We start from the raw sequence: 115,343 nt of genomic DNA on the forward strand, positions 1-115,343 counted from the left end.
ACAATTCGACTTACCACCTGTTGAATCGACTTACCTATCTCCTGAAACAAAAGACTTACCTATCTCCTGACTGGTCACCGCGCACTTTATGCTCCCAGCCCCCCTCCCCTGCTTCCCGGCGGCATCCCCCACCACATTTCAGACAGGCTGGGCTTCTTCCGGTCAGAACTTCAAATTCTCCTTAAGGGGAATTTCGGCGGGAGCAGCGTATGGGACTGGCTGGGCTTGATGAGAGGTGCTCCGTTAGTTTTGAATATTGCATATTTTTCTTCTGAGCACACTTAACCGCATAGCCATTATAAATACGCCGCCCCCGCCAGCGCCTCCCCCGGAATATGGAATGTTTCTTCCGACTGGTTGAAGCCCAGCTGTGCGGAATCGTGACAGGACTCTTTTGGATGCGTCTTTTGTGGTGTTACAGCCGCTTCATCAAAATGAAAGCCAACATATGAATTAAAAGCAGGGCCGCCAGCCCTGCTTTTAAGCCGACTTATACGGGAATGCATCCTGCATTCCCGTGTTTGTCGGCGGTATTCATCATGTTGGCTTTCATTTTGATTAGCGGCTGTTACACCACAATTCCGCATCCAAAAGAGTCCTGTCACGATTCCGCACAGCGCCCCTTAGCCATCCCCCTAAACATTTCAATTTCCAACAGCTCTTTCATATTCAGGATTACTGCATCTGCGCCTGCATCCATGAATCTGATGGTTACTGCCTCTGCTTTTTCCTTTTTTTCTGCCTCCGGCAGTGCGTTGTATTCGGATTCTGTCAGGCCCATTTCTGAGCTGCCTTCTACTACTCCTATGGTATAGACGCCTGCATTTTTACCTTCTTTGATGTCTGATATGGTGTCTCCTACCTTGATGACATGATCAATGGATGTTACTTTGAGGGCTTCCATGTTTTTGAAGATCATATACGGGTAGGGGCGTCCTGCATTTCCGACGGAATTAGGGCTGAACCATGCGTCCGGCTCGTATCCTGCCTCTTTGGCTTTTGGCACGACAATCTTCATCATTTCGTCTGTATAGCCTGTGGTGGATCCTATTTTGATTCCCAGTTCACGCAGCCTGGCTGTAACTTCCAGTACGTATGGCTTGGGATCGGCAAATTCATCCAGTATTCCCAGTAATTTATCTTCAAAGGACGCATATAATTGGTCGATATCCGGCTCTGATGGGGATTTTCCATACTTCTTCTCCCATAATCCACGGATTCTTGGCATTTCCAGCATTGTTTTAATATGGTCTCTTTTCAGCATTCCCATCGGCTCTCTTACCTCATCCATTGTGGGCTCAATTCCTGCCTGTCTGAACACCTCCGCAAATGCTTTTACCGGTGCAAAACAGCCGTAATCTACCGTTGTTCCCGCCCAGTCAAATATAACCGCCTCTATATTTTTATTCATGGCTGCTCTCCCCCAGAAATTCCGTTATAATCTCCATCAGTTTCAAAATGTCGTCTCTGTATATCTCTCCGATATTACCGATACGGAATGTGTCTGCCTCCGTTACTTTTCCGGGATAAATTGCATATCCGCGTTCTTTGATGTATGTATACATTTCTGTAAAAGAAAACGTGTGGTTCTCAGGATAGTAGAAAGTTGTGATGATTGGCCCCTGATATTCCGCGTCTATATACGGATGGATTCCAAGCTCTGCCATCTTTTGAATCAGGAGTTTGTTATTCTCGGTATAACGTCTGCTTCTTGCCGGTATGCCCCCTTCTTCTTCCATTTCCTTCAGTGCCTGTGAAAACGCCAGAACCACATGTGTTGGGGAGGTAAAGCGCCACTTTCCGTCTTTGTTCATGGTCTCCCACTGGTCGTATAGATCCAGGGAAAGGCTTCTCGCTTTCCCTTTGCTTGCAATCAGTTTTTCTCTGTCTGCAATGACAAATGAGAATCCCGGCACTCCCTGAATGCATTTATTAGCACTGCTGATAATAAAGTCGATTCCCCACTCGCCTACAGGAATATCCACTCCGCCAAAACTGCTCATTGCATCCACAATCATCGTACGGTTCCTTGCTTTCACAGCCTTAGCGACTGCCTCAATATCATTGAGAATCCCGGAAGTTGTCTCGCTGTGGACCATGGATACGTGGGTAATGGATGGATCGTTGTCGAGAATTTCTGCAACCTTATGCGCATCCGGTACTTTATAGTAAACTTCGTTGTACACAACGTGGCAAATGCCGGCATGCTCTGCGATATCTACCATTCGTTCGCCGTAAGCGCCATTGGCAACAATTAACAGCTTATCGTCATTTGCAATCACACTGGACAAAACCGCTTCCACTCCAAAGGTTCCGCTTCCCTGCATCAGAACAACCGTATACTCGTCCTCAGAAACATGTGCCAGCTCCAGAAGCTTTTTCCGAATATCCTGTGTAATTGATTTATAATCATCATCCCAGGTGCAGTGATCGAACAGCATTTCTTGCTTTACACTGTCTGTAGTCGTCAGCGGACCCGGTGTCAGCAATTTGTAATTTTTCATTTTATAAATCTCCTCTCAATCTTTGTATCTTCGATCGGTAAGAGTTCAGACAAGGCTGTACTCTTATTTCAATCGGACTACGGAAATTATAGCAGTCTGTTTTTTAATTAACAATCAAATAGAATTCAAGATTTTGTAAGAAATTTGTAAAATCGTAATTGTAAAACAATTCTGAAAACGGTAGGCAAAGGGGTCAGACCCCTTTGCCTACCGTTTCTATTCTCTCCGTTTTCCAGTCAGTTCTTTTGCTGTTATTTTAATAACTGACACAATTGTCACAAGCCGCTCGGTAAATTCAAAATCTTTTCCAGTCTGGCATTTCATTAATACACTCAATGCCTCCATCTTCTCCTGGGGCTCCTCCACAAACTCGGCCACGCCTTTTCCCACCAGGCTGGCGTAGCGGAATCCATACTGGCACGGGACTCTTCCCTCTATCAGTTCATGGTCACAGTCCAGCTCAAATCCCACATTTGGATTTTTTCTTAACAGGTCCAGCTTTTTACCCTCCAGTGCTGCGTGGATATAAATTACCAGATTATTGTCTTCGTATGTATATCCAAAATTCATGGGCAGCATATAAATCCCATCTTCATCATACATGGCCAGATGTACGACCTTACATGTATCCAGTACATGAAGTATCTCTTCCCGGCTCTCAATTTCACGGTCTCTTCTTCTCATTCGTGGCATTATGATTCTCCCTTCTGTTCCAATATGTTTAATCATACCATAAATTGGCACTGTTCTGCATCCAAAAAAGAGTTCAATATCCATAAGGTGTTTGGAGGCAGCATAAATTACTTTTCGGTAAACTTGGTACATTTACAAAAGAAAGTGTATGCTTTGTTTTTGAAGAAGATGAAAGCCCTATCGCAGCAAACTATCAATTATTTTTAAACGGTTCTCCCTATAAAATTCCCTGAATGGCCCATCGTTCCCCATTTCTTGATCCAACATCTGAACTGCTTTATAAGAATTTATTGTACCGTTATCCATCATTCTCCTGAGCTTCTCTATATACCCCTGTGCATAACATATGTTGTCCATTTTTCCGGTTCGCTCCTTTCCCATCCTGCTGTGCATAACCTTCCCCTTTCTAATAGTAGTTCAATGCGTTTCTTTCTCATATTGCATAATCCGCTCTACTTTAGATGCTGATCTACTGTTTGGGTCATAGGCCACGCCCAAATACTCTTTCACCAGGCATTTTGCAAGCTCAATTCCTGTAACTTGAGCGCCCATTGTCATGATATTTGCATTATTGCTAAGCTGTGCCCTCTGGGCCTGATACACATTATTCACTAAGGCCGCATAGGCTCCTTTCACCTTATTTGCCGCGATGCTTACTCCAATCCCCGTACCGCATATCAAGATCCCTCTGTCTGCCTGTCCTGCTGCTACATCCTCTGCAACTTTGACTGCCGTATTTGCGTATATCGGATCATCACTTCCATAATCAACACACTCGTGTCCAAGCTCCTGTACATAAGGTATCAGTATTTTTTTATATTCAGCCGCATTAGGGTCACATCCAAACGCAATCTTCATCCCATTTCCTCCTTACCTGTTATAATTTATAAAACTGTTTATATAACGATCTGTTTCAAATTAAGCCATACTGTTCCAACGCGTATCTGATTCCTCCATCCAGTCTGGTTTTTGTTATAAACTCTGCCTCTTCCTTTAGCCTTTCCACACTGCTGCCCATCGCAACTCCATGTCCCACCTGACTGATAAGCTCAATGTCATTCATACTGTCACCGAATCCATATGTATCCTGAATTGAAATCCCTAATCGCTCTGCCAGCTGTTTTGCTGCTTTGCCCTTTGAATATCCATGCGGAACAAACTCAATGGTAATGCCTTCATGCACGATTGCTCTGAACCAGGGCTTCAATGCTTCTATAGCAGCTTTTTCCTGAAAACCATCTACTTTTTTTGCGCTGATTTTGTTCACTTCCATATTGCCGTAATTCCCAGTAATAGAACGGCGTTTTTTTCCCAACTTCTCTTCTATTAATTCCTGATAATAGTCTACTTGTACTGTATATTCGCCTTCGTCATAATACAGATACCGGGGTCCATCCAGAACCGGCACGAGCCGGTTCTTTCGCAGGACCTCCACTGCATAATCAGCAAGCTGCGGGGATATCACATGGTTCTCAAGTACATCACCCTGCCACTCTACATACGCCCCGCCGGCAGCGATAATTCCCTGTATACCAAAGTCCATGAACACATCATCATATATTCTGGATCGACTTCTGCCTGAGCAAAGACATACATAATTTCCAGTCTCCAAGATCTGGCATATAGCTTTTTTTGTATCTTCCAGAATCCCATTCTGAAAATCATAAATCGTACCGTCAATATCAAAATAGACTATTTTCTTACTCATATTTATATCTGATCCTTTTCTTTTTCAATTTTGCAGAACAATTTATGATGAATTATCATTGGAGCACTACACCAAACTGCATAAGATCTCATTGGACATAAAATAGGACTCTGTCACACCACATTCTCCTATTTGACGTGGACTCTTAACACTTTTCTTATAATCCGCATGGTAGTCCGAACCGCCCGATATCAGACGCAGCCGGTTACGATATGTTCCTCGTATTACTTTTTCTATCTCTTCCTTCGTCAAATTACCGCCATAACTCGTTTTGTCATAAGTGTAACAGCCTTCTATCCCGTCCAGCCCTGCGTCTATCAGTCTGTCGATATACGAAAAACGATCCATCATACCGCCCTTTATCATAACCGGCTCATTTACAAGAAATGGGTGTGCCATGACAGTATAACCGCCCATACGCTTTATTTCCTTAATTACGCAAACCGGATCCGGCTTTCCCCGTTGAATCTGATATCTTTTTGTATTCTTCACCATCAGCTTTGCCTTACTCCAGTCTTCTGCCGCCCCTTTTCTTGCAAGGAGTTCGAATATCATCTTTTTTTGAACAGAATTCTCAGATATCGGTGTACCGTTATTTTCCAGAACTTCCTCCCAAGTCACGTCAATGCCATCTTCTCTTAAACGTTCAACCAAAAGATGATAACTCTCTATTTTTGATGCAGTTACATCTTTTTGAAGCTTCTCAAAAAATGGCGCCTCCCAGTCACAGTGAAAACATATAATATGTACATCTTCCACTTCTGTCTCACAGGATATTTCAATCCCTCTTATCACTAATACTCCCTTTGACTCCGCATATTCGCAGATATCAATCTCTTTCCCATTCAAAGTGACTGTCTTTGGAGGCACAATGTCATGATCCGTAATTGCAATGCCCTTCACCCCACGATCAGCAGCATTGTCAACCAGTTCCACTGGGGTATCTGCCCCATCAGACCTGGTTGTATGACAATGCAGGTCATAAGCATACGCCGCCTTTTCCATCATTTCATATCCTTTCTAAATAATTCCATATGGTACATAACGACATCTTCTATCTTACAGTTTAGGTACTGGTCAAAGTCTATGGGATCCAGCTTCTCAGGATTGTTTTGAATATATTCCTTGCAGCCGTCAATATAAGCATGCTTAATTGCTGTAGAAACGTTAACTTTCGCGCCCCCATTCTTAATAAGCATACGAAACGTTTCCTCGCTAAGCCCGGTTCCGCCATGAATCACAACTGGTGTATCAATCTGTTCCTTCAGTACTTTTACAAGGTCAAAGTTAATCACGGGAGTTCCTTTATAAACGCCATGCGCCGTGCCTACAGCCGGTGCAAATGCATCTACGCCTGTTGCTTTCACATAGTAAAGAGATTCGTCCAGCGTTGCTCCCATGGCATTTTTCTCGTCCACCTTTAAGTCATCTTCAACACCGGCAATGCGTCCCAATTCTCCCTCAACATATATTTTTCGTGGTCTCGCGTAGGCAATCACCTTTTTCGTCATACGGACATTATCCCCCAGCGGAAAGTGTGAGCCATCGAACATGATAGAATCCCATCCTGCATCCATGCATGCCTTCGCCATCTCAACATTCTGACAGTGATCCAGATGTATAATCACATTGACAGAAGCATTCCAAGCCAGCTGACGAAGCATCGTCCCCAATTCCTGAGGCCCGAACTTCCTTACGGTCTGGGTTGAAGTCTGTAAAATGACCGGGGAATCCAGTTTCTGTGCTGCACGGATTACCGCACGCGCAGAAAGATAATTAAAAATATTAAAAGCACCGACTGCATAGCTATGTTCTTTTGCATTTTGTAATTCTTCTCTAAAAGATTTTGTCTTCATATCAAAACCTCCCTTTCACCAGTCATTTTCTGGTACTACTTCATACCATTGGCAGCATTCATGAATCTCCTCTGGTAAGAAACCACTTGATTAGCGCTTGTAAACTGGGCGAGATAGTTTGGTTCGGCTGTAAGTACCACCCTTCTTGCCATATCCCCATATTCATCTGAAGCCAGCAGCCTGTCGATATCCGGATAGTTTTTCTCGCCTTCCATACTACAGATAATGAGTCTGGTATCTTCCAGATTTGTCTGGCGCAGCAGCCTCAAATTATGCCGGATTCCATCCAGTCCGTCGCTTCCCTCTTTATTGTCAAAATTCCTGTATTTTAGTAAAAATTCCGCCTTTTCTTTTGCTGCAAGCAGGCTGTATCCTGTTTCTCCTGCTGCCAGATAATCCTTTTCCAGCATGTATGTACGCAGCATTTCCAGATACTTTTCGTCCTGGCTTACCTCATACAGACTGAGATACTTTTTCATATCTTCAGACTGCATAAATCTGTGCCGGATAAAGCTGTTTATAAAATAAGGTCTTGCCTGCAGGGCCAATGCTGTCTGATATGGCTCGAACATTAATGTGAAGTTCACGCGGTAGCCATGCTCTTTCAGCATCAAAGCCAGATTATGCCCTCTGAATGCATCTCCTGTCGATACATCGTTGTACCGTTTGGAAAATCTCTTGTCTCCGCTTAATAACTGCCCCACATTATCCTTATTCACCGGACCGGTATGCGGCACTTTAATAACTACCCTGTATTTGGAAAGCATTTCTTTAAACTTCGCTGCTTCCTCAAGTATCTCTGTATCACTCTTTCCAAATGGGTCATTTAATTCTACGCTGATATCCGCACCGGGTCCAAGTATCCTTCCGATTTCTTCCATAACTTCGTCACGTGTCTTGAACTGATTGCCAATATTAGCTTTTGGGTTATTGATAAATAGATCATAAATAATACCCGGATTGCAGGTCAGGTTCGAAAGCAGGTCCTTAATCGGAGCTACTTCGTACGGATTTGCACTGTCTGCCGAAAATAGCAGATTCGTAGGCCGCAGTGTATTATTTTTATCGTAAGAAATATCCCTGATTAAGTTAGCCCGAAGGACTTTTTCTGCATCCAAAGCAAATTCCAGACGAAATCCTGCCGGAAGTTCTCCCTTCGGTACCTGGAAATAATCAATCACTTCTTTAAAGTCTTTTGTAACCCCGATGTATTGAACATTTCCACCTAATTCTTTTGCTTCTTCCATACTGATTTCCTGATCTGCCACCCGTGCTGTATAGTCTTCCTCTCCTCTGACCGGTACTGCAAGGGCACCTATTGTTGTCTTAAACTTCATCCTTACTTCCTCCTGTCTCACTTCAGATTTTTTACTGCTTCTTCTACTGCTTCTTTTATCTTGTTATCTGTAAGTCCATATGCCTCCAGCAATTCCCGGTATGGTCCTGTATTCTTTGCCCCCGGTGCAATCCCGAGTTTTTTCAGTCTTGGTGAACGCTGTAGTTTTTCCGCCATGAGACTTGCAATGGCGTCACCCAGACCGCCTATTGTACTGTGTTCCTCTACCGTTACAACCAGCTTCGCCTCCCTGATCCGTGCCAGCAGTAAATCCTCGTCCAGAGGCTGTACGGTGGGCACATTGACCAGACCGCAGTCCATTCCCTGGTCACGCATTCTTAGCACCGCCTGTTTCGCTTCATTCGAAACAGTTCCCGTGGCAATGACCAGTATTGCCCCTGTAAAAATCTCCTCCGCTTTTCCCAGTTCAAACTTCCGTCCCTCTCTTGGCAGAACATCTTCCATTGCATGCCGCGGCATCCTGATATACACCGGTCCATCATACTCTACGGCCTTTTTTAAAGACATTTCAACCTCATAGCAGTCCCCCGGATTGACAACCACCATGTTGGGAACTGTCCGCATCAGGGCAATGTCTTCATTTGCCTGATGTGTGGAACCCGCCGGCGAATGAGAAAGCCCGCTTGAGGAACCTATCAGCTTAACATTCGTTCTGCAGTAGCCCACGTCATTTCTCACTTGTTCATACGCTCTCATGGAAATAAACGGAGCTATGGCTGATATGACCGGGATAAATCCATTCACTGCCAATCCGGCCGCAATATCCACTCCCGTCTGTTCACTGATCCCGACTTCAATATATCGGTCAGGGTATGTATTGTTAAAAGGCGTCATACCACTTCCGCTGGCACTGTCACAGCTTACAGATAAGACTCTGTCATTCTGACCGCCGATCTCTAACAATGCGTCTGCAAATGCTTTTCTTGGATCTCCCATTTTAAATCCCCCACCTTTCTGCCTGATATTTTTCTAACGCTGCGACTGCTTCATCTGCCTCTGCTTTCCCGGGATTCCAATGGTGATATTTTACTTTTCCCTCTGCAAAAGGCATTCCTTTACTTTTAATCGTGTTGCAGATTATCATAGTCGGCTTACCTGCCGTAAATGGAGCCTTTGACAGTGCTCCATAAACTGCCTTTACATCATGTCCGTCTACAACTGCTACATCCCATCCGAATGCACGGTACCTTTCTTCCAGGGGTGAGGTGTTACACACCTCCTTATTTGTCCCATTAATCTGCAGCCCGTTTCTGTCCAGAATACCGACAATATTATCCAGCCCTTTCGCAGTCGCATAGGATGCTGATTCCCACACCGATCCTTCTCCCTGTTCACCGTCTCCCATGACAACATAAACCTTATAATCCTTCTTTTTTAGGCGGGCCGCCATCGCCATACCACATGCAAGCGGCAGTCCATGCCCCAATGACCCGGTTGAAAAATCTATGCCTGGGAATTTAAACATATCAGGGTGGGCAGGCACATGTGAATTCAGTTTATTATACTCATTCAGGATCGATGCTGGTGCATATCCCGCCTCCACCAAAGTCCCATAGATTCCAAGACACTTGTGTCCCCCGCTTACCAGAAGCCTGTCTCTGTCTTCCCACTGTGGATTCTCCGGGTCATAATCCATCACGCCATTGTACAAAACCGCGAGAATATCCGCCACTGATAAAGAGGGACCGGCATGCCCTTCCCCATGATGGATGACGGTTTCTACTATATGCCATCTCACACGATGGGCAAACTTTTCTGTTTCTTCTGCTTGAAACTTTTTCTTCACAGCACTTTCCTCCTTTTATTTCTCCTGTATATCCTGTGCATTACTTGTATATACAGGTATAGTAACTCCAAATTTCAGTTTTGTCAATACATTTCAGCTAAGTTATAAGAATTATTTAAACCGAAAGGGCAGCCATGTCATATTGGCTGCCCTTTCAATTCACTTCTAATATCCCTGATATGTAGATATTTCAGGAAATACTTTTACTTTCAGTGCATCATATGCATCATTGAAAATCTTATACAACTCTTCATACTTCGCCACATTCTCTGGAATTGGCTCAAATCTATCTTTTATTTTCACCATATTATCAATAGCATCCTGCAGATTATCATACATTCCGCATCCGGTTGCCGCCAGCATTCCTGCTCCCAATGCTGTTGATTCTTCGCATTCAACTGTCTCAACGGGCATATTCAGCACGTCCGCCACAATCTGGCACCACAAAGAGCTTCTTGCAGCACCACCGCCAAGCCTGAGCACTTCAAACTTTGGCAAACCTGCCTGGGTAAGGTTCACGTACATGTCCTTGATGTCATAAGCAACACCTTCCATAACAGAACGGATAATCTCTGCCCTGCGGTGCGCAAATGTAAATCCGATGAAAGCGCCCCGGGCCGTCGGATCATAATGCGGGCAGTTCGCCCCTGCGTTCCAAGGGAGATAAACCAAACCTTTACAGCCAACTTCTGCCTCCCCTGCAATTGCCGTCATTATGTCATACACATCTACATTTCCCTGCTGTGCCACAGCAAACTCAGTCTGCATAATCGCATCGCGCAGCCAGCGGAAGCTGGACGCCGCCGCATTGGAATGAGCTTCGATCTCCCACTGCCCGTCCATTGGTGTTCCAAGCACCTGACAGGAAGCATTCGGATCTCTCGGCGGAACATGGGAATGTCCTACTAACAGGCCGCATGTCCCTAATACCAGGGAGGCCAGTCCCTCATGATTATTGCCCATACCGATAGCAGCACACTGGTGGTCACCACAACCTACTATAATCGGGATTCCAGGAACAAGTCCTGTCTTCTCTGCGACTATTTCTGTTGTATAACCTATTACTGTACCTGCGGGTGCATTTTGGGCATACTTATCGATATCTACTTCGAAAATATCTGCCAGCTTAGGCTCAAACTCAAATTTTGTCCCATCAATAATTCCCCACCAGCCTATATCTTCCCTGTCGTCAATAAACCCTTCAGCACCATATGCATTGGCCAGCAAGGCATGGATCGAATGGATAACATCCGCCTCTTCATAAAGCTGCGGTTCATGCTTCTTCACCCAGTATATTTTTGCTGACGGCCATGTTGTAGAGCAAAGAGGAAAACCTGAGATTTTATAAAAGTCCTCAGGAGTCATATCCTTTTTCTTCAGCTGCTCCTCCATCCACGGGAACATCTCCTGACATCTCAGATCCTGCCACATAATAATATCCCGAACAAAGGAACCGTCATTTTTTCTCAGCACAAAACTGGATCTCATAAATGTAAAGGAGATTCCACCGATTTCATTCGGATCAATACCAGACTCTTCCATGGCTTTTTTTGTAGAAAAGTAACATCCGTCAATAATCTTTTGTGCATCCAGTTCCACTTTACCAGGTTCTGGAAATACAAGCGGATTTTCATGATACGCCATTGCGCAGATGTCACCTGCCGCGTTAAAAATCAGAGTTCTGACTCCTGTAGTACCTGCATCTATTCCAATTACATATTTTTTATCTGTCATAATCTTATGGTCCTCCATATTCTATTAATTTGACTTCTCCAGTGTACCGCCACAACATGCCTTTTGTTTTTCTTCCGCTGTGTTATATTTTCTTTCCTGATATAGTCCGATCACCACACCGCCTACAATAATAATTGCAGGAATCGCAATATTCAGCGGATTTTGAGGCTGATCAATGCCCAGCTTCGGAAACAGGAAAAGTGGCAGTATGGAGCAGACTGCAATTGCCATAGACGGCGGATCCACAAATCCTTCTCCGAATACCATAAATGTCTTCGCCAGTAAATCCCCCGCATATACTGCAAGAATACCGAATGCAACACCCCAAATCACACTGCTTTCTCCTGTGCCGCCGCCCAGGTATGCCATCCTCGCAGCATATCCTGCCACCAGGCCAATATGATGATATACAGGTATTTTCAATCCGGAAGCATTCAGCAGAAAGCAGATAACAGCAATCGCCCATACCGGAAGGGTGGATGCATCAATGAGCGCTGTATTGCCTGTCTCAGCCGCTTTCGAACAAAACAGCTGTACAATATAGCCTGAAACACCTCCGACACAGCCTCCAATTAAAATCATCTCTCCGCCGCTGGCTGCTGTCTGATAAGGAAGCCAGACTTGCTTACAGAAAAGTGAATACCGCCTTGCCCCCTCCGGAACAATTCCGATTGCCGAACGCAAACCGTGATCGCCAAATATAATTCTGGCTAAAATTGAAATCAAGACTACTGTTAAAGCCACCGTATCTAACACACCCGGGATCACCTTAGAAATCCCTACATTGAGATACCAGCCAAGTACCGCAAACACCCCTCCGATTACAAGAGTATCATGATGATTCAGGGATATCAGCGGGGTAAAAATGTCTTTGCTTGATTCCAGATACCCTCTCTTTCTCGCATAGGCCGCAGCACAGCAGGCCGGTCCAAAGGAGACCTGAGGCCCTAAAAACATACCGAATGCAATCTCATTTACTAAGTTTATATCTGCTCCGCAGATATTCCCTACAATTCCTACAAGTGCGGCAACAGCCGTCATTACCACTGCCCCTACTGCTCCCAGGGCGCTTCCCAGCACACCTGAAGCAAACGCCGTTATAATTGTAATTACAATGCTCATTACTTCCTCCTTTTCCAATTTCTTTTTGCAGGTGTTGCACATTGTAATAAAATTTGCTAAAATATACTTCTAAAACGACTACCATTGTTTTAGGAAGGACTGAGTATATTTCATGCGCATTCATGATATATTCAGTCTTTTTTATTACACATGTGCCCATGTTCAATTATTATTCCTGTTCCCATTTCCGAACAGGTGTTAATGCTTCTTCCTCCTTCCATTTGTTTTGCAGTTATATCTTGTATATACATGATATCTCATCGTTCTATATATGTCAATTCCATTTCAAATTTTCTACATTTTCCTCTAATTTTCTTTTGCTTTTTTGTGTATTTTGTATAGTTGTATTTACTTTTTTTATTTCTTTAGGATTACAAATAAATAAAAACACTATCACTCCATACATTCTGATAGATATATAACGGAGTTTTATAGAATTAACATTGAATTTCCTTGCAATTTTTATAACCTTTGTATATACTTGTACTATATAGATAAAGGAGGAATAATCATGTCTACAGATACATCGAATTATTTAGACCGCAAAAGTTCTACCCCACTGTATATACAATTAAAAAATATTATACGGACAAAAATATCCTCAGAGGAATGGGCTCCGGATTCCCCGATTCCCTCCGAGAACGAACTCTGCAACATTTATGGCATCAGCCGGATGACTGCACGTTCGGTAATCACCCAGCTGGTTTCAGAAGGCCTGCTTTACCGGATTCCCGGCAAAGGCACCTATGTAAGTGAATCCAAACTGGAGATTACAGGCCTGTCCTATATGGGACTGCGGAGCCAATTAGAAGCCCAGGGAAAGAATGTTTCTACCTCACTTCTTTCTATTGAGAAGGTTCCCTGTGATGACTATGTTTCCAAAAAGCTCAGCATATCTCCCGGCGAAGAGATATTTAAGATTAAAAGGGTACGCTATGTAGACAGTACTCCCGTCTGTTACTATAAAACTTTTGTTCCTGCTGTATTATGTCCAGAATTAGAGAAGAAAGACCTGGAGAATGAACAGCTTTGTGCAATACTCAGTATGAATTATGCTCTAAACAGGGCCAAAGTAGTCGAAACACTGGAATCTTACATTGCTGATGTTCCGAAAGCGGAGATCCTTAACATTCCGCCGGGCTTTCCGCTTCTGCTCTTGCAGGACAAAATAGCAACCAGCTCCGATGTGATCTATGAGTATACGAGAGCATATTTCCGAGGCGATAAAATTAAGCTGAGGTTTGAGTATAATGAATAAAATAAAGAACAAGAACTTCTTACAGCTATATCAAAAACTGGCTACCATGTTATGGCTAAACTTTTAAGACTGAAAAAAAGGGGGATGTCACACTAATTATTCATTTAGTGTGACATCCCCTATGTATTTATTCCATACTATTAACTATTCTTTCCTAGAACTGATATTTCGAATAAAGTTCTTCAAAAATCGGCAAATCATCCACAATTTCAAATGTATTACTGGCGCTGACGTAATCAGCACCTGCTGCATATGCTCCCATCAGGATAGCCGTCGTCCAATATTTCCCATTACCTGAAGCCTTCAGCCCCATTCCCAGCTCATCTGCTTTCTTACGCAGCAATTGGATTCTGTTCATTGGTGCTCCTTGTTTATTGTAATCATATGCTTTGATATGGGTGGCGCCGCCTTCTTTAATTGCTTCACACATGCGGTACATATCATCCAATGAATCATTGCACATGGTCAGTACCTTGACCTCACCGTCAAAGCTTTCCCTCACAGCATGCACATACTCTGTGATGAGATCCCATCTGCGCATCTTCCATGCCGCCATATCCGGGTATACATCAATAGAACCGCAGCCTCCTTTGCAGGCAATCTCCGCCTGTTTTGCCGCTGCTGCCGCCGGCATAAGTCCATCATAAAAGTTAATTGGTGTTGACATGATAACACCAGAACCTGCCAGAAGGTCATGCACATAGTTATGCCAGTGATGATTTGGTGAAAAGATCACACGGAATCCATATTCAATCCCCTTCTTAACCTGTTCTGTAATAATCTTCTCATCGTTGTCCCATATAACATGCTCCAGCCGACCTGCGAGCCACTTTTTTGTTACGAGTTCACCATTAAGATACATCCTTTTTTCCTCCCTATTCATGAATAATATAATACATTAATTTCTTTAAATCTTCTTTGTCCGATGTCTCAATCTGCATTTCTATTGAATCGCTGTTTTTAAATATCCCTGTAAAGGCAATGTACTGCGTTAACTGAGACTTCAAATTCAGCCTGTCTCCCTGACTTGTAACTAATTCTACAGTCCCGCTGCATGATTCAACCATCTTGAAAAAGCCTTCATAGTCTTTAATATTCAGCACCTTTATACTCATCCGCTTCCCTCCTTTCGATTACTTCTCTCCAAACTTTATGCTACATAGACATATAAAGACGTCTATTCCTGACTGTTTCATTCTCCCAGCAATTTTAATGACAATGCAACTGTTATTGGGACTGTATGATACGGTTAATTATTGTAAATATATCTGCCGCCGGTTACATCTACTGAAACACCTGTAACATACTGACTTTCTTCAGACACAAGAAACAGCACAACTCCTGCAACATCCTCCGGTGTCGCTTTACGTCCCATCGGAATCTTTTTCAGCATTGCATCTGTCTGGCTTTTATCAGCATCTGCCGTAAGCGGCGTATCTGCAACTCCCGGGCATACTGCATTACAGCGGATATTATCTTTACAGAAATATCCTGCCCCGTATCTTGCCAAACCGATGACTGCAGCCTTTGCTGCCACATAATGTGCTCCTGACCAGCTACCGCCGCTCTTGCCTGACGTAGAAGAAATATTTACAATTCTCCCGCCGCCGGACTTCTTCATATACGGGTGCGCTTCCCTCATCGTGCGGAATACACCAGTACAGTTGATGTTCATAACAAATTCCCACTCTTCATCACTGCATTCCGGCATCTGTGTGAATCTGGATACTGCAGCTCCGTTAATAAGTATTGTAATCTTACCCATCTTATCATAGACCTGCTTAAAAGAGTCTTTCACAGACTGGGTATTGCCGATATCCATATGTACTGCAAAGGCATCCCCGCCAGCATCCCTGATAAGCTGCACCGTCTTCTCATTCTCAGCATCATTCACGTCTGCACAGGCTACCACGGCACCATTCATGGCTAATTCAAGTGCAACACCCCGATCCAGACCCGATGCAGCTCCTGTAACAATTGCTACATCCCCAGCTAACCGATTACTCTTCATCATCTTATCCTCCTTAAAATGTTATTTAGTAGTTTTATCCATACTATATCATAACATGTATATATAGTCAAGTATTTTATAATACGTGTATATACAAGACTCCCCCTATTCTAATAAAAGCCTCGCATTTATTATATATTCACAAGGTATGCCCTATTTTCAAGCCTTACAAAACACTGTGTGTTAAGGAAACGTAACCTTTGCATTTAATATATTTTTATTATTCTTGTTTTTCCATATTGACTTTTAACAATGTATAGTATACAATTTAAATAACTTGTATATACCTGTAATTATTGTTTTTTTGAAAGGAGAACAAATTATGTTAAAGTACCCTAACTTATTTTCCCAATTCCGTCTGGGCGGGGCTGTACTTAAAAACCGTATTATTATGCCCGCTATGGATACAAGTCTTTGTGATGCCGAGGGCAACGTTACCCCAGCCCTGGTCAGCTATCTGGAACGCAGGGCGCGCGGTGGGGCCGGCATGATTATTGTTGAATTCACATCAATAGATGCTCCACATGGTATGGGCGGCAATACGCAGCTTAAAATTAATGACCCACATGGTATTCCTGGTTTTAGAAATATCTCTGATACTCTCCATGCATATGGAACAAAAGTTTTAGTCCAGCTTCACCACGCAGGAATGCGTTCTGTTCAGGTTCCCGGGAAACCTAATGTAGGGCCGTGTGATGTGCCCTCCTCTAACATACACGGATTAACCACTGAAGAGATACATCTTTTAACAGACAAGTACGCTGCGGCTGCAAAAAATGCCCAGGCAGCCGGAATGGATGGCGTTGAAATCCACGCCGGACATGGCTATCTCGTAAACCAGTTCCTTTCTCCTAAGACCAATTCCCGTACTGATGAATACGGCGGCAGTACAGAAGGACGGTGCAGGTTCTTAATTGAAATCATCCGTGCAGTGCGCAAATCCTGTGGGCCGAAGTTTATCATCAGTGTAAGGCTTGCCGCAAAAGACTGGGATCCTGCCGGTCTTCAAATAAATGAGGGTGTCAAGCTTGCGGAATTAATAGACAAAGAATCTATAGACTTAATTAATATAACAACCGGTTTAAAATACAAATATATCGGAGCATCTGAGACACAGGACAAACCCGATGGCAATCGCATCCCTCTGGCAAAGGCAATCAAACCTGTTGTAAAAACACCTGTAGCGATTGTTGGGAAAATCCGCACCGGCGAAATGTGCGAGCAAATACTTACGGAAAACACAGCAGATCTTATCTGTATTGGAAGGCAGCTTATCTGTGACCCTGACTGGCCGAATAAACTGCGCCTCGGCAAAGAGGCTGAAGTCCGCAAGTGCCTGAACTGCATGGAAGGATGTTATGGAAGCATTGCAGCTAAGCGCGGCGTGCGTTGTGCCTTGAACCCAAATGTAGGATTTGAGAGCCTGTATGATGATCAGAATCTCCCTCTTATCTCAAGGCCGCATAACGTGGTCGTAATCGGCGGCGGCATTTCCGGCATGCAGGCTGCCATTACAAGCGCCTCCCGTGGAAATCATGTTACCTTAATTGAGAAGAATCATGAACTGGGAGGGCAGATGAACCTGGCCTGTATTCCGCCGCATAAGGAACTCATTCGGGATGCCGTTGCTTATTTTAAAGGCGAAATGGAACGTACGGGCGTTGAAATAAAGCTTAATTTCCAGGCTGCAGCAAAGGATATTGCCGCTCTCCATCCAGACACAGTCATATTGGCTAGTGGCTCTGCTCCATTTGTACCGCCTATTCCAGGAATTGAACGCGCAGTGGAATGTTGGGATATCCTGAATAGTTCCTCAATTCCTTCCGATAAAGATATCACAATTGTTGGAGGAGGCAACGTGGGATGCGAAACAGCACTGCATCTATTACCACATGGTAACAGAATCACAATTATTGAGATGCTGCCTGCTTTATCCAACGGACAGGAAGCCTCTCACCGTGCACGTGATTTAGAAGAACTGCAGAATGGTGGTGTTAAAACGTATACCAATGCCCAAGTAAGGCAGATTGATGAAAATCAGGTTATTTTCACAGACGATAGCGGTAACGAAATTGTTGTTAGAGATGACCTGCTTGTAGCAGCAACAGGGCAGAGGCCTGCCGGAATCGAACTTTATACGGAATTAGAAGACATGGGCATCCGGGTTGAGCGTGCCGGAGATTCACTTGGCACGGGCAATCTCCGTACAAATGCCCTCAGCGGCTTTATGATCGGATACCATTCATAAGTATCTGCAGGCGGCAGCATAACCGCCTGCGGCCATATTAATATATTAATAATGAGGCGCGCACCATATGCTCGGTACGACATCATATCACTGCGCGCCTTCTTACGATATGAGTGTATCGGTACAGGCTCCATAACACGAAGTGTCTTCCCTGCTTTTAATTTTTATTCGCCTCATTATTACTCCCATCTCTTTTTCTGGATATGTCTGATCATACCATAAACAGGTTACAATACTGTATCAGAAAAGACTTCTGCGGCCCTATCGACAGCAGATGTATTTCATGATATAGTATCGTTGTTAAGTTGGAAAACACGACATATACATAAGAAAAATGAGTGAGGTTTTTATGAAGCGGGGCAGTCAAACTATGAATCAAATCACGGAAGGTGTCATCTGGAGACAGCTTCTTCTTTTCTTTTTTCCGATTGTATTCGGTACATTTTTCCAGCAGCTGTACAACACCATTGACACCGTAATCGTGGGCCATTTTGTGGGGACAGAAGCTCTGGCCAGCGTGGGTGGATCTTCCGCACAGATTATTGCCCTGATCGTGGGCTTTTTCACCGGGCTTTCCTCCGGTGCTTCTGTTGTAATCGCACAGTTTTTCGGCGCACAGGATGAACGTTCTGTGAGGCAAAGCCTGCATACGGCCTATGCTTTCTCAATCATGGGAAGTATTATCATCAGTATTCTCGGCATCGCGCTTGCTCCGTCCATGCTGTCCTGGATGCGCACTCCTGCCGAAATCATGGCTGATTCTATTCTGTATCTGCGCATCTACTTTGCGGGCATTCTCTTCGTCTTCATTTATAATATGGGCTCCAGCATCCTGCGGGCGGTTGGGGATTCCAGACACCCTTTGTATTACCTGATTATCTGCTGTTTCCTGAATATCGTACTGGATGTGGCCTTTGTAGTCATCTTCCGCATGGGTGTGCTGGGCGTGGCGCTGGCCACCCTCCTTTCTCAGGCTTTCAGCGCCGTACTTGTCACACATAAACTGATGAAAGCGGAAGGTATCCTCCGGCTTTTTCTCAGCCAGATCCGTTTCCACGGTTCTGTAATGAAGTCACAGCTCCGCATCGGAATCCCCACCGGCGTTGAGGCCGTTATGTACAGCATTACCAACGTCATCATTCAGGCTGCTTTAAACGGTTTCGGCACCGATACCGCGGCGGCCTGGTCTGTATTTGGAAAATTAGATGCTGTCTTCTGGATGGTCAGCAGCGCATTCGGCATCTCCATCACCACATTTGTGGGGCAGAATTACGGAGCGCGTAAGGCTGGCCGGATCCGGAAAATCACCCGCGTCAGCCTGGGCATAGATTTTTTGGTCTCCGCAGCCCTCGTCGTCTTTCTGATTGCGGCCCGGGTCCCCTTGTTCCGGCTGTTCACCACGGATACCGAAGTTATACGGATCGGGACTGAGATGCTTTTGCAGGTGACTCCGTGGTATATTACGTTTGTGTTCATTGAGATCCTCACTGGCTCTCTGCGCGGCATCGGGGATGTAATTATCCCTATGATCATCACCCTGTGCGGTGTCTGCCTTCTGAGGGTTCTCTGGATCATCGGCGCCCTCAAAATTCAGCCCACCATATCGGCTATTATATTCAGTTATCCGATTACGTGGATTATAACTTCTATACTATTTATCTGCTATTACTTTTATAGAATAAAGAAGATGAAAATATAAAACGCTCTAGTATAAGACAATCTAAATGCCTTGCTGGTTCGGTGAGAATGATTTTTCGAGAGTGCAGACGCAAAAACGTAGGCGTAGTGGGGCTACGCTGAGGCTTTTGCGTCTGTGCTCTCGGAAAATCAGGCCAGCGAAACAGTAAGGTATTTAGATTGTCTTATACTAGTACATCGAAAAATAAGTCAACAGATCGGCGGTATATAGCCCAGCTGAATTGCCTTAGTGACTGCTTCCACAACAGAGGAAACCTCAAGCTTTTCAAAAATATGCTGTAAATGATTCGAAAGAGTTCTCTCACTGATAAACAACTCATCTGCAGCACATTTTCGTTTCTTTCCGCTGCTCATAATCTGCAGAATTTTCCGCTCCATACCAGTTAAATCCTCGATGATCAGGTCGTCTCTTTCCTCCGGAAAACAGGCAGCCCCGTTAAAAACACGGATTAAGGACGCGATCAAATCATCCGGACTAATATTTTTATTCAGAAATCCGCTTATTCCCTTCTTTTTCGCCTCATGCCTGTACACAGGCAGGTCGTACCCCGTTAGTATCACTATTTTTACCCCGGGATTTGCTCTTCTCAGATCTACTGCAGTCTCCAGACCATCCGTATCGCTAAGGGCGCCGAGATTGATGTCCATCAGGACGATGTCAATATTCCGATCCCGGACGATCCTATCCAGCCCCTTAATATCCTGGGTCGAATAAAAATGTTCGATCTCCTTATACTCATCTAATGCAACAGAAAGGCTTTTTGCAAATAATAAATGATCATCAACTAATAAAATATTGATAAGACCCCTCTCCTTTCATCGGAATTCTGATGTGTATGCAGACACCCTGGGGGGCGCTGTCTAAAATCTCCATCGTACCTTCCATATTATTAATCTGCTCTGCGGCAGAGACGATCCCTTTATGTTTTTCTTTGTCTGCAGAAATTAATAAGTCTGCATGCGCGGTTCCATTATCGCTGATCGAAAGCTCAATCATACTATTTTCCTGTATAAGTGTTATCCAGGCCTGGTTCCCGTCCGAGTGCTTGTAGACATTGATCAGCAGTTCTTTCAGCAGCCGATAGATCAGTAAATGATAAGGCTCCACCAGAAATAAGGCATCGGAGCACTCAAAGGATACCGCTATATTCCGCTGTGGAAAGGTCTGAGAAACGTCTTCTATCAGATTTTGATAATTCTCTTTCGGGGTCAGAGTTTTCAGTATAACGGGATGATAATCCTGCATTTGCTCACGTATATGGATATTCAGCTTATCGAGCGTTTCGATGATAAGATCCCGTACTTCGGGACGGTGAGCCTTTGTCGTCATATTTTTTACAGAAAGCAGATCCTGCAGCACATCGTCATGGAGAAAATTCGCAAACTCTGTTTTCAGCAGTTCTTCTTGCCGCAGCTGACGAAGAGCAGCATTGTATTTGCTCGCCTTGACCATCTTACTTTCATCTTGCTTCAAATTCCTTTCCAAAATGATATTACACATATATAGAATTACAAACAAAACATTCACTGCGATCATCAGCTCTTCATACTCCCAGCCTGCAGAGAGAGTGATCAGAACAAGCAAAGACAGTGACACACCAAGAATCTCCAAAGCCTGTATTCCGCTAAATATGGTGGAAATTGGATAACTGTTATGCTCCTTTCGTATAATCCCGTGGACACTTATAAAAAATAGAAGCATGGGCAGATATATTCCGAAGTTTGAGATATGGTTTTTTATTTCTAATGTCGTAAAGAAATAAATCAAAAAAGATACCCCAATAATTGCAACAGAAAACAGAATACATTTCCATTCGCTTTTTAACACAAAAACAGTCCGTTTCCAATGAACGATGATGATAAACAAGCAGCTGAACCAGCTTGCCAAAAACTGCAGCCCATACAAACCGGCATATATCCTGTCCGGCATGCAGATTCCGGCCAGCGAACCGATGCAGGTTGCAAGCAGTATCACATTGACCGGCTTTCGGAAGCGGTAACCGCTTCCCTGAAACAGAAACATCAGGAAAAATTTAACGGAAACGTAACATATAATAGGGCTTAAGGCGTTGAAAGCAAAGCTCTCTGCCAGATCTTCTTCAAAGGAAAGAAGTACATACCAGCCGTCCAGGGCAAGCAGCCCGCAGAAGAGTGAGACGACTTTATTTTCTTTCATATTACAGGCACTGATATAAGTAATATCAATCATCAGCAGCGAGGCGAACAGTAGCGGTATCCTGTTCTCCAGCCCCGTCTGTCTCTCGTTCAAATGCCAGCTCATATAGAGGATAAGCAAAATATAGTTTACCAAAAATATCCGCTGCAATACCGTATTCTTCATCTTTACCCTCCTTCGTTTTTTTCATTATAGCATGGCCCCCGCCATTTATCCGAAATTATTTGTTACTGTTCAGACCGTGCCGTGCACCAGTTGCACGGCATCGGAGCCGATGACGTGATGGTCTCGGGGCATCTGGTCTCCGCTCCGCTTCGGTCCGTGCTTAACATGCGCCACTGGCGCATAGCACCCCTCGCCGTAGGCGACTTTAAATGGGCAGATGCCGTTACTGTGCACACCCGTAAGGTGTGCACAGTAACAATTATTTGAAACAGACTAACCTAAAGCAGGTACGGACAGTAACAAGGTAATAAATTAAATAAATAAGTGCTGTCACTGCCACGGCAATTACAACCGGAACAAATTGAATCAGGGTGTTCCCGAGCAGATTCTGCATTAAACCTGTCTTATACACAGCTGTGGCAAAGATACAGTCTAACAGGCCAAGGCCAAATGGAATGCTGAAAAAAGCCAGCACCTGTTTTCTGATGATCCTTTTTATGCGTATGTCTGTATACCCCATTTTAATCAGGATATCATAGTCAGATTTTGTTTCGGCAACAGCAGAAATATTGTTGAAATATAAGATACTTCCGGCTGCGATAAAAAACAGAATCACAAGAAAACCAATCAGAAGAAACGTGGAGCTGTTCAAGGAAAACAGTTCGTTTATCCTATGCGAGTGACCCTGTAAATAGGGACTTTGGCCAAGTATACTGCTGATTTCTCCGTACAGCGCTTCGTTATCTTCTATCGCCTTCCCATTCAAACTTATCACTTTTTCCATTGGTGCATCAGACGATCTGATCCGGTCATATATTTCGTCGCTCACAATCAAAGTGCCAATACTATTTGCGAACGACAATGGATTATCAAGTGTTACCTTTTTTACTGTCAGAGGTACCTCATCCCCGCCTATTATTAACGGATAACTTTTCCCGGTTTCCGGTCTGTCCTCTCCGGAAGGCTGATACTTAACTAAAATACACTCCTCATCCGTCAGCCCGGGCAATGAATCGATCACATTCTCCCGGCCCTGTGCGCGCAGCAATGTTACATAGTCTGTAAATGAGATACATTCAAAGCCTGGCTCCCGTACAATCTTTTCATTTTGCGCATCCCCTTGAGCAGATCCCACACCATATTCCACGGGAAGCACGGAAGCAGAAGAAGCCGCCTTATAGATCTCTGTCTGCGTAAATGTAACCGTTTCGTCCGGTGCATACCTGCTGACAATCCGCTTAACCGTGTCCAGCTGAGTCTCATCTTCCATCCGGAATTCAATTTCCGATGGAGCAATTCGGGATACTGCGGCGATCGGATAGTATACCGTCAGCGCCATAACGCTCGATACCGTTAAAACAGCCGCAGAAAGTAATGTCAGCAGAATCAAGGTTTTCGCGTTAGAACGGATACGGTAAATAAAGTTTGGTATCGTAATGATTCTGGTTTCTGTGTAAAACGCCAGTTTCTTCCCCTTACGTTTTTTCATTACATAAGGCAGAAAGGATGAAATAAAAAATATAGTCCCGATAACAACAAGCATTGCAGTCAGCATACCAACCGGATAAAAACCGATAGAAATCCAGACGGACTTTTGGCCTCTGATAATATCCAGCGCCAGCCCATAGCCTGCTATTATCATTACAATTCCAACCAAAGCAGGCAGACGTCGGCATCTCAGATTTTTTTCCGCTTTCTTTTCAAAACGTATCATATCCATAAGAGACGCCTTAAAAAGAAACCTGACATTGGATGCCGTCAAAACGCAAACAACCAGCACGACAAAGCAGGCCGTTTTCATAATAGCATTTACATTAAAAAACGGTATCTGTGTACTATCCACCGAAAGTTTCAAAAGTGCAGTAATTCCCTTTATGATCCCCTTATGCGCGGCTGCTCCTAATATAATTCCTGCCAAATAAGCGCCGCAGCTTATGAAAATATTTTCAAAAGTCAGCAGACATAATATCGAAGACTTCCGATACCCCAGCAGTGCGTAAATACCAAGCTCCTTTATACGGCGTTTGAGAAAAAAGCGATTCGAATAAGCCATATAAAACACCACAAATACCATTATAAATATAGAAATCGTATTGCACATGGACTCCACACGCCCGTCCGCAGATATTTTATCAAGCATGACCTGATTCATTGAAAACGAAGTAAATGCGAAGAATACTGTAATCACCAGGGACACGGAAAATAAATAGAGCGCATAATACGAAACATTTTTTGTCAGGTTTTTATATGCTGCAGCTAAAGTATTCATGCCTTTTCCCCCTGTCTTTTTGTATCGAGCTTAGCGGTTTCCGCGGAAATAGAATCGTAGAACCCCTGCCTGCTGCCGCGTTTGAACAGTTCTCTGATGATACAGCCGTCTTTAAATATCAATATACGGCTGGCGAAGCTTGCAGCGTAAGTATCATGGGTCACCATGAGTATTGTAGTATGCAGTTCCCGGTTCGCTTCCTGCAAAGCATGCAGCAATTCCGCAGCCGAATTAGAATCCAGTGCCCCCGTGGGCTCATCGGCAAATAAGATCTCCGGCTGTTTCACAATCGCCCTTGCCGCCGACGCCCGCTGCCGCTGTCCGCCGGACAGTTCACCCGGATATTTATTTAGTTGCGATGATATTCCAAATCTCCCGGCCAGGTTCCGCACCATACTCTCGATTTGTTCCGGAGGCAGTTTCATGAGAGTAAGGGGAACAGATATATTTTCCCGAATGGTAAGACTGTCCAGCAGAAAATATTCCTGAAATATAAATCCCAGATTGTCCCTTCGAAAATCAGCAGCGCTTGTGTTTGTCAGTTTCTTTAAGTTAACGCCTTTGATCCAGATATCCCCGCTTGTGGGCGTATCTATGGTGGAAAGAACATTCAGCAGAGTGGTCTTCCCCGAACCAGAGGCGCCCATAATGCCGACAAACTCCCCTTTTTCTACGCGAAAGGATACTTTATTCAGGCTTGGGGACTGCGCCTTTTCATAGGTCTTCGTTACATCTTCAGCTACTAATAATGCAGTCATAGTGAAATCTCCTTTTTACTTTTAATGACTACATTGTACGATTGCGCTAAAAAAAGCGAATGAGTAAATCAGGCACATTTTGTGTAATCTGCTCATTTTATATGTAAAGAAGAATATAGTGTTCTTATTGGAACAACAGAAGGAACAGTGCCTGTTGAAGAAAAACAATTCTGAAATAAAAACAGGCCCTTTTCTAAGGCCTGCCTTTTTCTGTGTTTATTCTTTTCTGAATTTCAGTGCATACATGGGGCCAAACTGTGAGTAAAAGAAATCCAGTGTGACCTCGTATTTTTCCCCATCCATCAGAATAACTGCCGGTTTTTCCCTCTGCAGAAATTCCAGCCTGATCTTATTTTTCCTGCAATAATCTTCTATTTCTCTGCAAAAAGCCTCCGTACCTTTCGGACATTCATCCAGATCAACGACCAGGTATCTGCCTTTGACAGATCTGCCGTTCAGCTCTTTCGCAATTTTCAGTACAGAGCGGTAATCCAGTATCCAGCAGACCAGAACCACTGCCGCATTCACCAGAATGATGTGCCTCCAGGACTCCGATACTATAAAAGAGAGCAATACAAAGCCGACAGCGATCAGATCGATCCAGTACACAGCTGCTGCCCCTTTAAACCAGCTGCTGACTCTCCCCTTCTCCGGCAGGGAATGAAGCCAAATCAGCAGATTGCCGATCACCAGATATCCTGCCAGGGCTGCCGGAATAAATGGCAGTATCCTTCCCACCTCGTTCATATCTCTTCTAAGACTCAAAAACAGCGCGGTACTCGCAAAAAGAAGCAGCCCCAAAAAACAGCCCTGATAAATCTTCTCTCTTGTCTCTTCAGAAATCCTGTTTTCTTTCATAACAATCCCTCCTTAATTTTGGCTCTGAGCCCTTTTAAATATTTCCTCGAAATATAAGTAACGTCGCCATTTGCAAATTCTGCAATCATAATTCCGCCGGCTGACGGCTTATAGACCTCCACTTTCGCCATATTCAGAAGCACCGATTTGGACGCCCTGACAAATTCCGGCGGAAGCTGTCCCTCCAGCTCATAAAGACGCTTCCTCGTAGAATAAATATCCTCCCTGGTATGGATATACTGTACCTCCTGCATGGATTCAATGTAGTAAATTTCTCTGCACTTAATCTGGTAAATCTTATCGTCCTTGTTGCAGGTTAATATCAGAAACTTATATCTTTCTTGTTCAATAAACTGAGCCAGCCTTTTCGTACTCTCATTTTCCTCATGTACGCGGATCCTGGCAGATTCTTCCGTCTCTATCCCTACCTTTTCGATCTCCACCTTCATATCCGTTTCCTCCTGCCTTAATTTAAGTTGTTTCCTTTTCTGTATTTATCTTATCCAAAATAAAAAAGAAAGTCTACTGAAATCCGGTCAGTGGCTCTTTTGAGCAGGTAAAAGGCTGCCATCCGGGGACTTGAGTCCCCGAATGGCAGCCGCATTTACCATTTTATTATCGTTTCAATCTATTTATCCAATCAGCCTTATTATTAAGAATTCTGATGATATGAACCGTCTCTTGCTCTTCATTATAATAATAGAAAATATTATAATTTCCAAAAACAGTCATACGCAGTCCAACTGCTGCCAGTAAATCATCCGCAACATACGAATGTTCCTTCGGAAAGTCTGCAGGCTTTTTAGCCTTACCAATTGTGAGTTCCCTGCCATCCTGCATCGCCCTGTACCCTTCACCAATAAGACGGTATAGCTCCAACTTATACATAGATTCCATATTTTCGTCTACTAATTTTTCTTTTACTGTCTGCATATATAATCACAAGCTATAAACGTTCATACCTGCATAGAATATCTACAGGACTACTCATTACCGCATCCGAAAGATCGGGCTGATCTTTTTATAAATCAATAGTACAATCAGGGATACCAGCACACCCTTTAAAAGATTGAACGGCGCCACAGCAAACATAACGAATGTGGAAAGCCCTGTAATGATTGCATTAATGGCCGATCCCATCTCTACCAATGCATCAATAGGCATCCCGAATGCAGTTGCATATGCCGGAAGAAGGATAAAGGCGTTCAGTACACACCCGATAGCGGTCATAAAGACGGTTCCGACAGCCAATCCGATGAGGGCGCCTGATCTGGTGCGTTTTCTCTTATAAATGATTCCTGCCGGTACACATAGCGCACATCCGATCAAAAAGTTTGCCGCTTCTCCGACACCAGCTGTGATAGTTCCGTTAATCACCAGGTTCAGCAGGATCTTTACAAGCTCAATCACGGCTCCTGCCAACGGCCCCATTACAAAACAACCAATCAATATCGGCACCTCACTGAAATCAATCTGATAAAATGCAGGTGCAAATGGAAGCGGGATTTCGAACAGCATCAATACCGTTGCAATGGCGGATAACATTCCGATCTGTGCGATTGTGCGGATTCCAATTTTAGATTGTGACTTTGGTACTACATTACTTTCTGTGTTCATAGTCGTTTCTCTCCTTTAATTATACAAATGATTTGAATTGAAAAGAAAGAAAATCTTCTTGGAGATCGTGTCTCAGACATAATAAAAACCCCGGATGATAATTCCGGGGTTAAGATTACGCTTTTACGGCATCAATTTCTTCTCTCATCCAGACTTTACTGTCGGTACTGGAATTACACCAGTTCAACCGCTGTCAATATGGCAGTGGGTCGCGGACTATACCGCCGGTTGGGAATTGCACCCGACCCCGAAGAATTCATTCTATTCTATAGGTTATTATAACCCATTGTATGTGGTTATGCAAGCAGTTTTTTTGGTCAATTTTACCAAAAATTTCACGTAAATCTTTGTATCTCGTTATAAGTAATCTTCGAAATGTCGTAAATTTGTCGTAAACGTTGCTGTGAACTCTGCCGTAAAAGCTATCATAAATAAAGATTTATATCTGCAGAAATCAGATCGCAGCCCTCTGTTTTTCCTCTTCCATTGGCTTCTTATTTAGTTTTTTCATTTGCTGGCGGATACGTTCCAGATTCACTGAGTCGTAAACCTTTAAGATCATTTTAACATTTGTGTGGCCCATGATATATTTCATTGTGCTTGGATCAACTTCAGCTTCGGCCATCACTGTACATCCTGTATGCCGGAAAATATGATTTGAAATTGTAGGAAAATCTTTGCCGGTCTTTTCCTTGTACCTATCTACTATTCTATATAATGCTTTATTGATGTTAGTTGGATACATCGGTCCTCCTCTTTGGTTAACAAATACAAAGTTTGAATATCCATCCACTTCACGCTTTGAAGGATTTTTCAATGATTTTTCCCGCAGCTTTTGAAATGCCCGGTATACCTCATCTGTCATTGGTATGATTCTCTTTTTGTTTTTATCAGTTCCCTTCGTGATGTAAAACTGAGTTTTTCCATTCTTCTTACGATATAACAGCCCATGATCAATGACTACCTCCCGCCTTTTCATATTCACGTCGAACCAGGTTAATCCCACAAGTTCACTGACCCGGCATGAAAGCCCCTGCATCACAGTAAAAATCAGATAATATTTTTCAGCATCCCGGAACATTTTAATGATCTCATTATAAAAGACATCCCGTTCTTCCGGAGTCATTGCTTCCCGCGGCTCTGAACTTGAATAATCTCTGCAGCAGCCATCTGCAGGATTTCTTCCCAGAATGTTGTCATCTACCAGCATTTCCAATGCGGGATGGATAATCTTATGGACAATCTGAATCGATGGCCTTAGCGATATCCTCCTGGATTAGTATTTATTTTAACACCAATCCAAGAGGATATATATATCACATCTTTAGTTTACACAGAATTTATTACAGTCTCACAGCTCCCTGATTTTTGCTCTTATTATGAATCTTGCCGTCAAACAAACAACTTACTCACTACTATGTTTCTTTGTTTTCCATACCGTTGTAATCGTTACAAGCGCTGCCACTGCCGCCACTGTCGGCACTGCTGCGTTGGCTGTATCTCCCGTCTTTACCGTATCTTTGGCCGGCTCTTCTTTCTCCGGTTCCTTATAGTTGTTGGCGAACACGATACGGTCTGTCTTGTTCTGCTGTCCGTCCTCGATCGCCCAGATTTCTGCCGCTAGCCCGCCTTTGCCATCGTTGATCACACGCACCGTCACTGTGTACGCAGCGTCATCGTATGTATAGTTCTGTGTCGTTCCTGCCTTTTGATATATCCAGTACTGATAGTCTCCCGGCACCATATATGTGATCGGTTCAAACTGCCCACGCCCGCTTCCGTTTATAGTAATCTGTGTCTCTTCCGACATAGGAACATCCTCCCCTGCCGCCTCCAGCACGATTACGAAATCTTCTGCCGGCGCATTTTCTCCTGACACTTCCATCTCTACCGGGATCGATACTATGCAGGAGTAACCTTCCGCATGTACAATTCCCGGCACAAACAGTACCGCCATCATCAGCGAAACGATCATTCCAAGGTATTTGTTTTTGAATCTTTGAATCATTTGGATGAAATGCACCCCCTTTCTCATGTCATACTCCTATTTTTCCAGCCGCCCGAACAGAATCACCCGCCCGTTTGTCTCGGCGACTGCACATGTAGATAATCCGATTAATGTATCCTCTGCAGTCATGCCAATGTCTTCATACTGTACGGACCTGTCTTTGATATCACTTAGGAAAGCGCTCAGTGTCTCCTTACTCTGAGCATCCGGATCAAAGATCGCCGCATCTGTCGCATCTGCCTTCACACACGCCAAAAACGAAATCTTATAAGTGTCCTCCGGTAGATAGAGTGTACCTGTCCGGTGCTTTTTAAAATATTTTTTGTCGACAAACTCCACGATATCGCCGAACATTGCACCATTGTTCATATGATGACCATAAAGAAGATTATAACAATCCGAAAAATCCCGTTTGTTCTGACAATCAAGAAATATGGAACCAGACAGAGCAAATTCTCCATAAACGTCCTTGTTGATATATTCCATATTTGTGTCACCCTGAACTACCGGATAATCAATATTCGTATCATCCACGGTAAGCCACGCACAGACATCAGGGTTGATCTTCATCAACTCATCCAGAGTCGGGTTCTCTTTCCCTTCGCCCGCCGGCTTGTACTTCATCAGTTCCTCATCTGCAAATGCGCCTCGGTATGTCCGGTACATATCCCAGAGTGAATAACCTCCATAGAGGAGCATCACCACGACCAGTACGGCCGCGATAATACCCAGTATATGATTTCCAACCCGCGCAGCACAGGCTGCACTCCTAAGAATCCCTGCTGCGTCTTTTCTATTTTCTGTTCTCTCTGTCAATTAGAACCCTGCATTTCTCTTTTTACGGAAAAACAGAACTGCAACTGCTGCTGCCAGTGCGATAAGCACTACAAACGGAGCAACTGTCATAATGACACCTGTCGGAGTTACTGCGTCTTTCTGGTTTGTAAACACAACGCTGTCATCATCCTTGCCGATAGTTACTTCATCTGTACTGGTGCCTTTTACTGAATCTCCCCCATTTACTGTGTAGGATGTATCATACCCTTCTTTTGTCTCGATATTCTCTGTGATCGTGTAATTAACTGTGGAAGGAATTCCAGTAAATGTTACTGTCTCATTATTTCCAAGAGACACTGCTACGCTGCCCTTTCCGTCAGCATCCAAAATTACTGTCTGACCACCAAATGTAAAAGAAGCGTTTGCAGATCCTCCTACAAAGGTGACTGTAAAATCAAACTTTTTGTTCATATCCGCCATATCACCTTTAATCACCTTTTTCAGTGTCAGAGCATATGTTTTATAGCTGTTTGTATAGCCGTCACTTTTGTTTTCTATTCCATAATTCCCATCATTATCCGGTGTCCGCTCGCTAGCAAGGAGTACAGAATTCGCAATCTTATAACCGTCCTGTCCGTCATTCACTACATATACATCGAGATAACGTGTATCATTGGTGTCATTGGTAATATCTACATTAGTCGAAGTCTGCTCTTTGATTACATAACGATAAATACCAGGCTTTGTAAAATTAACTCTACTAAAATCAACAGACACCTCATCTGTCAGATCCGCGTCTGTATGAGTAAATACTGCCTCTTCTACTGTAGCACCATCAACTCCAGGAAGGATCTCCGGGTTATTTTCTGTAGCCCCAACACCCTGACCCGGTTCAATTGTATATGTAAATGTTACATCCGGTGTGCTTGCTCCTTGAGCCCCTCTCATATCAAGAGTTTTTGTAAAGTGTACATCTGTAGCGTCAGCCGCATTTACATTCATTCCAAGTGTCGCTGCCATCATAGCTCCGGCTATCGCCATCGCACAGAGACGGCTTGTTGTTTTCTTCCTCATTTTCATTACCTCTTTCTTTCATTTATTTGTTACTTTCTGTCTATCCGGCAGAATTTCTCTGCCTCTACCCCAGAACCGAATCCTTCCAAAACGGTTCTGTGATATGCTAATAAAATTTTCTTTAGATCCGGCTGCTATAAATTCGAACGCCGAATTACAGTGATCACTTTCCCTTTAATCTCTTTTTTCGAAACCGCTCCAAAAAAACGGCTGTCCTTTGCCCCTTCCCGGTAATCGCAGAGAATAAAATATTTATCTTGTTCAAGAGTGACCGGATAACTGATTCCCTCCTCGTACTGAGGTGTGCTGTAATAAATGTCATTTTCTACAACGAGGCTACCATTTACCATAAGTTCCGCGTCTTTCGTAATCTCTACGGTATCGCCGCCTTTCGCAACGACACGTCCGGCATAACGCCTGCCCTCTTTAATGAACACAGCTATATCACCGGCAGTTAGATCTTTCTCCAAACGATAGTACAGCATCAGATCCCCGGCGCTGATCCTTGGAGACATGTCATTGTTCTTCATAACCGCAATTCCGAAGATTCCCCCGAGAATCACCACCATCATCAGGGCAAGAGTGACGCTTCTCGCCGCAAACAGAGAAATCTCTGCTCTATACGCAAGATTCTTTCTGCGACTTCGTATCACTTCCCGGGGAGAAGAAAGTGTTTCCTGTTTGTGCTTATCCATCCACGTCACCCCAAGTCCACTCGGCATCCGCCAGCTTCTTTTTCAGATGAGTGATCTTTGCCTCCCGCTCTCTCAGAAGGGTGCGATACCGTTCCTTCTGAAGCAAAAGTTCCTTTTCATATTCTTTTTGCAGCTCGTCGATCTGCCGCCAGACGTCAGCTTCATCCACACCACCGAACCATTTTTTCCGAAATTGTATCTTTCGAAGCATTTCTGCAATTCCTTGCATTTTCCTGTCACCTTTGGATTCCTCCCTTTGGTCCGTCGGTCTGGACACTCTTTTGATCTTTCCCAACTGTCTGTTCGCCATCTAACTCTCCTTTATGCCGAATCCCTAACACGACCGCTTCCTTCTGCCAAATACAGCCGCGGCTCCAAGCCCGCAGAAAAACATTGCCATATAGGCCCCTGTTCCCTTAGACACTCCTGTCGGAGGTACAATATTTTTTGTATTCGTGAACACGATACCTGTATCGCTATTCGCTGTTCCATTCACGATATTATTATTGGCTGGCTCCCCGTCTCCCACTTTGATGGAAACGTCATAGTCTGCATTCTCCTCCATAATGTCGTAGGAACATCCAAACGGAATCGCAATAGCGATCTTTTCTGTATCCTTAAGCGTAAATGTATAACTGTCATTCGTTGCTGTCAGTGTCCCTGACTCTTCGCCTTTCATATAAGAGAGCGGCTGTATATATGCTCTCCCATCTTTCAACAGTTTCATGGTGAACGTAAACGCTCTGTTATGATCGCCCATGTTTCCAGTCACCTGCTTTTCCACTGTCAGATTTACATTTGCCAAGCGGTTTGTCACTGTCAGATTTTCCTGATCATATTCCGGATTTCCATATCCTTCCGGCACATTCGGTTCGTTGATCTCATATTGGATTGTAGTTCCATCCTCACGATACTTTGGAACTGATACTGTCTGGCTCCAAATGTTATAATCTGAGGCAGAAGCATCGCCTGTTGATAGATTGATGGTGTTTTTGACCTGAGTTCCGTCTTTTAACTCTACATCGATAGTGGTTGGACGCACCGGACTATTATTGTCGTCCCAGATTTTTATAACCTTTATATTCGTCTGAAAATCTGTATCTAATCTATTGACCAGACTGGAGGAAATAGTATTATTTTGGAACTCAAACGGGCCATATGCAAACCAGCTCCAATCGCTTTGATTTTTAAAGTTTAGATGAACATTTCCCGTGCCTTCCGCGTATATAATCTCCGTATTTTCAAGAGTACTACCTGTATCTTCATCTAAAAACCGAGGGTTCTGATAGTTCACTCCAACAATTTTTTTAATTTCAGCCCGTGCCTCGGTAGACAATTGCTCCATATACGGCATCCATATAAGATAATCGCTACCTTTTTTCAGAACAAGAATTCCACTTCCAGGAAGATCAAATACCGCTTTATTTTTGTTCTTTATCTCTGTCCACTGAACTTGAGCCCCCTCATATTCTCTAGTGAATTCGAATTCTCCCGGGATCCATCCGTATAAGTCTTTTTCCGAATATCCTTCGGCATATGTAGGCAGCCAACTTCCTTCCATATCAAGCCCATATGTAACAATCAAATTTTCATTTTTGTCATAAACTCTTTCCGCCACCGCTTTAAAATAGGAATAATCTTCTACCGGATTCCTATAAACATCTGTCCAACTATTATCCCCTGTTAAAGCAAGCATAAACGGTTCCCCAATAGGTTCTTCTGTTAAGTCCGGATACATTCCCACTTTATAATATTGTTGAATATCAACCTCTACTTTCCCAAATGGAATGTTGGAATTCTCGACTGTCTCCCCCCCTTTTGTCTTCCACTCTTTTGTAACCTGGAGCTGCTGACCCTCTCCTTTTCCAGATCTTTGTCCCCCCTGTGCAGCCGCTGCGCCAGCGGACGAAGTATCTTCTGCAAATGCCTGCACGCCAAACGCAGACAGTAACAGCATCGCCGCCATCAGAGATGCCAGGGTTTTTCTCACTCTTTTCCGCATTTTACACTCTCCATTCATAGTTCTTTTTACTCTAAAAATGACCGGTACATACTAAACAACGTTTTCTACTCCTCTTCACCTCATAATAATCATTATGTGGTTTTTTTATTTTCCCGAAGAATCGTTCTTTCACACAACAAGACCCAGTCCGTCAATCTGTCGAATCTGCTCCTTTCCGCTTACCAGCGTGTAGATTCTTGTGGTGTTGATATTGGAATGTCCCAGCATATCTGCCAGATGGATGATGTCCTTCCTTATTTTATAATAAGTGCAGGCAAAGAGATGCCGCAGGTTATGTGGAAATACTTTTTTCTCCTGTACCCCCGCCTCTCTGGCCAAGGCCTTCATGGCATGGAAAATATTACTGCGATCCATGGGCCGCCCACTCTTTGTTACGAAAATGCTTCCTTTCTTAATTTCCGTTTTTCTGACATATTCCTTCAATTTCCTGCAAAGTGTTCCAGGAAGCAGAACCGTTCTCATTTTCCCCTTTGAATAGGCGTTCACCTGACCTTTCTTTAATGACTCCACTGTGACAAAACGAAGCTCACTGACTCTTATTCCAGTGGCACCTATTGTCTGCATCAACATATACAGTCTTTCATCCCCTTTGCACTGCGCCGCCTGTAAAAGTCGGAGATACTCCGTTTTGGATAGTTCTCTGTCCTGGCTCCGGAAAGAGTTCTGCTGAACCTTGATCATTTTGACCATGCAGTCATACCAGTCGAGTCCAGCAAAAAAATACCGTAAGGCTGCCAGCATAGAGTTAACGCTTGACACAGCGTATCTGCCTTTGAGGTATTCCTTATAGGACAACACCATATCTTTATCTACCTCTCTATCTTTTCCCACAAAGTTCCAAAAACTCTTCACATCCCTCATATACTTTTCAATCGTCGCCTCTGATTTTTCTTCCCTGTACATTCTCCTTTTCAAATCCTGTAACATTTCCTCTTTCAGTTTATGCTTCATTGATATCGCCTCCTTGTCTTGCATGCTTTCAAATAGTATAGCCCAATGCGGGCGCTTCTATATATTAAAATGCTGTCGTCGATTTATTTTTGGATAACAATTAAAAAAATGGATGAGAAATCATCAAACCAAATGATTTTTCATCCATTTTGCATTTTGTATCCATTCAATCATAACCGAAGATATGATAACTGTTATAACGGAAAACATAATGCGAGAAAATGGGATGCTTCTTGAACTCTTCTTCATTTTCTATTTCATTGCGGTTCGCCACAACTGTCAGGTATTGTTCATTGTTCATAATAATACTGCTGATTACATCCGGCTCTCCTTCCACGCTTCTGTCTTTCCTCCTCAGACCGGTTCCAAATATCACCGCAACTCCAATCATCACGGCAACTACCATCTTCCATTTTCTTCCAATCTCTATCTTCATTTCCATTATATTACATCCTCTTCTTTTGCAGTCTATACATTGCAATTATATGAAAATTTTATACTATAATCAATGGAAAGGCATTCGTGTAAATGGAAAGAGGTGAAATCTTTATGGCTTAAAAATTACATTAATTAATGATATTTCCATTGGAGATAATCTTCGCAAGCTGAGAAATGCAACCAATCTTACTTAGGAACATGTCGTAGCACAATTGCAGTTGCGTAATCTCGCTACTTCCAGAAGTGTTTACTCACAAATTGAAGCCGGAACTTACAATATCCGCATCAGCGAACTGATTGCACTTGCGGAAATATTCCATACAGATTTCAACACTATTTTTAACGGACTGACATATGAAAAATAATCCTAGAGAACAAGTTATCTGTTGTTTGCTGTTGGCGGGGCTTGGAATGTGCCGTCTCACCTATAATCCGTCCCGGATTTTTAAATAGTTTCAAGTTTCCATTTACCCATATAAACGTATAAGCGTATACTTTATACATTTTCAATTTCCAACTTATTTCATTGCCCTGCAACTATAAGCATATACGTTTTTCTCTTCACATTACATTTTCTGTATTTTTTCCGTATCATCTATAACTCTCACAGCATATCTGTGTATGGATTCCCTGAAATCCTCTCGCATTTTTTCCGTTGTCTGAAGAAATGTTTGTAGAATACCGGATATTATATATCTTTTCGTTCTCTTTCAAATCCCCTGAAAAGCTTCTGGCGCTCATAGGCTTTTCTGCATTATCCTCACACCATCTGCAATATGCCTGATACAGTTTTCTGGAAGTTGCTGTTGTGTTCACTTCTAGACGGATATATCCGGTTGATTCCATAAAGGAAATAATGTTATTCGCGGATTCCATCGCTTCATGAAGATTTTTCTTTGCCTTCTCACTCAAAGTAAAACGATAATCATATTTCAATAAACGCTCCAATCCTTCCAGACACCAGAGGAAAATATCATCTGCTTCTTTTCGTAATTTCTCGATCAGATACGGATCATTCACTATTCCCGCCGGAATATCTTTTACCGTCAGAATGATCTGTCTCCGATAAAATCCATAAGACCGATCATGCGGTGCACTGAGACTTCCATTTCCTAAACAGCGGAACCTTACATACAGACTTCCCTGCACACTCTGCTTGGATTTTCTCTCCAGATCCATCTTGTCCTCCAGAGTAACAATAGATTTGATATAGTTGGTATCCTTCAGTGCTTCCAGCTTCATATCATCATCTACCATGAGAAGTTTATGTTCCAGATCTGCCCTTGCGAATCGGTATGCTCCACCTTCTGGATACTGCTTACATTCTTATCTTGTGCGGATATATTTCTTTTAGACATAAAATATGCCCCCTCCTAAGTAGCAAGTTTGTATTATTTTACTTGTCTACCTAGAAGGGAGCATATCAGCACAGCATGTGCTGTTATACATAAGGCAAGGGTCGTGAAGCCTTCAGCCCAGTTATTATCATAGAAGATCAGTATTTACAGACTTTTATTCACACACTCTGTTTCGGCTTAAAAATGGCAAAAAGATGCTGCCGCATCTATGATTTTCTAATCGTTGATGCGACAGCCCCATATCATAAGAAACGAGGTCTGGCATAATCTTTTAACCCCTAACCACCCCCTGAAACAACAAAGGAAGGCTTTTTTCGCTATCGAGGTCATCCTCATTTAAAAAACAAATATCTTCCTGTTTTTTATTTCCCCAAAATCACCTGCTCCCCTTCCGCTGCAACAACAGCGCTTCGCCTCTCCTTATCGTACTGCATCGTTCCTCCGCTTATGCTCCGGATTTCAGGAACATTGTAAAGTACATATGTTATCCTTTCATTTTTTCCACAACTAGACAAATAAATCTTATCTTTATCCGTATATGCCCTCACATTCAGCACAATATTACCTTCTTTGTCGGGGATCCGGCATTCTGCTTTCTCTCCCTCCCGTAATTCATAGATACCGATCTGCACATTTTCCGCGAAGGAATACCCGGCTGTTTTTTCATTGCTTCCCATCGGGAGAAGCGAATTCTCGGCCACGAATAAAGGCAGGGAATGATAATCGTATGTTTCCCGGTACCAGCGTCCTCCTTCTTTCCGTTCTCCGTTCAGAAGATGCGTCCACACACCTTTTGGGAGATAATACTCCCCAATTCCCTCTTTATTAAAAATCGGCGCTACCAGAAGACGATCTCCAAGCATATACTGCATATCGAGATATTTTACTGCAGGATCATTTTCATATTCCAGGATCATCGGTCGCATCACAGGAATTCCCGTCTTGTGCGACTCCACTGCCATACTGTAGATGTAAGGCATCAACTTCAATTTCAGTTTCGTAAATTCTCTGCACACTTCCACAGATTCTTCATCGAACAACCATGGCACCCTGTAGCTTTTGGAGCCATGTAGTCTGCTGTGAGTGGAAAGCAGCCCGAATTGCAGCCATCTTTTATATACATCTGCATCGGCTGCCAGTTCAAATCCACCAATATCATGGCTCCAGTAACTGAAGCCGGAGAGCATAAAGGAAAGGCCGCCTCTCAATGATTCTGCCATAGATTCATATGTGCCTGTACAGTCGCCTCCCCAGTGTACGGGGAATCTTTGGCCTCCCACCGTCGCACTTCTGGCAAATAAAACTGCCTCCTTTTCTCCTCTTTCTCTCTTTAACAATTCAAATACCGTCTGATTATATAATAATGTATAATAATTATGCATTCCCCATGCATCTGCTCCGTTTGCATAAGTCACATCAACAGGTATCCTTTCACCGAAATCTGATTTGAAACAATCGACTCCCATATCCAGCAGTTCTTTCAGTTTTTCCTGATACCAAATCACAGCTTCCGGGTTCGTGAAATCAATGACTGCCATTCCAGGCTGCCAGTTATCCACCTGCTTTACGCCCAAACCATCGGCGCGCATTAGGAAATAGCCTTTCTTCAACCCCTCCCGGAAGAATACCGTCCCCTGTGCTACATAGGGATTAATCCATACGCATATTTTCAACCCTTTGTCTTTATATCGCTTTAACATTCCCCTCACATCCGGAAATGTTTTCTCATTCCATTCAAAATCACACCAGTGCAGGCCTCTCATCCAAAAGCAGTCGAAATGGAATACGTCAAACGGCAGATCCCGCGCTTTCATCCCCTCGATAAATGAGTTAACAGTTTTCTCATCATAATCAGTCGTGAAGGAGGAACTCAGCCAGAGTCCGAACGACCATGCCGGAGGAAGTGCCGGTTTGCCCGTCAGACTCGTATAGTGCTCAATCACTTTTTTCATAGAACTTCCGCCAATCACATAATAACGCATCTCCTCTCCTTTTACGGAGACGCCGACTGCTTCTACCTTTTCGCTCGCAACCTCAAAGGACACGTCTGTGCTGTGATCCACATAGATTCCGTAATTTTTATTCGTTATATAGAACGGAATATTTTTGTAACTAATCTGCGATGAGGTTCCCCCGTCCTCGTTCCAGCAGTCTACAGTCTGACCGTTTTTTACAAATGCGGTAAACCTTTCACCAAGACCATAGACACATTCTCCCGCTGCCAGTGAAAACTCTGAGACAATATAAGGATTGTAGTCCTCAGCAAGATAATTTGTCTCCGGGTACTTGGTTGAATTTTTTCTGTCATGTCGCATGTATCCGACATTTTTAAACCCACATGATGTCATATCTTTCCCGTTTCTTTTGTAGCTGATATAGAACTCTTTTAGTCCCACATGTACACTAACATTCCCTGCTGACATCACCGCCTCATCCTCGCTGATGTCTATATTTACTTTACATTTTTCTCTATTCAGCATAAACCGGGGTTCTCTCTTTTCGTATCCTTCAAAATGAAAACATCTTACGGAAATAATATCCGCGCCGGCTGAGGTAAACTCAAACGTCAGCGTTCCGACGTCCAATGCGCCTGCGCGGCTGCAGATGGTCCGGAACGGAGCAATCACCCTCATGCCGTTTTCTATTTCTTCCACTTCGTACGCCTGTACCGCATAACATGCGTGAGCAGCCTCGCTCTTTTCCCAGAATCCCTCTGTAAATTTCATGGCTTACTCCTCCTGCTAATGTTCTGTACTACTTCCGCCTTTGCATAAAATCCTCTCGTTCTACCGTCGATTACTGCACTGTCAGCTACCTGCAGCTGCTCCTGTAGACGGATATCCCTGCAGGACGCTCCAAGCGAAATGATGTAATTCCCCTTTTCCACAAACCATTGCATGTCACGGTCCAAGAAGGCAAACTGAGACACCTTCATCTCAAACCGCACTTTCTTTTCTTCGCCCTTTTTCAATTCCACTCTCACGAATCCGGCCAGTTCCATTGTCGGACGCACCATCTGCGATACGGCATCTGTAAAATACATCTGGACAACTTCTGTTCCGTCACAGCCACCTGTATTTTTAATCCGTGCTTCCACCTTGATGACAGACGACGCACTAACGACCTTTTCCTCGATTTTCATATCAGAATACTCAAAAGAAGTGTAGCTCAACCCATGTCCGAAATAATAGAGAGGCTCTGCCGTATCATTGATATATCCGTTTTTATTCCGAATCATTCCGGTGTGCCCAGCTGCAACATAGCCGCTTCCTCTCGGAAGGCCATAGTAAATCGGAAGCTGTCCTGCATTTCTTGCCACAGTGACCGGAAGACGCCCAGACGGATTCACCTCGCCGAAAAGCAATCTGCACAGAGCGCTGCTTCCCATTTCTCCCGGCTGCCATACTTCCACGATAGCATTGAAATGTGACGCGGTAAACTCGTTTGACAGGGGACGTCCGTCATAATGAAGTACGACTGTTTTCTTATGTAATCCGTAAATTTTTCTCGCAAATTCTTCCTGTGCTCCCGGCAGGTCAATGTCGGTAGCATCCACGCCCTCCCCAACCGTGGAAGTACTTCCCCAGCCATTTTTACCTCCGAGCGTCAGCAAGACTACATCGGAATCGGCCGCAGCACGCACTGCCTCTTCCATTCCGCCAAGTTCAGTTCCTGCACAGTTTATCCCCTTTGCAAATACCACCTCTGTGTTAGGAAGATATTCTTTTAATTTTTGATAAAGTGTTTTTGCTTTCGGAAAATCTTTCTGTATCCGCTTATTTACCCTGGGTGAGGTATCACGAACCTGTCCTATATAATCCTGATCAATATCATAGATAATGACTCCCGGTTCCTCAAAGTCCTGCCCATCTTCCTCTCTGGACATCGTCATATCGATTACTGCAGGATAAGAAAATGTCCCGAACAAGCTACGGATGTTGTCCGCATGAGGACCAACTACCGCAAGTTTTTTTATCTGTTTTGACAGTGGAAGAACTTTGTTCTCATTTTTCAATAAAATAAAACTTTCCTCCGCTATCTTCTCATTCAGCCGCTCTGTTTCTTCTAAATGTAATGTCTTTTTTAGTTTTCTTAAATCCGGATAAGGGTTTTCAAAAATACCCATTTCAAACTTCATTCTCAGAACTCTCTCCACCGCCTGATCGATCACAGATATGCTCAGTCGCCCGTCATTTACCGCTTCTTTCATGCAGTAATGGAACCCTTTCGGTCTCGGATACTCTACATCCAGCCCGGCCTCAATTGCCTGAATTCCGGCCTCTTCAAATGTGGCGGCCACCGAAAATGGGTCTACCAGACGGTCCACTGAGAGATAGTCAGAGACAACAAATCCACGGAAACCAAGCGCATTTCTCAGTATTTCTGTAAGCATCTTTTTCGATCCCACAACCGGTTCCCCATCGATGGAACCATATGAATTCATAACACTCTTCAAATTGGCTTCCGTTATTGCACACTGGAAAGGTTTGCAGTGAATTTCCAGAAGATCTCTCTCCGAAACAAGATTGCGCCCCATATTGATTCCACCCTCTGTGACGCCATGCCCAGCAAAATGTTTTGCCGTTGCCAAAATACCTTTTTTCATATCCTCTGACTGAATCCCTCTGACAAAGGCACTCGACATCGCCGATACAAGAGCCGCATCTTCTCCGTATGTCTCTGTCATTCTTCCCCACCTCGGATCCCTGTCCACGTCCATCACAGGAGAGAGTGCCTGTCGAAATCCCACATATAGCATCTGGCGGCGTATGATATCCGCCATCTGCTCCACAATCGCCGGGTCAAACGTAGACGCCTGAGCGATTGCACTAGGAAATACATCAGCCTCCGTATACTGTGCCCCCGCACACGCTTCACAATGAATCAGTGCTGGAATTCCGAGCCTTGTCTCATTTACCAGATATCTCTGTAATTTGTCCGCGTACTTCACAATTTCTTCTACACTGTCTGCCACAGTAAATGCGCCAACATTCCCTATTCCGTTTGGTACATATTCCTTAAAATCAGGAATCTCCTCCGTGATTGTCACAAGACATGTAATCTGATCGATTTTCTCCTCAAATGTCATTCTCTGCATTAGGTCCTTAAGCCTTTCCTCCACCGGAAGGCTGCTGTCTTTGTAATTCGCCATCTCCTTTTACCTTCTTTCTTGCGCTGTCTTTCTGAATGGACTGCTTTATCGGATTATTTCAGATACTCGTCCACATTTTCTGCTGTGACGATTTTAAACGGAATGCTGACATCCTCGATATCTGCCGGATCTGTCCCGTTTTTCAGGTCCTCGAAAATCTGAGCACCCGCTTCTGCCTGTGCTTTTGCATCCTGCAGAGAAGTCATCGTCATTTCTCCGTTTTTAATAGATTCCAGTGCGTCATCACTTCCGTCCACACCGAGCACCTGAATGCTGTCCTGTTTTCCCGCAGATTTCAATGCCTCAACAACTCCCAATGCCGCATCGTCATTCTGGCATACAATTGCGTCAAAACTGTCATATGACAACAGACAGTCATCCGCCGTACTCATTCCGAGATCTTTTGCGTTTTCCACGTTATATTCACCTAAAATTGTAATATTACTGCCTTTCAGAGCATCTTCCAGACCCTGTTTACGGTCAATATACTGCTGGTCGTTTGGTGCTCCTGTGAAGTATAAGATAGATGCTCCTTCCGGAAATACCTCTCGAAGGTATTCACCCTGTGCTTTTCCCGCGTCATAATTCGGAGAACCAACATAAATATATCCGTCATAGTCATCCCCGCCCGAAACCGTAGTCAAAAATGAGATGTAAGGAAGTCCTGCGCTTTTCGCCGCTTCAAGTGCCGGTATAGAACCGTCCAGATCGTTGCTGATAGCTGACACTACATTTACGTTCTGTACAATAAAATCATCAATCTGTCCGTTCTGTACATTTGTATCCCCACCTGCATCTGTGACCGTAATATCAATACCTTTCGCCTCTGTCATCTCTTTTAAATACGTTCTGAATTTTGCACAATAATTGTACGTATCACTGTTGTTTGCAAATCCTACTAAGTACTCTTCACTTTTCTTTCCTGTATTACCCGTATCACCTGTCTTGTCCGTACCGCATCCTGTCATTACCGTCATACATACCATCATTCCCGCCACCATCACTGCTAATTTTTTCTTCATTGTTTTTTCCTCCTTCATTTTTATTTATTTACTTTTTTTATTTTCTTTTGTCTTAATATCAATAATTACTGCCACCGCAATTAACAACCCCTTCACAATCAACTGGTACTGGGTAGATACATGCAGCAGATTCAGTATGTTGTTGATCAATCCTACGATGATCGAACCGATTAAGGCTCCTGTTACCGTTCCGATTCCTCCTAAGAAGCTAGTCCCGCCCACAATCACCGCAGTAATGGCGTCAAATTCATACCCTTCTCCCACAGAAGGCATTCCCGCCATCAAACGCGCCATCAGCACTACACCTGCCAGTCCTGTCAGCGCACCGCTCAGTGTAAATATCAGCCTCTTTATGCGCTTCGTATTAATGCCCGAGGCAATTGCCGCCTTCTCACTTCCTCCGATAGCATAGATATAAGTTCCGAATGTTGTCTTTTTCATCAATATCGCTATGGCTGCTACCATAACAAGCATAATGATAACCGGAACCGGTATTCCGAGGACTGCACCATATCCCAGCGGTCTCGCTTTCTGCACGCCGCCGATTGTCTGCCCGTTTGTATATATCTGAACAATTCCCTGAAGTACATAGGTCATTGCCAGAGTCGCAATAAATGGCTGCAGTTTATAGTGGGTAATTAAAAATCCGTTCACCCAGCCGCAAAGACATCCGATTGCGATCCCCGCCAATATCGCCAGCGGCAGATTTCCCGTTCCTGCAAGGATCCCCGCCGAAATACACGCTGAGGTTGTACACAAAAACCCCGCTGACAAGTCAATCATTCCGGATACGATCAGCATCGTCTCGCCGCAGGCAATAATGGTAACCACAGAAATCTGTTTTAATATGTTAATCAAATTCTGGGGTTTTAAAAAGTTATGATTAATGACTGCCGATGCAATAAATAAAAAAATCATGATAAGTACGATTCCGTATTTTCTGTATATCTCTCCCGATGATAATCTCGTTTTATTTTTCATCTTTCGCCTCCACAATTATTTTCATAATTTTATCCTGAACCAGATCCTCACGCTCTAATATTTTTAACAATTTCCCGTCACCGACCACTCCTACTCTATGGCTCATGGAAAGCACTTCCGGCATATCTGAGGAGATGAGTATAATTGCCATACCCTGCCTCGCAAACTCTGTAATGAGGGAATAGATTTCTTCCTTTGCGCCTACATCAATCCCTCTTGTCGGCTCATCTAAAATAAGAAGCTTAATATCCCGCACAAGCCATTTTGCCAATACTACCTTCTGCTGGTTTCCGCCGCTTAAATTCTCTGCCAGTGTACTCATACCCGGTGCTTTCACTGAAAGTTCGGAACAAATAGCATTTCCCTTTTTCTTTACCTGCTTCGCATTCCAGAAGCCTAATCTCGCAAATAAATCCCCATTCGGAAGTTTGATATTGTCTTCTATCGGTCTCACACCTACAAATCCGTAAGTCCTTCTGTCCTCCGTCACCATTGCAATCCCGTGCCGTATTGCATTTTTGACTGAGCGTATCTTTACCTCTTTTCCCTCCATCAGGATCGCTCCTTTTTCCAGATGGTCCAATCCGAATATCGTCTGAACAATCTCACTTCTCCCTGCGCCTACCATACCTGCAAGGCCGAAAATCTCTCCTTCATGAACACGAAACGAAATGTCTCGAAATACCCCTTCATTCGTCAAATTCTTTACTTCAAGCACAACTCGATCCTGATGTTCTGAAATTGGCGGATAGATATCTTCGATATCCCTCCCGACCATCATAGAAATAAGCTGCTCTTCCGTAGTGTCTTTTATTTCCCCCGATGCAATCCACTTTCCGTCGCGTAAAACCGTATATTCATCGCAGAGTGCGAACACTTCTTCCAGCCTGTGAGAGATAAAAACGAATGCAATCCCGGTCTCTTTCAGTTTGCATACTGTCTTAAAAAGAATGCCGGTCTCCGCACTTGTCAGAGATGATGTCGGCTCGTCCATAATAATAACTTTACTGTTTCTCGAAATAGCTTTTAGAATTTCAATCATTTGGCACTGAGCCACATTCAGATTTCCCATTTTTTCATCGGGCTCATAATCCAGATTCATTATTTTTAATAATTCCTTTGTTTGCTTCTTTCTCTCCTTTTTGTCCAAAAATAATTTCCCTTTTTTCTGCTCTCTCCCTAAAAACAAGTTCTCTGATATTGTCAGCTCAGGTACATAGTTCAATTCCTGTGCGACAATAGAAATTCCATGTGCATAGGCATCCTTCTCTGACTTCATATGAATCGCTGTTCCTTCACAAAAGATTGTTCCGCCATAACCGGTATAAGTTCCCGACAATATCTTCATCAGTGTTGACTTGCCGGCCCCGTTTTCACCGACCAGTGCATGGACTGTGGACGCACGTATCTTCATATTGACCTGATCCAATGCGACTACACCCGGAAACTCTTTGCGTATGTTTTTTAGTTCCACAATTGTACGCCTCACCAAAATGTTCCGCCCTCCTTGTCTAAACGTTTTAACACTTATTATTCTTTTTCCTTTTTTGTACGTTAGAATTATATCATATTTATCGTATTTATTCAATTAATTAGGATTATTTTTGTTTATTTTGTATATTATCACTTGTCTAAACGTTTCAACAAATATGTCTAAACGTTTCAACACTGTTAAAAATATACAGACAGAAATGGTATTATTTTACAGAATAAAAGAGCCGGTTTCACCGACTCTTACCTAAAACCATTTTAAATTTTCTTTGTACTGCCCCGAAGCAAAAGTTGTGGTTTATACTCTCTCACATCCCTTCCTTTTTTTTCTGTGCACTCGATCAGCTCCATGGTGCGTTCCCCTATATACTTTCCCATTTCCTCTACCGGAATCCCTATTGTTGTCAGCGGCACCTGCATCACATCCGCGAACGGAACGTTGTCGAAACCGACCACAGAAACATCCTCCGGGATACCAACCCCGTACATTCTGGCCGCACGATAAATACCAAATGCCATCTCGTCATTCATAGAGAAAATAGCCGTCACCTTTTTTCCCATAATATAAGGAAATAACATGTATCCGCTATTCATTGTATAATCCCCATAGACAACCAGTTCTTCATCGTAAGAAATTCCAGCTTCCTCAAGCGCCATTTTATATCCTTCCAAACGCTCCTGTGTCACCTGATAGTTCTTTTTCCCCGCCACACAACCGATCCTTCTGTGTCCGTAATCTATGAGATGCTTCGTCGCAATATATCCGCCCTGACGGTAATCAAACACTACATCCGTCCCCTCACAGGCAAATCCGTAATTATCCATAGTCATTACCGGAACATCTAACTGCAGCATGGCATCATTCAGTTTCTTTTTTTCTTCATCCGTATATTTCTCAAGCGATTTCGCCCAGATCAAGGCACTGATATTTCCCGCACCCACGTTCCGAATCAGATCATACTCCACCGCTCCGTCATCTTCGATAATATGGCAGACAAGAGAGTAGCCTCTTTTTTCAAACACATTGTTAATCTCCATGAAAAGCGATGAAATATGGGTATTCCGCAAGTCATTAAAGACAATCCCTATCAGCTTACTCTTTTTATTCACAAGGCTTACCGCTGCATTATTCGGCTGATAATTATACTTTCTTGCAACTTCTATTACTTTTGCTTTTGTCTTCTCCGACACCCTCGTTTTCTTTGAAGACAGTGCCATAGACACCGTTGCCACCGAGACGCCGCACTCGCGTGCAATATCCTTAATTGTCACCTGCATCGCCGTTCCTCCGATATATCTTCCACTCTGTTTCTATCTGTGTTTTTTGTCTATTTTACCATTGTAAAACAAATCATAATATCTGACAAGGAATTCCCCAGCACTTTCTTGTCTGTATTTTAAATTTATTTGCTTCAGCGCCCTGAACTCCTCTACATTCCAACAAATTTGGGCCATGTTCTTTCTTAAAAGAACATGGCCCAAAGCAGGCAAGAGGTGTCCCAAACCCAGGCATCCCTATATTTTATCCCCTGCACCTTAAACTTTCATAAAAAATAAATAGTCCCTCTGCCAGCACCGGATTTATGACATGAATCCCTGTACGGCTTTCTATTTCGCGGTCTATTCCGTCCATTCCGAGTCCCGTGCAGGCCAATACTATTATATCCGCCCCCTTTTCCTTCAATTCCAAAGCCTTTCTGTAACAATTTTTGCGTCCTTCTTCTTTTCGTAGGTCCAATGTATTCTGTACGCCGTCCGGCATTGCCATCTCTATTATCTTGTCCCCCAGCATCTTTCCAAAAGCTTTCGGAATATAAGATGTTACGCCCAAAAGCGCGATCTTTTTTCCATACAAAGATGCCAATGCAGCCGTACATTCCCCTGCCCCAAGAACCGGTTTTTCCGGAAACATCCGGCGTATTTCATCTACTCCCGGGTCATCGGCACAGCTGACAACAATCAAATCTTTATTTGCAAACCCCTTAGCGAGTGCTAAAATCTGCGGCAGCGCTTTTTGGACCAGCTGTTTCGTAGGCAGACCTTTTTCAAATCCCTGAATACATTTACTTTCCACCTTTATTCCCGGGAAGAATGTTTCTATGACCCTCCCGTGGCTTTGTAACTTTTCGTCATTTTCTAAGGTTACCACCCTGATTAAACCGACCTCAAACATAAGATCCCATCCTTTTTTATTCCTTAAACACGAGAATGTTCCCCTTCGCCTATACGTCTAACCATTCACTGACAGCACGTGCCAGCATGGTTCTGCACAGAATCACAGGCTTTCCTGAAATCTTTCTTACAAGCTTCTTCGCCTCTTCCGTATATCCAATACAGTCCATCACGATTAAATCCGAATCAATTTCCTTTGCCTTTTGCGCTGCCTCAACCAATTCTTCCCTGCTTCCATAAGGGTTCGCAGCTATTGGAGCGACCTGATCCATAATGGGTCCCCATTGATCATATGCCTGCTGTATCTGTTGCGCATCAGGCGTAATTAATATCATATTAGACCGCTTACTAACTGCTTTTGCGATCCCATTCAGAATTTTGGACGGATAAATCAACGGCACATTCGCCTTAAAAATATCCGGAAATGAACCGGCACATAAAAACATAATCACTTCTGCCCCATTATGCTCCAGCCGGGTAATACAGTCCTGCAGCCGGCTAAGAATGAAGCTTTCACCAAATTTTGCAAATTCACCGTTTTGAAGGCGGGAAACAAGCACATAATCGCCCTTCGCCGGTTCCATTTGTTTGATTTCTTCCATTGAAATCCCGTCCAGTGCCCCTGCTTCTAAAACTTCAACCTCTTCTCCCAGAATCGCCTTCATGTCCGCCATAACGTCAGTTCTTGGAGATTGTCCAATTGTTACTGCTCCTATTTTCATAATAACACCTACTCTCTCATAGTAAATCCAAACACAACCGGCACTCACACCGGGCAATTCTCATTCTGACATTTAAAATACTTTGCAGATATCGCCATACAGCCCGGGCATCCTATACTTAAGATAAGGTATTTCTTCCCGCCTTTGTTGTACAGTACTCCTGGTAAGTTCTATTTCCATTATCCCATCCTCGTCATTGCCAATGCAGCGCATGACCCGTCCCGATGGATCCACAATTGTTGAAAATCCGCAGCGTTCACTTTCATATTTTGCTCTATTCACTCCCGCTACATATAGTTGGTTTTCTGCCGCTCTTGACGCAAGCATAGTTGACCAGAATTCCTGATACGGATGCGGCCATGCACTTGGATAAATAAGCAGCTGGGCGCCTTTCACAGCCAGTATCCTGCTCAGTTCCGGGAACCCCAGATCTCCGCACACGAGCAGGCCAATCTCCCAGCCCTTATACGTAAAGACCTCTATTGCGGAACCCGGTTCAAAAAATTCCCTTTCCTCCCCCCAAAGATGTATTTTGTCAAAGTAATGCAGCATTTTCCCATTTTCATCCCAAAAACACGCCGTGTCAAAATACTGTTCCTCTCGTTTGTCTGCAATCCCGGCAACAATTGCCAATTCATTTTCTATCGCCAGATCAGCAAAAAATGCTTTCTCGTCTATCGGCACAGTCCTTGTTTTTTCAAAATCATACCCTCTTACACAAAGTTCCGGAAAACAAATAATGTCAGTACCCTTTCCCTTTTGGGCCCGGATAATGGAACGGATTTTATTCATGTTATACTCCGCATTCCCCTCTGCCGCTCCCATCTGCACCATGGCTAATTTGATTTTCTTATCCTGCACAGCAAATCTCCTTCCTGCTTTTAAACCAGTTTATTATTTGGATGTTACGAATGACTCTTTTGATCATTGTGCTCCTGCTCTGTAACCCTCTCTTTTCCTTTTGCCCAGACACGGTATCCGTAATAAGTCGCCCCTGCCATAACAAGGCCGTTGACAGCAGAAACTCCTACCACAACGACAAATGAAGTGATATAGCATGTCACTGCCCCAATCACACAGCACACAATTCCTGCAACATTAAAATTGCTTTCAACTACATATTCCTTTTTATGTATAAGATAATATTCGACCCAGAGTATTCCCGCAATCGGACCATAAATCACGCTGATCAGATTAAGAAAACTCTGAAAATATTGGATCACATTTAACATAGCAAGAACCGTCCCTATCATACCCGCCACAAAGGTTAGCGTACTTCTTTTTTGTTTTGGGAAAATATTATTCAGCGCCAGTCCGCCAGAATATGCGCCGGTTAAGTTGGTTGACCAGGCGGCGCCTATCAAGATCACAAATGCAACCCAGTTAAATCCCAGATTAAACAGAACATCAACAATATTATATGACGGCGCAGTCATTGCAATAATAGCCGTTCCGGTCTCTTGAATTGCTGAAATTCCCCCGATTCCAATTATACTGATAATTGCAATATGGCTTTTCTTTTTCTTGCAAAATCTGGTATAGTCACTCGAAATAATTGCTCCGCACATGATAAGCCCGACAACCATATTTAAACCGCTCATAATCCCCATATGTTCTTTCGGAACATAACTCCAAATGTTGGCAAGGCCATATGTATTGGATGTCTTTATCAGCCCCCAGACAACAAGTATCAATATCGGAGGTATTAAAATATAATTGACCCACTTAATTGAATGGAATCCCTTTGCAGCAAAAATTGTCATTAATACGCCAACAATAATTACGATTAACTTGTAGTTACTAAACTGAGGAAAAATTTTTTGGATTGATAAAGCTGCCAGGCTTGTCTGAATGCCAAACCATCCGAACAGTGAAATACACATGGCCCCCGATACTAGAAATTTGTTTGCATACTTTCCAAATGCCATCTCCGTCAGTTTATAGGTAGTCAGCCCCTCTCTCATTCCGATAAGACCCTGAATGTAAAAAATAGTAACCAATATTAAGTTTCCTATAATAATGACGAATATCGATTCTTTTAGCGTTAGCTTCTCAATTAATCCCCCTCCCACCATAAGTGTAGAAACCGCTACATTCATACCCAGCATCGCAAAAAGAGGTCCTGATAACCCTTGCCGTTGTTCATCAGGGATTCGTTCTTGAGCGGCGCTTTCCTTTTGGATAACTTCTCCCATTTTCGCAACTCCTTTCTCTTTATTTTGTTTTTCTTTTTATTATGTGTTTATTATATCATGAACAAAACTATAACTAAGGTGTAAATGTGTACACAAATATAGTATATAAATATACAAATCATACATCATAACAGATTTAGATTTGAATTATTCGCTTATTCCTGATAAAATGTTCTAAATATCATAATATTCAAGGAGGTGCAGGAAGTATGAAAGTGCGTGATTTATTTGATTTAAATGCGGAAGTATTTAAAGAATTCCGGCTTCTGACCGGAGTTGGAGGGCTGGATAATGAGATAACGGATGTTGTTATTATGGAAGTACCAGACGGTATCTATTGGATTAATCCAGATAACTTCGTTATTACAACCGGCTATTCTCTTATGACAAACGAAGTTTCTATAGAAAATATGATTCAGCTCCTGATATCACGTAAAGCTGCTGCCCTGGGCATTAAAATCGGAAAATATATTGACAGTCTCCCTGAGAAAATAATCGCTTATGCAAATGAGCACAATTTCCCCATTATCAGCATTCCTCTCGCCTTTACCTACAACAGTATGGTGCTTCCCATTCTTAATAAATTAAAAGGCGAGGATAGTTATCAGTACTATATAGTCAGAAAACTTCACGAAGAACTAAGCTTATTAAAAAAGCATCATATTAACATCACTTCTTTCATCAGGCTGATTGAAGACTATACGAACCAGGAAATATTCTTATACTGGGAAAATAATTTAAGCCTTATCAATAATACTGACCGTGTAGACGACGCCTTACTGAAAAAAAGCATCCGTGAAAGCCTCTCACAGATATATGCAGCGGACCGCCCTTTTGAGATTTCATCAGATACGGCTTCCTATGCAATATTTAAAGTAGAAAGTCTGACAGAAGTGTTGGCTTTTCTCTGCATACGTATGGGATACGGACAGTCGTTAACTCCGATCAATGAAATCCTTATTAATGAAATTCTTCCAACTGCCTGTATATATTTATTGACTAACTTAAACAAATCTGCAAGATACTATAAATCCGCAGATGACTTTTTCTTAAATATTCTGGATGGAACATACACCGGAAATGAACTCAGATTAAAAGAAGATGCTTCCTATCTGAATGTAGATTTTCAGGTCTCCCGCTTTGTCTGCGTCATTGACACAACAATTAAAACATCTGGAGAATTTCACATTTTTAAGGAAAAAATCATATCCTCTCTGCAAATATATACCTTCCATTACATTTGCCAAAAGCATGGATATCAAATCATTTTAATCATTGAGCCGAAGAATTCTCAGAATATACAAAAAATATATGAACCTTGCTTCCAAAAGCTCGTGGGTGATCTCAAAAAAAGGTTCCCGGCAGAGCACTTTTCAGTTGGCGTCGGCAAAACTTGCCACACGCTGAAACATTTGAATTTTGCGTATGAGGAGGCCCTGTTCGCCTTAAAAATAGGTAAAAAACTCCATGCACAGCAGGACGGCATATACTTCTATGAAAACTTCATGATTTACCACCTGCTATATGAAATTTCAGGCCATCCAACCTTATCTAAAATTTATAAAAATACAATAGAACGCATCCAAAAATATGACCTTGAAAATAATACTGTGCTTCTTAAAACTCTTGAAATGCTGGTTGACTGCGATTTCAGCATTTCCCAAACCTCCGACAGGCTTTATATACACCGCAATACTCTTTATAAACGAATAAACAAGCTGAACTCGCTGTTAGATTTCGATATTGACAAATCCGAAAACCGGCTTATTCTGCAAATCGCCCTAAAGCTCCATAAAATCGGAGTTTAGTCGGCAGGCTTTAGTGCTGTCGACGGATGGGGCCGCAAAATGAAGGGATCGCCGCAAACCCTTCATTTTGCGGCCGTGTCCGTCGACAGGACTAAAGCCTGCCGACTAAACTCCGTTTTACCTCCTCAACAACAGCCTGTACCAGACGGTCCACGTCCATTTTCTCGTTATAACATGTATTCGCGGCTTTCCTTTCACTGCCAAACAGCTTCATCTTTTTCATTGATTCCTGCTTAACCGCCTCCACGGCTGCAGGAATCAGGTCAATAATCCCTTTATTCATATCACTGAATTTTTTAAATTCCGCCTCTACCGCAGCGATATTGATATCCGTAAAAATATTCACCTTGCTGATGCCCTCCGAAACAGCCTGTTTGAAATCAGAGTCCGTAAGGCCGGAGCCACCATGCAGTACAAGAGGGACATCCACGGTGTTTGCAATAGTCCTGATTCTCTCAAAATCTAATTTTGGCGGCAGCTTGTATGCTCCATGTGCATTTCCTACCGCGATCGCCAATGCATCTACTTTTGTCTTTTCCACATAATCCTTCGCCATCTTCGGTTCCGTATAAAACTGCTTCGGATCTGTCATATGAGAATTTCCTTCTGCAGATCCTTCATTATCTCCTACGTGTCCAAGCTCCCCTTCGATTGTAGCGCCGTAAGAATGGGCGATATCTGCCATTTCCCTTACTTTTTTTACATTCTCCTCATAGGGATCTGTAGAACAGTCATACATAATGGAAGAAAACCCTAATTCAAGTGCTTTCAGGCAAGTTTCCTTATGAAGGCCGTGATCCAAATGGATGACAACCGGCACATTTGCCTTCTTCGCCATAGGAATCAGGTAATATGACACCTCCTCCAGCGGTCCGTATGGAAACAGTACTTCCGCAGTGCCCATGATTACAGGCGAAGCCGTACTTTCCGCTGCACTTATAATTCCTCTTGCAAGTTCCAGATTTACCGCATTGAAAAGTCCTACTGCATAATGATTTTTTTTCGCAGGAATCAATACTTCATTTAAATTTACTAACATATTCCGCCTCCCTGATTTTTATGTGATCATTTTATGACCCGATTTTGTTCCATCCGGCATTTATTTTCTGTTCCAGTTCCTCAAAAGTCTGCAGTCCGCTCAAAGCATCATAGGCCGCCACGCAGGAAGCACCGGTTGCCGCCGACAGCTGCAGTGTTTTCTCCAGAGGATATCCTTCCAGCATGGCAGTCAAAAATGCAGCGATGCTCGTATCCCCGGCTCCGGTACCGGAAAGGATACGCTCCGGCACATAACTCTTTTCAAACCCTTCTTTGTCTGCCCAGCTGTTTAAATCCAGCCCCACTCTGTTTCCTATATTCATGAGTGCCCTCCGGCCCGCGGTTTTATAATACATCCCGGGCGCACCGCATTTGATCAGAAGGACTTTGGCGCCGAATTCCATGCATTGTCTTCCCAGGGGCTTTATATCTTTTTCGATGTCCAGGACCTCTGTGATGTCCTTACCCGAAGCCCTTTCCTGCCATTGTTCGTAACGCTTCTTATCCAGCATAAAACAAAGTTCTTCCACGCTGGGCACAAAAAAGTCCACATAAGGCATGACACTTTCCAGAATCTTCTCCCAGTCAGCCCTGCCGGCTTCTGCATAAGGATCTACAGCCGCCATATCAAGGGAAGTTGCTGCACCAGCCGCTTTTGCACGTTTCATGATTTCCACCAATTCCGCCCCGTCATTTTCATACATAGATCTCATCAGCGGAGGATATCCGAAATGAAACAACGCTGCTTCCTCCAGCGCTTTCTGAGGAATGTCTGATGCCCGGAAGGAATGGTTTGCCCCTGAATTGTGCAGAAAGATGCGGTCAATCCCCGGAATTGCCAGGATCACAGTATAGGATGTGGATTCCTTTTCCGATAAAATCATTCCCGCCTCTGCATCATGCTTCTTTAAAATATTATAAACCATATCGCCAAATGCATCTTTTCCGATCTTCCCCATCAAAGTAACATCCGCACCGAGTATCTTCATTGCCAGTCCGGTGTTGGCTACGGCTCCGCCAGTGTGTACGTCCGCCTGCCTCATCTGTATCAGCCTGCCCGGAGAGAGCGTCTCGCTTAGCTGCTTTACCTTTTTGTCAGGAAATACCGGCGTAATATCCAGACAAATATGTCCGGCTGCGATTACTTTTTTCTTCATAGCTGCCTCCTGTCTTTTTTTCTAATACGGAAAATGGGAGACCTTTTGATCTCCCTGTTTTCCGTGTCAAAACTTATTCGATTCCCATCAGAAGATTCATCACATACATTTCCAGCGCCTCAAAATCTCTGTTTTCAACACATTTTTTCTGAAAATCATAATCGAACTTATCCGCCTTTTCTTCCAGAGCCTTAAATATCTTCAGGCTGTTTTCCAGATGCTTATAGCTGTCCTCATCCTTTGTCGTCCTCATGGCCTTAACATCGAGACCGACATACTCTCCGTTCTCCCCATAGCCATTTTCCTTCAGGACCTTGACCTGATTGAATGCTGCGCGCAGATTCTCGACGCCAAATGATTTGTCCTGATCATAACGGATTCCGTTCTGGTCATTCAGATGCACGGTCATCAGTTTTCCCATTGCCATCGCAAATCCAATCTCATTAGCCGGATCCAGCCCAGCCAGAATTGCGTGTGCACTCTCCAGGTTGCCGCCCACACGCGCCGGGTCTATCGTAGCCGCAGAAACAGCCATGACATGTCCCATTGTTCCACAGATGCTTCTGTCAATCGGCTCATTTGGCTTCGGCTCGATGCAGACACGGATCTTCGGGTCATATTCCAGCATCTTATTAATTGCCTCAACCAGCATCTTTGTTGCCCAGACCGGAGATTTCGACTCTGCACACAGCGTTCCCTCTCTTGCAAGCCAGAGTACAATCATGTCACACCCAAGTTCGTTTGCAATATCTATCGAGCGGTAAGCCCTCCACATCGCATACTCTCTGTCTTTTTCAGATGTGCTCATGAATCCGCCGTCCTGTGTGTGATCATCCATCCAGAGGCGCGGCGCGACAAACTCTGCCTTTAGATCATATTTGTCCAGTGTTTTCTTCAGTTCGCGCGCCTTCTCTTTGATTTCCTCTTCCGTGTAATCATTGATGTTCGGCACTGCATCGTCATCGTGGAACTGCACCGCGGAAAATCCCAGTTCTGCAAACTTTTTGTACTTCTCCTCTGTCGGAATGTCCCTTCTTGTTGCCGGGCCATAAGAATCTGCTCCTGTATGTACATTCCAGGGACCGACTGAAAATTTGAATTTTGTCATAATAATTTTTCCTCGCTTTCATAAAAAATTGGCTTTAGCGCTATTATTAGCGCTTTTTACGGGAATACCGCACGCCCTTAACTGCTGTATCTTAGTTATATCAGAAACAGCAGGCAGAAAAATGACTATGTTGCGATTTTTTTTGTTGTTTATTGTTTTCACGTAGTGTATCATAAAGCCAGAACCCACGCAGTGAGCAGCGGGGTATCGGACCCTCACTGCAACCAGTTCAGACGTTTCTGCGCTGTTACCATAGCCCGCAGGAATAAAGATTATTTCAGGGAGAATCAAGACATGGTAAAAAAAGAAGAATTTGAAATTGTACAGCATACAATGATGAACTATCTGGAAATCTTTCTGGTAGAAATGACTGCCCGCAGTCCTCACGGGCACGGAGACCTGGAAATCGGCATTCTTCTGGATGGGAGCCTTACACTTTTCACAGAGTTTAAACAGCATGAACTGCATGCCGGGGATATCTATCTTATCAACAGGTATCAGATCCATTCTTTTTATAATAATGGCAGCCAGAACCAAATACTGGCGTTTCAGATTCATCCCGACTTTTACCGCAGAATTGATTATCAGCTCGGTTTCCTTCGTTTTGATAGCAATATTATTCGAAGCGGTGAACTGCATGACGTTCTGTACCAGACTTTACTTTCCTGTGCCGCTTCCTACTTTTCTTCTTCCGCCCACAATGCCATCAAGTGCTCCAGCCTGCTTCTGGACGCCATTTACCGGCTGCTGACAAGCACGAATTATACAATTGCGAGTGAAAAAGAATCCGCCACCGCAAAAAACAACTCCAGACGCCTGAACCGGATTACAGACTACATCTCAGAACACTACATGGAACATATTGCTCTGCAGGATATCGCCGCCCTTGAGAATATCACCACCTATCATGCTTCGCATTTCATCACGCAGATGCTGGGGATTTCCTTTCAGGAATATCTGTATAATATCCGGTTCGAGCACGCCTTCCAGTTGATCTCCAAGTCCGATCTGCCAATACTGGACGTCTGCCTTGAGACAGGATTCTCCAGCAGCAGGTACCTCAATCAGATGTTCATGAAAAACCTTGGGTGCAGTGTAAAAGAGTATCGAAAAAAGCAGGAAAAGCCGCGCCTGATTGGCGCAGCTCTCCCTACTGACAATATTCAGAACCGGTATACATTTGAACAGGCGGCTTTTGTTCTGTCCCGCATATGGAATACGTGTAAACTGTAAAAAGCTTTATGAATCTTCAAACTTTTTCCGTATATATTCATATTTGCGCTCCATTGGGCTGCGCTGAGGCCTGGGGCGCAACGCCCCCCTACACCACCTCATAAACCGCCGTCCCAAAAGCCGGAATAACCTGCCTTCCCTCCTGCCATTCTCCCGTATACAATAGCGGCATCTTATGCTTTAGTTCAACCACAGCTCCCCCTGCGCAAAAGTTCAAAACAAACAGGAAGCTTCTGCCATCCTTCCTGCGCATGATAATCTCCACATCATCCCCTGCGTTTATCAGTTCCGCAAATGGTTCCAAGACATTCGTATATTCCAGCAGCATTTTTACATTTCCCCGTGAAAATGCACTTCCAAGGTGCAATACTTTTCCGCTTCCCACATGATGTTCAACGAAAGCCGCTTTCCCCGCATAATAGCTGTTTTTATAAACAGCAAGCACCTCCCCGCCGGCAGGTTCCATGATATCATTGAAAACCGGCATTTCCATCTCACGCCCATTCCAATCTGCATATACCGGATCCTCTGCTGGACTTGCAAAGGTATATTCTTTTACATCAGATCCTGTCAATTCCGCCAGAAGCCCCGGCAACGGCTGCATCACACATTTTCCGTTCATATCCTTATATCCGGCCATGCAGCCAATAATCAGCGTGCCGCCCTGTTCCACATAAAGCTTCAGTAATTCCATGCGCTCCTTATTCACGATAACCGGATGCGGATAGAATACAACCGGATACCTTTTCAACTCATCCAGTTCGCTGCCGCGCTGCAGATAAACCACATCATAAGGGGTATGGGACTTTTCCGCCGCAGCAAAAATCTCATTCTCACTATACTTACTAATTCTTTGATGCCATGCATCCACTTCTGCATCCAGTACATTATCGAAACCTTTTAAGACTGCAAAAACCGCCGCATAGTCCGCTCCGCACAGAGGTTCCAGTGTCCGAAGTTTTTGATAAAAGTCCTTCACTTCCGCCAGCTTCCGATTATCTCTGTTATCATGATCTAAGATTCCGTGCCAGTACATTTCGGTTCCAAACGTGCAGGTACGCCAACGAAAAAATGATATAAAATCTGCGCCATGTGCCACACTCTGCATTGCCCAGAGCGTCAGCTGCCCCGGACGCGGAGCCGGCCCTTCCATTCTGGTTGTCCAGCCGTTGGCCCCAGCCTGCTGCTCCATGATTCCAAAATGCGGGCAGATTGACCGCACTTCTGTCAGATGCTTCGACCACTTCCTGTCATTCAGATCCTATGATTTCAGAGGTTCCCGGTCCAATCCATAGGCAAAACTGGGGTACGAATCATACATATATACATCCAGGCATTCTTCCATCATCCGATGGTTATCCACATGGTCGAACATTCCGTTCGTCATCACAAAATCTTCCGGCTTTTTATACTTACGGATGATCTCCGCCTGCATGCTGCAGTAGGAAAGTGTACTGTAGGAAATAAACCGGTAATAATCCAGATGCATATGTGGGTTCACGGCTCTGCTCAGTGTCGGCCGCGGCACATAAATCTGTTCCCATTGAGTATAGGTCTGATTCCAGAATACAGTTCCCCATGCTTCATTCAAAGCATCCAGCGTCTTATATTTCTCCTTCAGAAATACGCGGAATGCCTCAGAATCCGCATCGGAATAGAATTCGGAAATCTCACAGTTCAGCTCATTGTCAATCTGCCATCCCACAATCGCCGGATGCCCGCCATAATGTGCGGCAATTTCCGTTACCACTCTTGCTGACAGTTCCCTGTACACCGGCGCATTATAATTATAATGCCTTCTGCCGCCATGGCGGTACAAAACGCCCTCCATACTGCTGTTCAGCACTTCCGGATATTTTTCCGTCAGCCATGCCGGCGGCGTTGCTGTGGGGGTTCCGAATATGACTTTCATTCCCTTCTGCTGGCACAGCTCTAAAAAATCATCAAAAAATGAAAACGTAAAGCTGCCTTCCTCCGGTTCAAATTTATTCCACGCAAACTCCGCAATACGAATCACTGTAATTCCGATATCCAGCATCCGTGTCAAATCCGCTTCCCACAGCGCTTTATCCCAGTGCTCGGGATAATAGCACACGCCCATTATCATTTTGTTCCATTGAAAATTCTGCTTTTTCTTCATATCTCCGCTTCTCCGTTTCCTGCATAAGCTGCCAGTTATTTTACGATGTACTGGTATAGTAGTTTTATTCCTAAGGCCATGAACTGCGGTATGCTCTCAGGATTTGAAAAACAAATATATCCTCTTCCTTTATTTTATAGAATAGAAAACGCAGCGAAAAGAGAGAAATCCGAACATTTATAAATAAATGGGCATGTCAGAAATCCATGACTTCTGACATGCCTGTTTATACTGCTTCGGTACACAGCCTCTTCACCGTTTTACTTCATCCCATGTTCTGAACACCGTGTACACATTATCCGGTTTTGCTCCCGGACCGAATTCACACTGTGCGATACACCCGCCGTCTGACCATAGCTTTTCGTATACTGCTTTGACCGCATTTTCTATATCCTCTGTGCTGCCGTCGGGCAGAAGATGCTGTCTGTCAATCTCTCCCCAGAATGTAATCTTTCCCTTATATTTTTCCAGCTGTTCCAGACCAATACAGAATATCTGTGTATTAAATGCATCAAGCCCCAGTTCAATCATTCTGGGATAAATATCCAGCGTATTGCCATCGGAATGCATAAATGTTTTCTTTCCATATTTTTTAGCAATTGCGATATAGTCTCTATACATTGGACGGAAAATTTTGTCCCACAACTTCGGATTAATCAGCAGACTCTGCTGGCTTCCCCAGTCGTCCATAAATGAGATTGCATCAATGTCTGTCTTTGCCCATTTTTCTACCAGTTCACAATAAAAACTGTGCATTTTCTGCAAAAAATCCAGCATATTAGCAGGAGGATCCATCAGGTCCATGTACAGTTCTTCCGTTGTACGAATGAACTGCAGCTGCTCAAAAGGCCTGGGGCAGCACCCTGAAAGTACGAATTTATCCGTATTGCGGCAGAATTCATTCACCGCTTCCGTATCAAACTCCAGCCACTCCAAAGGGATATGTACCTGGTCAGCATCCTCCCATTCTTCATCACGGACCAGAGGCTCTTTTACCTCCCCGATGATCCCTTCATGGATATTATTGAACCTGCAGCCCCATTCGTCTGTGTACTCGCCTATTTTATACGGCTCTCCTTTTGCAATCGTCTTCTTCTGCAGAATACAGGGCGCCGTAACAATATCGTCCTCATATTCCCTCCTGATCTTATCCACCATTGATCCATAATTCATTTCTGCCCATGGCAGCAGCCACATCTGCCTGGGAACCCGTCCATCCGTGTTCCGAAATTCCAGTGTCCTGTATACAAGCTCTCTTGAAGTCATCGCATAATCTCCTTAACAACTATTTTTATCCTATTATACCGTCTGCATTTCAGCTGTTCATTAAAAATAATCCATAGTACTATTTTATACATGGGAACCAAGTGGACTTGTCAGATTGCAGAACCGGTGATATTCTTATATATATAATTCAGACGTAAATAGATTCATAACTATTAGGGCAAATGATTCCATATATACTTAAGAGGAGGTGGACATCGTGCTTCATATTCCTGACAACGTACCGATCTGGACAGACGAATGCAAAATCCTTACAAGAGAACAACTGAATATCCCAGCGCTCCATATGATTGGACATGCACATTTTCAGGCTGCCAGCGCCAAACTGGACATGCACTACCACTGTAATATGGAATTTGTAGTTATTATGAATGGCAAACAGCAGTACATGGCAGACGGCAAAAGATATATGCTGTACGGCAATGATATTTTCATGACCTATCCATACGAAAATCACGGGAGCGGCGAGAACTCACAGGACGTATGTGAATTTATCTGGTTTCAGTTTGACATGTCCGCATCGCAGAACTTTCTCGGCCTTACAACGCCATACAGTGAATACCTGTTCCGCCGGCTTCTCAATTACAAGCATCGGACCAAAAAGGCGAATACAAAAGACCTGCAGGTACTTAACCGGGCATTTCATCTGCTGGGATCGAAAGAAATATCACAGCAGATACTGGGGTATAGTTTTTTTCTGCAATTTGTTGCGAACAATATATGTACAGCTGATATTGAATTGACAAAAGACCTTTACAGTGCGGATATTCAGGAGGCAATTAATTACATCCACATCCATCTTATGGAGGATTTGAGCATAGATATGCTGGCTGAGAACTGCGGTTTATCGTCGTCACGGTTTAAAACAAAATTTAAAGAAGAACTTGGCATTACGCCCCATTCATATATCATCTCTTTGAAGATTGATACCGCCAAAATATTATTGAAGGATCCGAAGAATACGGTGACAGATGTGGCCTACCAGTTGAACTTTTCCTCAAGTAATCATTTTTCTTCGGTGTTTAGAAAGTATACGGGATGCACGCCTACCTATTTCCGGCGCCATCGTTTCTCTAATATTTATTAAGCAGAATTTTGGTATTACAGGCAGGGGACTGATGCCTCCTGCCTCAGACTGTAGAAAACTAAGTTAAGGGAGAGCATATTGCTCTTTGATTATGGATTAGCTGAAATTCTATTTTCCGCGGCCGGATATTTCTTTGCGTTCTTTTCCGCCTTATCTTCCACCGCCCGTGCCAGATCGATGTCAAAGTGTTTACATATCCGGCAGAGATACCAGAAGACATCGGAGATCTCTTCCTGCAGATGTTCAAATTCCCTGGGATCTTCCTTTACACTGTCCGCTTCATCAGAATGAAGCCACATAAATATTTCCGCAAGTTCTGCTGCCTCAACGGTGAGAGCCATCACAAGATCCTTAGCATTCTGGTCTTTACGCCAGCCCCGGGCGTTTGAAAACTCCTGAATATACTCCTTAATCTCCGCCAGTGTTGTAACTTTGTCTTTCATTTGTATCATCCTCATTTCCTAATAGTCTTGTAATTCAGTACATACTCACTCAGCGAGTCTGCGGCATAACAGCAGAATAAGGAGTCAGCTATTCGATCTTTCCGTCCAGAAACGCCTGAAGGATATTCTGGGGATTTTCATAGTAAAAACTACTGTTATAATCGTCAATTTTCCCGCTTACAAATGAATGGTACGCTAAAAATAATGCATCTATGACAGATACCTTCTTCTCCTTTGCAATCCCAAGTATCAGACGTTTATATACTTTACCTATATCCCAATGAGATGGAATAGAATATCCGCATTCTCCCACATTGTCAAATGTCCCCTTTAATATACCCGCTGCCGCAATAAACTGATCACTTACATCCTCAATATTATCACTATGGTAGATATCCGCCAGCTCATACATCTTTTCAATGCCCTTCCGCCCTAATGCATCAACTACATCCAACTTCTAAATATAAGCATATCACCGGCCGCCCCATCTGGCAAGCCGTCTCTAGTTCACATTTCCCTTCACATTTTACTCTTTTTTTAGGAACCAATCACATTCCCGACATATTTTGCCGCTATACTCAAAAACAACCATAGAGAAAAGGAAGGATTTACTATGTCCAGAGCAATCGGTATTGATTTAGGAACTACGAACAGCTGTGTTGCAGCAATCGAAGGCGGCAAGCCCGTGGTGATCGCCAATGCGGAAGGTATGCGGACCACTCCGTCCATCGTCGCTTTTAAGAATGACGGCGAACGCCTTATCGGAGAAAGCGCCAAAAGGCAGTACGCACTGAATCCCACAAGAACCATTTCTTCCATCAAACGCCACATGGGCACGGACTACCGCGCCCGCATTGACGGAAAAGATTATTCCCCTCAGGAGATCTCCTCCATCATATTAATGAAGCTAAAAAAAGACGCAGAGCAATATCTCGGCCAGCCCGTTACGGATGCGGTCATTACGGTGCCTGCCTATTTCAGTGATTCCCAGCGCCAGGCAACCAAGGATGCGGGAAGGATCGCGGGCCTGAACGTACTGCGGATTATCAATGAACCAACCTCTGCTGCCCTTGCCTATGGGCTTGATAACGGGGAGCCTCAGAAGATTATGATATATGATTTCGGCGGCGGAACGTTTGATGTGTCTATTATCGAAATCGGGAACCAGGTCATCGAGGTGCTTTCCACCAATGGGGATAATCACCTGGGCGGTGATGATTTTGACCAGCGCCTGACGGACTATATCGTTAAGACCTATAAAAAGCAGGAGCGGATTAATCTGGAAAAGGACTTTTCGGCGCTTCAACGAGTCCGCGAGGAATCCGCCAGGGCAAAGATCAGCCTTTCTTCTGCAGCACAGACTGATATCAATCTGCCATTTATCACAACAGATAAGAAGGGCGAGCCAAAACATCTGCAGATGACCATCACCCGCGCACAGTTTGAGGAACTGACCAGTGATCTCGTGGAGCGAACAGCAGGCCCGGTGAATACCGCACTGAAAGATGCCGGCATTCGTGCAGCCGACCTTAGTAAGGTCATTATGGTGGGAGGCTCCACACGGATTCCCGCAGTCCAGAATAAAGTAAAGCAGCTGACAGGCATTGAGCCCTCGAAGTCCCTGAACCCGGACGAATGCGTTGCCCTGGGAGCGGCAGTCCAGGCAGAAAAGCTCAGCGGAGGGGCGGCACTGGTAGAAGGCTCTTCCGCTTCGGAAATCATTCTCATGGATGTCACACCGCTCTCGCTTTCCATTGAAACAGTAGGAGGCGTGGCTAATGTACTGATTCCTAAGAATTCAGCTATTCCCACTAGGAAAAGCAACATTTATACAACCGCCGCCAACTTTCAGACTTCTGTAGATGTTAAAATCTATCAGGGTGAGCGTAAATTTACACGCGACAATAAGCTGCTCGGTAATTTTAAACTATCCGGAATCAAGCGTGCCCCTGCCGGGGTTCCGCAGATCGAAGTCACCTTTGATATTGATGCAAATGGAATCGTCAATGTGTCTGCTAAAGACCTGGGTACCGGCAAACAACAGCAGATTACAATCACGTCCAGCTCTAATCTGTCCGAGGCTGAGATACAGAAGGCCATGGCCGACGCCAGATTTTATGAGAGCCAGGACAACAAACGGCAGGAAAACATTGATATCCGTAACGAAGCGGAAAAGCTTGCATTCCAGGTAAGCCAAAGCCTGAAAGATTCTAAAAAAGATATGGAGAAGACCGAGTACAAACAGATCAAAGCTGATCTGAATACTCTTCAGAAACTGCTTGGAAAGACAACCATTGAAAAAATTACCGATCAGCAGGCCGGAGAAATCAGGGCCGCCAGGGAAACTTTGGAGAGATCAGCGGCGGAGCTGCTTTCCTAAAGCCCAAGCAGATTTTCTTTTCCGGGTAGGGATGGGCAGAAGGAGATCCCTTCCTTTCACTGGTTGCATCCAATCGGTAGTAACGGTCGTCAGCTGGGAAGGCTCCTTGATGTGGACAGTGTATGGATTCGCTTGGTGGTACAGCTTAATCCAGAATCAGATCAGGATTGTCTGAAAAGTGTTTCAGTATAACAATTGGGTCTGTTTCTGATGGGTTTACGATCTTTACGCCTTCTTTTGCTGCCTTTTCGGTCACAAAGTACTCATCGTGGGTAAGCTGACCATAGCGGATCAACGCGGGGGATTCTATCTCCCACACGCCAAATGTTCCATGCCCTTCCAGGCAGATCAGGCCGTATGGTGCGCTGTCTTTTATGAAGACTGTACGCCCGGGCAGTACTGTCAAACGTTTTGCGCTGACACAGTCACATTTATAGCAGATCCACTCCTCTATATATCCATCCTGCAGCATTTCTTCCATAGGACGTACTGGTTTGGGCCTCATATAATTATGCTTATGAAAATCAGGGTCGATATTCTTTTCCCAGTCAATGACATCCAGAAGATACTCATAATTCCCCTTTTCTTCTTCCGGACAGTTCTTCCAGAGCAGGTCTTCGCCTACCACCTGTCCGTTCAGCAGTACGGACTGATACATGGCATAGACATCTGATGCAAACTGTGGTTCATATGTACACAGTGAGCCCGGTGCATGCATAACTCCCGGGTCTACATGGAAACCGGTATCGTGTTCCAGCTTATATGCTCTGGAGAGGCCGAGAATGTTGTTATCACCCTTCTTAAAGTTTCTGAGGCTTTCCAAGACCTCCTCTTTCGTGGTTTCCGGATTAAATCCGAAAAATGTGAAGGGGAACTCTCCTCCATGGTTATTCAGCTGGGATGGGAAAAAGTACATTTCGGGTTTACCGTCTGCCCCCACTCTTTCTGCGTGTGCCTGGCGGTGATGGATATGATGAGGCAGAGGCCCGGCATTGTCAAAGAATTTAGAAAACATAGCCCATCGATGGTACTTATTCCACAGCTTCTCTCCGATCAGCTCTGCGCCTGACAGTTCAACTGCGTCCCGCAGGAGAATCCGCTCGTTCCCCTCTTCGTCAGCTATAATATAGCTTAACCCTTCATCCTCCGGAGTTCCCGGCCCATTTTCCGCCCATGTCGTGGAAGAAAACCACCGTTCATCAATTCCGCCCCGCGTGCCCAATATATAGTAATCATCGGGGTGCAGTTTAATTCTCTTCCCCGGACGGCAGAATGCTCTGGGTACCCAGGCCGGCGCCAGGCGGAGCACTCCTTTTCCCTTTGACAAAGCTTTTTCTGTCAGACCTTTTTTGTCCATAATAGCCTCCTTACTCATTTTATCGAAAACTCTTTACGAGGTACTAGTATAAGCCACACTAAATGCCTTGCTGGTTTATACTAGATGAGTTTAGACTATCACGCCAGAAAACGTTCGTCAATTCAAAATAATATTTTCGGCTTAATACACATTTTATGACGCAATTCATCGTGTTTTAGCACAAAAAAGGAGCGAACGCCAGAAAACATTCTTCGTTTTGTTCGCTCTGGTTATCGATGCCGGCACTTACCATCCGAATAATTCCCACTCGCTCGCTGCCAGTTTATTCGTAGATCTTCGAACAATCAGATTACAGGGCAGTTCTACGCTTTTTTCTTTTATATCCGGGTCTGCCAGCATTTTTACCGCCATACGGCCCATTTGATACGTGGGAACATTAACCGTTGTCAAAGACGGCTCTATCATTGACGATACGCTCAGATTATCAATCCCGGTCACAGCAAACTCATCCGGAATCGTCCGCCCCTCCGACCGGACCGCCTTAATTGCTCCTATCGCCATCTGGTCGTTCGCTGCAAATATAGCAGTCAGGCCCCGGTTCCTGATCATCAGCTCCTTCGCCATCATATATCCACTGTTTGGCGTAAAATCGCCCTCTGCAATCAGATCCACCGAATAGGGCACGCCGAATTCTGCCAAAGCTCTCTTGTATCCCTGGACCCTGCATATTGTAAGAGGATTAGACATCTTGCCTGATATGTGGGCGACACGCCGGTGTCCGTTTTCCAACAGTTCCCGGGTCGCCATATATGCATTCTTCTCATGATTTACATACACACTTCCGAACCCCGTTTCCTCCAGTTTTCTCTCCAGAGTTACAACCGGGATCCTCCGTTCCAGAAACGTCTGTTTTATAAAACTGAAATATTCCTTTTCTTCTGTAGCCGGGCAGACAGTATCAATAAGAATTCCGCACAGCGCCTGCTTCCGGATCGTTTTGATGAACCTTTTTTCCTTATTAAAATCGAAATCCGAGTTGCCAACTACCAGGACATATCCCTCTTCTGCCACCGTGTCTTCGATTCCGTTCAGGAGATTAGAAAAAAATGTGCTTGCAATATTCGGAAGAACAACCGCAATAATCTTATCTCTTTTTTTCTGCCTTTCCGGAAGCTGATACCCCAGCTCACCAGCTGTTTCAAGCACCCTGCTCCGGATCTCTTCACTCACATATTTTCCGCTGTCACTTAAGACCGCTGAAACCGTAGATAAAGATACGCCGGCAGCCTTTGCCACATCTCTCATACCAGGCATCTCCGCAACCTCCCTGATCTGTGTTTTATACTATGGTACTCCGGCAGCGAACGTTTGTCAATTCATTTTCCTTTTATTTAGATTCCTTTCCCACCGAAGCCTCCGGCTCACGCTGGAAATCCCCAACCTAAGAGACTACATGAACATTGTATTATTCTCCATTGGGGACTGCTGATGCAGCCCCCTGTTTTCTGGTCAGCCCTGAGACTACAAGATACCCATCTGCATATTTCCCGGCTGCCTCCGCCAGTTTCTGCACCTCTTTTTCTTCCATCAGTTCAGTTGTGTCATAATCCCATTCCTGTCCAATCTTAGCATATTTCTCTTTACACACATTATTAAATGCACATAATTCCCAGCGTTCTGTCACATCCGCCAGTTCTTTCCGAACAAACAGGCCGATTTCCTCTATATTTTCTTTTGCTGCTGTCGCCCCCGGAATTAACGGCGTCCTGATCCACAGCCTTGTGTCCCTCTTTTTCCGAATTTTACCGGCTATGAACTTCAGGTTATCCAATATGATCTTGTTGCTGACGCCCGTATATTCTCTATGCAGTTTTTCATCCATGAATTTGATATCATAGAGAAATGTATCCACATATGGATATATCTCCTCGTAAACCTCTTTCTTACCGAAACCAGATGTATCCAGTGCGGTATCCACACCCTGACGCTTCAGCGCCTCCAGAAATTCAGCCAGAAACCGGTGCTGGAGCACAGGTTCGCCGCCCGACACGGTCACCCCTCCTGAAAAATCGTCAAAAAACATATCGTCTTTACATGCCTCTTTCACAAGCCGGGCTGTTTCCCAGTATTCTCCCACCGTGCCCATCGCTTTTGCCGGGCACTGGTCAGCACAGGTGAAACATTGTCTGCAGGCTGTTCTGTCGATCCGTATCCCACCGGTCTCCGCAGCCAGCGCATTTCCCGTACAGTGGGCGGCGCAGCTCATACAGCCGATACATTTTTTTGCATCCCACTGCAGCTCCCTGTCCGGACTGATACTTTCCGGATTCTGGCACCACCTGCAGTGCAGGGGGCACCCCTTCAAAAACACAGTGGTGCGCATACCAGGCCCATCGTGGGTTGTTCCTCTGTGTATGTCAAAAACCAGTCCCTTTTCCATCTTTCTTCCCCGCTAAACACTTGTATAATTTACTCTGTTCACAAATTCTTTTCTGAACTCGTGATCCATAACCACAAAATGAGCGCTGTACCCGGTGACCTTTACGACAATGTCCGCATATTCCGGGTTCTCGATATCGTCTACCGCCCTCTTAAGCTTTTTCAGATCGATTACATTAAAGTTAATCTGAATGCCGCCCTTCTTCATGTATGCCTTAGAAAAGTTTTCGATATATGCGCCTTTGTTTTCCTTTCCGTCAAAGAATTTCGGCTGCAGTTCGATCTGCAGCGAACCGCCCTGGTACTCTCTGAAAGGCACCTTCAGTAAGGACTTTGCGGTTGCAGTGATCCCCTCATGGTTTCTTCCATGCATAGGATTGCACCCATGCGCGATCGGTTCCTCGGCAAACCTGCCGTCCGGCGTCGCGCCCAGTATAGGACCGGCATAGGTATGCCCCATATATTGGAATAAAGAGGCCCGGAAGTTGAAGCCTTTGATATTGCGCTGTTCCTCCAGCGTATCGTGGATATTTTCCGCTACTCTTACGTACATCTCGTCCACACCGTCCCGGTCGTTCCCGAATTTCTCCTGGTTCAGCATGATCTGGCGCATGATTTCGTGATCTTTCCAGTTGTTCTGAACAGCCTTATTCAGCTGGGCCATCGTATATTTCTTTTCCTCGAACACCACTTTCTTTATGGCGTACAGAGAATCCACCACATTGGGCACTCCCAGAACATTAACAGAAGTAAATGCATTATGAGGCCCGCCTATTGACGTAACATCCAGCCCTTTTTCAATGGTGTCTTTCATGCAGAGGGTAGTGACCATTTCCGGCCATACCCGGTCCTGCCACTTATACACACAGTTCTTAAATTCGGTAAATGCTTCTGCCGTCCGCTTTACTTCCCGGGTATATAAATCCCAAAACTCCTCAAAAGTTTCTGCATTCTGTTCTTCTGCCAGCTTCATGGCTCTCTGCATGGGGGCCGGCAGAACAAAAGAGTTCAGGTCATGGTCGCTGTACTCGGCTCCCACCGCGCAGTACCACTGACAGCCGCTGTACGACACATTCCAGGCATCGTCTTCGCTGTAACCACTGTACAGCTCGGAATCCCGCATTACATCATAGTTGACCAGAGTAGGAACCCCGCAGCCGTGTCTTGTCACCACGTCACATGCATAGCTGTAGTAGTCCGGATCCATATCTTCATGCCACATCACACCCAGATGATTATAGCCGCCTATCATATCGTAGGCCTCCAGTCCGATCCAGCTGATTTCATTGGTGGCGTCCCGGCCTTCCCGGTCTCTTCCGCCGAAGGAGAAATAATTCCCGCCGTATTTCAGGTACAGTTCTGCCAGGATATCTCTGGCTTCCTCCCTTGTGATTTTCCCTTCTTCCAGATCCTTTCTATAAAATCTGATCAGCATCTGGTCCAGCCTTCCATATCCGTTGCCATGGCCGTTTATCCTCTCTACAACCTGGAATAACTGGATCCACTGTACTGCCTGCTCAAAACTCTCAGGCGCCCCCTCTGCCAGCTGTTTCATATTGGCAGCAATTTTCTGATACCTCTTCTTTTGTTCCGGGTCGCCCTCCGCCCCTGCAAGTTCCGCAGCACGCAGGGAATGCCGCATAGTATAGCGTATGATTGCCTGTACCACTTGTTCCTGTGCCTCCAGATAGGCGCGCCTCTTTTTGTTTCCATACCGTTTCCATTTTTCTTTGCTTTCCGTCACATCTTTCAGCAGTCCGGTCCATCCCTTCTTTAGGCCGATGTTAAGATCCGGGCAGGTATGTGCCAGGCTTGTTCCTCCGGCGCCCATCTGGCGCAGGTCAAATCCCAGCTCTGCCACTTCATCCGGATACACAAACTTTCTGGCCTCATCCAGCTGCCAGTGGAATTCTCCCACAATCGTCTCATTTGGATAAATTTCTGCAGGACTATGGTCCAAAAAAAAAGCATAATCCTCCGCCCAGTTAGTTGCAGAGTATTCGAAGCCCTTCACTCTGGACGGCATCTCGTCCAGATACGGAAACGGAGTGCCCACATCCACCCGGCAGTTGTGGTCCCCCAGATTGATTCTCTCGTCATCGGAAAGCGCCAGCTCTCCGGTTGCCGGTGAGAATCCCGCACTGTGCCCGGACCAGTGGTACACAAGAAATTCTGCGTTATCCACATATACATTCCTTCTCCCGCTTTTTGATAAACCGGTGCTTCTCTCCCACAATTTTTGTATTCTTTCATTTTTCCTAAATTTAGATTGTTCCATTTTAGTACCTCCATTCATGTTTCATTTTCTGTCTTTATTTTATCAGCCAATAAAAAAGCCACAACTTCCCGTTGTGACTTTAAGGTTGCATGATACAACTATTTCTGAATTAACCAGCCGTTTTGTTGTTTTATATCAATCCATCTCATCCCGCAGAGCGTCGATGATATTCTCCTTTTTGATCTTTCCTGCGGCATATACCATGGTAATAAAGACTACCAGGAACACACCAAGTATACTGGCTCCCATACTGCACCATGGGAACACAAATTTCATCTCTCCGCCCCCGGCGTTCATACCCACATAAATCAGACAGGATAGAATCCCTGCGAGGGGCAGCCCCCAAAGCATTGTCCGCACTCCGTAAAGAGAACACTCAAAACGCATCATCTTATTAAAATCCCGGTCGGACATCCCCACCGAACGGAGCATGGCAAACTCCCGCCTGCGCAGCTTGATGTTCGTGGAGATCGTGTTGAAAACATTCGCAACCGCTATGAGCGAAATCATGGTTATGAAAACAATCGCAAACAAGTTGACAATGAACGTCATATTTCGGTTCTGATCAAGAATTCCATACACATTATACAGGGTATAGTCAGCGGTTATGCCGGCTCCGTCAATCATCGCCTGCATCTCGGACGTGGACCGTCCCGGATTGTCTGACTTGAAAGTCATCCCCAGTTTTACAGGCTTTGAAGACGCCCCCAGAGCGTCAAACTGAGGTTTTGCCTGGTATGGAGCGATCACCATAAGCGTGTATCCGCGCCAGTCTCCCGGCTCTGCGGGCAGCAGATCCGGATAGGCATCTACAAAGGACGCACGGATTGTTTTGGTTTGATCTCCTGAATCGGAACGCAGCGTAAATTCCATGGGCTCTTCCTGCATATAATAATGTTCCGGCAGTATTCCTGTCACGATCATATTGTCTTCCAGCCCGCTATATTCCGTTTCGGAAAGCTCCAGGCCTTTGAGCAGGTCCTGATAGACCCCATCCTCTACAAACTGGATATCCAGCGGCGCTTCAACCGTTTCATTCGTCCCGTCATAACCAATAAGTTCCCCGAATTCATCCAGAAAATGTCTGGTCAGATCTTTCGTATTAAGTACGCAGGAATAGGTCGAAAGCGCCTGATAAGAACTTTCTTTTACTCCGCTGGCATTTTTCATATCTTCATAAAGCCGGAGGAGCTCGTCTTCTTCCATGTCCCGTGTATAGAAACAAATGTCATAGTCTTCAACTGCCACAGCAGAATTCTCTGCTATCTGGTTCAGATAGGTACCGAAAGAACTTGCCGTCACGGTCAGCACCACGCTTAACGTAAGCGACAGGATTATGCTGCGGTAACGCCGCTTGTTTCTTTTGAAGTTCTTTAACGCAAGCATCCCCTCCAGACCGTAAAGGCGTTCCGTGAGCTTTGAGGTTCTGAGCGCCCTGGCTTCCACCCTGACCTCGTTGGTCTGGCGGATACATTCCATCACAGGGGTCCCTGCAGCCTTCTTTGCCGGAATATAGGCCGATATTAAAATGGTAATCAAGCTGACAACAACCCCGGCTAAAAGAGCAGGAACCGACACTTTCAAGGTCAGCGGCACATTATCATACATCATATTTGCAAAATTCTTTGCCACAAGGGAAAGCACCAGCCGGATACTTGGAATCCCAATTAAAATCCCCAGCGGTATGCCCACAGCACCGATGCATATTCCCTCAAACATGACCGAATTGCGCAGCTGCCTTTGTGTTGCGCCCACCGACATGAGGATTCCAAACTGGTGCGTGCGCTCATTCAATGAGATGTTGAATGAATTGTAGATCAGGAATACTGAGCCGAGCATTACCAGGGCAATTAAGATTCCTCCAACCGAGTATAAAAGGACTGTAAGCAATTTTTCCCCTGACAGACCCATAAACCGCAGTACGTCATCGTTCAGAACATAGCTGTAATTATCCGGGATACCGTCTGTATAGGAATGAACTTTATAGGGATTCTTTAGCGTAACAAATACGGAAAGACTGTCCGCTGCGGCTGCATCCTCCGTTGTAATTAAAGTGTATCCCGGCGCGGCAAACTCCTCGGCAGCCGGCCGCTGGCAGATGCCCACAACCGTATAGGTCTTCTCTTGTGCCGGAACCAGTGTTTCTTCCCCGCCGCAGTATGGATCGTGCTGGCTGAGCTTCTGGCCGTCTTTCATGCGGCTTCCCACCTGCAGGGTGATCGTGCTGCCCACCGGAATTTTCACCCCGCCGTTTGCTGCAATATGCGCCGGTATCAGAACCTCGCTGCTGTTCTTGGGCATTCTTCCGGAAAGAAGCTGTAGTGGCAGAGTTTCCAAGGCTTCTTCATTCCATCCAGAAAGAAAAAGATAGGGCTTGTCGGGATTCTGGCCCCCTTCCAGCGCGGCATAACCAATGTTCTGCAGGACAGCCGTACCTGCCACCCGGCTGTCTACGGCCTGAGACTGTAGATAGGCGGAATCTGCATCCGGGATTTCAACATGCCAGCCGCCATACTTTGAAGCAGCCCCAAGAATCATATAACTCTGCAGGGAAACGGCAAATGTAGCGACACCCGTGATCAGAGCCGCAGACAGGGCCACGCCGACCACCGTTACAAAGGTCCGCGTGCGGCTCTTTTTTAATCCCTGCAGGGCAACCTTGTGGAAAATATTCATGACCGCCCCACCTGCCTCTCATCCCGCACCACTTTACCGTCTGCGATCGTAATAATGCGTTCTGCCTGCAGGGCAATATTTTCATCGTGGGTAACGAGGAGAAGAGTCTGCCCATATTTTCTGTTGCTTTCTTTCAGCAATTTGATAATCTCGTGTCCATTGCGGCTGTCCAAAGCACCTGTAGGTTCGTCCGCCAGCATGACTGCCGGTGCGTTCATCAGTGCACGTCCGATGGCGACACGCTGCTGCTGCCCGCCCGAAAGCTGGTTGGGAAGATGGGACTTTCGCTCCTGTAATCCCAGCAGGTCTAATAAATCGTTCAGACGTTTTTTGTTCACTCTGCGCTTATCCATCAGGATCGGCAGTGTGATATTTTCTACAACATTCAGAGTGGGAATGAGATTGTTGAACTGGTATATCAATCCGACCTGCCTGCGGCGGAAGATGGCCAGCTTCTCATTGCTCCCTGCATAGACATCCTGCCCGTCCAGATAGATCTTACCGCTGGTGGGCGTATCCACGCCGGCTATCGTATGCAGAAGAGTGGATTTGCCAGATCCGGAAGAACCGATAATTGCAGTAAATTCCCCTTTCTCAATGGTAAGCGACACATGGTCCAGCGCGATCACCTGATTTTCTCCCGCGCCATAAACCTTACATAAATTTTCAACTTTTAAAAATTCCATTATGTGAATCTCCTTCCCTTTTTCTACTCATATAATAGAACTTCCCGCTTACATTTCAGTGACTTTCCGGTGAGAGATCCGTCACTTTGGAAAACGGATAGAAAATACCGCGCCGCCCTGGGGATGATTTTTAGCGGTAATGGTTCCGCCCTGTCGGGTGATAATGGTCTTGCAGAGTGCCAGCCCGATCCCATAACCAGCCGTACCAGTATTTTTCCCCCGATAGAACCTTTCAAACAAAACAGGCAGGTCTTCCTTATTAAATCCTGTACCGCTGTCATGAAGGGTAATACCGGTAAACAGGGGCGTATCCTCACACATAATGTGAATCTTCCCGTGATCTCCTGCACCCTCGATGCAGTTTTTAAGAATATTCTGAATTGCTTCCGACAGCCAGCCTGCATCGCCCCGAATCACGGTCCCCCTGGGTACGTCAATCTTAAGCTCGATGCTGTGCAGCTCTATTGGAATATAAAGCGGGCGAAGCGCAGTGTTAATCAGGCTGTCTACCTCGATCTGCCCGTTTTGGAACATCACAACGCCTGCATCCAGACGGGATAATTTCAGCAGCGAACTAAGCAGCCAGTCCATCTGTGCAAACAATTCCTCCGTCTCCCTGAGCAATTGCTTCCGTTCGTTTTCATCCGGGCTGTTCTCCAGCAATGACAGAATCAGATTTGCGGATGTAAGCGGGGTGCGGAGCTGATGGGCAATGTCGGCCAGTGAATCTGCCAGATGTCCTTTTTCTTTTTTCAGCGCATCGTTCTGTTCCCGGATCCGCTGTGTCATTTTGGTTATCTCGCTCTGCAGAATGGAAAGTTCCCCTTCTTCAGCTTCACTGATAAACAGATGATCCGTATTATGAAGCACAATATTGATTTGCTCTGAAATCTGTGCAATCCTTTTGTACCTGGCCCGCGTAAATACAAAAAATGCCGCGCCAAAGGCAGCGGCACAAACGAGGGCCAGTCCCCCGGCCGCCGGATTCATGTAAAATCCCGCTGCCGCAGCGGCAGCGGTTATGATAGCGAATGCAATGGCAAACTGCCGGATCTCCCTATTCCGAAACATATCCATCCCCCAATCGGTAGCCCGTTCCACGAACCGTCAAAATGATCTGCGGGTCTGCCGGATCATCCTCGATCTTCTCCCGCAGCCGCTTAATATACACGGACAACGTATTGTCGTTGACAAACTCCCCCGCCGCATCCCATAATTCATCCAGCAGCCTGTCCCTCGTAAGAATATGATTAGGATTACTGATAAAAACCAGCAGAAGGTGGTATTCAAGTGCAGAAAGAAAAACCCTGACGCCATTTTTTTTCACAATACCGCTTGCCGTATCGACAGAAAGCCCGCAGATTTCCAAAGCCGACGGCGACTGCCCCGATCTGCGAAGTGCAGTCTTGATCCGCGCAATCAATTCCCGTGGGCGGAATGGCTTAGTGATATAATCATCTGCGCCCATGTTCAACCCCGTAACAACGCTCGCCTCATCACCCGAGGCCGTCAAAAAAATCACCGGAATATCCCGCGTCTGTTTGATCTCCGTGCACACCGTAAACCCATTACCATCGGGCAGTGAAATATCCACCAGCGCCAGATCAAATCTATGCTCCGCGAACATGGCAATGGCTTCATTCTGCGTAGAAGCATGCGTAACCGCAAACCCCTCAGAGTGCAGCAAAAGCATAAGATTTTTGGCGATTGCTCTATCATCTTCCACTAAAAATATCTGTTTCATACATTTTTATCATCCTTTATTTATTTTTTAACCTCTAATAACTATAATAATCTCCATACATCTTTCATTATATTGCCCGCCCCCCTGAAATGCAACTTACAGAATTGTCATCTCCCCCCTCACTATTTTAACATTCCGGAAAATCAATACGCTGCTTCGGTTACAGCCCCTCCCCCGGCAGACGAACTTATCTGCTGACCAGATGCGCCCAGTGAAATGAAGGGGCGGCCGATCGATCCCCCAACCTCACGCCTCTGGCTGCATCCACCCATTGTAGTTTAAAAGGGTGTCGGCTATTTGCGTGCGGTATTCTCTCGGGGACATTTTTACGGTCTGCTGGAAGTTGCGGTTGAAGCTGGATACGGAACCAAATCCTGTGTTTTCTGAGATGCTCAGGATGGAGTCTTCGGTGGTACACAGCATGTTGCATGCTTCTGCAATCCGTACCTGGTTGATGTATTCCAGGGGGGACATTCCCATGATCTGGGAGAATACTCTTCTGAAATGAGTGGGGCTCCAGTGGCATAGTTCGGCAAGAGTATCTGTCGTAAAGGATTCCATGTAATTTTGTTCTATATAATCGAGTGCGGGTGAGAGCACCATGGTATTGGACTTGCTTTCTTCTTCTGTTAGGGAAAGATTCCGGGAAGCTTTCAGGTTCTGGATCCGATACAGTTCGATATACAGGGACAGCAGCAGGCCGCGGGTGCTCAGCTGGTAGCCTGGCTTTTTCCCGGTCATCTCTGAAATCACCTGCATTGCAAGGCTGTAGATTCGTTCGGAGTCTTCTTTTTTTAATATGTATTGATACCCGTTTGTTCCTGCTGGTACAAGGTTTATATTTTCCCAGGAACCGGGCATCCAGCCGCCGAACATCCTGCCGGGATCAAAAAACAGATAGGACCATTTGCTTTTTCTGCCCTTGTCCGAATAGGTAGTGTGAGGGATATTTTTAGGAATGCACGTCACGTTTCCTGCTTCAAACTCTAATGCCCCGCCATAGAATTCTATTTTTCCGCTCTCGGAATGGCAGATCCCTACCTCCAGACAGTTATGAAAATGCAGACGCCCGCTGGGAATATCCGATATCTTCCAGTGCTCCCCTGTCAAAAGCAGCACGGGAAAATACTCCGGAAGATGATAGCTGCGGAATTCCGTTATTTTATATTCTCCTTTTGAAACATTTTTGCGCATATACTTCTCTCCCTGTTTTTGAATTTCTGAATAGAATCCGGTGAATCAGCCTCCCATCAGACTGGCTATGCCTGACTTTCGGATGTTTGCTTTATATTTTATCATAGATGGTCATTTTTGCACACTTTTTTTATCTGGGTGATTAGACGGTATCGGTCATTTGAAGGATAATAATTCTACAAACATGTAAAACACGTAATCCAAAGATAGAGAGGAGACCAGATATGAGCACAACAAAAGGGGGCTTTACCCTTCCCGGGGAAGCCGGATATGAAAAACTGACGCTTGAAATGGCAGAGAAATGGGGAGCCGATGTTATCCGTGACAGCGATGGAACGGTGCTTTCCGATGAGATTCTGGATGCAGGATACGGCATCTATTCTACCATCTGCATCATCCGTGACCATAATGACTGGGCAAAAAAGAACATGGACAAACTGCAGCAGACTTTTCTGATCACACAACCGGTAACCGCTGCAAGTGATACGCTGGATATTGATTTGATGAAAGATTTCTTTGAGGAGCAGTTTGCCGTCAATGACACTCCCGATGCCTTTAAATACTGGCAGATATATGACAGAACCACCGGGCAGGAGGTTGACAAGACGCACTGGGATTACTCTGCCGGAAACCGTCAGGTACGGCTGAAAGGGATTACTCCCTGGCATAAGTACACGGTCTCCTTTATGGCATACCGTATCTGGGAAGAGATCTCTATGTACAACCATACTACCAACCATTGGGAAAAGGAACATTTGATGCAGATTGACCCCCGTTACGAGGAAGCACAGGAGTATCTGCTTGCGTGGATGAAAAACTGGTGTGAAACACACCAATCCACGACAGTTGTCAGATTTACCTCCATGTTTTACAACTTTGTCTGGATCTGGGGCAGTGATGTAAGAAACCGTAATTTGTTTACCGACTGGGCATCTTACGATTTTACCGTCAGCCCCAGAGCGCTGGATCTATTTGCAGAGACATATGGATACAGTCTGACCGCGGAAGATTTTGTGAATCAGGGGAAATATCACGTCACGCATATGCCCGCCGGAAAGACCAAGAGAGACTGGATGGATTTTATCAATGATTTTGTAATCGAATTCGGGAAAAAACTGGTGTCCATGGTTCATGACTATGGCAAAAAAGCCTATGTCTTTTACGACGACAGCTGGGTGGGAATCGAGCCTTACAACGGACGTTTTGAAGAATTTGGATTCGACGGAATGATAAAATGTGTCTTCAGCGGCTATGAGGCGCGTCTCTGCAGCGGTGTTCCTGTGGAAACCCATGAACTTCGTCTGCACCCATATCTGTTTCCTACCGGGATAAACGGTTCGCCTACGTTTCTGGAAGGGGGCAATCCGAAAGGAGAAGCACAGAAATACTGGCAGGCCGTCAGACGCGCTGTTTTAAGATCGCCTATTGAACGGATCGGACTTGGAGGTTATCTGCATCTGGTTGAAAACAGCCCGGAATTCGTGGAGTATATTGCCGACACCGCAGATGAGTTCCGCATGCTCAAAGATCTTCACAGTCACGGAAAACCTGCTGTATTAAAACCCAGGGTGGCTGTACTTCATTATTGGGGTGCACTGCGTTCCTGGACGTTATCCGGACATTTCCATGAGACCTATATGCACGATTTGATCCATATCAACGAAAGCCTCTCGGGACTTCCTTTTGATGTCTCATTTATCAGTTTTGAAGATGTGAAAAACGGTGCGCTAGAGGAAATCGATGTCGTAATCAATGCAGGATATGCCGGAAGCGCATGGAGCGGAGGCGACTGCTGGAAAGATGAGCATACCGTAAGCATTCTGACCGAATGGGTTTATAACGGCGGAACCTTCATCGGAGTCAATGAGCCTTCCGCAGTGGACGGGTACGACACCTTTTTCCGCATGGCACATATCCTGGGCGTTGATGAAGACACGGGGGCCAGAGTGTGCCATGGCAAATGGTCATTTACAGAAGAAGAACCGGAAGGTCTCTTTCCGGACGGAAGTTATATACATGCCAGAAAGGGAATTTATCTGACTGACGGTAAGGCATCCGTTCTCAGAGAAGAAGCTGGCATGCCAGCCATGACTTCCTGCGGATTCGGCTCCGGCAGGGGGATCTATCTGGCATCCTTCGAGCACTGCCCGGAAAATACACGGCTGCTAATGAATCTGATCCTGTACGGAACAGGCGGGCAGCTTATGCCGGAACTGGTAACAGATAACCTGCATACGGAGTGCGCTTATTATCCGGAGAGCAGTATGCTTGTCGTGATCAATAACTCCGGACAGGAACAGAACGCAGCTGTAGTCGTAAATGGGAAGAAAATCACATGCCGGATGGAGGGCTATGGGATTTATTGTGAGCGGGTTTAACATGCGGGGGGTGTAGGACGCCTGACAACAGCGGGGAGCGTCCCCCGGCTGAGGGCCGGTCCCGCTCCCCGCTGCTGTCAGGCTGGGCTTCATCCAGGCGGATGAGAAACCGCTTACGGAGGGGAAATTTGGTAGAAAAGGCGGATGGGATTGGATGGGGCGGAACATAATTTCCTTCTGATGTTTTTATGCCTCAAATATGGCAGAGGCTTTTTTTAATTCCTCTCTTATGTGGATGTGCTGAGGACAGACTTCTTCGCATTTTCCGCATTGGATGCATGCGGATGCTTTATTCCAGCCGTGGCCTTCTGTGCTCCATTGGTATGTACCTCCGGCGCTTTCTTTGTTGCCATAGGTGTTCAATAGGTTTACTGCCTGGAATATTCCGTATATGGCGATGTTCTCCGGGCAGCCTTTCATGCAGTATGCGCAGGCAGTACAGGGGACGGTTGGCAGCTTGCTAAGACCTTTTTGTACTTTCTGTACTGCTTCTCTTTCTTCATTTGACAGCGGCCTGAACTCTTTCATGTATGAGAGGTTATCCTGCATTTGGCTGATGTTGGACATACCGCTTAAGACTGTGATGATGCCTTCCAGGGATGCCGCGTAGCGGATTGCCCATGAGGATACTGACGCTTCGGGATCGACCGCCTTGAATATGTTCTCCAGATTTTCAGGAAGCGCTGACAGATTACCGCCTTTTACCGGTTCCATGATGATGATTTCTTTGCCGTGTTTTCTGGCTGTTTCATAGCACAGTCTTGATTCGATGGTCGGATTGTCCCAGTCCGCATAATTAATCTGCAGCTGTACAAAGTCCATTTCAGGGTGTGCGGTCAGGATCTCATCCAGCAGAGCTGCTTTATCATGGAAAGAAAATCCGAGATTGCGGATCAGCCCCTGCGCTTTCTTTTCTGCAAGGAAATCCCAGATTCCAAAGTCATCAAATGCCTGTGATCTATGTTCTCCCAGATTGTGGAGCAGGTAAAAGTCGAAATATCCTGCCCCGGTTCTCTTCAGAGAGGTGTCAAACATTGCCTTTGCCTCGTCTGCGTCCTTTGCATCCCAGGCCGGAAGTTTTGTCGCTAAAAGGAACTGATCTCTTGGATAGCGGTCAACAAGAGCCTCCTTGATTGCTGCTTCACTCTTGCCGTCCACATATCCATAGGCTGTATCAAAATATGTAAATCCCGCCTCTAAAAACATATCCACCATCTGCTTCGTCTGTTCCATATCCACGTCCTCACCAATCATCGGAAGGCGCATCAGCCCAAAACCCAGTTTAGGTATATTGCCGTATCGATTTTCCATTCCATATTCCTCCATTTTGTTGTTATTTTTATACGAATACTATGGAAGAATTATATAATAATTCCGCGAAAAAAAACAGACCCTCAGGCTCACTTTTGAAAAAGAACTGCTTCTTCGAAAAACTCCAGCCGTATCTCCTCAATCCACGGTTCATAACCAAATAGCCCCTGCCCGGCGTGTTCCGCCATCCCGATAAACAATTCCCCCGCAGTCTTGTTTGTCTTATATGTATGCAGCTCATAGTCCATCTCGGCACCATATATTATAATGTATCCGTCCATGTCCGCCGTAACCTCAGTAATACAGGGCATGCAGATCCCTCCGGTACTCCCATTTTTTGCTGCCAGATAAACAATGATAAGTTCTGCATATTGTATTTCCGTTTTATGATCATCCTCAAAAAGGAGAAGCAGCGATTGATCCTGAAAAATAATGCTCAGAGGGGCTGCAATCAGTGTTCTTTTATTCATACCGGGTCCTCCATCTCATCTTTCCCCTTTACCTCAGAATCTATATTCTGTGGTAAATAAGAAAAAAGTCTACATAAGTTTGGTTGGTTTTATTATATATGAAAAGTCTGGAATATTCAATTATAATCTATAGACGCACATAATTTCGAAAAAACTTATTAAAAACAGCTTTGGATAAAAGTAGTATATACGACAACAAGACCTGTGATTATTTATTTACTACAGGTCTGTTTCAGTGTGTCTAAAATGCTTGTATTAATTCAAAAAAGCACATTGCATTTGACAGATCGTAGAAAATCTGTTCCTAATTGCGGATGAATTACCACAGAATATAGATTCTGTGGTTTTTATATAATCAACTGCATGCTGTCTAATATCCTGTCAAAGTTTCTATAACTGGAAGCAATATAAATCCTTGTTGTCTCAATAGAAGAATGCCCCAGAATATCAGCGAGATGGGAAAGATTCTTTTCCACCGCATAAAAACTTCTGGCAAACAGATGCCTTAAATTGTGGGGATATACTTTTTTCGGCTTTACACCCGCATAGGCCGACAGGCGTTTCATCTCATGAAAAATATTAGAGCGGTCGACAGGTTTTCCATTTCTTGTTAAAAACACACTTCCTGTACGTATATTCTTTTGATCCATATATTCTTTCAGCTTGTTTTTCAATTCATTCGGCAGCAGAATCACCCGGTGTTTCCCTTTCATATCAATCTCTGCCCGCCCCTGCCGGACAGCATCTGCGGTAATATACTTCAACTCACTGATTCTGATCCCGGTTGAACATAAGGTAAGCAGAATATGGTACAGCCGGATTTTGCCCCTTTCACGTGCGGACAACAGCAGTGTTTTATACTCTTCCTCTCTTAATTCTTTTTCCTCTTCTACAAAGGACTTTTTCTGTACTTTTATAAATCTCACACGGCATTCCGGTCTCCCTATGAAATCCAGAAAAGCATTCACCGCTGACAGCTTCACATTAATGGTCTGTGCCCTGTACTCCGGCTGCAATGCGGCCCGGTATTGCATCACCCTGGTTTTGGTAATATCACCGCCGTCCAGAAAATCAAGAAAATTTCGGATTTCCTTGATATATTTTTTAATCGTAGCCAAGGATTTTTCATTCATTATTAAGTTGTTTTCGAATTCCCCTACTTTTTTAATAGATATTTTTTCTGTCATATGTTTTCCTCCTTTTTATATATTAAAATACATTTTTGACAGAAAAATATACATACGAAAAGCACCTGGAATAAAACTTCATCCAGGTGCTCCCTTTCGCTGACCCATTTTTTACTCGGCCAGTGCCTTTACTTCTTTATATTTTGCTAAATCCGAATACAGCTCTCCTTTATAAGGATTTTTCTTTGTCTTCTTAATCCGGTACAGCATATATACGAATACTGCCACATTGGCAAGCAGAGCCAGCAGACTCATGACAAATAAAAATGTGGTATTAGGCGCAGCGCTGGCTACCTGATAAATCCCCGCATCTTTTAATACCGTAAAACCGTCTGCGGCCAGAATCCCCTCCTGGATCGCCGCATCTGCAATCGCCTTGCTGGATGCGGAATGAACCAGCCATTTGCTCGCATCCTGGAACGCCGGAAATGTCTGGGCAAACATACACCACAGTGCCAGCGTATGTGCGCGGTGCTGCAGCCAGGCTCCTTTTCCCAGTGTAAAAGCACATACAGTGGGCGCCAGCAGCAGCGCAAATCCACAGTACCATGCATGGGTCGGCAGGCAATTGTATGTATAGGCAAAATTCCATAAATCATAGGCCACGATCCAGAACCACATCATATCCGGCCAGAGCATGTCACGGCTGTTATCATTTGCCGTTTTCCTGCGGATACAGATTCCAAACCAGCCGGAAATTGTGATAATATTCAGTATACCCGCTATTCCGTTCATGATATTCCAGGAACCGCCAACATAATACTGTACCTGATTATTCATGTATTCAACCACCGGAGTTGCATACTGGCTGACCTGAAAATCTCTGGAACACGCCTCCAGAATATTGATCGCCAGAATCAACGGCGGAAAACAAAGCGCGATCTTATTGTGCTGCAGTTTCTTTATATGGCGTATGCACCAGAACCCAATACATCCTGCTGTGGACGAATATACCTTTGCCAGATGGAACCAATCCATATAGGAGGTATCTTTGAGCGCCGTCAGCCAGAGTACGGTCAGCACCACCGGCAATATCACAAAGCATCCGAACCCTACCCATTTAAAGCGGCGGCTTAACTCATTTGCCGCAAACAGCGATATAAACACTCCAATCCATACGAGCCAAACCAATATTGTGGGCACACTTTCTGTAAAAACAAACATCATGAACTCTCCTTCCCTCTCATTGCCTTAACAGGCGGTAATCTCCTTTATATTAAATTCATTTCCGGCAGTCAGCCAGGTATCTTCTCCGCCGCAGTGCGGACACTGTTTTTTATATTCCAGTGTAGAAAAAGTTTTCTGGCAATCCCCGCAGATCGTTACCGCCGGAATGGTCTCTATTTTTAGTTCCGCTTCCTTCAGAAGTTCTGACCTTTTCCGAAAATATTTCCAACAGTCCTCCAGGTAATCCGGAATAACACCGCTCACTTCCCCGATCTCAAGCGTCACCGAAGCTACCTCCGTCAGTTTTTCTTCTTTGCCAATCTCCTCGATCGCGCGGACTACATGCGTGACAAGCCCCAGTTCGTGCATATCTCATCCCCTTCTTTCCATTGCTATTTCCTGTTGCGGATAATCTTAATCTGCCTTTTCGCCGCGTAGGGCAGAATCGCCTTCATCTTATCCTCACTCTTCATCATCCGGCTTGCCTCGGGAATTTCTCTGCTCAAGTGGATCGCATCAAATTCACATTTTGTCGTGCAAACACCACAGCCAATGCACCGGTTCTCGTCTACGATCGTGGCGCCGCATCCCAGACACCTCGCAGTCTCTGCTTTTACCTGTTCCTCCGTAAACACAAGGCGCGTATCCCGGAAGGTAGATGCCGCTTTAACTCCGGCCTTATGCCCCGGCGCCTGGCGGCTGGCATGGTCATAGCTTTCCTCCGGGATATCCAGGTTTTTCTTATCCAGTTCTATAAATTCACGCCGATTTCGGCCGATTGTCAGACTCTGTCCGTCATGTACAAAACGGTGAATGGAGACCGCGCCTTCTTTTCCGGCCGCAATCGCATCGATTGCAAACTTTGGCCCGGTATACACATCTCCGCCAACAAAGATATCAGGCTCCGCTGTCTGATAGGTCAAAGAATCTGCCACAGCGCCGCCTCCGCGTCCCAGTTCCACTTTGGTTCCATCCAGAAGGCCTCCCCAGATAATGCTCTGCCCGATACTCAGCAGCACATTGTCACATGCTACCGTCATGCAGTCATCCTCGTCATATTGTGGATGAAAACGACCTTCTGCATCTGTCACAGCCACGCATTTTTTGAAGACCACTCCGGTAACTTTTCCGTTCTCACCAAGTATTTCTTTTGGTCCCCAGCCGCAATTTACCGTGATTCCTTCTTCCTGCGCCTCTGCCACTTCATCTTCAGCGGCAGGCATGGAATCCCTTGCTTCCAGACAAAACATCTGCGTGATAGATGCTCCTGCACGCACTGCACTCCGCGCCACATCAACGGCCACATTGCCGCCGCCGACCACAACGGTCCGCCCGGACAACTCTACCTTCTCATCCGTATTGACCCTGTGAAGGAAATCCACACCTGTCAGTACGCCCTCTAACTCTTCTCCTGAGACACCGGCCCTGCGCCCGCCCTGACATCCGATTGCAAGGTAAAACGCCTGATAGCCCTGTGCCCGCAGCTCTTCCAGTGTAATATCTTTCCCTACTTCTATACCGCATTTAAACTCGATTCCCATCTCACGCAGCACCGAGATCTCCGCATCTACCACCTCTTTTTCCAGCCTGAAGCCCGGGATTCCATGAGTCAGCATTCCTCCCGGCTGTCTGTGCTTTTCAAAGATGGTCACCGGATACCCCTTCTGAGCCAGGAAAAAGGCACAGCTCATCCCGGCCGGTCCGGCGCCTACAACCGCAATCTTCTGCGGATATGGCTTCCCGATCTGATTGACCATCGGCGGAATATAACGGGACTCTGCATTCAGCTCCTGCATGGCAATAAACTTCTTGACCTCATCGATTGCCACCGCCTGATCGATTTCCCCGCGGGTGCAGGCGTCTTCGCAGCGCCGGTTGCAGATACTTCCGCATACTGCCGGGAATGGGTTCTCCTTCTTAATCAGCTTAAGTGCATCCAAATACCTTCCCTGAGAAGCCATATTAATATATCCCTGCACGGCAATATGAGCCGGACAATTCGTTTTGCACGGTGCTGTTCCCGTGTCATAGCAGTTAATCTGGTTATCATCCCTGTAATTCTCATTCCATTTCTCCGGCCCCCACTTCACCGCATCCGGCAGTTCCTGCACCGGATAGGATACCGGCCCGCTCTTTGTACAGAGTTTCTGTCCCAGCTTTGCCGCACCGGACGGGCAGTATTCCACACACTGGCCGCATGCCACACAGTTATCGGTATTCACCCTGGCTATATAAGCGGAGCGGGACATATTCGGAGTGTTAAACAGCTGAGAGGTGCGCAGTGCATAACAGGAACAGACACAGCAGTTACAGATAGCAAAGATCTTATCTTCCCCATCGATATTTGTGATCTGGTGCACCAGGCCATTGTCCTCCGCCCTCTGCAGGATCTCCATGACCTCCGCTTCGTCAATATAGCGGCCCTTTCCAGTCTCTACAATGTAATCGGCCATATCTCCGACGCCAATGCACATATCATCTTCCAGGTGTCCGCAGCCTTCTCCCTGAATTCTGCGGGAACGGCGGCAGGAACAGGCGCCCACCGCATATTTCCCTTTATACTTCTGTACCCAGTGGGAAATATGCTCGACACTGACGGACTTCTGCTCCGTTGGTATGGCCTTTTCAACCGGAATGACATGCATACCAATTCCAGCGCCCCCCGGAGGCACCATAGGGGTTACCTTTTCCAGCGGCAGCCGGCTCATCTGCTCAAAAAATCTGGCGACCTCATGATGTTTCTCTACCTGCTCCAGGTTCATGTTCATGAATTCCGCACAGCCGGGCACAAACATCGGCAGTATGTACTGTTTATGACGGTCCGCGTTTTCCCAGTTGTATTCCAGCAGACCGATCACGCTCATCTCCTGCAGCAATTCTTCCGTCCTCTTCAGCGGCTTGCCGCATTTCTTCGCAATCTCCTGTGCACTGGCCGGCTTTCTTACCTTCATCGCAAGGGCCACTTCCGCCATCTCATCCGTTACAACACAGGCGAGTCCCCAGTATTCCGGATCGTCCACTGTCACTTTGTGCCCAATTCGGTCCGTGATTTTCTGCCCCAGCTTTAGAATTAATGTTCTCTCTTCTGCCATACCTAACTCCTTTCCGCTTTCTGCCATGCCTTCACTTCTCCCCTGAGCCATTCGGCCCAAGTCTCTATCCCCTCACCGGTGCGGGCACAGATTGGTATAATGATTGCATTCGGGTTTCTTTTTAAAATGTTCCTTCTGCATTGTTCCATATCAAAATCAAAATAGGGAAGCACATCTGTCTTGTTGATCAGAACGACGTCGCAGATAGAAAACATCAGCGGGTATTTCAACGGTTTGTCGTCTCCCTCAGGTACGCTTAGAATCATGGCATTCTTCACCGCTCCGGTATCAAATTCTGCCGGACAGACAAGATTCCCCACATTCTCAAGTACCACAAGATCCAGATCTCCGCATTCAAGGCCCTCCAGCCCCTGCCGGGTCATATCTGCATCCAGATGGCACATCCCCCCTGTATGGAGCTGGATTGCCTCAACCCCAAGCCGGGAAATCGTTTCTGCATCTACGTCAGAATCAATATCCGCCTCCATCACTCCGATCTTCAGCTCATTTTTCAGCTGTTCAATCGTCCTGGTAAGTGTAGTCGTCTTACCGGATCCCGGTGAAGACATCAGGTTTAACAAAAACACCTTTTTTTCCTTCAGTTCTTTCCTCAATTCGGATGCCCGTTTATCATTATCCGCAAAAACACTCTGCTTAATTTCCAGAACCCTAAAATCTCCCATCCGCTTCTCTCCTTCGCTCATAATTGGTTGTACCACAATGTGTTATCTTTTTAACATTGTATCATTCCATATAATGCGTGTCAATTACTCCCTTTCTTTTTGTGCAATCAGCAACATATTTCCCTTCTTTTTAGTGCATATTCACCTATGTTTACGACGTTGGAATCTGGTATGACCACATCCAATTTTCATCTCCTGTGCCACATTGCGCTCTGTACTTTTTGTATTTCAAGTTTTTTAAAAATCTATTGACAGAAATTGCGTATTAGTATATATTAAAGGTGTAAGTCAGTTTGTTACTCAAGTAACTAACTAATAAGGTGGTGATATCATTGAACATAAATCCAAATATAGATAAACCTATATTCGTTCAAATTGCAGAACAGTTAGAAGATTCCATATTTACAGGCGTCTTTCCAGAGGAAACAAAGATTCCTTCAACCAATGAGATCTCGGCACTTTTGAACATTAATCCACATACAGTCCTCAAAGGAATGAACATGCTGGTAGACGAAGAGATTATTTATAAAAGGAGGGGTCTTGGAATGTATGTAAAAGCAGGCGCAGTTAAAAAAATCCGCAGAAAAAGACAGGATCAATTTTACAATCAATATATTGAGGCATTAATTAACGAGGCCGTCAAACTGCAGATGTCAAAAGAGGAAATTATCACATTGATAGAAAAGGGGTATGAAAATGAATGCAATACAAATTAAGAATGTCGTAAAACGTTACAGCAATGTCAACGCACTGGATCGGGTTTCTATTTCGTTTGAATATGGTAAAATTTACGGATTTTTAGGAAGAAACGGAGCCGGCAAATCCACTTTAATTAACATCATTTCCAACCGCATCTTCGCTGATGAAGGGGAAATCCTTATTGACGGTCTACGCGCAAAAGAAAACATGGAAGTGCACGAAAAGATATTTTGTATGAGTGAGATGGACTTATACGACACCAGCCTGAAAGTGATAGAACATTTTAAGTGGATAGACCGTTTTTATGATAATTTTGACCTGGATCAGGCACGTCAGATTGCAGAAAAGTTTGATCTTGATATTAACAAAAGATACAAAGCACTGTCGAAAGGTTATCAGTCTATCTTTAAACTTACGATTGCGCTTTCCCTCCATGTACCTTATGTGGTTTTTGATGAGCCTGTGCTGGGACTGGACGCGAATCACCGGGAGTTGTTTTATGAATTATTACTGAAGGATTATGAAAACTATCAGAGAACGATTATTATCGCTACCCATCTTATAGAAGAGGTGGCAAACATCATCGAAGAAGTGGTTCTAATCGACAAAGGCAGAGTGCTTCTGCAGGAAACCGTTGAAACGCTGATGAATAAAGGATACTGTATTTCCGGCCTCGCCGGTGAAGTCGATGACTACTGTAAAGACAAAAATGTGATAGGTTACGATGAACTTGGTAATTTAAAACTCGCTTATATACTGGGAGAAAAAGAACAGCTTCCTAAAAACAGTCGCTTACAGATATCTAATATGAACCTGCAAAAACTATTCGTAAAGTTAACAGAGAAAGGGGGCCGCTGATATGAAAAAATTAGGCACTGTTATCCGTTATGAATGTATGACATCGTTTAAATATATTTGGATCTTCTACGCAATTGAATATGCAGTTGTCGCGGCCGTTTTTGTCCTTTCTTATATTACAAACGGAAGCAGCGGCAAAATTGGTACGAACGGCTTAGAGTTTAATTCTTTTATCTATGTAGGTATCTTAGGGATCCTGGGGTTTAAAGAAGATTTTAAAATGCTGATACAAAATGGATTTACCAGAAAATATATCTTTCTTTCCACATTTTCCCTGTTCGCTTTTATCTCGGGAATCATGTCACTGGTTGATACAATCCTGGGAAACGCGCTTCACCACTGGTTTCATGGCTATCACTCATTATTTGGCGGACTGTACGGATATGGGCATTCTTACTTTTTAGGCTGGGTTTGGCTGTTTTTAGTATATATGCTTATCTGCTGTCTGTTTTACCTGGTAATCCTTATTATAAACAAGATCGGTAAAAAGATATCGGTCTATGCCGGGATTACTCTCGGCCTCACGATCATTTTAATAATACCTGCTTTGATAAAATTTGTTCTTCCAAAAGATTTTACTGACAGGATTATCCTATTTGTCCTAAAGGCTTTTGGATACATGACCGACGGTACAATAAACTTTATGTATCCTGTACTTATCTTTGTACTTGCAGCGTGTATTTTAAGCCTATGTTCATACTGTGTCATACGCAGAACAGAGCTGAAAGCATAAGCATTCTCTCATGCAGCATGCAGTAATTGGGAAGGCCCATAACTGATTATACAGCCGCTATGGACGAATCCACAGCGGCTGTTTTGTATTCCCACTCTCCCAGACCTTATTCTAATATCTTCCATAGTCCTTTGCAATTTCTACCATTCTGTGTGCCCTTGCAAAATCGGCATTTGCAGGGTATTCGCATCCCGTTGCAAGTATGAAGCCGCCTCCGGCTGACATTGCGTCAATGGAATTTCTGCATTCCTGGTCCCAGTTTTCGTCAGTGCCGATTGCTGCGTTTGCCGGAGTAACACACCCGATCAGGGTTGTCAGATTCCCGTATTTCTCTTTACATTCTTTAAAATCTTTACAGTCATCCGGCGGATATAAGAAGGAAATCGCCGCGGGCTGCATACGCTCGATCTGAACATCAAAGTAGATTTTCTGCCCGCAATTGTGTATCATTACCAGCCCATTTTTATCTCTTACCACCTGGGCAAGCTCTTCCACCAGATCTCCCTCCAGCTCATTCCACATTTCCTTGCTCATGATAGAGCCAGAGGCAAAAAGGGTATCAAACATGATGCCATTCACCCCCGTATCCATCAGAGCTCTGCAGTAATCTTTCAAGGTCTCATTAATCTCGCGCGCCGCTTCATGTACCGCATCCGGATCATCATAAAAATCCATATACATTTCCTGCTGACTACGCAGCATGGACAGCGTACCCAGGGGCCCAAATACAAATGCTACAATGGGGAATTCTCCATTGGAGGCTTCTACCAATTTTCTGCATGTATCAATATGCATCATCATACGTCTGGAGCTGCGGTAATCCACTTTCTTAATCCTGGCATAATCCTCAATCTCTTTCACTACGCAATGCTCATAATCCGGGTGCGCAGCTTCATTTTCCGGATAAATCAGTTCCTGCCCCCATGCATCGCATTCAACGGAAAGATCAATCAACGTTACGATGCAATCCAGATCAAACTCCTCTCTCGCTTTTAAGAGAGCATCCGCGCACAGCTGTGCATCGTTAGCCCATTCTCTGTAACTTACTCCTGTCAGTCTGCGGGAAGCCCCGCTGATGATAGGGTATACCGGTACCCTGTCTGCCTCCTCGTGATTCAATGCTTTTACTACCCGTTCCATTGCATTCATTATAATTCCCTCCTGAAAGAATACTGTTCAATATACTTCTGTGTCATTGGCGCCCTGTTAATTCATACCAAAATTATAATATACTTTCAGATTTGTTTTTGTATTTTTTTAATATTTTTTATACTATTTTTGTAGGAATTAAAAAAATCTAATCTTAATGTAAATGAAAAATAGTATGCCTGCAGAATCTGGCTGCATAAACTTCAATTTTTTCATTCCCCCTTTTATAAGGCAAAAAATGGATGCTGCGGGAGAAACCGCAGCATCCATTTTTTGTCTTATTCAGAATGTTTCTTTCAATTTTCAAATTAACGGATGTCCAACCTTGGTTTTAAGCTTAACTTTCTCTCACAGCTTCTCTAATTCTTCTTTTCCTCTTCCACAGATCGGACATTTAAAATCTTCTGGTATGGTATCTGACTCCAGGATGTATCCGCAGATTTTACAGCGGTATCCCTTTACTTTTTCGGGCTCAGGGATATAACTGGATGCCTTTGGAGGTGTAACACCATTTTTCACGGTATGATAATATGCGTATGTCATAGGCTCTTCCGTACTCATCACTTCTGCATCTACTACTTCTCCCAGGAATACAATATGTGTTCCCACGTCCATCGTATTTTTCACTTTACAGCTGAACCTGGCTGCTGCCTGGCTGCAAACATACGGAATTCCATTGAGATCCGTCTTCGTCTCAAATCCCTCAAATTTATCTTTATCTTTGCTACTTTGGAACCCGAATGCCCCAATCAGCTCCATTGTGGCTGACTGTGCAAGCGCGATTCCAGTAAAATACCCTGACTCCTGTATTAGACCGGCAGTATAATTTTCTTTGTTAATTGTCACCGTAACCTGCAGCGGTTCTGAAGTCACCTGGATCATTGTATTCACAACACAACCTCCGGCTTTTTCCCCATTTTTTGCCGAGATAATATAAAGACCATAACTCATCTTCCAAAATGCTTTTGTATCCATAAACGTCCTCCTTTAATAATAGTAATTATTATCGATATTTACAATATAACATATCTGTTAATATTTTACAATCCTTAAATACAATTAATAACCTGAAAAAAACGGAGAAACGTGATTATCGGAAATTCAAACGGATCAATCAAGAAATAAAAAAGGAGAGGCCGGAATCGCTTCCGGCCAAGGAAAATTATGAAAAAGAAAATTTATAATAAAAAGGTTATTGTCCCTTTACAATTAATAATATACCGCCTAAATGTGATAGTTATGTGAGGGATAATTTAACAAATTATGTACTTTTTTCGAAAAAATTATTAACAAGTTCAAAGAGGGCGGTTCAAAGGGGTCTGACCCCTTTTAACCGCCCTCTTTGTTTCATTTTCTTATTCACCCAAAATATCCCTTAAGTCGTTCTCCGGCGTAGTGATTGGCGCAATATTGTAGTGTTCCACCAGATAATTCAGCACATTAGGAGATACAAAGGCCGGCAGCGTTGGTCCCAGCTTAATATTCTGAATCCCCAGATGCAGCAGGGTCAGCAGGATACAAACAGCCTTCTGTTCATACCAGGAAAGCACCATCGAGAGCGGCAGTTCATTCACCTGGCATCCAAAAGCCTCTGACAAGGCCACCGCAACCTTAATTGCACTATAAGCATCGTTGCACTGCCCCATATCCATCATTCTTGGCAGGCCCCCTATTGTTCCGAGGTCCAGGTCGTTAAACCGGTATTTGCCGCAGGCGAGTGTCAGAATTACCGTGTCCGCCGGAGTCTGCTTTACAAATTCAGTATAATAATTACGGCCCGGACGTGCGCCGTCACAGCCGCCCACAAGGAAGAAGTGGCGGATGGCTCCGGCTTTTACGGCGTCAATTACCTGTCCCGCTACACTGAGCACCGTACCGTGGCCAAATCCAGTCGTCACACTCTTACCGCCGTTTATTCCTGTAAACTCCATATCTTCCTCATATCCGCCGAGCGCCAGCGCTTTTTCGATCACAGGCGTAAAATCTTTATCGCTGTCAATATGAATCATTTCAGGATAAGACACGACTTCTGTTGTAAACACTCTGTCTGCATAACTCTCTTTTACCGGCATCAGACAGTTTGTGGTATACAGGATCGGAGCCGGGATATCTGCAAATTCCTTTTGCTGGTTCTGCCATGCTGTGCCAAAGTTTCCTTTTAAATGAGGATACTTTTTCAGTTCCGGATACGCATGAGCGGGAAGCATTTCTCCGTGGGTATAGATGTGAATGCCCTTACCTGCAGTCTGTTCCAACAGAAGCTTCAGATCCCAAAGGTCATGGCCGGTAATCACGATGAACGGTCCTTTCTCCACTTTCATTGTCACCTCAACCGGCTGGGGCGTCCCAAAGGTTTCCGTATTGGCGCGGTCTAGCAGCTCCATACAGGTCAGATTTACTTTGCCTGTCTCCATCACAACAGGGAGCAGTTCCTCCATCCCCCAGTCCTCCCCCAGGATAGAAAGCGCTTTGATCATAAATTCGTTCACTTCCGCGTTCTCATATCCCAGAACCATCGCATGATAAGCATAGGCCGCCATTCCCCGAATTCCGAACAGAATCAGCGATTTGAGGGAACGGATATCCTCCTCTGCGTTCCAGATACGGGACATGTCGTAGCGGTCCGTATTCCCGCACGGGGAACCGCAGGATGCGCATCCGGGCACAATCCGCCTTTTTTCTGCTTCTATACGGTCAATCATCTCTTGCAGAGTCTCGTCGTTAAAATTCACATTCGTTACCGTCGTAAAAAGCCCTTCCAGAATCAGACGGTCCGTCTGCTGTGTCCCGGGGGTATTGGAACAGGCACGCGCCAGAGAGATCAACGCCCCCGTCAGTTCGTCCTGCAGCTTTGCAGATGAAGCGGATTTGCCGCATACACCTGCCTTACCTGTACATCCTGTGCATCCCGCCGTCTGCTCACATTGAAAACAAAACATTTGATTATCCATTTTTTCTCCTTTCCGCTGCTTCATAGCAGCAATACCTGATAACTTTAATCAATCACGCCTCCAGCTGTTAAGCACAGTATAATGCAGGTAAGCATTCAAGTATGTTGTTAAAACAACAAAAGTAAAAAAACTGAATATGTAAAAAAGCAGGTATAAAAAAACCTGCTTACACCTACTTTTTTACTATTTTTAATCATAAAGATTCTGTGCAATCTCCGGATCGTCCATATTGTCTGCTGTATACCACTGGCAGCCTGTATCGATATCTGAGACAGACTCTCCATTTGCTACTTTATACAAAAGATCTACCAAAGTTTCTCCCATTGCTACAGGAGCCTGAGTAATGGCGCCCAGGAATGTGCCGTCTGCAACCGCTCCTTTGATAACAGCACCGGAATCAAATGCAACGCCAATGACCTGTCCCTCTTTGGTGCCAAATTTTCCAAGGTTCTCATTGCCGGTAACCATGGCCTCTCCCGAATGCTGGTTCGCACCGTAGACCGCAATTGTGTCTGCCTTATTCAAAAGGTTTGCACAGTCTGTTGCTGAGAGTGCAGCATCTACGCTCGCGGGCACAGTAACTTCGATTACCACATCTGCGTCTTTTGTCTTTTCGCAGACAGCACCGGAAACGAATTTTTCATTTCCTTCTACATTCACCGTTTTACCATCGGCTATGATAAGTTCTCCCATTTTATCGATGAATCCCAGCCCGCGGTTAATCTGGGACTCGGAAGTCGCATCCTGGCTCATAACACCAATACGTACACTTTCGGAGGCATCGGCAATCCTGTCTTTGATTGCTTCGTACGTCATCTCTGCCGCCAGTTCTCCCGCTGCATAATTGTCCGTAGAACAGGTTGCATAGACTGCGCCGTCCGGAGCATTGGCTACACCAGAGTCAAATCCGACAATTGGAATGTCATTGTCCTGAGCCGTCTGGATCGCATCCAGACAGGAACTTGTATCCAAGGCCGCAAGGCCGATTGCATCCGGCTGCTGGTTTACGGCATTGTTCAGCATCTGTACCTGATCCGCGATATCAGACTCTGAATTCGGTCCGACAAAGTTAATTTTTACTCCTAATTCTTCCGCTTTTTGTTCCGCACCCTTTAAGACAGCCTGCCAGTATTGATGCTGGAACCCCTTCGATACAATTTCGAAACTCAAATCGCCTGCGGCTGCCGCAGAGTCTTCTGTTTCTGCCTCTTTTGACGCATCATCAGTCTTTGTTTCGGTTCCTTTTGCAGAACCGCAGCCCATCACCAGGCCTGCTGCCATAGCTGTGCAAAGTAATACGGATAATAGTTTCTTTTTCATTGAAAAATCCTCCTTTTGTTTTATTGTCAGCCTGCACTTTAAATGAGGCGTGCAACCATTAAATTTAACACTTATAACCAAATCTGCCTTTTCCTATGCCAGCCTTTTATTTTTCCAGACATCAATAAATACTGCTGCAACTAATACGATTCCAATAATAATCTGCTGCGTATTTGCCTGCAGTCCAATGTACGGAAGCCCCGTATTGAGCACCGACATAATAAAGATCCCCAGAATTGTCCCTGCTGCCGAGCCCAGCCCGCCGCTCATGGATGTCCCGCCGATAATTGCCCCGCCGATTGCATTTAATTCAATTCCTGCACCGGTTCCGGGCGCCAGCGCCTGAAATGTTGACGAATATGCCAGCGCAGCCATCCCTGTAAAAAAGCCGGAAAAGATATATGCAGTCATCTGGTATTTCACAACGGGAATCCCCGACAGGCGCGCCGCTTCTTTATTGCTGCCGATTGCTATAATATAACGCCCGGGCCTGGTCTTGTTTAACACGATACTCATAATTAGGGCAAAAAGAAGAACCCATATGAAGCCGATTGGCAGCTGTATATTTCCCACTGTTATCTTAAACAAGCTCCGCGTCCATCCCTGGGCCTGAGAAGCCTGGGGCCAGGTAATACTCATGCCGCCCGTCACAATAGAGCCAAGTCCACGGGCTATCATCATGGTACACAGCGTTGCCAGGAATGGCGGTAATTCAAACTTGGCAACGATCAGGCCATTCAGCACTCCCATAATCACGCCCGCTGCAAGTGTTGACAGAATCCCCGCAATTACCGGCATATTCAGATGAGTAATCATATAGCCGCCAATCAGTCCGTAGCAGATCATTCCCGTGCCGATGGACAAGTCTACGCCACCCGTTATCAGGCAGAACGTAACTCCAATTCCCATAAATGCCAGATAATATGTATAATCCATGACACTCAGAACCGTCGCATACTGACGGAATGCAGGGCTGACTGCACTGAAAAACAGAATCAGGGCAATCAGAACCAATACAACAACTATTTTCTGTGTCCCAATTGCATTGACCAGCAAATTATCTGTAAATGCATTTCTTTTTTTGTGCTGATTCTCTATCATTTACTCTCCTCCTGGTTCCGCAGTGTTGCTGCATGCATAATCCGTTTCTGCGTAGCTTCCGAAATATCCATCTCTCCGGTCTTCCTGCCCTCGCACATGACAATGACACGGTCGCTCATTCTAAGAATCTCTGTCATTTCAGAAGACACCATGATGATGGACTTCCCCTCCGCCGCAAGCCGATTCATCAAATGATAAATCTCGCTCTTTGCACCCACATCAATCCCTCTTGTAGGCTCATCAAATATAAGAATATCGCAGTTTCTTACAAGCCACTTAGCGATTACAACCTTCTGCTGATTTCCTCCCGACAGATTTACAACCAGTTGGTCAACTCCGGGCGTTTTTGTTTTCAGAATCTCTACATATTTTTGGGCGGCTTCATGTTCCTTTCTGCGGTCAATGAATATCCCTTTCATAAAGTGTTCAAGCGAAGCCATCGTTGAATTTTCTGCCACCGATTTATCTACCACGATTCCATAACGTTTCCTGTCTTCTGACAGATAACCGATCCCATACCTGACTGCTTCTTCCGGATTTTTGATATTAACCTTCTGTCCGTTTATATAGATGTCACCGCTCTCCTTCGGATCCGCTCCGAACAGCGCCCGTACCGTTTCTGTCCTGCCGGCTCCCATTAGCCCTGAAAAGCCAAGGATTTCTCCTTTTCTCAGTTCAAAGCTTACATCCTGTACCATCTTCCCCGCATTCAAATGCTCAACTTTCAATACAACCGGTGCATCCGGCGGGACTGTACTCTTGGTTTTCGGGTCCTCATAGATCACCCGGCCTACCATCATATTAATGATATCATCCTTTGTGCATTCATCCGTGATGAGGGTTCCAACATATCCACCATCACGCATCACCGTCACACGGTCTGTTATAACCTTAATCTCATCCATACGGTGGGAAATATACACAATCCCGAGCTGTTTCTCCTTCAGGTCCCGGATAATCTTAAACAGTTCTGAGATCTCTGATTCTGTCAGTGCTGCCGATGGCTCATCAAATATAATGACCTTTGCATTATGGGAAATCGCCTTTGCGATCTCACACATCTGCTGTTTCCCCACAGTCAGCCTGCTCATGCTCTCCGTCGGATCGATATTGATGTTCAGGCGTCTGAACAGTTTTGCTGCTTCTTCATTCATTTTTTTATCATCAATTAAAATACCGTTTCGTATTTCCCGTCCTATAAATATGTTCTGTGCAACCGTCAGATGCCCCATCATATTCAGTTCCTGATGCACGATTACGATCCCTGCATCCTGTGCCTCTCTCGGATTCGTGAATTCTATCTCTTTCCCTTCGTATAGAATTGTACCGCTGTCCTTTGAGTAAATGCCTGTCAGCACTTTCATCAGCGTGGATTTTCCAGCCCCGTTTTCACCCATCAGCGCATGCACCTCGCCTCTGCGGATTTCCAGATGTACACGGTCCAGTGCATGTACGCCTGGAAATGATTTATCAATGTCCAGCATACTTAAAATTACATCACCCATTTGCTCACCTTCATTCTTTCTGCTATTTTGAAAACATGCCTTTTCAATTGCGCCTGCGTCTGCTGCGGATGTCCGCATATACTGCAATCAGCACAATGAAACCGGTGATCACATACTGGTAATCTTTCTGGAATCCCATCGCCAGAATCCCTTCCTGCAGCAACGCGATAATCAAAACGCCAATGAAGGTTCCCCCTATAGAAGCCGTACCGCCCGCCATGGAAGTTCCGCCCATTACGCAGCCTGCAATCGCTTCATTATTGTAGGTATCGCCCAGCCCCGGCTGGACTGTTGAGTATGCTCCTATGAAAAAGATTGCTGCAGTCCCCGCCAGTATGCCGCAGATCACATAGGCAAGCATCTCCCATTTTTTTACATTTACCCCAGACAGGCGGACTGCCTCACGGTTGCTTCCAATCGAAAGAATATAGCGCCCCATTTTTGTTTTGTTTAAGATAATTGCACAGATAATTGCCGCTATCAACAAAAGAATCAGACCGGCAGGAATCTGCACTGCACCGATTTTCATTTTTACGAGATTTCTGAACCATCCATTTTCTTCTGTCACCTGCGGCCAGCTTACTGACTGGGTCTTTGTAAAAACGGAGCCAATCCCCTTGGAAACCATCATACTTGCCATAGAGGTAATAAAAGACGGCAGGCCCCCATAAGCAACCAAAAAGCCATTCACCATACCAAAAGCGGCGCCTGTCAATATGCTGACCAGCAGGCATGGCAGCAGCGGCCAGCCATTTGCCGTTAAAAGATGCCCGGAAATAAGTGCTGCGCAGAACATGACCGGCCCTATTGAAAAATCTATTCCGCCAGTTGCGATTACAAAATTCACTCCCAAAGAAAGGAATCCCAGAAAATAAGCATAATTTAAGGCACTTAATATGCGGGAATATTTCAAGAACGTGGGGCTTATTACTGCAAAAAATATGTACATTACCAATAGAATTCCGCACAAAACCAGCTTATTCAGCCCCATTTTTTTGATTATTGCATTGTTTTTTATTCTTTCCACTTTCTTTCCTCCCAGATTCCCGATTCGTACAGTCATAGGCTGTAGTCTGAACAGGGTCCGCTAAATGCATATCTTAAATAGACGGCAGAATTCCTTGCATCCTCATCAAGTCTGTCTTCATCTTTACACAAATCTCTCCAAATCTTGATATCGCGCCCAACTTCTCCGCCCTTCAAGACAAATGGTTCCATTACTACATTTTTTTCATATCCTATCTGACGTAAAGCACGGCCGATCTCCACCCAGGGCATGTTTCCTTTCCCCGGGCATCTCCTGTTGTTTTCCCCCACATGAAAATGCCCCAGCTTGTCCCCCGCAGTTAAGATCGCACCAATCATGCTGTCTTCTTCAATATTCATATGGAATGTGTCTAACATAACCTTTACTGCCGGCTCATCAACCTCTTCTACAAACTGTACCGCCTCTGCTGCTGTATTTAAAAGATATCCCTCAAAACGGTTTAAAACTTCCAGACAATACTCCACACCACATCCGTCTGCAATCTTTGCTACAGTGCGAACATTCTGCACACTCCTTGCCCAATCTCCCTCTTTATCAATGGTTCTGCTGTAATCTACCGGCCAGTATGAATATATCCCGCCGCCAATCGTATGAATATCCATGAACTCCAGCTTTTTCAATATATCTGTATAAAAACAAATCGCATTTTTTATCACATCCGGATTATTTGACGCAAGATTTTCTGCTGCTGCCGGCCCATATCCCGCTGTTAGGACTACGTCTTGTTTTTTGGCCTCCGTTTTTAACCCCAGCATCTCTTCCCTTGTCATATTCTTGAGTGCAGCGCATGAGATTTCAAGTACGTCAAATCCAAGAGTCTTTACTTTATTAATGTATCTTCTGTAATCCGCCGCCCATTGTTTTTCCCAGTAGGCAAAATAGATCCCGTATTTCATAAAATTTCCCCGCCTTACGCTTTATTATTTTCTCAAAGCGTCTCTCAGGCTTCATTTTCCGCCATAAGAAAGACCGCTTTGAGTAAGATTAATATGTATTTTTAGAAAGAAGGTGTGATTACAAAGGCTGCATGTACAGGTTCTGTGCCATAATTGATCATGGAATACTCCTGACCGGCGGGAATATAAATGGCCTCATCCGGGAAGATCTTAAAGGTCTCCCTCGTTTCTGTCATGAATACACCCATCTCCCCTTCAATCACATAGATACAAGTCTCGCCTTCATGTGAATCCGGTTCAGACATGCGGCACTGAATCCCACCTGCCGGTATAATGTACTCGCCCATCTGAATGGAATCATTTGATACACTGATTTTCATAAGGATCGGAAATTCAAGTCCGCGCACAACACGTAATTTGTCTTCTTCGGAAACTTTATAAAGATATTGTGTGGGTTTGCGCAATTCCTCAAAATCCATAGGCCATTTTCCAATATCATTGATCGTCCCCATCTTTGTCGAACGGTACAACGGCTGAGGCTCCGGAAATTCTTCTTTAGAGCCGCGTTTATAAAGATTCCATTTTCCTTCTTTATCAAGCGGGAATAACTGGTCATCAACAATTCCCTGTGAGCAGGAGAATGCTTTCATCTTCGTTTGTCCAAAATTAAATCCTGCATGTACACAGCCTTTCGGCATAATCAGGGCTTCGCCTGCTTTTACTGTGACTGCCTGTCCGCTGTAGGGGCTTACCTGCGTCAGCTCCCCCTCTAAAACAAGATAGATCTCATCATTCGGATGATAATCCGGCGGACCATACTGTGTTCCCGGGGATAATTCAAAATATGCAGCAAATAAATTTGGAGTACTTACAAGCATAGTGTTTAAATCACTGTGTGCAATATCAAAGTCAGGATATGTAAAATACCCTACATTTTCCCGCGTTATTAAAATGGGCTCTTTCTTAATACCTCCTTCCGTATAGGGATGATTTCTGAATTCTACTCGTGCCATACTAATTACCTCTTTTCTTTGAAATTTATTTAATATTAAAATTAAATATCTTAGGACAGTATTGTCAAAACGTTTTTACATTTTGTTAAAAAAAATAATCTTTCGATTTTATTAATCTATTACCCATAAGCTTTTCCTGCAGTTTTATCAAGCTTTTATGATTGCGTATCATAGCTGTACAGTTGTCATAACTTTTTTATAAAATAAGAAAAAAAATTACACCCCCTTTGTCATAACGTTTTTATTTTAGAGCGAAAGCTGTTTAATCCAGCTTTGCCAAGGAATTCCGCCGAATCAGTTTAGTATCCAGCATTACCTTTTTATTGGCGCTCCCGCCATGTTCAATCAAATCGATCAACAGCCTGGCGCCCGCCTGTCCCATCTCTTCCATAGGCGATGAGATGCAGGTGATCCCGCCTTCAAGGTATTGCGCCATGATAGAATCGTCAAACTCTGCCAGGGAAAGATCCTTCCCTGCTACTATACCATGATCCATCATATACTTCAGACAGCCAAAACCTATCTGGTTGTTACCTGCAAAAACCGCAGTCGGCGGTTCGGGCAGTTCCAGGAGCTTTTCTAAATAATATTCTCCTGTCTCCTGCTGCCAGTCACCAATACAGATGTACTCATCCGGTATCTCTATATGGTTGGCAGACAGTGTGTCACGGAATCCTCTCATACGTTCGACCATGACATTAAAAGTACTGTCTCCAATTATAAAAGCAATCCTGGAATGCCCGTTATCAATAATTTCCTGTGTTAGCAGGCATGCCCCCCTGTAATTATCCACCGTCACTGAGTGCATATCGCTGGCTGGCTCTTCGCGGTCGATTAATACAACCGGCTTGCCGATCTTTTCTGCCTCTATCTTGTTATGTATGGACTGAATCAGGATGATCCCGTCTACTACTCTCTCCAGACTTTCCTCTAAAACGCCGCTGTGCATTCCTTTCCCGTCATCTACCGTATAAAATATGGTACGGTATCCTCTTACACGCGCCACCTTTTCCACCCCGCGGATAACTGAGATATAAAATTCATTGACAATGTCTGGAACTATCGTAACAATAAACTTTGTTGCACCTGTCTTGATTGATGCAGCAAAATCATTCCTAACATAACCCAGTTCGTCGATTGCCTTAAGTACCTTCTCCTTTGTCTTCGGGCTGACACGGTCCAGATTATTGATAACCCTGGATACTGTTGAAACTGCAACACCCGCTTTTGCTGCTATATCTTTTATCGTAACTATATCCTGCATAATGACCTCTGCTTGTCGAAACGTTTTTATTTTTAGTAATTTTAACTTAACACTCTTTTTTATTGGTGTCAATTACTTTTTGTATTTTAAGCAATTTTAATAAACTTTACGTCTAAACTTTGTATAAAATCACATGAAATTTTAGAAAAAGTTTAGACGAAACAACTCCGACGAGTTATTATACAAGATATTTTTCAAGATACTAGTATATGGTAAAATCCCAGCTAAGTTCCGTATTGCAGATCAGAGGAAAGTGCGAAGCACTTTCTATTGGTAATGAAAAATGGTAACCGTTCAGGCCTTTCTGAACCATTACCCTAAATGAACCATCCGTCCTCCGCGCTGTTCATAAAGTCTGTGGGATATGGAAATAACCGTTCTGTTTGTCGATGCTGCCCGGAGAGCCGCCAGTACTTTCTCTTCTGTAGCCGAATCCAGATTTGCAGTAATTTCATCCAACAGCAGAATTCTTGGATTGGCTGCTACCGCTCTGGCGATCGAGAGCAGCTGCATCTGTCCCTGTGAAAACAGACCGGCGGTGCACAGGGTATCATATCCGTTTTCCAGATCCATAACCGCCTCATGCATTCCCACCATATGAACCGACCGCTCTATGTCCTCACGGGTTATCCTGCTGTCTTTCAGGCTTATCTGCTCTGCCACGGTACCCGGGACCAGCCGGAATGACTGCTCCACATAGCCAAAAAGCCCTCTTTTTTGGGCATCCGGGATCTGGTCTGACGGTACCCCGTAGATGCATACCTTTCCGTTCCATGGAGGATATAACCCCAGCAGCAGCTTGAATACCGTACTCTTTCCAACACCGGTTCTTCCGGTCAATGTCACATTTTCTCCTGTATGAACCGCAAAACTATACTGGCGGAGAATTTCCCGCCCGTCCTCATACCCAAAGCTGACGGAATGAAACGCAGCTGCCGGGCTGCATTCATCCAGAGCCGCCGTCTCATTTTCCGGCAGCCTGCGCCCCGGCTCATTTAGAAATTCATGAATGCGGCATACCCCCGCCACGGCAGACTGAATGTTCTGAATCTCCATCCCGATGCTCTCCAACGGCTCAAATACTTTGCTGACATATGCAATCACCGCCACTGCTGTTCCGACAGACATTCCAAAAAGCCCCTGCATATTTCCGCCCATTGCAGCCAGAACCATCATAACCGCAATCAGAGCCGCCCTGATTGTAATGATAATCGGAGAATAAATGGAATCATAAAAATTGGATTTTTCTAATGCCTGGTATCCGGCCTGGATATATCTGTCATAACATTTTTCCATATATTTTTCTTTATGAAATGTATGGATCATCCTTATATTCCTGATTGTTTCCGGCACATGGCTGTTTGCCCTGCCCACCGCGGTTCTGTTGGCAAGCTGAGCCTTCAGCATTCTTTTTTGAAATGCACGTGTAATCAAATATAAAATCGGTGCTGCAAGCGCCATAAGCATCCCAAGACCGCGGCTCTTTACGAATATGACCGCCAGAATACTGACTACCCGGCAAATGTCTACAACCATGCTGATAATACCGGATGTAAACAGGGATTCCACCGTATCTACATCGTTTACAAATCTTGATGCCGTCACTCCCGGTTCTGTGTCTATAAGGTAGGATGCCGGCAGTTTTGACAGCTTTCTGCACATCACACTTCTCAGTCCGTGGGTAACCTTCTGGCCGAAAACCGTGATCAGGCTTTCCTTTGCCGAATCAAAGATACCTGCTGCCGCCAGCAGAAGAAAGTAAGCCGCCGCCAGCCCCGGCAGAACATCTGCGCCTCCTGCCAGCCGGTTTACAATCCGTTCCAGAAGCAGCGGGGGAAGGAGGCCCGCAATGACAGTACCTGCCACTGCAATCACCAGCCCAATGGACAAAAGCACTTGTTCCTTTACAATCCTTTTTACCACCGAAAAGATGTAATTCTGCTTCCTGCCATTCTTTTTCCCGGTCTGCCCCTTCTGAACCGGAGCCCCGGCCTTTTGCGCATCATTTAAGTTATCTGTACATTCTGCCTGTCTCTCTTCTGCTCCTATGAACGGCACGCTCTGCCCACTCTGCATTTGAAACAGATGTGCGTACTCCTCATTGGTCTGCATCAGATGCCTGTGGTCAGAGACCGTGCTTCTGCCCTCCCCGAGCCAGATTACTTGGTCCATCTGTGGAAACAAAGTCAGCCTGTGGGATAAAATCAATACGATACTGTCCTTCGTGAACGCCTTTAAATTCTGCATAATCTCACATTCTGTTTTTCTGTCAACCGCGGAAAACGGATCATCCAGTATAATGACCGGCTTTTTATGAAAAAGTGTCCGCGCAAGTGCAATCCGCGCCTGCTGCCCTCCGGAAAGCCTGACTCCGCCGCTGCCCACCATAGTGTGAATCCCATCCGGCATCTTCGATACTTCCTGGTCCATACACACCGCCTTCAGACAGCCACTGACATCCCCGGATTCTCCAAGCAGTATATTGTCTTCCACAGTAGCGCTCAAAAGTTCCGGCTCATGCCCCATATAAGCGGTCATCTTTCTTCCGGCCCGGGCAAGAGCCGACAGTTCCTTTCCTTCCAGTCTGATACTTCCCTCATATGGATATTCGCACAGAAACACTTTCCCCAGCGTAGACTTTCCACATGCCACGGCTCCGGTTACTCCTATTATCTCGCCCGGACACGCGGAAAAGCAAATATCCTCCAGCACATATTTCCCATCCGGGTATGCAAACTTCATCCCTGAAACGCAAAGCCGTACCGGCGATTCCGGCCCTGTTTCTTTCTCATCCGGGATATCCTGCATATACGGTTTAATCCGTATCCAAGATACCTGTGCCTTCTGAACCGCATTAAACAGCTTTGCCGCCCTCGAGGATTTAGATGCCAGCCTGGTAAAACAAGATAAAAATGTGGAAAATGCTGCAATGTCCCAGGATGTCCATCCGTTGCCCAGCACATTCTTTGCGCCGAACCAGATAATGAAAATAATCCCTGCCATCGAAATGATTTTATAGAGGGGCTGCATCGCATTTTCCCATATATTTGCATACACCGCTTTCTTCTCGTAATCTCCCAGCTGCTCCTCATACTCTGTATCCCTGCTTTTTTCCTGCCCATAAACCCTGTAAAGCACTGCATTGGATATCCGGTCAAGGGTTGCCCCGTTCAGAACGCCCGCGCTTTCCTTATATGCCGCTGCCCTCCTTGATACCGTCCGTTTTAATGTTCCGGCCAGCCAGTATGCCGCCGGCGGAAACAAAACGGAGATTATGGTCAGTCTCCAGTCGTATGAAAAAAGCATTGTCAAATAGGCAATCATTACGACACCGGTATCAAAAACCTCTGTCGTAAACTTTCGCATCCCTTCCACACAGGTGTCCACATCTGCAATGGCTTTGGTCATAACAGCTCCCACATCCTCAGTGCCCAGTTCCGGCTTGCCCCTGTGCACGAGATTATGGTACAGCACCTGCTTCATATTCCGATTCACATGGTTAGCAAATCGTCTCACATAAAGCCGTTTGAGATAGCGCATTCCCTCCACCAGTAAAATCGCAGCAATATAGGACAGGGCCAGCATAACCATATCCTGAAACACCCGTTTCCCGCCGATAATATCGCACAGATACTGCGCCAGCATTCCCTCGAACCAGGGGCCTGCAACCATCCCTGCATTGTAAATAATCCCGGATACGGCAACGGCAGCAAGAGTCCGCTTCTCCATTTTAAAATAGGATACAATACGCTCCGGCCTGTTGACCTTACGCGCCTTATCTTCCATGTCTGTCCCACCTCTTTTTCTCAATCACGTTCCCTGCCTGTCTAACATTCAATGTGGCTTAGATGATACTACACCTGCCGCGAAAAGGCAATATCAACCGGGTCCTCTATCTGCATTATATCCCGTTATAAGACTAATTTAAACACTTCTTGCAAAACAGGGCAAGTTAACCAGTTTCCAAGGGGCTGCCCTCACAGCAGTCGTCAAGGCCAGGCTTGCTTAACTTCGGCTCGCTGCCCCCAAAAACAAAAGATCCGCATGCTTATTTTCTGAAGAACGGCACTTAGCCGATAAGCATGCGGATCTCCATATTTTCTTTTCCTTTTACTAATACCGGTTTTTCTTAATTATTTTTTCTTTGTTGACTCCTGCAAATCAGCCATATAGCGGCTCAGTTTAGTCCCCCCGGAAAGTAATTATCCTACTGTTATAATAGCAGTCTCACGATTCTGCATTATGACCGTTCTTACATGAACACTCTGATTTCAGCGGGCAGCACGGCGGACACAGAGGACATGACGGCTTCGGCGGGCATGGCGGCTCCGGTGGACATGGCGGCTTCGGCGGGCATGGCGGCTCCGGCGGACATGGCGGCTTCGGCGGGCATGGCGGCTCCGGCGGGCATGGCGGCTTTGGTGGGCATGGCGGCTCCGGCGGGCATGGCGGTTTCGGTGGGTATGGTGGATATGGCGGTTCCGGTGGATATGGCGGCCTGGATGGCCAGGATGGGTACCAGCCCGGCGGCGGGCACATAATTATATAGTTTGGCCATGGATACATGCCTCCATGCCATAATCCGCTGTTGCTGTTAGTATTACTATTATTATTATTGTTATTATTATTGTTGTTATTAATACTGATGCCCGTCTGAGAGTGGGACTTCTTCTCTGTATTACGCGGTACAGAGGCACATACGCAGACAGATGCCTCTAAGTTTACCTGGACATCTTCAAACGTCGTACCTATAGGCTGGTAATTCTGCCCCGTACCCGTGGGATTCATCGTAACAACCCTTGTGACAGTTCCCGTAAATGAGGCACGAACGGTAAAACAAATATAATCTTTAATAGTACGAACTGCAATATAAAATTCATCTCCAATAGAAGGCGCATCCATTTTATTCCCGCAAAAATCCATAAAAGAAGCAGAGAATCCTTCCTGACATACACAGATCGGTTCAACTGTTATCACCGGTTTTCCGGTAAATCCCGACTGCAGCATAAATGGGCCGATAAGGAGACGCCCGCACACGGTTCTGACTTCATCCGGACAGCCTTTAAAAACGAGATATGGTTTGTTAGAAACAGTGGGAATTATTCCCGTATTACAGCAGTCGATAGGATTATCTGTGCAGCATCCAGCTGTATTTGCGCTGACAGGCGGAGCCGGATTTGCCGTATCGTCTGCAAACTCCCCGGCCAGTTCCAGAAGCCTGAGCACCGTGGCACGAAGCCTGACTGACTTCGGATGCTGTTCCGTGGATGAGCATTCCAGAAAATTCACTTCATCCGGAGCAATCTGCCCCAAGAGCACCCATAACGCCACCTGAACCGCCGCATAGGCATCGTTATCGTCAAGAACCGGACTTGCAGCATAATCTGTTCCGGTCAACTCAAAAGTCGCCTGTGCGCTCACTGCCGGATAGCAATTTGCCAGAATCCAGGCCAGCATCTGCTTTTGCCGTTCAGTAGCTGAGGCAAAAATAGTTTCAAAAGGTGCGCTCTCATAAGGTACATCATTATATGGTCCATCCGCAAATTTATCAAGGCAGTACGCCTTTTCCGTAACTCCATTAATAGTCCTTTGAAATTGAAAAATATTATTATGATCGGGTCTGTCCAACTGATATCTGGATGCGGAAGTATACGGCAGTGCACAATAATTGCGCACCTCAGCGTCCCCAGTCGCAGTCCCTGTTAAGTCCGTACCTGAATAAATTATAAATGGACGTGATACAAGACGATTCATTTCAGCATTATTACTTAAAGCCATGTTTCATTCTCCAGTAAAATCATTTTCACAATACAGTATGCTAAATCAGACAAAATGTTTCGCAAAATAAGACACCGTTTGGATTGTTAACTATTTTATATTTCAAGTTGACATTCCATCCAATTTCTTTTATACTAACAACATAAAATACAAAATGAGAGGAAAACATCATGGAAAATGCACCCATCCAAAAGACATTTATCACAACCAAACAGCTCACCCTCGTCGGAGTAATGACAGCCGTAACATGCATACTGGGCCCCTTCAGCATCCCTCTGCCCTTCAGTCCGGTTCCGATCTCCTTTACCAACCTGGCCGTCTATCTCACCGTCTACGTCCTCGGCATGAAATTTGGAACCATCAGCTTCATCACCTACCTCCTCCTGGGAGCAGTGGGCCTCCCCGTATTCTCCGCCTTCACCGGAGGAATCGGAAAGCTCGCCGGCCCCACCGGAGGCTACCTGATAGGCTTCATCTTCCTTGCCCTCATCGCCGGCTTCTTCATAGATCACTTTGCAGCCCGTCTCCCCTACGCCCTCCTCGGAATGGTACTAGGAACCCTGGTCTGCTACTTCTTCGGAACCACCTGGCTTGCCCACCAAATGAACCTAGACTTTCCCGCCGCACTAGCCGCCGGAGTCATCCCCTACCTCCCCGGAGACCTGGTCAAAATCATAATAGCAACCCTCCTGGGCCCCAAACTAAGAGCCGCCACACTGCGCCAATAAATCCAATAACTGCCAAAAACTCCACACTTATATAAGAAATCAACGCTTCTTGTACCACCCCCGCCTTTAATCGGAAGCCTGTCCCAGGCGCCCGATTAAAGTCTCCCCTCCAATACCGCCCCCCTCTCATTCTCCGACAGCCTCCCGACCTATTTCACCAGCGCAGTAAACGGATAACGGACTGGCTGGGGGAATGTATATGCTCTTTTGAAATGCTCTAGTCTGCCCCAGTGATTCTTAGAAAAAATACCGCCGGGAATGTGGGAGGAAACATGATTCCGAATCATGTTTCCGGATGACCCAGCACGAGAAATTATCAAATTTCTCGCGCTGTGTCATCCCGTGCCCACATTCCCGGCGGTATTTTTTCTTAGAATCACTCAGGCAGACGCCCGCATATCAAAAGAGCATATACATTCCCCCAGCCAGTCCGGCTATCCGTTTACGAAGCGTCCCTTAAGCCAGCCCCCGCATGGTAAGCTGTATCCTTTTTTTCTTTAGATCTACGCTCATCACCTTCACATCAACGATATCTCCCACGCTGACGGCTTCCAACGGATGTTTGATAAACCGGTCCGTGATCTGGGATATGTGCACCAATCCGTCCTGGTGTACTCCGATATCCACAAACACCCCAAAATCAATGACATTCCGAACAGTCCCTTTTAAAATCATTCCTTCTTTTAAGTCTTTCATATCCAGTACATCCGTGCGCAGAATCGGCTTTGGCATTTCTTCACGCGGATCGCGGGCCGGTTTTTCCAGCTCCTTCACAATATCCCGCAGTGTAATCTCTCCGATCCCCAGCTCATCAGCCAGTTGCTTATAGTCTTTGATTGTAAGAGAAAGCCCTGTCAGATTGCCCCCGGTAATATCCTCCGGTTTAAATCCCTGTCTGGATAACAGCTTTTCTGCGGCCGCATAGGATTCCGGATGAACCCCGGTCGCATCCAGGGGATTCCGTCCTTCCATAATACGCATAAATCCTGCGCACTGCTCATAAGCCTTGGGCCCCAGCTTCGCCACCTTGAGCAGCTCCTTCCGGTCCTTAAACCGGCCATTTTCTTCCCTGTAAACCACAATATTTTTCGCAATGGCTGCTGTAATACCAGATATATATGACAGCAGCGGAGCAGATGCTGTATTCAAATCCACTCCCACCTTATTTACACAGTCTTCTACAACTCCATTCAGGGATTCCCCCAGCTTCTTCTGATTCATGTCATGCTGGTACTGCCCCACACCAATAGACTTCGGATCTATTTTTACCAGTTCCGCAAGGGGATCCTGGAGCCGCCTTGCTATAGACGCTGCACTTCTCTGTCCCACATCGAATTTCGGAAACTCTTCGGAGGCCAGCTTGCTCGCAGAATATACCGAAGCGCCTGCTTCATTTACAATAACATACTGCACGCTCTGCGGGATTTCCTTTAACAGCTCTACAATAAACTGTTCGGATTCCCTGGATGCCGTTCCGTTCCCTACGGAGATCAGTGTTATATTATACTTTGCAATGATTTTCTTCAATAAGTCTTTGGATGCCTTAATCTTCTGCGGCGTGGTGGGGGCCGTTGGATAAATGACGGTTGTTCCAAGCACTTTCCCCGTCTCATCCACGACAGCCAGCTTGCATCCTGTACGGAAAGCAGGATCCCATCCCAGTACAACATGGCCTGCAATCGGCGGCTGCATCAGAAGTTGATGAAGATTCTTTCCGAATACCTCTATCGCACCGTCCTCCGCCTTCTCTGTCAGCTCATTGCGGATCTCCCGTTCAATGGCCGGCGCAATCAGACGCTTATAACTGTCTTCCACCGCATCCTTCAGCACCGGTGAAGTGTACGGATTATTCTGACGGATTGTCTTCTTTTCCAGATAGCGGATAATGTCCTCCTCCGGAGCTTCTATTTTCACTGTCAGTATTTTTTCTTTCTCACCGCGGTTTAATGCGAGTATACGGTGTCCAACCAGTTTCGAAACCGGCTCCTCAAATTCATAATACATCTCATAGACCGACTCCGCCTCGGGATCCTTGGCCGAAGAAACCAGCTTTCCTTTCTGTGCCGTGATTTTTCGAATCCAGCTCCTGTAATCCGCTTCATCAGATATGGATTCCGCGATAATATCCTTTGCCCCTGCGATAGCTTCCTCTGCGGAGCTGACTCCTTTATCCTCAGAAACATATTTCTCCGCTTCCTTTTCCAGAGGTTCCTTAGCCTGCTGCAATGTAATCACTGCTGCCAGCGGCTCCAGCCCCTTCTCCTTTGCTATCGTGGCGCGTGTTCTCCTCTTTGGCCGATACGGGCGGTACAAATCTTCCACCACCACCAGAGTCTCTGCCGCCAGTATCTGCACTTTTAGTTCCGCCGTCAGTTTTCCCTGTTCCTCTATACTGGACAGCACCTGTTCCTTTTTCTCTTCTAGATTCCGAAGATAAATCAATCTTTCGTGCAGCTTTCGAAGCTGCTCATCATCCAGCGAACCCGTTGCCTCTTTTCTGTATCGTGAAATAAAAGGAATGGTGTTTCCCTCATCAATTAGCTTAACCGCCGCATCCACCTGCCAGCGTTTTACTCCTAATTCCTCTGTCAGTTTCTGATTAATATCCATATAGTCCGTACCTCTCTTTTTACTCCTGCAGTTTGGCCTCAAAGAACCACAACTCTTTCTATTATACAGGAAAGCACGCCTTTTTTACAACATTTTCTCCATCTTTTCATGCCTTATTATGGAAAATATCCGGCAAAAACCACCAAAATTGGGTATAATTTTTTAGCATTACTCCCCCATGAAATATCTTGCAACAAAATAGTTTACGCTTTATAATAATAGAAGTTAATTTAAAAAGACAGAGGATGTGTAAAATGAAAAAAATACTATCAATGATAAAAAACTTCTTCCGTGGATTCGGAACACTGCTGGCAGTGATATTAAGCACGACTGCTACACTGCTTTGCTTCAGTATTATATGGATGTTCCAGACCTGGAGCAACCTGTCAATGGATGAGCTCATGTTCCATTTGACAGCCCCTCTGGAGGGTACTAATGAGAGTATGATTCAGGAGTACTTAAACTCCTGCGCAGTCCCTGCAATTCTAATTCTATTTCTCGTCGTGATTCTTTTTACCGGATTCAGAAAAAAGAAAAAAGTATACAATTTCATCATGGCAATCTGTATTATTGTACCTCTGCTCGCAGCAGGAAAGTCTGTCAGCTATGCCTGGGACAATCTGGATGTTGGAACCTATGTAGCGGATCAGGGGGTTTACTCCACATTTATCGATGACAACTACATCGATCCCAGAGATACGGAAATCACTTTTCCAGAGCAAAAAAGGAATTTGATATACATATTTTTAGAATCTATGGAGACAACCTATGCAGACAAAGAAAATGGGGGGGCATTTGAACAAAATGTAATTCCTGAATTAACGTCACTGGCACAGGAAAACGAAGATTTTTCGGGAATTTCACCTGAGTTAAACGGCGGATATGCAATGCCTGGCGCTACATGGACTATTGCAGCGATGTTCTCACAGTCGTCAGGTATCCCGCTAAGTATATCTATTGAGTCTAATTCCATGGACACACAGAACTCATTTTTTGCTAATACAATAACTCTTGGGGATATTTTGGAACAGGAGGGCTATTCTCAGACTTTAATGATAGGCTCTGATGCCGTTTTTGGGGGCAGGCAGCTGTACTATACCGAACATGGCAATTTCGACATTCTGGATTACGAATATGCTAAAAAAGCCGGTTGGATTCCCGAAGATTACCGTGTTTGGTGGGGATTTGAAGATCATAAACTATTTCAGTTTGCAGAGGATAAACTGCTGGAACTTTCAGAGCAGGATACTCCGTTTAATTTAACACTGCTAACCGTTGACACCCATTTTGAAGATGGTTTTCCATGCGAAGTCTGCCCAGATACATTTGGTGACGATCAATATGCAAATGTAATGGCCTGCTCCAGCAAACAGGTAGCTGATTTTGTTTCCTGGATTCAGAATCAAAGTTTTTATGAGAATACAACAATCGTAATTGCCGGTGATCATCCTACAATGGACAGTGATTTCTGTCAGGATATTGATGACAGCTATACCCGTAAGGTCTATACAACCTATATTAACCCCGCGGTACAGAATACCACTTCAGATACACGCAACTACACTACATTTGATAATTTTCCAACGACTCTTGCCAGCATAGGTGCTACAATTAACGGAGACCGTTTAGGTCTTGGTACGAATCTTTTTTCTGAAAAGCCGACATTGACCGAACGTTTCGGGGTTGATACTATGAAAAAAGAGCTTTCCCGTAAGTCTCAGTTAATGGAAGAACTTGCCGACCTGGATGAAAGCAAACCTGAACTCCTGATCAGAGAAGGAAAGGCTCCAAAAGCCACAGTCAGTGTTGGCGGGTATGATTATAATTTAAATACCTTCCCCGTCAATGTAAACAATCTTGAGAATGTTCCAGATGGTGTCGAATCCATGCTGGCTGCCATATGGACAGAGGAAGACCAAAGTGATCTGCAGTGGATTCCAATGGATCAACAAGAGGACGGAAGCTATCATATCAATGTGGACATATCAACATACAACTATAAAACTGGTGACTACCAGGTACATATATATATGAGAGATGTTCATGGCGATCTGTACTGTATGGCTCAGACAACTGCATTTATTAACTAAGAAAATTGGGCAAGCGCCTCATTCATGAGGCAGCTTGCCCAATTTACGTACCACCGCAATGAAGATTAGCACCTATTATTAGGCTTGATCACGGTCTTTTCTTAATATACTTCCGATCCGAACGGCATCAGCGCCAGTTTTGCAAGTTTGAACTGCTGCATGCCAAACGGAATTCCTACGATTGTCACACAGAGCAGCGCTCCGATCACCGCAGACTCAATGGCCAGCGGAATCCCTGATACAATCATCCAGATAATATTTAGTAGCATAGATCCTGCACCGCCGCCATAGCGTACTTCTTTTCCAAATGGGAAAAAGCTCAGAGCCGCGAATTTAAAGCACTGCATTCCAACAGGCATTCCCACAATCGTAATGCACCACAGGCATCCTGCAAATGCCCAGCTCAGACCACTGATAAATCCTCCAAATATAAACCATAATACATTTCCTATACATCCCATTAACGTTCGGCCTCCTTTCCAAGCATCAGCTGTTTTTCCCATTTCTGCAGGTTTTCTACCATTCCTTCCACCTGCAGGATTGCGTTCTCTAATTCTTCCTTTGCATCGTTTATCCTCGACTGGACCAGCCAGTCGGCGACAATACCATCGAAGAAGAAGTCGGCAAATGTAAGGAAATCCGAGATTTCCAGGCTCAGATGATATGGCAGCTCCACATCTTTCAATTCACACTGGAATATCTGAAGCTGGAACTTTGCATCCTGCAGTTTTTCCTGGGCATCATCCATCTTGGAGTGTTTGATCATATCTACAAAAAGACCTCCGCCAAGCATATCCCATAACCCCCAGTTTCCGGCGCTGCTTAAAGTCTCTTTGGCCGCCTTCATACTGTTCAGGGCCTTCTTTCCTGCGATAATCGCCTCATTCATCTCCACTACATTTTCCTTTTCTCTCATCATTAGAATCTCCTTTCCGGTGCCCTTTTTATGCAGCAGATAGTTCATCATCTATAACGGTCCACGGGAACAGCGGATTGTATCCTTGAAACCTTATGTCTTATAAAAGTAAAAAAGACCTTTATATACGACATATCTGCCGCAATAAAAGTCTTGCACATCTCATTTGATACGGATACCTCTCGATATCGATTGACGATTTCAAACCCACCTCTCGGTGTTCGGCTACTCCCTTTTACTTGCTTGTTAAGAATATAACATGTTTCCCTTATATTGTCAACGAAGCGCCTAAAATCTTTTCTTAAGATTTCTTTAGAATCGGGATTTAGCGACGAGCTTTAGTTTCGGCGCGGATGGGGGACGCTCCATAAGGGGATAGCCGAAAACCTCCCGGAGAACATCCATGTCCTTTCAAAAACGCGGCCGCGGACCTAAGAAATTCTAGGCGGGAAACAGCCCTGAAAATGGAGCACCACTGACACATCACGAGAAATCCGATGATTTCTCGCGCTGGGTCAGCTGATTTTTGGATTCGGAATCCAAAAATCTCTCCATTTTCCGGGCTGTTTCCCACCAAGAATTTCTAAGGTCCGCTTTGAGCGTTTTTGAAAGGACATGGATGTTCTCCGGGAGGTTTTCGGCTATCCCTTCATGGAGCTGGCGCATCCAACCGGCAGGAAAAAGCTCGTTTCTAAGAAGGGGCCTCAAGCGGGGGCAGCGTATGGCATTGAATTGGCGGGACTTTTATGTCCCCAGTAGGTGTACATAAGCAAGGTGATACAGCTTACAGTTTATACACATCTTGAAGATGAAAAGATACGCATAGTCAATCTACATCCGCTGCCCTGGTCCGGGATCCCACCCGGTTGGCGAGTTTTCCTGCCGATTGGATGAGCCAGCTTTATGACAGGGAGGCCGGGGAGGCGCTGGGGCTGTATATGCCGTTGTGAAACACTTAGCAGCACTCCAGCATTTCACAACGGCATATACAGCCCCAGCGCCTTCCCGGCCTCCCTGTCATAAAGCGTCCCCATCCGTCGACTAGGCTAAAGCTAGCCGACTAAATCCCGATTTATAGTGCATTTTTTCTTCGGACTTGCTATACTATATCGGTAAACTTAAAGATAAACAGGAGTACATCTATGGACAGAATGTTAGACTATACCGTTCAAATAAATGAAGACGGCCTCCGCGTGGAACAGTTTCTCCGCAGACGTGGATATTCCAGGCAGAATCTGGTCGAATTAAAGAAAATGCCCCTGAGTATTCTTGTCAACGGCAGCCCGCGCCGCCTGAATGAGATACTTACTGATATGGATACACTTACCGTGCATATCCAGGAACACATCTCCTCCCTGCAGATACCTCCGGTTCGCCTTCCCTTGGATATTATTTACGAAGATGAGGACATCATTGTCATTAATAAACCGGCCGGTATGCCTGTACACCCATCAATCAATAACTATACCAATACCCTGGCAAACGGGCTGGCGTGGTATTATCGGG

97 protein-coding genes, 1 pseudogene and 1 riboswitch (1 of these 99 running past the window's edge) are annotated in these 115,343 nt (G+C 45.0%); of the genes and pseudogenes, 15 read left to right on the plus strand and 83 right to left on the minus strand.

Annotation, left to right across the window (positions count from 1 at the left end):
• Window positions 1-601: 601 nt before the first annotated feature.
• The 13 genes from phnX to GKG43_RS03540 form a co-directional block, all read right to left on the minus strand.
• Window positions 602-1,411: a phosphonoacetaldehyde hydrolase gene (gene phnX / locus GKG43_RS03480; protein WP_129878603.1), complete on the minus strand. Its 810-nt coding sequence runs from the start codon at window positions 1,409-1,411 to the stop codon at window positions 602-604.
• Window positions 1,404-2,504 carry a 2-aminoethylphosphonate--pyruvate transaminase gene (locus GKG43_RS03485; protein WP_129878605.1) on the minus strand — a complete coding sequence of 367 codons (1,101 nt, stop codon included), beginning with the start codon at window positions 2,502-2,504 and terminating at the stop codon, window positions 1,404-1,406. Before GKG43_RS03485 ends, phnX begins: the two co-directional genes overlap by 8 nt.
• 216 nt (window positions 2,505-2,720) lie before the next feature.
• Window positions 2,721-3,197, minus strand: a complete 477-nt coding sequence (locus tag GKG43_RS03490) for a pyridoxamine 5'-phosphate oxidase family protein (RefSeq protein WP_129878607.1) — start codon at window positions 3,195-3,197, stop codon at window positions 2,721-2,723.
• 177 nt (window positions 3,198-3,374) lie between these two features.
• Window positions 3,375-3,590 (minus strand): hypothetical protein, encoded by a 216-nt coding sequence (locus GKG43_RS03495; RefSeq protein ID WP_129878609.1) that lies wholly within the window; start codon window positions 3,588-3,590, stop codon window positions 3,375-3,377.
• 24 nt (window positions 3,591-3,614) lie between these two features.
• Window positions 3,615-4,055 (minus strand): RpiB/LacA/LacB family sugar-phosphate isomerase, encoded by a 441-nt coding sequence (locus GKG43_RS03500; RefSeq protein ID WP_129878611.1) that lies wholly within the window; start codon window positions 4,053-4,055, stop codon window positions 3,615-3,617.
• A 55-nt stretch (window positions 4,056-4,110) separates the two neighbouring features.
• Window positions 4,111-4,905 (minus strand): HAD family hydrolase, encoded by a 795-nt coding sequence (locus GKG43_RS03505; protein WP_129878613.1) that lies wholly within the window; start codon window positions 4,903-4,905, stop codon window positions 4,111-4,113.
• 66 nt (window positions 4,906-4,971) lie between these two features.
• Window positions 4,972-5,913 carry a PHP domain-containing protein gene (locus GKG43_RS03510; RefSeq protein ID WP_243125813.1) on the minus strand — a complete coding sequence of 314 codons (942 nt, stop codon included), beginning with the start codon at window positions 5,911-5,913 and terminating at the stop codon, window positions 4,972-4,974.
• The gene (locus tag GKG43_RS03515) at window positions 5,910-6,761 is read right to left on the minus strand and encodes a class II fructose-bisphosphate aldolase (RefSeq protein ID WP_129878615.1); all 852 of its coding nucleotides are present in this window, start codon (window positions 6,759-6,761) and stop codon (window positions 5,910-5,912) included. Before GKG43_RS03515 ends, GKG43_RS03510 begins: the two co-directional genes overlap by 4 nt.
• Window positions 6,762-6,796: 35 nt before the next feature.
• Window positions 6,797-8,098 (minus strand): transaldolase family protein, encoded by a 1,302-nt coding sequence (locus tag GKG43_RS03520; protein ID WP_129878617.1) that lies wholly within the window; start codon window positions 8,096-8,098, stop codon window positions 6,797-6,799.
• A gap of 17 nt (window positions 8,099-8,115) precedes the next feature.
• Window positions 8,116-9,054 (minus strand): transketolase C-terminal domain-containing protein, encoded by a 939-nt coding sequence (locus GKG43_RS03525; RefSeq protein ID WP_129878619.1) that lies wholly within the window; start codon window positions 9,052-9,054, stop codon window positions 8,116-8,118.
• A 1-nt stretch (window position 9,055) separates the two neighbouring features.
• Window positions 9,056-9,904 carry a transketolase gene (locus GKG43_RS03530; RefSeq protein ID WP_129878621.1) on the minus strand — a complete coding sequence of 283 codons (849 nt, stop codon included), beginning with the start codon at window positions 9,902-9,904 and terminating at the stop codon, window positions 9,056-9,058.
• A gap of 165 nt (window positions 9,905-10,069) precedes the next feature.
• Complete coding sequence (locus tag GKG43_RS03535) at window positions 10,070-11,638, minus strand: FGGY family carbohydrate kinase (protein ID WP_173020067.1); 1,569 nt, start codon at window positions 11,636-11,638, stop codon at window positions 10,070-10,072.
• Window positions 11,639-11,662: 24 nt separating this feature from the next.
• The gene (locus GKG43_RS03540) at window positions 11,663-12,760 is read right to left on the minus strand and encodes an acetyl-CoA acyltransferase (RefSeq protein WP_129878625.1); all 1,098 of its coding nucleotides are present in this window, start codon (window positions 12,758-12,760) and stop codon (window positions 11,663-11,665) included.
• Window positions 12,761-13,271: 511 nt separating this feature from the next.
• Between GKG43_RS03540 and GKG43_RS03545 the strand changes: the two genes are divergently transcribed.
• Window positions 13,272-14,018 (plus strand): GntR family transcriptional regulator, encoded by a 747-nt coding sequence (locus GKG43_RS03545; protein WP_129878627.1) that lies wholly within the window; start codon window positions 13,272-13,274, stop codon window positions 14,016-14,018.
• Window positions 14,019-14,172: 154 nt separating this feature from the next.
• On the opposite strand, the gene GKG43_RS03550 is transcribed toward GKG43_RS03545, so the two are convergent.
• The 3 genes from GKG43_RS03550 to GKG43_RS03560 all read right to left on the minus strand — a co-directional run bounded on the left by GKG43_RS03550 (window position 14,173) and on the right by GKG43_RS03560 (window position 16,032).
• Window positions 14,173-14,880 (minus strand): hypothetical protein, encoded by a 708-nt coding sequence (locus GKG43_RS03550; RefSeq protein WP_129878629.1) that lies wholly within the window; start codon window positions 14,878-14,880, stop codon window positions 14,173-14,175.
• A 13-nt stretch (window positions 14,881-14,893) separates the two neighbouring features.
• Window positions 14,894-15,133 carry a polya polymerase gene (locus GKG43_RS03555; RefSeq protein ID WP_154253267.1) on the minus strand — a complete coding sequence of 80 codons (240 nt, stop codon included), beginning with the start codon at window positions 15,131-15,133 and terminating at the stop codon, window positions 14,894-14,896.
• Between the two features lie 134 nt (window positions 15,134-15,267).
• A complete protein-coding gene (locus GKG43_RS03560) occupies window positions 15,268-16,032 on the minus strand; it encodes an SDR family oxidoreductase (protein ID WP_129878631.1) in 765 nt (254 codons plus the stop codon).
• 319 nt (window positions 16,033-16,351) lie between these two features.
• On the opposite strand from GKG43_RS03560, the gene GKG43_RS03565 reads away from it, so the two are divergent.
• Together GKG43_RS03565 and GKG43_RS03570 are read left to right on the plus strand one after the other, a co-directional pair.
• Entirely contained in the window at window positions 16,352-18,277 is a 1,926-nt protein-coding gene (locus GKG43_RS03565; protein WP_129878633.1) for an NAD(P)/FAD-dependent oxidoreductase, read from the plus strand.
• A gap of 370 nt (window positions 18,278-18,647) precedes the next feature.
• A complete protein-coding gene (locus GKG43_RS03570) occupies window positions 18,648-19,976 on the plus strand; it encodes an MATE family efflux transporter (protein WP_347561947.1) in 1,329 nt (442 codons plus the stop codon).
• Window positions 19,977-20,164: 188 nt separating this feature from the next.
• On the opposite strand, the gene GKG43_RS03575 is transcribed toward GKG43_RS03570, so the two are convergent.
• The 17 genes from GKG43_RS03575 to GKG43_RS03655 form a co-directional block, all read right to left on the minus strand.
• Complete coding sequence (locus tag GKG43_RS03575) at window positions 20,165-20,776, minus strand: response regulator transcription factor (protein ID WP_129878637.1); 612 nt, start codon at window positions 20,774-20,776, stop codon at window positions 20,165-20,167.
• Entirely contained in the window at window positions 20,757-22,316 is a 1,560-nt protein-coding gene (locus tag GKG43_RS03580) for an ATP-binding protein (RefSeq protein WP_129878639.1), read from the minus strand. Before GKG43_RS03580 ends, GKG43_RS03575 begins: the two co-directional genes overlap by 20 nt.
• 259 nt (window positions 22,317-22,575) lie before the next feature.
• A complete protein-coding gene (locus GKG43_RS03585) occupies window positions 22,576-24,585 on the minus strand; it encodes an FtsX-like permease family protein (RefSeq protein WP_129878641.1) in 2,010 nt (669 codons plus the stop codon).
• Window positions 24,582-25,343, minus strand: a complete 762-nt coding sequence (locus GKG43_RS03590) for an ABC transporter ATP-binding protein (RefSeq protein ID WP_129878643.1) — start codon at window positions 25,341-25,343, stop codon at window positions 24,582-24,584. Before GKG43_RS03590 ends, GKG43_RS03585 begins: the two co-directional genes overlap by 4 nt.
• A gap of 216 nt (window positions 25,344-25,559) precedes the next feature.
• A complete protein-coding gene (locus GKG43_RS03595; protein WP_129878645.1) occupies window positions 25,560-26,201 on the minus strand; it encodes a DUF4318 domain-containing protein in 642 nt (213 codons plus the stop codon).
• Window positions 26,198-26,650 (minus strand): LytTR family DNA-binding domain-containing protein, encoded by a 453-nt coding sequence (locus GKG43_RS03600; protein ID WP_055154063.1) that lies wholly within the window; start codon window positions 26,648-26,650, stop codon window positions 26,198-26,200. Before GKG43_RS03600 ends, GKG43_RS03595 begins: the two co-directional genes overlap by 4 nt.
• A 166-nt stretch (window positions 26,651-26,816) precedes the next feature.
• Entirely contained in the window at window positions 26,817-27,134 is a 318-nt protein-coding gene (locus tag GKG43_RS03605; RefSeq protein WP_129878647.1) for a hypothetical protein, read from the minus strand.
• Between the two features lie 57 nt (window positions 27,135-27,191).
• The gene (locus GKG43_RS03610; protein ID WP_129878649.1) at window positions 27,192-27,818 is read right to left on the minus strand and encodes an ECF transporter S component; all 627 of its coding nucleotides are present in this window, start codon (window positions 27,816-27,818) and stop codon (window positions 27,192-27,194) included.
• Window positions 27,819-27,950: 132 nt separating this feature from the next.
• A riboswitch (FMN riboswitch) is annotated at window positions 27,951-28,077 on the minus strand.
• A gap of 195 nt (window positions 28,078-28,272) precedes the next feature.
• The gene (locus tag GKG43_RS03615) at window positions 28,273-29,028 is read right to left on the minus strand and encodes a site-specific integrase (RefSeq protein ID WP_193763653.1); all 756 of its coding nucleotides are present in this window, start codon (window positions 29,026-29,028) and stop codon (window positions 28,273-28,275) included.
• 195 nt (window positions 29,029-29,223) lie between these two features.
• Window positions 29,224-29,853 (minus strand): FctA domain-containing protein, encoded by a 630-nt coding sequence (locus tag GKG43_RS03620; RefSeq protein ID WP_055154056.1) that lies wholly within the window; start codon window positions 29,851-29,853, stop codon window positions 29,224-29,226.
• 9 nt (window positions 29,854-29,862) lie between these two features.
• The gene (gene srtB / locus GKG43_RS03625) at window positions 29,863-30,642 is read right to left on the minus strand and encodes a class B sortase (protein WP_242857613.1); all 780 of its coding nucleotides are present in this window, start codon (window positions 30,640-30,642) and stop codon (window positions 29,863-29,865) included.
• Window positions 30,643-31,677 (minus strand): QVPTGV class sortase B protein-sorting domain-containing protein, encoded by a 1,035-nt coding sequence (locus GKG43_RS03630; RefSeq protein ID WP_055154054.1) that lies wholly within the window; start codon window positions 31,675-31,677, stop codon window positions 30,643-30,645.
• Window positions 31,678-31,811: 134 nt separating this feature from the next.
• Window positions 31,812-32,372 (minus strand): signal peptidase I, encoded by a 561-nt coding sequence (gene lepB / locus GKG43_RS03635; protein ID WP_070102463.1) that lies wholly within the window; start codon window positions 32,370-32,372, stop codon window positions 31,812-31,814.
• Window positions 32,365-32,682 (minus strand): hypothetical protein, encoded by a 318-nt coding sequence (locus tag GKG43_RS03640; protein WP_055154053.1) that lies wholly within the window; start codon window positions 32,680-32,682, stop codon window positions 32,365-32,367. The genes lepB and GKG43_RS03640 overlap by 8 nt, the downstream gene beginning before the upstream one ends.
• A 24-nt stretch (window positions 32,683-32,706) precedes the next feature.
• Window positions 32,707-34,374, minus strand: a complete 1,668-nt coding sequence (locus GKG43_RS03645; protein WP_055154050.1) for a Cna B-type domain-containing protein — start codon at window positions 34,372-34,374, stop codon at window positions 32,707-32,709.
• Window positions 34,375-34,503: 129 nt separating this feature from the next.
• Entirely contained in the window at window positions 34,504-35,346 is an 843-nt protein-coding gene (locus GKG43_RS03650; RefSeq protein ID WP_129878651.1) for a tyrosine-type recombinase/integrase, read from the minus strand.
• A 166-nt stretch (window positions 35,347-35,512) separates the two neighbouring features.
• Complete coding sequence (locus tag GKG43_RS03655; protein WP_055154683.1) at window positions 35,513-35,788, minus strand: hypothetical protein; 276 nt, start codon at window positions 35,786-35,788, stop codon at window positions 35,513-35,515.
• A 214-nt stretch (window positions 35,789-36,002) separates the two neighbouring features.
• Between GKG43_RS03655 and GKG43_RS03660 the strand changes: the two genes are divergently transcribed.
• Entirely contained in the window at window positions 36,003-36,149 is a 147-nt protein-coding gene (locus GKG43_RS03660) for a helix-turn-helix transcriptional regulator (RefSeq protein WP_347561953.1), read from the plus strand.
• A 226-nt stretch (window positions 36,150-36,375) separates the two neighbouring features.
• Here the strand turns inward: GKG43_RS03660 and GKG43_RS03665 are convergent, their stop codons facing one another.
• The 11 genes from GKG43_RS03665 to GKG43_RS03715 form a co-directional block, all read right to left on the minus strand.
• Entirely contained in the window at window positions 36,376-37,041 is a 666-nt protein-coding gene (locus tag GKG43_RS03665; protein WP_330377731.1) for a DUF5906 domain-containing protein, read from the minus strand.
• Between the two features lie 463 nt (window positions 37,042-37,504).
• Window positions 37,505-39,868 (minus strand): alpha-xylosidase, encoded by a 2,364-nt coding sequence (gene yicI / locus GKG43_RS03670; RefSeq protein WP_055154682.1) that lies wholly within the window; start codon window positions 39,866-39,868, stop codon window positions 37,505-37,507.
• Window positions 39,865-42,294 carry a glycoside hydrolase family 3 N-terminal domain-containing protein gene (locus GKG43_RS03675; protein ID WP_129878653.1) on the minus strand — a complete coding sequence of 810 codons (2,430 nt, stop codon included), beginning with the start codon at window positions 42,292-42,294 and terminating at the stop codon, window positions 39,865-39,867. Before GKG43_RS03675 ends, yicI begins: the two co-directional genes overlap by 4 nt.
• A 53-nt stretch (window positions 42,295-42,347) precedes the next feature.
• Window positions 42,348-43,316: a sugar ABC transporter substrate-binding protein gene (locus GKG43_RS03680; protein WP_173020068.1), complete on the minus strand. Its 969-nt coding sequence runs from the start codon at window positions 43,314-43,316 to the stop codon at window positions 42,348-42,350.
• Between the two features lie 24 nt (window positions 43,317-43,340).
• Window positions 43,341-44,297: an ABC transporter permease gene (locus GKG43_RS03685; RefSeq protein ID WP_129878657.1), complete on the minus strand. Its 957-nt coding sequence runs from the start codon at window positions 44,295-44,297 to the stop codon at window positions 43,341-43,343.
• The gene (locus GKG43_RS03690) at window positions 44,287-45,786 is read right to left on the minus strand and encodes a sugar ABC transporter ATP-binding protein (RefSeq protein WP_129878719.1); all 1,500 of its coding nucleotides are present in this window, start codon (window positions 45,784-45,786) and stop codon (window positions 44,287-44,289) included. The genes GKG43_RS03685 and GKG43_RS03690 overlap by 11 nt, the downstream gene beginning before the upstream one ends.
• Before the next feature lie 260 nt (window positions 45,787-46,046).
• Window positions 46,047-47,066, minus strand: a complete 1,020-nt coding sequence (locus GKG43_RS03695; protein ID WP_050640298.1) for a LacI family DNA-binding transcriptional regulator — start codon at window positions 47,064-47,066, stop codon at window positions 46,047-46,049.
• A 244-nt stretch (window positions 47,067-47,310) separates the two neighbouring features.
• Window positions 47,311-47,961 (minus strand): aspartate/glutamate racemase family protein, encoded by a 651-nt coding sequence (locus GKG43_RS03700; RefSeq protein ID WP_050640300.1) that lies wholly within the window; start codon window positions 47,959-47,961, stop codon window positions 47,311-47,313.
• A 49-nt stretch (window positions 47,962-48,010) separates the two neighbouring features.
• Window positions 48,011-48,682 (minus strand): AroM family protein, encoded by a 672-nt coding sequence (locus GKG43_RS03705; RefSeq protein WP_129878659.1) that lies wholly within the window; start codon window positions 48,680-48,682, stop codon window positions 48,011-48,013.
• 72 nt (window positions 48,683-48,754) lie between these two features.
• Window positions 48,755-49,543 (minus strand): carbon-nitrogen hydrolase family protein, encoded by a 789-nt coding sequence (locus GKG43_RS03710; RefSeq protein WP_129878661.1) that lies wholly within the window; start codon window positions 49,541-49,543, stop codon window positions 48,755-48,757.
• 44 nt (window positions 49,544-49,587) lie between these two features.
• Window positions 49,588-50,877 (minus strand): cytosine permease, encoded by a 1,290-nt coding sequence (locus GKG43_RS03715; protein WP_050640303.1) that lies wholly within the window; start codon window positions 50,875-50,877, stop codon window positions 49,588-49,590.
• Between the two features lie 209 nt (window positions 50,878-51,086).
• Here GKG43_RS03715 and GKG43_RS03720 point away from each other — a divergent pair, with 209 nt between their 5' ends.
• Window positions 51,087-52,685, plus strand: a complete 1,599-nt coding sequence (locus GKG43_RS03720) for a PucR family transcriptional regulator (RefSeq protein WP_129878663.1) — start codon at window positions 51,087-51,089, stop codon at window positions 52,683-52,685.
• Between the two features lie 91 nt (window positions 52,686-52,776).
• Here GKG43_RS03720 and GKG43_RS03725 read toward each other — a convergent pair whose 3' ends face one another.
• The 3 genes from GKG43_RS03725 to GKG43_RS03735 form a co-directional block, all read right to left on the minus strand.
• Complete coding sequence (locus GKG43_RS03725; protein ID WP_129878665.1) at window positions 52,777-53,724, minus strand: class II fructose-bisphosphate aldolase; 948 nt, start codon at window positions 53,722-53,724, stop codon at window positions 52,777-52,779.
• Between the two features lie 31 nt (window positions 53,725-53,755).
• On the minus strand, window positions 53,756-54,880 hold the full coding sequence (locus tag GKG43_RS03730; RefSeq protein ID WP_129878667.1) for a carbohydrate kinase family protein: 1,125 nt from the start codon (window positions 54,878-54,880) through the stop codon (window positions 53,756-53,758).
• A 73-nt stretch (window positions 54,881-54,953) separates the two neighbouring features.
• A complete protein-coding gene (locus GKG43_RS03735) occupies window positions 54,954-55,988 on the minus strand; it encodes a TIM barrel protein (protein WP_129878669.1) in 1,035 nt (344 codons plus the stop codon).
• A 294-nt stretch (window positions 55,989-56,282) separates the two neighbouring features.
• On the opposite strand from GKG43_RS03735, the gene GKG43_RS03740 reads away from it, so the two are divergent.
• Window positions 56,283-57,221 carry an AraC family transcriptional regulator gene (locus tag GKG43_RS03740; protein ID WP_129878671.1) on the plus strand — a complete coding sequence of 313 codons (939 nt, stop codon included), beginning with the start codon at window positions 56,283-56,285 and terminating at the stop codon, window positions 57,219-57,221.
• An 88-nt stretch (window positions 57,222-57,309) separates the two neighbouring features.
• Here GKG43_RS03740 and GKG43_RS23245 read toward each other — a convergent pair whose 3' ends face one another.
• From GKG43_RS23245 to GKG43_RS03750, 3 genes and pseudogenes are all read right to left on the minus strand, one after another.
• Window positions 57,310-58,200, minus strand: a complete 891-nt coding sequence (locus tag GKG43_RS23245; RefSeq protein ID WP_279230109.1) for a beta-galactosidase trimerization domain-containing protein — start codon at window positions 58,198-58,200, stop codon at window positions 57,310-57,312.
• Window positions 58,183-59,361, minus strand: a pseudogene (locus GKG43_RS23250) (beta-galactosidase); the annotation flags it as partial. The pseudogene GKG43_RS23250 and the gene GKG43_RS23245, both read right to left, overlap by 18 nt.
• 252 nt (window positions 59,362-59,613) lie before the next feature.
• Window positions 59,614-60,627 (minus strand): uroporphyrinogen decarboxylase family protein, encoded by a 1,014-nt coding sequence (locus GKG43_RS03750; protein WP_129878673.1) that lies wholly within the window; start codon window positions 60,625-60,627, stop codon window positions 59,614-59,616.
• 217 nt (window positions 60,628-60,844) lie between these two features.
• Here GKG43_RS03750 and GKG43_RS03755 point away from each other — a divergent pair, with 217 nt between their 5' ends.
• Entirely contained in the window at window positions 60,845-61,732 is an 888-nt protein-coding gene (locus tag GKG43_RS03755; protein ID WP_129878675.1) for an AraC family transcriptional regulator, read from the plus strand.
• Between the two features lie 89 nt (window positions 61,733-61,821).
• Here GKG43_RS03755 and GKG43_RS03760 read toward each other — a convergent pair whose 3' ends face one another.
• On the minus strand, window positions 61,822-62,175 hold the full coding sequence (locus GKG43_RS03760) for a nucleotide pyrophosphohydrolase (RefSeq protein ID WP_129878677.1): 354 nt from the start codon (window positions 62,173-62,175) through the stop codon (window positions 61,822-61,824).
• An 88-nt stretch (window positions 62,176-62,263) separates the two neighbouring features.
• Window positions 62,264-62,587 carry a hypothetical protein gene (locus tag GKG43_RS03765; RefSeq protein ID WP_083487153.1) on the minus strand — a complete coding sequence of 108 codons (324 nt, stop codon included), beginning with the start codon at window positions 62,585-62,587 and terminating at the stop codon, window positions 62,264-62,266.
• A 201-nt stretch (window positions 62,588-62,788) separates the two neighbouring features.
• Between GKG43_RS03765 and dnaK the strand changes: the two genes are divergently transcribed.
• Complete coding sequence (gene dnaK, locus GKG43_RS03770) at window positions 62,789-64,555, plus strand: molecular chaperone DnaK (protein ID WP_129878679.1); 1,767 nt, start codon at window positions 62,789-62,791, stop codon at window positions 64,553-64,555.
• A gap of 145 nt (window positions 64,556-64,700) precedes the next feature.
• Here dnaK and GKG43_RS03775 read toward each other — a convergent pair whose 3' ends face one another.
• From GKG43_RS03775 to GKG43_RS03815, 9 genes are all read right to left on the minus strand, one after another.
• On the minus strand, window positions 64,701-65,912 hold the full coding sequence (locus GKG43_RS03775; protein ID WP_025656225.1) for a hypothetical protein: 1,212 nt from the start codon (window positions 65,910-65,912) through the stop codon (window positions 64,701-64,703).
• Between the two features lie 246 nt (window positions 65,913-66,158).
• The gene (locus GKG43_RS03780; RefSeq protein WP_025656224.1) at window positions 66,159-67,187 is read right to left on the minus strand and encodes a LacI family DNA-binding transcriptional regulator; all 1,029 of its coding nucleotides are present in this window, start codon (window positions 67,185-67,187) and stop codon (window positions 66,159-66,161) included.
• Between the two features lie 151 nt (window positions 67,188-67,338).
• The gene (locus GKG43_RS03785; protein ID WP_025656223.1) at window positions 67,339-68,313 is read right to left on the minus strand and encodes a glycyl-radical enzyme activating protein; all 975 of its coding nucleotides are present in this window, start codon (window positions 68,311-68,313) and stop codon (window positions 67,339-67,341) included.
• 12 nt (window positions 68,314-68,325) lie between these two features.
• Window positions 68,326-70,590, minus strand: a complete 2,265-nt coding sequence (locus GKG43_RS03790; RefSeq protein ID WP_025656222.1) for a pyruvate formate lyase family protein — start codon at window positions 70,588-70,590, stop codon at window positions 68,326-68,328.
• Between the two features lie 135 nt (window positions 70,591-70,725).
• Window positions 70,726-73,266, minus strand: a complete 2,541-nt coding sequence (locus GKG43_RS03795) for an ABC transporter permease (protein ID WP_055154664.1) — start codon at window positions 73,264-73,266, stop codon at window positions 70,726-70,728.
• Window positions 73,263-73,952 carry an ABC transporter ATP-binding protein gene (locus GKG43_RS03800; RefSeq protein WP_055154663.1) on the minus strand — a complete coding sequence of 230 codons (690 nt, stop codon included), beginning with the start codon at window positions 73,950-73,952 and terminating at the stop codon, window positions 73,263-73,265. The genes GKG43_RS03795 and GKG43_RS03800 overlap by 4 nt, the downstream gene beginning before the upstream one ends.
• A gap of 81 nt (window positions 73,953-74,033) precedes the next feature.
• Window positions 74,034-75,023: a HAMP domain-containing sensor histidine kinase gene (locus tag GKG43_RS03805; RefSeq protein WP_055154662.1), complete on the minus strand. Its 990-nt coding sequence runs from the start codon at window positions 75,021-75,023 to the stop codon at window positions 74,034-74,036.
• Window positions 75,010-75,696, minus strand: a complete 687-nt coding sequence (locus GKG43_RS03810) for a response regulator transcription factor (protein WP_025656218.1) — start codon at window positions 75,694-75,696, stop codon at window positions 75,010-75,012. Before GKG43_RS03810 ends, GKG43_RS03805 begins: the two co-directional genes overlap by 14 nt.
• Before the next feature lie 246 nt (window positions 75,697-75,942).
• Complete coding sequence (locus GKG43_RS03815) at window positions 75,943-76,890, minus strand: AraC family transcriptional regulator (RefSeq protein ID WP_129878681.1); 948 nt, start codon at window positions 76,888-76,890, stop codon at window positions 75,943-75,945.
• Between the two features lie 224 nt (window positions 76,891-77,114).
• Here GKG43_RS03815 and gnpA point away from each other — a divergent pair, with 224 nt between their 5' ends.
• Window positions 77,115-79,268, plus strand: coding sequence for a 1,3-beta-galactosyl-N-acetylhexosamine phosphorylase (gene gnpA, locus GKG43_RS03820; protein WP_129878683.1), 2,154 nt, complete (start codon window positions 77,115-77,117; stop codon window positions 79,266-79,268).
• A 186-nt stretch (window positions 79,269-79,454) separates the two neighbouring features.
• Here gnpA and GKG43_RS03825 read toward each other — a convergent pair whose 3' ends face one another.
• From GKG43_RS03825 to hypB, 7 genes are all read right to left on the minus strand, one after another.
• On the minus strand, window positions 79,455-80,579 hold the full coding sequence (locus tag GKG43_RS03825; RefSeq protein WP_129878685.1) for an aldo/keto reductase: 1,125 nt from the start codon (window positions 80,577-80,579) through the stop codon (window positions 79,455-79,457).
• Window positions 80,580-80,668: 89 nt separating this feature from the next.
• Complete coding sequence (locus tag GKG43_RS03830) at window positions 80,669-81,049, minus strand: hypothetical protein (RefSeq protein ID WP_129878687.1); 381 nt, start codon at window positions 81,047-81,049, stop codon at window positions 80,669-80,671.
• Window positions 81,050-81,396: 347 nt separating this feature from the next.
• Window positions 81,397-82,236, minus strand: a complete 840-nt coding sequence (locus GKG43_RS03835; protein ID WP_129878689.1) for a tyrosine-type recombinase/integrase — start codon at window positions 82,234-82,236, stop codon at window positions 81,397-81,399.
• A 111-nt stretch (window positions 82,237-82,347) separates the two neighbouring features.
• Window positions 82,348-83,400 (minus strand): DUF5692 family protein, encoded by a 1,053-nt coding sequence (locus GKG43_RS03840; RefSeq protein ID WP_050640351.1) that lies wholly within the window; start codon window positions 83,398-83,400, stop codon window positions 82,348-82,350.
• Window positions 83,401-83,427: 27 nt separating this feature from the next.
• On the minus strand, window positions 83,428-83,772 hold the full coding sequence (locus tag GKG43_RS03845; RefSeq protein WP_050640352.1) for a hydrogenase maturation nickel metallochaperone HypA: 345 nt from the start codon (window positions 83,770-83,772) through the stop codon (window positions 83,428-83,430).
• A 23-nt stretch (window positions 83,773-83,795) separates the two neighbouring features.
• Window positions 83,796-86,522, minus strand: a complete 2,727-nt coding sequence (locus GKG43_RS03850) for an FAD-dependent oxidoreductase (RefSeq protein ID WP_347561955.1) — start codon at window positions 86,520-86,522, stop codon at window positions 83,796-83,798.
• Complete coding sequence (hypB, locus tag GKG43_RS03855) at window positions 86,498-87,178, minus strand: hydrogenase nickel incorporation protein HypB (protein WP_129878693.1); 681 nt, start codon at window positions 87,176-87,178, stop codon at window positions 86,498-86,500. Before hypB ends, GKG43_RS03850 begins: the two co-directional genes overlap by 25 nt.
• A gap of 332 nt (window positions 87,179-87,510) precedes the next feature.
• On the opposite strand from hypB, the gene GKG43_RS03860 reads away from it, so the two are divergent.
• The 3 genes from GKG43_RS03860 to GKG43_RS03870 are packed head-to-tail and all read left to right on the plus strand — an operon-like array spanning window position 87,511 to window position 89,468.
• Window positions 87,511-87,894: a GntR family transcriptional regulator gene (locus tag GKG43_RS03860; protein ID WP_050640354.1), complete on the plus strand. Its 384-nt coding sequence runs from the start codon at window positions 87,511-87,513 to the stop codon at window positions 87,892-87,894.
• A complete protein-coding gene (locus GKG43_RS03865) occupies window positions 87,875-88,735 on the plus strand; it encodes an ABC transporter ATP-binding protein (RefSeq protein ID WP_129878695.1) in 861 nt (286 codons plus the stop codon). The genes GKG43_RS03860 and GKG43_RS03865 overlap by 20 nt, the downstream gene beginning before the upstream one ends.
• 1 nt (window position 88,736) lies before the next feature.
• Window positions 88,737-89,468 carry a hypothetical protein gene (locus GKG43_RS03870; RefSeq protein WP_050640356.1) on the plus strand — a complete coding sequence of 244 codons (732 nt, stop codon included), beginning with the start codon at window positions 88,737-88,739 and terminating at the stop codon, window positions 89,466-89,468.
• A 111-nt stretch (window positions 89,469-89,579) separates the two neighbouring features.
• Here the strand turns inward: GKG43_RS03870 and GKG43_RS03875 are convergent, their stop codons facing one another.
• The 12 genes from GKG43_RS03875 to GKG43_RS03930 all read right to left on the minus strand — a co-directional run bounded on the left by GKG43_RS03875 (window position 89,580) and on the right by GKG43_RS03930 (window position 107,493).
• Window positions 89,580-90,617, minus strand: a complete 1,038-nt coding sequence (locus GKG43_RS03875) for a uroporphyrinogen decarboxylase family protein (protein WP_129878697.1) — start codon at window positions 90,615-90,617, stop codon at window positions 89,580-89,582.
• Window positions 90,618-90,965: 348 nt separating this feature from the next.
• Window positions 90,966-91,592, minus strand: coding sequence for a flavin reductase (locus GKG43_RS03880; RefSeq protein ID WP_050640358.1), 627 nt, complete (start codon window positions 91,590-91,592; stop codon window positions 90,966-90,968).
• A gap of 380 nt (window positions 91,593-91,972) precedes the next feature.
• Window positions 91,973-93,568, minus strand: a complete 1,596-nt coding sequence (gene hcp, locus GKG43_RS03885; RefSeq protein WP_173020069.1) for a hydroxylamine reductase — start codon at window positions 93,566-93,568, stop codon at window positions 91,973-91,975.
• Window positions 93,569-93,757: 189 nt separating this feature from the next.
• Window positions 93,758-94,888, minus strand: a complete 1,131-nt coding sequence (locus GKG43_RS03890; protein ID WP_129878699.1) for a substrate-binding domain-containing protein — start codon at window positions 94,886-94,888, stop codon at window positions 93,758-93,760.
• Window positions 94,889-94,981: 93 nt separating this feature from the next.
• Window positions 94,982-95,989, minus strand: a complete 1,008-nt coding sequence (locus GKG43_RS03895) for an ABC transporter permease (RefSeq protein ID WP_129878701.1) — start codon at window positions 95,987-95,989, stop codon at window positions 94,982-94,984.
• On the minus strand, window positions 95,986-97,494 hold the full coding sequence (locus GKG43_RS03900) for a sugar ABC transporter ATP-binding protein (protein ID WP_129878703.1): 1,509 nt from the start codon (window positions 97,492-97,494) through the stop codon (window positions 95,986-95,988). Before GKG43_RS03900 ends, GKG43_RS03895 begins: the two co-directional genes overlap by 4 nt.
• Before the next feature lie 43 nt (window positions 97,495-97,537).
• Window positions 97,538-98,521: an ABC transporter permease gene (locus GKG43_RS03905; RefSeq protein WP_243125814.1), complete on the minus strand. Its 984-nt coding sequence runs from the start codon at window positions 98,519-98,521 to the stop codon at window positions 97,538-97,540.
• Between the two features lie 32 nt (window positions 98,522-98,553).
• Complete coding sequence (locus tag GKG43_RS03910) at window positions 98,554-99,438, minus strand: sugar phosphate isomerase/epimerase family protein (protein WP_129878707.1); 885 nt, start codon at window positions 99,436-99,438, stop codon at window positions 98,554-98,556.
• A gap of 101 nt (window positions 99,439-99,539) precedes the next feature.
• Window positions 99,540-100,451, minus strand: a complete 912-nt coding sequence (locus GKG43_RS03915) for a cupin domain-containing protein (RefSeq protein WP_129878709.1) — start codon at window positions 100,449-100,451, stop codon at window positions 99,540-99,542.
• Window positions 100,452-100,713: 262 nt separating this feature from the next.
• Window positions 100,714-101,715, minus strand: a complete 1,002-nt coding sequence (locus tag GKG43_RS03920) for a LacI family DNA-binding transcriptional regulator (protein ID WP_129878711.1) — start codon at window positions 101,713-101,715, stop codon at window positions 100,714-100,716.
• A 312-nt stretch (window positions 101,716-102,027) separates the two neighbouring features.
• Window positions 102,028-105,501: an ABC transporter ATP-binding protein gene (locus tag GKG43_RS23255; protein ID WP_243125815.1), complete on the minus strand. Its 3,474-nt coding sequence runs from the start codon at window positions 105,499-105,501 to the stop codon at window positions 102,028-102,030.
• A 441-nt stretch (window positions 105,502-105,942) separates the two neighbouring features.
• Window positions 105,943-107,493, minus strand: a complete 1,551-nt coding sequence (locus tag GKG43_RS03930; protein ID WP_129878713.1) for a thioester domain-containing protein — start codon at window positions 107,491-107,493, stop codon at window positions 105,943-105,945.
• 170 nt (window positions 107,494-107,663) lie between these two features.
• Between GKG43_RS03930 and GKG43_RS03935 the strand changes: the two genes are divergently transcribed.
• Window positions 107,664-108,221 (plus strand): biotin transporter BioY, encoded by a 558-nt coding sequence (locus GKG43_RS03935; protein ID WP_082202928.1) that lies wholly within the window; start codon window positions 107,664-107,666, stop codon window positions 108,219-108,221.
• Window positions 108,222-108,677: 456 nt separating this feature from the next.
• On the opposite strand, the gene GKG43_RS03940 is transcribed toward GKG43_RS03935, so the two are convergent.
• Window positions 108,678-110,831, minus strand: a complete 2,154-nt coding sequence (locus GKG43_RS03940; RefSeq protein ID WP_055155342.1) for a Tex family protein — start codon at window positions 110,829-110,831, stop codon at window positions 108,678-108,680.
• A gap of 254 nt (window positions 110,832-111,085) precedes the next feature.
• Between GKG43_RS03940 and GKG43_RS03945 the strand changes: the two genes are divergently transcribed.
• Entirely contained in the window at window positions 111,086-112,921 is a 1,836-nt protein-coding gene (locus GKG43_RS03945) for a GBS Bsp-like repeat-containing protein (RefSeq protein ID WP_050640362.1), read from the plus strand.
• A 101-nt stretch (window positions 112,922-113,022) separates the two neighbouring features.
• On the opposite strand, the gene GKG43_RS03950 is transcribed toward GKG43_RS03945, so the two are convergent.
• Together GKG43_RS03950 and GKG43_RS03955 are read right to left on the minus strand one after the other, a co-directional pair.
• Window positions 113,023-113,382 (minus strand): YccF domain-containing protein, encoded by a 360-nt coding sequence (locus GKG43_RS03950; RefSeq protein ID WP_050640363.1) that lies wholly within the window; start codon window positions 113,380-113,382, stop codon window positions 113,023-113,025.
• The gene (locus GKG43_RS03955) at window positions 113,382-113,840 is read right to left on the minus strand and encodes a hypothetical protein (protein WP_050640364.1); all 459 of its coding nucleotides are present in this window, start codon (window positions 113,838-113,840) and stop codon (window positions 113,382-113,384) included. The genes GKG43_RS03950 and GKG43_RS03955 overlap by 1 nt, the downstream gene beginning before the upstream one ends.
• 1,139 nt (window positions 113,841-114,979) lie before the next feature.
• On the opposite strand from GKG43_RS03955, the gene GKG43_RS03960 reads away from it, so the two are divergent.
• Window positions 114,980-115,343 carry the 5' end (the start) of an RluA family pseudouridine synthase gene (locus GKG43_RS03960; RefSeq protein ID WP_129879987.1) on the plus strand. Its footprint extends 527 nt past the window's final position, so only the first 364 of its 891 coding nucleotides appear in the window; its start codon is at window positions 114,980-114,982; its stop codon lies off the right edge, out of view.

The organism is Eubacterium sp. BIOML-A2 (genome assembly GCF_009680135.1).
Taxonomy (GTDB): domain Bacteria; phylum Bacillota; class Clostridia; order Lachnospirales; family Lachnospiraceae; genus Faecalicatena; species Faecalicatena contortus_B.

Excerpts from the sequence above, each read along its gene's own strand:
- GKG43_RS03950 (WP_050640363.1), bottom strand. The coding sequence starts at position 113,382 with ATGGGATGTATAGGAAATGTATTATGGTTTATATTTGGAGGATTTATC.
- GKG43_RS03490 (WP_129878607.1), bottom strand. The coding sequence starts at position 3,197 with ATGCCACGAATGAGAAGAAGAGACCGTGAAATTGAGAGCCGGGAAGAG.
- GKG43_RS03590 (WP_129878643.1), bottom strand. The coding sequence starts at position 25,343 with ATGACTGCATTATTAGTAGCTGAAGATGTAACGAAGACCTATGAAAAG.
- GKG43_RS03630 (WP_055154054.1), bottom strand. The coding sequence starts at position 31,677 with ATGAGGAAGAAAACAACAAGCCGTCTCTGTGCGATGGCGATAGCCGGA.
- GKG43_RS03760 (WP_129878677.1), bottom strand. The coding sequence starts at position 62,175 with ATGAAAGACAAAGTTACAACACTGGCGGAGATTAAGGAGTATATTCAG.
- GKG43_RS03600 (WP_055154063.1), bottom strand. The coding sequence starts at position 26,650 with ATGAAGGTGGAGATCGAAAAGGTAGGGATAGAGACGGAAGAATCTGCC.
- GKG43_RS03505 (WP_129878613.1), bottom strand. The coding sequence starts at position 4,905 with ATGAGTAAGAAAATAGTCTATTTTGATATTGACGGTACGATTTATGAT.
- GKG43_RS03875 (WP_129878697.1), bottom strand. The coding sequence starts at position 90,617 with ATGAATGCAATGGAACGGGTAGTAAAAGCATTGAATCACGAGGAGGCA.
- GKG43_RS03720 (WP_129878663.1), top strand. The coding sequence starts at position 51,087 with ATGAAAGTGCGTGATTTATTTGATTTAAATGCGGAAGTATTTAAAGAA.
- GKG43_RS03845 (WP_050640352.1), bottom strand. The coding sequence starts at position 83,772 with ATGCACGAACTGGGGCTTGTCACGCATGTAGTCCGCGCGATCGAGGAG.
- GKG43_RS03565 (WP_129878633.1), top strand. The coding sequence starts at position 16,352 with ATGTTAAAGTACCCTAACTTATTTTCCCAATTCCGTCTGGGCGGGGCT.
- GKG43_RS03545 (WP_129878627.1), top strand. The coding sequence starts at position 13,272 with ATGTCTACAGATACATCGAATTATTTAGACCGCAAAAGTTCTACCCCA.
- GKG43_RS03895 (WP_129878701.1), bottom strand. The coding sequence starts at position 95,989 with ATGATAGAGAATCAGCACAAAAAAAGAAATGCATTTACAGATAATTTG.
- GKG43_RS03920 (WP_129878711.1), bottom strand. The coding sequence starts at position 101,715 with ATGCAGGATATAGTTACGATAAAAGATATAGCAGCAAAAGCGGGTGTT.
- GKG43_RS03650 (WP_129878651.1), bottom strand. The coding sequence starts at position 35,346 with ATGAAGCATAAACTGAAAGAGGAAATGTTACAGGATTTGAAAAGGAGA.
- GKG43_RS03730 (WP_129878667.1), bottom strand. The coding sequence starts at position 54,880 with ATGAAGAAAAAAGTAATCGCAGCCGGACATATTTGTCTGGATATTACG.
- GKG43_RS03620 (WP_055154056.1), bottom strand. The coding sequence starts at position 29,853 with ATGAGAAAGGGGGTGCATTTCATCCAAATGATTCAAAGATTCAAAAAC.
- GKG43_RS23255 (WP_243125815.1), bottom strand. The coding sequence starts at position 105,501 with ATGGAAGATAAGGCGCGTAAGGTCAACAGGCCGGAGCGTATTGTATCC.
- GKG43_RS03865 (WP_129878695.1), top strand. The coding sequence starts at position 87,875 with ATGAATGCAATACAAATTAAGAATGTCGTAAAACGTTACAGCAATGTC.
- GKG43_RS03560 (WP_129878631.1), bottom strand. The coding sequence starts at position 16,032 with ATGATGAAGAGTAATCGGTTAGCTGGGGATGTAGCAATTGTTACAGGA.
- GKG43_RS03890 (WP_129878699.1), bottom strand. The coding sequence starts at position 94,888 with ATGAAAAAGAAACTATTATCCGTATTACTTTGCACAGCTATGGCAGCA.
- GKG43_RS03510 (WP_243125813.1), bottom strand. The coding sequence starts at position 5,913 with ATGATGGAAAAGGCGGCGTATGCTTATGACCTGCATTGTCATACAACC.
- GKG43_RS03935 (WP_082202928.1), top strand. The coding sequence starts at position 107,664 with ATGGAAAATGCACCCATCCAAAAGACATTTATCACAACCAAACAGCTC.
- GKG43_RS03910 (WP_129878707.1), bottom strand. The coding sequence starts at position 99,438 with ATGAAATACGGGATCTATTTTGCCTACTGGGAAAAACAATGGGCGGCG.
- GKG43_RS03915 (WP_129878709.1), bottom strand. The coding sequence starts at position 100,451 with ATGGCACGAGTAGAATTCAGAAATCATCCCTATACGGAAGGAGGTATT.
- hcp (WP_173020069.1), bottom strand. The coding sequence starts at position 93,568 with ATGGATAATCAAATGTTTTGTTTTCAATGTGAGCAGACGGCGGGATGC.
- GKG43_RS03695 (WP_050640298.1), bottom strand. The coding sequence starts at position 47,066 with ATGCAGGTGACAATTAAGGATATTGCACGCGAGTGCGGCGTCTCGGTG.
- GKG43_RS03580 (WP_129878639.1), bottom strand. The coding sequence starts at position 22,316 with ATGAAGAATACGGTATTGCAGCGGATATTTTTGGTAAACTATATTTTG.
- GKG43_RS03700 (WP_050640300.1), bottom strand. The coding sequence starts at position 47,961 with ATGTTTGAGGTCGGTTTAATCAGGGTGGTAACCTTAGAAAATGACGAA.
- hypB (WP_129878693.1), bottom strand. The coding sequence starts at position 87,178 with ATGGGAGATTTTAGGGTTCTGGAAATTAAGCAGAGTGTTTTTGCGGAT.
- GKG43_RS03655 (WP_055154683.1), bottom strand. The coding sequence starts at position 35,788 with ATGGAAATGAAGATAGAGATTGGAAGAAAATGGAAGATGGTAGTTGCC.
- GKG43_RS03595 (WP_129878645.1), bottom strand. The coding sequence starts at position 26,201 with ATGAAAGAAAACAGGATTTCTGAAGAGACAAGAGAGAAGATTTATCAG.
- GKG43_RS03815 (WP_129878681.1), bottom strand. The coding sequence starts at position 76,890 with ATGCGCAAAAATGTTTCAAAAGGAGAATATAAAATAACGGAATTCCGC.
- GKG43_RS03810 (WP_025656218.1), bottom strand. The coding sequence starts at position 75,696 with ATGAAACAGATATTTTTAGTGGAAGATGATAGAGCAATCGCCAAAAAT.
- GKG43_RS03775 (WP_025656225.1), bottom strand. The coding sequence starts at position 65,912 with ATGGACAAAAAAGGTCTGACAGAAAAAGCTTTGTCAAAGGGAAAAGGA.
- GKG43_RS03805 (WP_055154662.1), bottom strand. The coding sequence starts at position 75,023 with ATGTTTCGGAATAGGGAGATCCGGCAGTTTGCCATTGCATTCGCTATC.
- GKG43_RS03665 (WP_330377731.1), bottom strand. The coding sequence starts at position 37,041 with ATGGTAGATGATGATATGAAGCTGGAAGCACTGAAGGATACCAACTAT.
- GKG43_RS03685 (WP_129878657.1), bottom strand. The coding sequence starts at position 44,297 with ATGAAAAATAAAACGAGATTATCATCGGGAGAGATATACAGAAAATAC.
- GKG43_RS03540 (WP_129878625.1), bottom strand. The coding sequence starts at position 12,760 with ATGAGCATTGTAATTACAATTATAACGGCGTTTGCTTCAGGTGTGCTG.
- GKG43_RS03735 (WP_129878669.1), bottom strand. The coding sequence starts at position 55,988 with ATGACAAAATTCAAATTTTCAGTCGGTCCCTGGAATGTACATACAGGA.
- GKG43_RS03940 (WP_055155342.1), bottom strand. The coding sequence starts at position 110,831 with ATGGATATTAATCAGAAACTGACAGAGGAATTAGGAGTAAAACGCTGG.
- GKG43_RS03585 (WP_129878641.1), bottom strand. The coding sequence starts at position 24,585 with ATGAATACTTTAGCTGCAGCATATAAAAACCTGACAAAAAATGTTTCG.
- GKG43_RS03495 (WP_129878609.1), bottom strand. The coding sequence starts at position 3,590 with ATGCACAGCAGGATGGGAAAGGAGCGAACCGGAAAAATGGACAACATA.
- GKG43_RS03785 (WP_025656223.1), bottom strand. The coding sequence starts at position 68,313 with ATGGAAAAGGGACTGGTTTTTGACATACACAGAGGAACAACCCACGAT.
- GKG43_RS03880 (WP_050640358.1), bottom strand. The coding sequence starts at position 91,592 with ATGGATACAAAAGCATTTTGGAAGATGAGTTATGGTCTTTATATTATC.
- GKG43_RS03835 (WP_129878689.1), bottom strand. The coding sequence starts at position 82,236 with ATGACAGAAAAAATATCTATTAAAAAAGTAGGGGAATTCGAAAACAAC.
- GKG43_RS03930 (WP_129878713.1), bottom strand. The coding sequence starts at position 107,493 with ATGGCTTTAAGTAATAATGCTGAAATGAATCGTCTTGTATCACGTCCA.
- GKG43_RS03830 (WP_129878687.1), bottom strand. The coding sequence starts at position 81,049 with ATGAATAAAAGAACACTGATTGCAGCCCCTCTGAGCATTATTTTTCAG.
- yicI (WP_055154682.1), bottom strand. The coding sequence starts at position 39,868 with ATGAAATTTACAGAGGGATTCTGGGAAAAGAGCGAGGCTGCTCACGCA.
- GKG43_RS03945 (WP_050640362.1), top strand. The coding sequence starts at position 111,086 with ATGAAAAAAATACTATCAATGATAAAAAACTTCTTCCGTGGATTCGGA.
- phnX (WP_129878603.1), bottom strand. The coding sequence starts at position 1,411 with ATGAATAAAAATATAGAGGCGGTTATATTTGACTGGGCGGGAACAACG.
- GKG43_RS03800 (WP_055154663.1), bottom strand. The coding sequence starts at position 73,952 with ATGGAATTTTTAAAAGTTGAAAATTTATGTAAGGTTTATGGCGCGGGA.
- GKG43_RS03500 (WP_129878611.1), bottom strand. The coding sequence starts at position 4,055 with ATGAAGATTGCGTTTGGATGTGACCCTAATGCGGCTGAATATAAAAAA.
- GKG43_RS03610 (WP_129878649.1), bottom strand. The coding sequence starts at position 27,818 with ATGAACACAGAAAGTAATGTAGTACCAAAGTCACAATCTAAAATTGGA.
- GKG43_RS03640 (WP_055154053.1), bottom strand. The coding sequence starts at position 32,682 with ATGGCGAACAGACAGTTGGGAAAGATCAAAAGAGTGTCCAGACCGACG.
- GKG43_RS03840 (WP_050640351.1), bottom strand. The coding sequence starts at position 83,400 with ATGTTTGTTTTTACAGAAAGTGTGCCCACAATATTGGTTTGGCTCGTA.
- lepB (WP_070102463.1), bottom strand. The coding sequence starts at position 32,372 with ATGGATAAGCACAAACAGGAAACACTTTCTTCTCCCCGGGAAGTGATA.
- GKG43_RS03900 (WP_129878703.1), bottom strand. The coding sequence starts at position 97,494 with ATGGGTGATGTAATTTTAAGTATGCTGGACATTGATAAATCATTTCCA.
- GKG43_RS03750 (WP_129878673.1), bottom strand. The coding sequence starts at position 60,627 with ATGACTTCAAGAGAGCTTGTATACAGGACACTGGAATTTCGGAACACG.
- GKG43_RS03570 (WP_347561947.1), top strand. The coding sequence starts at position 18,648 with ATGAATCAAATCACGGAAGGTGTCATCTGGAGACAGCTTCTTCTTTTC.
- GKG43_RS03870 (WP_050640356.1), top strand. The coding sequence starts at position 88,737 with ATGAAAAAATTAGGCACTGTTATCCGTTATGAATGTATGACATCGTTT.
- GKG43_RS03680 (WP_173020068.1), bottom strand. The coding sequence starts at position 43,316 with ATGAAGAAAAAATTAGCAGTGATGGTGGCGGGAATGATGGTATGTATG.
- GKG43_RS03550 (WP_129878629.1), bottom strand. The coding sequence starts at position 14,880 with ATGTATCTTAATGGTGAACTCGTAACAAAAAAGTGGCTCGCAGGTCGG.
- GKG43_RS03725 (WP_129878665.1), bottom strand. The coding sequence starts at position 53,724 with ATGTTAGTAAATTTAAATGAAGTATTGATTCCTGCGAAAAAAAATCAT.
- GKG43_RS03740 (WP_129878671.1), top strand. The coding sequence starts at position 56,283 with ATGGTAAAAAAAGAAGAATTTGAAATTGTACAGCATACAATGATGAAC.
- gnpA (WP_129878683.1), top strand. The coding sequence starts at position 77,115 with ATGAGCACAACAAAAGGGGGCTTTACCCTTCCCGGGGAAGCCGGATAT.
- GKG43_RS03825 (WP_129878685.1), bottom strand. The coding sequence starts at position 80,579 with ATGGAAAATCGATACGGCAATATACCTAAACTGGGTTTTGGGCTGATG.
- GKG43_RS03765 (WP_083487153.1), bottom strand. The coding sequence starts at position 62,587 with ATGTATGAGCTGGCGGATATCTACCATAGTGATAATATTGAGGATGTA.
- GKG43_RS03615 (WP_193763653.1), bottom strand. The coding sequence starts at position 29,028 with ATGCTGGTAGATGACAACATTCTGGGAAGAAATCCTGCAGATGGCTGC.
- GKG43_RS03955 (WP_050640364.1), bottom strand. The coding sequence starts at position 113,840 with ATGATGAGAGAAAAGGAAAATGTAGTGGAGATGAATGAGGCGATTATC.
- GKG43_RS03605 (WP_129878647.1), bottom strand. The coding sequence starts at position 27,134 with ATGCAGACAGTAAAAGAAAAATTAGTAGACGAAAATATGGAATCTATG.
- GKG43_RS03645 (WP_055154050.1), bottom strand. The coding sequence starts at position 34,374 with ATGCGGAAAAGAGTGAGAAAAACCCTGGCATCTCTGATGGCGGCGATG.
- GKG43_RS03795 (WP_055154664.1), bottom strand. The coding sequence starts at position 73,266 with ATGAATATTTTCCACAAGGTTGCCCTGCAGGGATTAAAAAAGAGCCGC.
- GKG43_RS03850 (WP_347561955.1), bottom strand. The coding sequence starts at position 86,522 with ATGGCAGAAAGCGGAAAGGAGTTAGGTATGGCAGAAGAGAGAACATTA.
- GKG43_RS03780 (WP_025656224.1), bottom strand. The coding sequence starts at position 67,187 with ATGCCTGGTATGAGAGATGTGGCAAAGGCTGCCGGCGTATCTTTATCT.
- GKG43_RS03535 (WP_173020067.1), bottom strand. The coding sequence starts at position 11,638 with ATGACAGATAAAAAATATGTAATTGGAATAGATGCAGGTACTACAGGA.
- GKG43_RS03485 (WP_129878605.1), bottom strand. The coding sequence starts at position 2,504 with ATGAAAAATTACAAATTGCTGACACCGGGTCCGCTGACGACTACAGAC.
- GKG43_RS03555 (WP_154253267.1), bottom strand. The coding sequence starts at position 15,133 with ATGAGTATAAAGGTGCTGAATATTAAAGACTATGAAGGCTTTTTCAAG.
- GKG43_RS03520 (WP_129878617.1), bottom strand. The coding sequence starts at position 8,098 with ATGAAGTTTAAGACAACAATAGGTGCCCTTGCAGTACCGGTCAGAGGA.
- GKG43_RS03715 (WP_050640303.1), bottom strand. The coding sequence starts at position 50,877 with ATGGGAGAAGTTATCCAAAAGGAAAGCGCCGCTCAAGAACGAATCCCT.
- GKG43_RS03675 (WP_129878653.1), bottom strand. The coding sequence starts at position 42,294 with ATGGCGAATTACAAAGACAGCAGCCTTCCGGTGGAGGAAAGGCTTAAG.
- GKG43_RS03525 (WP_129878619.1), bottom strand. The coding sequence starts at position 9,054 with ATGGGAGATCCAAGAAAAGCATTTGCAGACGCATTGTTAGAGATCGGC.
- GKG43_RS03705 (WP_129878659.1), bottom strand. The coding sequence starts at position 48,682 with ATGAAAATAGGAGCAGTAACAATTGGACAATCTCCAAGAACTGACGTT.
- GKG43_RS03515 (WP_129878615.1), bottom strand. The coding sequence starts at position 6,761 with ATGAAGACAAAATCTTTTAGAGAAGAATTACAAAATGCAAAAGAACAT.
- GKG43_RS03790 (WP_025656222.1), bottom strand. The coding sequence starts at position 70,590 with ATGGAACAATCTAAATTTAGGAAAAATGAAAGAATACAAAAATTGTGG.
- dnaK (WP_129878679.1), top strand. The coding sequence starts at position 62,789 with ATGTCCAGAGCAATCGGTATTGATTTAGGAACTACGAACAGCTGTGTT.